Annotated in this window: 88 protein-coding genes, 1 tRNA gene and 10 pseudogenes (1 of these 99 running past the window's edge); 46 read left to right on the plus strand and 53 right to left on the minus strand. The window is 70.3% G+C overall.

The window, feature by feature from the left end; genetic code table 11:
• Positions 1-359 carry the 5' portion of a MarR family winged helix-turn-helix transcriptional regulator gene (locus ACIGXM_RS20795; protein WP_396562945.1) on the minus strand. 106 nt of this gene lie to the left of the window's left edge, so 359 of the gene's 465 nt are visible here — the first part of the coding sequence; it begins with the start codon at positions 357-359; the stop codon falls past the left edge of the window.
• Positions 360-520: 161 nt separating this feature from the next.
• Between ACIGXM_RS20795 and ACIGXM_RS20800 the strand changes: the two genes are divergently transcribed.
• A complete protein-coding gene (locus ACIGXM_RS20800) occupies positions 521-1489 on the plus strand; it encodes an alpha/beta hydrolase (protein ID WP_396562947.1) in 969 nt (322 codons plus the stop codon).
• A 45-nt stretch (positions 1490-1534) separates the two neighbouring features.
• The gene (locus ACIGXM_RS20805; RefSeq protein ID WP_396562948.1) at positions 1535-2050 is read left to right on the plus strand and encodes a Dps family protein; all 516 of its coding nucleotides are present in this window, start codon (positions 1535-1537) and stop codon (positions 2048-2050) included.
• A 173-nt stretch (positions 2051-2223) separates the two neighbouring features.
• On the opposite strand, the gene ACIGXM_RS20810 is transcribed toward ACIGXM_RS20805, so the two are convergent.
• Both ACIGXM_RS20810 and ACIGXM_RS20815 read right to left on the minus strand, forming a co-directional pair.
• Positions 2224-2418: a hypothetical protein gene (locus tag ACIGXM_RS20810; RefSeq protein ID WP_396562950.1), complete on the minus strand. Its 195-nt coding sequence runs from the start codon at positions 2416-2418 to the stop codon at positions 2224-2226.
• A 104-nt stretch (positions 2419-2522) separates the two neighbouring features.
• A tRNA-Met gene (locus ACIGXM_RS20815) sits at positions 2523-2596 on the minus strand.
• A 594-nt stretch (positions 2597-3190) separates the two neighbouring features.
• Here ACIGXM_RS20815 and ACIGXM_RS20820 point away from each other — a divergent pair.
• Positions 3191-4447, plus strand: coding sequence for a PP2C family protein-serine/threonine phosphatase (locus ACIGXM_RS20820; protein ID WP_396562952.1), 1257 nt, complete (start codon positions 3191-3193; stop codon positions 4445-4447).
• 243 nt (positions 4448-4690) lie between these two features.
• Here ACIGXM_RS20820 and ACIGXM_RS20825 read toward each other — a convergent pair whose 3' ends face one another.
• From ACIGXM_RS20825 to ACIGXM_RS20835, 3 genes are all read right to left on the minus strand, one after another.
• The gene (locus ACIGXM_RS20825) at positions 4691-4915 is read right to left on the minus strand and encodes a hypothetical protein (RefSeq protein ID WP_396562953.1); all 225 of its coding nucleotides are present in this window, start codon (positions 4913-4915) and stop codon (positions 4691-4693) included.
• Between the two features lie 15 nt (positions 4916-4930).
• Entirely contained in the window at positions 4931-5299 is a 369-nt protein-coding gene (locus ACIGXM_RS20830) for a hypothetical protein (RefSeq protein WP_396562955.1), read from the minus strand.
• Positions 5300-5439: 140 nt separating this feature from the next.
• Positions 5440-6042, minus strand: a complete 603-nt coding sequence (locus tag ACIGXM_RS20835) for a TetR/AcrR family transcriptional regulator (protein ID WP_396562957.1) — start codon at positions 6040-6042, stop codon at positions 5440-5442.
• Positions 6043-6368: 326 nt separating this feature from the next.
• Here ACIGXM_RS20835 and ACIGXM_RS20840 point away from each other — a divergent pair, with 326 nt between their 5' ends.
• Genes ACIGXM_RS20840 through ACIGXM_RS20850 form a run of 3 tightly spaced genes read left to right on the plus strand, consistent with a single transcriptional unit; the run spans position 6369 to position 8876 of the window.
• Positions 6369-7994, plus strand: a complete 1626-nt coding sequence (locus ACIGXM_RS20840; RefSeq protein ID WP_396562959.1) for a CocE/NonD family hydrolase — start codon at positions 6369-6371, stop codon at positions 7992-7994.
• 13 nt (positions 7995-8007) lie between these two features.
• Complete coding sequence (locus ACIGXM_RS20845; RefSeq protein ID WP_396562961.1) at positions 8008-8469, plus strand: cupin domain-containing protein; 462 nt, start codon at positions 8008-8010, stop codon at positions 8467-8469.
• A 17-nt stretch (positions 8470-8486) separates the two neighbouring features.
• On the plus strand, positions 8487-8876 hold the full coding sequence (locus ACIGXM_RS20850) for an alpha/beta hydrolase fold domain-containing protein (RefSeq protein ID WP_396562963.1): 390 nt from the start codon (positions 8487-8489) through the stop codon (positions 8874-8876).
• Here ACIGXM_RS20850 and ACIGXM_RS20855 read toward each other — a convergent pair.
• Positions 8803-9534, minus strand: coding sequence for an SDR family oxidoreductase (locus ACIGXM_RS20855; protein WP_396562965.1), 732 nt, complete (start codon positions 9532-9534; stop codon positions 8803-8805). The genes ACIGXM_RS20850 and ACIGXM_RS20855 overlap by 74 nt on opposite strands.
• A gap of 95 nt (positions 9535-9629) precedes the next feature.
• On the opposite strand from ACIGXM_RS20855, the gene ACIGXM_RS20860 reads away from it, so the two are divergent.
• The 3 genes from ACIGXM_RS20860 (at position 9630) to ACIGXM_RS20870 (ending at position 12212) form a co-directional block, all read left to right on the plus strand.
• Positions 9630-10502, plus strand: coding sequence for a LysR family transcriptional regulator (locus ACIGXM_RS20860; protein WP_396562967.1), 873 nt, complete (start codon positions 9630-9632; stop codon positions 10500-10502).
• A gap of 218 nt (positions 10503-10720) precedes the next feature.
• Positions 10721-11083, plus strand: coding sequence for a lanthionine synthetase LanC family protein (locus tag ACIGXM_RS20865; RefSeq protein WP_396562969.1), 363 nt, complete (start codon positions 10721-10723; stop codon positions 11081-11083).
• Positions 11084-11480: 397 nt separating this feature from the next.
• A complete protein-coding gene (locus ACIGXM_RS20870; protein WP_396562971.1) occupies positions 11481-12212 on the plus strand; it encodes a helix-turn-helix domain-containing protein in 732 nt (243 codons plus the stop codon).
• Here ACIGXM_RS20870 and ACIGXM_RS20875 read toward each other — a convergent pair.
• Positions 12193-13124, minus strand: a pseudogene (locus ACIGXM_RS20875) (IS5 family transposase). The gene ACIGXM_RS20870 and the pseudogene ACIGXM_RS20875 overlap by 20 nt on opposite strands.
• Positions 13125-13450: 326 nt before the next feature.
• Between ACIGXM_RS20875 and ACIGXM_RS20880 the strand changes: the two are divergent.
• Both ACIGXM_RS20880 and ACIGXM_RS20885 read left to right on the plus strand, forming a co-directional pair.
• Complete coding sequence (locus tag ACIGXM_RS20880; RefSeq protein WP_396562973.1) at positions 13451-13945, plus strand: trehalase-like domain-containing protein; 495 nt, start codon at positions 13451-13453, stop codon at positions 13943-13945.
• Positions 13946-14070: 125 nt separating this feature from the next.
• Entirely contained in the window at positions 14071-15273 is a 1203-nt protein-coding gene (locus ACIGXM_RS20885; protein ID WP_396562975.1) for a glycoside hydrolase family 15 protein, read from the plus strand.
• 727 nt (positions 15274-16000) lie between these two features.
• Here ACIGXM_RS20885 and ACIGXM_RS20890 read toward each other — a convergent pair.
• Entirely contained in the window at positions 16001-16660 is a 660-nt protein-coding gene (locus tag ACIGXM_RS20890; RefSeq protein ID WP_396562977.1) for a nuclear transport factor 2 family protein, read from the minus strand.
• A gap of 527 nt (positions 16661-17187) precedes the next feature.
• Here ACIGXM_RS20890 and ACIGXM_RS20895 point away from each other — a divergent pair.
• Positions 17188-17820, plus strand: a complete 633-nt coding sequence (locus tag ACIGXM_RS20895) for a TetR/AcrR family transcriptional regulator (RefSeq protein ID WP_396562979.1) — start codon at positions 17188-17190, stop codon at positions 17818-17820.
• Between the two features lie 236 nt (positions 17821-18056).
• Here the strand turns inward: ACIGXM_RS20895 and ACIGXM_RS20900 are convergent.
• Positions 18057-18410: pseudogene (locus tag ACIGXM_RS20900) on the minus strand (ISKra4 family transposase); the annotation flags it as partial.
• A gap of 151 nt (positions 18411-18561) precedes the next feature.
• Between ACIGXM_RS20900 and ACIGXM_RS20905 the strand changes: the two are divergent.
• The 8 genes and pseudogenes from ACIGXM_RS20905 (at position 18562) to ACIGXM_RS20940 (ending at position 25112) form a co-directional block, all read left to right on the plus strand.
• Positions 18562-18966 (plus strand): integrase core domain-containing protein, encoded by a 405-nt coding sequence (locus ACIGXM_RS20905; RefSeq protein ID WP_396563110.1) that lies wholly within the window; start codon positions 18562-18564, stop codon positions 18964-18966.
• Between the two features lie 772 nt (positions 18967-19738).
• Positions 19739-20770 carry a phosphogluconate dehydrogenase (NAD(+)-dependent, decarboxylating) gene (gnd, locus tag ACIGXM_RS20910; protein WP_396562981.1) on the plus strand — a complete coding sequence of 344 codons (1032 nt, stop codon included), beginning with the start codon at positions 19739-19741 and terminating at the stop codon, positions 20768-20770.
• Between the two features lie 53 nt (positions 20771-20823).
• A pseudogene (locus ACIGXM_RS20915) lies at positions 20824-21003 on the plus strand (HAD hydrolase family protein); the annotation flags it as partial.
• Between the two features lie 70 nt (positions 21004-21073).
• Positions 21074-22498: a glucose-6-phosphate dehydrogenase gene (gene zwf, locus ACIGXM_RS20920; RefSeq protein WP_396562983.1), complete on the plus strand. Its 1425-nt coding sequence runs from the start codon at positions 21074-21076 to the stop codon at positions 22496-22498.
• Positions 22499-22534: 36 nt separating this feature from the next.
• Positions 22535-22912, plus strand: coding sequence for an integrase (locus ACIGXM_RS20925; RefSeq protein ID WP_396562985.1), 378 nt, complete (start codon positions 22535-22537; stop codon positions 22910-22912).
• 410 nt (positions 22913-23322) lie between these two features.
• On the plus strand, positions 23323-23865 hold the full coding sequence (locus ACIGXM_RS20930) for a hypothetical protein (RefSeq protein WP_396562987.1): 543 nt from the start codon (positions 23323-23325) through the stop codon (positions 23863-23865).
• 2 nt (positions 23866-23867) lie between these two features.
• Positions 23868-24248 (plus strand): tail fiber domain-containing protein, encoded by a 381-nt coding sequence (locus ACIGXM_RS20935; protein ID WP_396562989.1) that lies wholly within the window; start codon positions 23868-23870, stop codon positions 24246-24248.
• A 204-nt stretch (positions 24249-24452) separates the two neighbouring features.
• Entirely contained in the window at positions 24453-25112 is a 660-nt protein-coding gene (locus tag ACIGXM_RS20940) for a 2OG-Fe(II) oxygenase (RefSeq protein ID WP_396562991.1), read from the plus strand.
• Between the two features lie 746 nt (positions 25113-25858).
• On the opposite strand, the gene ACIGXM_RS20945 is transcribed toward ACIGXM_RS20940, so the two are convergent.
• Positions 25859-26038, minus strand: a complete 180-nt coding sequence (locus tag ACIGXM_RS20945; RefSeq protein WP_396562993.1) for a hypothetical protein — start codon at positions 26036-26038, stop codon at positions 25859-25861.
• Positions 26039-26610: 572 nt separating this feature from the next.
• Here ACIGXM_RS20945 and ACIGXM_RS20950 point away from each other — a divergent pair.
• The 4 genes from ACIGXM_RS20950 to ACIGXM_RS20965 all read left to right on the plus strand — a co-directional run bounded on the left by ACIGXM_RS20950 (position 26611) and on the right by ACIGXM_RS20965 (position 31022).
• The gene (locus tag ACIGXM_RS20950) at positions 26611-27984 is read left to right on the plus strand and encodes an NUDIX domain-containing protein (protein ID WP_396562995.1); all 1374 of its coding nucleotides are present in this window, start codon (positions 26611-26613) and stop codon (positions 27982-27984) included.
• Entirely contained in the window at positions 27981-28478 is a 498-nt protein-coding gene (locus ACIGXM_RS20955) for an NUDIX domain-containing protein (protein ID WP_396562997.1), read from the plus strand. Before ACIGXM_RS20950 ends, ACIGXM_RS20955 begins: the two co-directional genes overlap by 4 nt.
• A gap of 100 nt (positions 28479-28578) precedes the next feature.
• Positions 28579-30606, plus strand: a complete 2028-nt coding sequence (locus ACIGXM_RS20960; RefSeq protein ID WP_396562999.1) for an ATP-binding cassette domain-containing protein — start codon at positions 28579-28581, stop codon at positions 30604-30606.
• A 125-nt stretch (positions 30607-30731) separates the two neighbouring features.
• Positions 30732-31022, plus strand: coding sequence for a class I SAM-dependent methyltransferase (locus ACIGXM_RS20965; protein WP_396563001.1), 291 nt, complete (start codon positions 30732-30734; stop codon positions 31020-31022).
• Here the strand turns inward: ACIGXM_RS20965 and ACIGXM_RS20970 are convergent.
• Positions 31013-32023, minus strand: coding sequence for an alpha/beta hydrolase family esterase (locus ACIGXM_RS20970; RefSeq protein ID WP_396563003.1), 1011 nt, complete (start codon positions 32021-32023; stop codon positions 31013-31015). The genes ACIGXM_RS20965 and ACIGXM_RS20970 overlap by 10 nt on opposite strands.
• A gap of 80 nt (positions 32024-32103) precedes the next feature.
• A complete protein-coding gene (locus ACIGXM_RS20975) occupies positions 32104-32826 on the minus strand; it encodes a FadR/GntR family transcriptional regulator (protein ID WP_396563005.1) in 723 nt (240 codons plus the stop codon).
• A 163-nt stretch (positions 32827-32989) separates the two neighbouring features.
• Between ACIGXM_RS20975 and ACIGXM_RS20980 the strand changes: the two genes are divergently transcribed.
• Positions 32990-33502 carry a hypothetical protein gene (locus ACIGXM_RS20980; protein ID WP_396563007.1) on the plus strand — a complete coding sequence of 171 codons (513 nt, stop codon included), beginning with the start codon at positions 32990-32992 and terminating at the stop codon, positions 33500-33502.
• A gap of 39 nt (positions 33503-33541) precedes the next feature.
• On the opposite strand, the gene ACIGXM_RS20985 is transcribed toward ACIGXM_RS20980, so the two are convergent.
• From ACIGXM_RS20985 to ACIGXM_RS21025, 9 genes are all read right to left on the minus strand, one after another.
• Positions 33542-34798, minus strand: a complete 1257-nt coding sequence (locus ACIGXM_RS20985) for an ATP-grasp domain-containing protein (RefSeq protein ID WP_396563009.1) — start codon at positions 34796-34798, stop codon at positions 33542-33544.
• A 27-nt stretch (positions 34799-34825) separates the two neighbouring features.
• Entirely contained in the window at positions 34826-36091 is a 1266-nt protein-coding gene (locus tag ACIGXM_RS20990; RefSeq protein WP_396563011.1) for an MFS transporter, read from the minus strand.
• Positions 36092-36164: 73 nt separating this feature from the next.
• Positions 36165-37337, minus strand: a complete 1173-nt coding sequence (locus tag ACIGXM_RS20995; protein ID WP_396563013.1) for an aminotransferase class V-fold PLP-dependent enzyme — start codon at positions 37335-37337, stop codon at positions 36165-36167.
• Positions 37338-37377: 40 nt separating this feature from the next.
• Positions 37378-38829: a DUF6025 family protein gene (locus ACIGXM_RS21000; RefSeq protein ID WP_396563015.1), complete on the minus strand. Its 1452-nt coding sequence runs from the start codon at positions 38827-38829 to the stop codon at positions 37378-37380.
• Positions 38826-39827, minus strand: coding sequence for a GNAT family N-acetyltransferase (locus tag ACIGXM_RS21005; RefSeq protein WP_396563016.1), 1002 nt, complete (start codon positions 39825-39827; stop codon positions 38826-38828). Before ACIGXM_RS21005 ends, ACIGXM_RS21000 begins: the two co-directional genes overlap by 4 nt.
• Positions 39824-41149, minus strand: coding sequence for an acetyl-CoA carboxylase biotin carboxylase subunit family protein (locus ACIGXM_RS21010; RefSeq protein ID WP_396563018.1), 1326 nt, complete (start codon positions 41147-41149; stop codon positions 39824-39826). Before ACIGXM_RS21010 ends, ACIGXM_RS21005 begins: the two co-directional genes overlap by 4 nt.
• Positions 41146-43677, minus strand: a complete 2532-nt coding sequence (gene acnA / locus ACIGXM_RS21015; protein ID WP_396563020.1) for an aconitate hydratase AcnA — start codon at positions 43675-43677, stop codon at positions 41146-41148. The genes ACIGXM_RS21010 and acnA overlap by 4 nt, the downstream gene beginning before the upstream one ends.
• On the minus strand, positions 43674-45065 hold the full coding sequence (locus tag ACIGXM_RS21020) for a citrate/2-methylcitrate synthase (protein WP_396563022.1): 1392 nt from the start codon (positions 45063-45065) through the stop codon (positions 43674-43676). The genes acnA and ACIGXM_RS21020 overlap by 4 nt, the downstream gene beginning before the upstream one ends.
• Positions 45052-46671: an amino acid adenylation domain-containing protein gene (locus ACIGXM_RS21025; RefSeq protein WP_396563024.1), complete on the minus strand. Its 1620-nt coding sequence runs from the start codon at positions 46669-46671 to the stop codon at positions 45052-45054. Before ACIGXM_RS21025 ends, ACIGXM_RS21020 begins: the two co-directional genes overlap by 14 nt.
• Positions 46672-47657: 986 nt before the next feature.
• Between ACIGXM_RS21025 and ACIGXM_RS21030 the strand changes: the two genes are divergently transcribed.
• On the plus strand, positions 47658-47918 hold the full coding sequence (locus ACIGXM_RS21030) for a helix-turn-helix domain-containing protein (RefSeq protein WP_396563112.1): 261 nt from the start codon (positions 47658-47660) through the stop codon (positions 47916-47918).
• On the opposite strand, the gene ACIGXM_RS21035 is transcribed toward ACIGXM_RS21030, so the two are convergent.
• The 5 genes from ACIGXM_RS21035 to ACIGXM_RS21055 form a co-directional block, all read right to left on the minus strand.
• Positions 47855-50689 (minus strand): AAA family ATPase, encoded by a 2835-nt coding sequence (locus tag ACIGXM_RS21035; protein WP_396563025.1) that lies wholly within the window; start codon positions 50687-50689, stop codon positions 47855-47857. The genes ACIGXM_RS21030 and ACIGXM_RS21035 overlap by 64 nt on opposite strands.
• A 101-nt stretch (positions 50690-50790) precedes the next feature.
• Positions 50791-52260: a GH1 family beta-glucosidase gene (locus ACIGXM_RS21040; protein ID WP_396563114.1), complete on the minus strand. Its 1470-nt coding sequence runs from the start codon at positions 52258-52260 to the stop codon at positions 50791-50793.
• A gap of 177 nt (positions 52261-52437) precedes the next feature.
• Positions 52438-53355, minus strand: a complete 918-nt coding sequence (locus ACIGXM_RS21045; RefSeq protein ID WP_396563027.1) for a carbohydrate ABC transporter permease — start codon at positions 53353-53355, stop codon at positions 52438-52440.
• A 14-nt stretch (positions 53356-53369) separates the two neighbouring features.
• Positions 53370-54371: a carbohydrate ABC transporter permease gene (locus tag ACIGXM_RS21050; protein WP_396563116.1), complete on the minus strand. Its 1002-nt coding sequence runs from the start codon at positions 54369-54371 to the stop codon at positions 53370-53372.
• An 81-nt stretch (positions 54372-54452) separates the two neighbouring features.
• On the minus strand, positions 54453-55787 hold the full coding sequence (locus ACIGXM_RS21055; RefSeq protein ID WP_396563029.1) for an extracellular solute-binding protein: 1335 nt from the start codon (positions 55785-55787) through the stop codon (positions 54453-54455).
• Positions 55788-56071: 284 nt separating this feature from the next.
• Between ACIGXM_RS21055 and ACIGXM_RS21060 the strand changes: the two genes are divergently transcribed.
• Positions 56072-57139, plus strand: a complete 1068-nt coding sequence (locus ACIGXM_RS21060) for a LacI family DNA-binding transcriptional regulator (protein ID WP_396563031.1) — start codon at positions 56072-56074, stop codon at positions 57137-57139.
• Between the two features lie 468 nt (positions 57140-57607).
• Positions 57608-58939: a Rieske 2Fe-2S domain-containing protein gene (locus tag ACIGXM_RS21065; protein WP_396563033.1), complete on the plus strand. Its 1332-nt coding sequence runs from the start codon at positions 57608-57610 to the stop codon at positions 58937-58939.
• A 350-nt stretch (positions 58940-59289) separates the two neighbouring features.
• Here the strand turns inward: ACIGXM_RS21065 and ACIGXM_RS21070 are convergent.
• The 13 genes and pseudogenes from ACIGXM_RS21070 to ACIGXM_RS21130 form a co-directional block, all read right to left on the minus strand.
• A pseudogene (locus ACIGXM_RS21070) lies at positions 59290-60642 on the minus strand (BTAD domain-containing putative transcriptional regulator); the annotation flags it as partial.
• A 121-nt stretch (positions 60643-60763) separates the two neighbouring features.
• Positions 60764-62011, minus strand: coding sequence for a cation:proton antiporter (locus ACIGXM_RS21075; RefSeq protein WP_396563035.1), 1248 nt, complete (start codon positions 62009-62011; stop codon positions 60764-60766).
• A gap of 129 nt (positions 62012-62140) precedes the next feature.
• Positions 62141-62917 (minus strand): ArpA protein, encoded by a 777-nt coding sequence (locus ACIGXM_RS21080; RefSeq protein WP_396563037.1) that lies wholly within the window; start codon positions 62915-62917, stop codon positions 62141-62143.
• Positions 62918-62960: 43 nt separating this feature from the next.
• Complete coding sequence (locus ACIGXM_RS21085; RefSeq protein ID WP_396563039.1) at positions 62961-64187, minus strand: MFS transporter; 1227 nt, start codon at positions 64185-64187, stop codon at positions 62961-62963.
• Positions 64174-65421 (minus strand): ATP-grasp domain-containing protein, encoded by a 1248-nt coding sequence (locus ACIGXM_RS21090; RefSeq protein WP_396563041.1) that lies wholly within the window; start codon positions 65419-65421, stop codon positions 64174-64176. Before ACIGXM_RS21090 ends, ACIGXM_RS21085 begins: the two co-directional genes overlap by 14 nt.
• A gap of 49 nt (positions 65422-65470) precedes the next feature.
• Complete coding sequence (locus ACIGXM_RS21095) at positions 65471-66490, minus strand: isopenicillin N synthase family dioxygenase (RefSeq protein WP_396563043.1); 1020 nt, start codon at positions 66488-66490, stop codon at positions 65471-65473.
• Between the two features lie 62 nt (positions 66491-66552).
• On the minus strand, positions 66553-67146 hold the full coding sequence (folE, locus tag ACIGXM_RS21100; protein ID WP_396563045.1) for a GTP cyclohydrolase I: 594 nt from the start codon (positions 67144-67146) through the stop codon (positions 66553-66555).
• Entirely contained in the window at positions 67147-67869 is a 723-nt protein-coding gene (locus tag ACIGXM_RS21105; protein WP_396563118.1) for a 7-carboxy-7-deazaguanine synthase QueE, read from the minus strand. It lies immediately after the preceding gene.
• A gap of 62 nt (positions 67870-67931) precedes the next feature.
• Entirely contained in the window at positions 67932-68294 is a 363-nt protein-coding gene (locus ACIGXM_RS21110; protein ID WP_396563046.1) for a 6-pyruvoyl trahydropterin synthase family protein, read from the minus strand.
• Positions 68291-68971, minus strand: a complete 681-nt coding sequence (locus ACIGXM_RS21115; protein ID WP_396563048.1) for a 7-cyano-7-deazaguanine synthase — start codon at positions 68969-68971, stop codon at positions 68291-68293. Before ACIGXM_RS21115 ends, ACIGXM_RS21110 begins: the two co-directional genes overlap by 4 nt.
• A 25-nt stretch (positions 68972-68996) precedes the next feature.
• Positions 68997-70256, minus strand: coding sequence for an ATP-grasp domain-containing protein (locus ACIGXM_RS21120; RefSeq protein WP_396563050.1), 1260 nt, complete (start codon positions 70254-70256; stop codon positions 68997-68999).
• Between the two features lie 92 nt (positions 70257-70348).
• Positions 70349-71584, minus strand: coding sequence for an ATP-grasp domain-containing protein (locus ACIGXM_RS21125; RefSeq protein WP_396563052.1), 1236 nt, complete (start codon positions 71582-71584; stop codon positions 70349-70351).
• A 191-nt stretch (positions 71585-71775) separates the two neighbouring features.
• Positions 71776-72360, minus strand: a complete 585-nt coding sequence (locus tag ACIGXM_RS21130; protein ID WP_396563054.1) for a hypothetical protein — start codon at positions 72358-72360, stop codon at positions 71776-71778.
• Between ACIGXM_RS21130 and ACIGXM_RS21135 the strand changes: the two genes are divergently transcribed.
• The gene (locus ACIGXM_RS21135) at positions 72359-72883 is read left to right on the plus strand and encodes a hypothetical protein (protein WP_396563056.1); all 525 of its coding nucleotides are present in this window, start codon (positions 72359-72361) and stop codon (positions 72881-72883) included. The two genes, ACIGXM_RS21130 and ACIGXM_RS21135, sit on opposite strands and share 2 nt — an antisense overlap.
• Positions 72884-73108: 225 nt before the next feature.
• On the opposite strand, the pseudogene ACIGXM_RS21140 reads toward ACIGXM_RS21135, so the two are convergent.
• Together ACIGXM_RS21140 and ACIGXM_RS21145 are read right to left on the minus strand one after the other, a co-directional pair.
• Positions 73109-73270: pseudogene (locus ACIGXM_RS21140) on the minus strand (pirin family protein); the annotation flags it as partial.
• Between the two features lie 489 nt (positions 73271-73759).
• Positions 73760-74638 (minus strand): DJ-1/PfpI family protein, encoded by an 879-nt coding sequence (locus ACIGXM_RS21145; protein WP_396563058.1) that lies wholly within the window; start codon positions 74636-74638, stop codon positions 73760-73762.
• A 280-nt stretch (positions 74639-74918) separates the two neighbouring features.
• Here ACIGXM_RS21145 and ACIGXM_RS21150 point away from each other — a divergent pair, with 280 nt between their 5' ends.
• Both ACIGXM_RS21150 and ACIGXM_RS21155 read left to right on the plus strand, forming a co-directional pair.
• The gene (locus tag ACIGXM_RS21150) at positions 74919-75605 is read left to right on the plus strand and encodes a GlxA family transcriptional regulator (protein WP_396563060.1); all 687 of its coding nucleotides are present in this window, start codon (positions 74919-74921) and stop codon (positions 75603-75605) included.
• Positions 75606-75852: 247 nt separating this feature from the next.
• The gene (locus ACIGXM_RS21155) at positions 75853-76959 is read left to right on the plus strand and encodes a glycosyltransferase (protein ID WP_396563062.1); all 1107 of its coding nucleotides are present in this window, start codon (positions 75853-75855) and stop codon (positions 76957-76959) included.
• On the opposite strand, the gene ACIGXM_RS21160 is transcribed toward ACIGXM_RS21155, so the two are convergent.
• Positions 76953-77324, minus strand: a complete 372-nt coding sequence (locus ACIGXM_RS21160) for a hypothetical protein (RefSeq protein WP_396563064.1) — start codon at positions 77322-77324, stop codon at positions 76953-76955. The genes ACIGXM_RS21155 and ACIGXM_RS21160 overlap by 7 nt on opposite strands.
• 460 nt (positions 77325-77784) lie before the next feature.
• Between ACIGXM_RS21160 and ACIGXM_RS21165 the strand changes: the two genes are divergently transcribed.
• Positions 77785-78627 carry an SDR family NAD(P)-dependent oxidoreductase gene (locus ACIGXM_RS21165; protein ID WP_396563066.1) on the plus strand — a complete coding sequence of 281 codons (843 nt, stop codon included), beginning with the start codon at positions 77785-77787 and terminating at the stop codon, positions 78625-78627.
• Positions 78628-79788: 1161 nt separating this feature from the next.
• Here the strand turns inward: ACIGXM_RS21165 and ACIGXM_RS21170 are convergent.
• Both ACIGXM_RS21170 and ACIGXM_RS21175 read right to left on the minus strand, forming a co-directional pair.
• Positions 79789-80250, minus strand: a complete 462-nt coding sequence (locus ACIGXM_RS21170; RefSeq protein ID WP_396563068.1) for a cupin domain-containing protein — start codon at positions 80248-80250, stop codon at positions 79789-79791.
• Positions 80251-80951: 701 nt separating this feature from the next.
• On the minus strand, positions 80952-82433 hold the full coding sequence (locus ACIGXM_RS21175) for an MFS transporter (protein WP_396563070.1): 1482 nt from the start codon (positions 82431-82433) through the stop codon (positions 80952-80954).
• Positions 82434-82837: 404 nt separating this feature from the next.
• Here ACIGXM_RS21175 and ACIGXM_RS21180 point away from each other — a divergent pair, with 404 nt between their 5' ends.
• The 4 genes from ACIGXM_RS21180 to ACIGXM_RS21195 all read left to right on the plus strand — a co-directional run bounded on the left by ACIGXM_RS21180 (position 82838) and on the right by ACIGXM_RS21195 (position 85517).
• A complete protein-coding gene (locus ACIGXM_RS21180; RefSeq protein WP_396563072.1) occupies positions 82838-83494 on the plus strand; it encodes a TetR family transcriptional regulator in 657 nt (218 codons plus the stop codon).
• Between the two features lie 625 nt (positions 83495-84119).
• Positions 84120-84701 (plus strand): TetR/AcrR family transcriptional regulator, encoded by a 582-nt coding sequence (locus ACIGXM_RS21185; RefSeq protein ID WP_396563074.1) that lies wholly within the window; start codon positions 84120-84122, stop codon positions 84699-84701.
• 35 nt (positions 84702-84736) lie between these two features.
• Entirely contained in the window at positions 84737-85090 is a 354-nt protein-coding gene (locus ACIGXM_RS21190; protein ID WP_396563076.1) for a tyrosine-type recombinase/integrase, read from the plus strand.
• A 205-nt stretch (positions 85091-85295) separates the two neighbouring features.
• Entirely contained in the window at positions 85296-85517 is a 222-nt protein-coding gene (locus ACIGXM_RS21195; RefSeq protein ID WP_396563078.1) for a hypothetical protein, read from the plus strand.
• A 1119-nt stretch (positions 85518-86636) separates the two neighbouring features.
• On the opposite strand, the pseudogene ACIGXM_RS21200 reads toward ACIGXM_RS21195, so the two are convergent.
• Positions 86637-87101 (minus strand): annotated as a pseudogene (locus tag ACIGXM_RS21200) (transposase); the annotation flags it as partial.
• Positions 87102-87358: 257 nt separating this feature from the next.
• Between ACIGXM_RS21200 and ACIGXM_RS21205 the strand changes: the two are divergent.
• The 4 genes from ACIGXM_RS21205 to ACIGXM_RS21220 all read left to right on the plus strand — a co-directional run bounded on the left by ACIGXM_RS21205 (position 87359) and on the right by ACIGXM_RS21220 (position 91590).
• The gene (locus tag ACIGXM_RS21205) at positions 87359-89155 is read left to right on the plus strand and encodes an ABC transporter ATP-binding protein (RefSeq protein ID WP_396563080.1); all 1797 of its coding nucleotides are present in this window, start codon (positions 87359-87361) and stop codon (positions 89153-89155) included.
• Positions 89156-89268: 113 nt separating this feature from the next.
• Entirely contained in the window at positions 89269-89472 is a 204-nt protein-coding gene (locus ACIGXM_RS21210; protein WP_396563082.1) for a hypothetical protein, read from the plus strand.
• A gap of 28 nt (positions 89473-89500) precedes the next feature.
• Entirely contained in the window at positions 89501-90853 is a 1353-nt protein-coding gene (locus ACIGXM_RS21215) for a hypothetical protein (RefSeq protein ID WP_396563084.1), read from the plus strand.
• A 359-nt stretch (positions 90854-91212) separates the two neighbouring features.
• Positions 91213-91590 carry a transposase domain-containing protein gene (locus ACIGXM_RS21220; RefSeq protein ID WP_396563086.1) on the plus strand — a complete coding sequence of 126 codons (378 nt, stop codon included), beginning with the start codon at positions 91213-91215 and terminating at the stop codon, positions 91588-91590.
• On the opposite strand, the gene ACIGXM_RS21225 is transcribed toward ACIGXM_RS21220, so the two are convergent.
• Positions 91582-91884 carry a hypothetical protein gene (locus tag ACIGXM_RS21225; protein WP_396563124.1) on the minus strand — a complete coding sequence of 101 codons (303 nt, stop codon included), beginning with the start codon at positions 91882-91884 and terminating at the stop codon, positions 91582-91584. The genes ACIGXM_RS21220 and ACIGXM_RS21225 overlap by 9 nt on opposite strands.
• Between ACIGXM_RS21225 and ACIGXM_RS21230 the strand changes: the two are divergent.
• A pseudogene (locus ACIGXM_RS21230) lies at positions 91807-92693 on the plus strand (integrase core domain-containing protein). The gene ACIGXM_RS21225 and the pseudogene ACIGXM_RS21230 sit on opposite strands and share 78 nt — an antisense overlap.
• A gap of 150 nt (positions 92694-92843) precedes the next feature.
• Here the strand turns inward: ACIGXM_RS21230 and ACIGXM_RS21235 are convergent.
• The 6 genes and pseudogenes from ACIGXM_RS21235 to ACIGXM_RS21260 form a co-directional block, all read right to left on the minus strand.
• Positions 92844-93008: pseudogene (locus ACIGXM_RS21235) on the minus strand (pirin family protein); the annotation flags it as partial.
• A gap of 377 nt (positions 93009-93385) precedes the next feature.
• Positions 93386-93517, minus strand: a pseudogene (locus ACIGXM_RS21240) (IS701 family transposase); the annotation flags it as partial.
• A gap of 255 nt (positions 93518-93772) precedes the next feature.
• Positions 93773-94432, minus strand: coding sequence for a transposase (locus ACIGXM_RS21245; protein WP_396563088.1), 660 nt, complete (start codon positions 94430-94432; stop codon positions 93773-93775).
• Positions 94359-94940, minus strand: a complete 582-nt coding sequence (locus ACIGXM_RS21250) for a helix-turn-helix domain-containing protein (RefSeq protein ID WP_396563090.1) — start codon at positions 94938-94940, stop codon at positions 94359-94361. The genes ACIGXM_RS21245 and ACIGXM_RS21250 overlap by 74 nt, the downstream gene beginning before the upstream one ends.
• 142 nt (positions 94941-95082) lie before the next feature.
• Complete coding sequence (locus ACIGXM_RS21255) at positions 95083-97329, minus strand: FtsX-like permease family protein (RefSeq protein WP_396563092.1); 2247 nt, start codon at positions 97327-97329, stop codon at positions 95083-95085.
• A 59-nt stretch (positions 97330-97388) separates the two neighbouring features.
• Positions 97389-98114: an ABC transporter ATP-binding protein gene (locus ACIGXM_RS21260; RefSeq protein ID WP_396563094.1), complete on the minus strand. Its 726-nt coding sequence runs from the start codon at positions 98112-98114 to the stop codon at positions 97389-97391.
• A 118-nt stretch (positions 98115-98232) separates the two neighbouring features.
• Between ACIGXM_RS21260 and ACIGXM_RS21265 the strand changes: the two genes are divergently transcribed.
• The 5 genes and pseudogenes from ACIGXM_RS21265 to ACIGXM_RS21285 all read left to right on the plus strand — a co-directional run.
• The gene (locus tag ACIGXM_RS21265; RefSeq protein ID WP_396563096.1) at positions 98233-99075 is read left to right on the plus strand and encodes a sensor histidine kinase; all 843 of its coding nucleotides are present in this window, start codon (positions 98233-98235) and stop codon (positions 99073-99075) included.
• Complete coding sequence (locus ACIGXM_RS21270) at positions 99072-99818, plus strand: response regulator (RefSeq protein ID WP_396563098.1); 747 nt, start codon at positions 99072-99074, stop codon at positions 99816-99818. The genes ACIGXM_RS21265 and ACIGXM_RS21270 overlap by 4 nt, the downstream gene beginning before the upstream one ends.
• 492 nt (positions 99819-100310) lie before the next feature.
• Complete coding sequence (locus ACIGXM_RS21275; RefSeq protein WP_396563120.1) at positions 100311-100442, plus strand: winged helix-turn-helix domain-containing protein; 132 nt, start codon at positions 100311-100313, stop codon at positions 100440-100442.
• 191 nt (positions 100443-100633) lie between these two features.
• On the plus strand, positions 100634-102901 hold the full coding sequence (locus ACIGXM_RS21280) for a protein kinase (RefSeq protein WP_396563100.1): 2268 nt from the start codon (positions 100634-100636) through the stop codon (positions 102899-102901).
• A gap of 73 nt (positions 102902-102974) precedes the next feature.
• Positions 102975-103960, plus strand: a pseudogene (locus tag ACIGXM_RS21285) (IS5 family transposase); the annotation flags it as partial.

Consider the following 103960-nt stretch of genomic DNA (forward strand, 5'->3'; position numbering starts at 1 on the left):
TGTGCCCGCCCCTTGAGAGCGGTTCCGTCGGTCGTCAGGGTCACGCGAACGGTGCGCTCGTCCTCGGGCAGGCGTCGTCGCTCCAGCAGCCCGGATCTCTCCAGCCGCTTGATCAGCGGGGTGAGGGTGCCGTAGTCCAGCCGCAGCGCGGAACCGATGTCTTTGATCGATGCCTCGCCGTGCTCCCAGAGCACGAGCATGACCAAGTACTGCGGATAGGTCAGCCCCAGTTCCTCGAGCAGCGGGCGGTATCGCGTGACCACCGCACGGGAGGCCGCGTACAGCGCGAAGCACAGTTGGTCGTCGAGTGCCAGCGAGTGCCCGCTTCCGGGCCGATCGTGTGTGCCGTTCTCACTCATCGCCGTGCGATCCCTTCGTCGCCACCGCTCCGCCGGCCGGCACGCTCCATGATACCTCGGGCACGATCACCCATTCCTCTACTAACTTGTGCACGAGGTAATCGTGCGCTAGCTTTCTTGCTGTGAGGAGCCCGCCGGGCCCCGCAGCGAAGGAGTCGATCATGACCAGCTACATCCCCGAGCCCCCGGTCCTCGAGACCGCTGCCGCCGAGTTCGCCGCCGCCACCGCCAACCCGCCGTACCTGTTCGACCTCGGACCCACCGAGGGGCGCAAGGCGGTCGACGAGGTGCAGTCCGGGGAGATCGCCAAGCCCGAGGTCGACGAGGAGTGGGTGACCGTCCCCGGCGGTCCGACCGGCCAGGTCCGCGCACGCATCGTCACGCCCGCGGGTGCCCCCGGGGCTCTGCCGGTCGTCCTCTACATCCACGGTGCGGGCTGGGTGTTCGGCAACTCCCACACGCACGACCGGCTCGTGCGTGAACTCGCCGTCGGGACCGGCGCCGCGGTCGTCTTCCCCGAGTACGACCTGTCCCCCGAGGCGCGGTACCCGGTTGCCATCGAGCAGAACTACGCCGTCGCCCGCTGGATCGTCGCCGACGGCGCGAGCAGGGGACTGGACGCCGGCCGGCTCGCCGTGGCGGGCGACTCCGTCGGCGGCAACATGGCCGCCGCGCTCACCCTGATGGCCAAGGAGCGCGGCGATGTGAAGCTCGCGGCGCAGGTGCTGTTCTACCCGGTCACCGACGCGGCGTTCGACACCGACTCCTACCACCAGTTCGCGCAGGGCCACTTCCTGCGCCGCGACGCGATGCAGTGGTTCTGGGACCAGTACACGACCGACCCCGCCCAGCGTGCCGAGATCACCGCCAGCCCTCTGCGCGCCACCACTGAGCAGCTCACCGGCCTTCCCCAGGCCCTCGTGATCACCGGCGAGGCCGACGTACTGCGCGACGAAGGCGAGGCCTACGCCAACAAGCTGCGCACCGCGGGTGTGCCCGTCACCGCCACTCGCTACCAGGGCATCATCCACGACTTCGTCATGCTCAACGCCCTGCGCGGGACCCAGGCGGCCCAGGCGGCCATCAGCCAGGCGATCGCCTACCTCCGCACCGCTCTCGCCGCCGGCTGACACGCCCCTTCATCGCGGTCACAACCAGCCCAAGGGAAAGCAGAGATGACCACGCAAGACCACGGCGCACCGACCCGCTTCACCGCCTCCCCGGAACTCGCCGACAACCTTCAGCGCGTCCTCGTCGACCTGATCGCCCTCCACCTGCAGGCCAAGCAGGCGCACTGGAACGTCGTCGGCCCCGGGTTCCGCAACCTCCATCTCCAGCTCGACGGAGTCGTGGACGTCGCCCGCGAGGGCAGCGACACGATTGCCGAACGCATGCGAGCGCTCGGCGCCACCCCCGACGGCCGCGAGGCCGCGGTCGCCGCGACCACCACTCTCCCTGCGTTCCCGGATGGCGAGCAGGAAACGTCGCACACCGTCGAGCTCGTCACAGCCCGCATCACGGCGGCCGCATTCACCATCCGCGCCGTCCATGACCGGGTCGACGACGAGGACCCCACCAGTGCCGACCTCCTGCACGCGCTGCTGACCGACCTCGAGAAGCAGGCCTGGATGGTCGCCGCTGAGAAGCCCTACGCCAGCAGGGCTTCGATGCTTGGCCCGGTCAGAGGCTGATTGGCGGGTGCAATGGGCTAACGGGTCATCAGGGGCACTCCCCCGGAGACTGCCCCTGATGACCAATCATCCCGGCTCCGAGGCCCCAAGGAGTCGTCGATGCGCCCCGCCCGTGGGGCTCTCCCCCGCCGGGCCACGGTCGGGGCCGTCGAGGGTGCAGCAGAGCAGCGTTATCACGATCCCGCCCCGGTCAGCCCGGCCTGCTGGACCGCCTGGCCGACCGCCTGGATGCCGTGCAGGGTGTCGGTGACGTAGAGGGTGGCGGTGCTGCCCTGGTCGGTGGCGGTCAGGTCCCAGGGGCCGTCGAGGTCCCCGCCCTGGATGCACGAGCCGGACGGCCGAAGCACGGCGCGTCTGGCTGCGGCCAAGGGCGCGATGAACTGGCGGGCCCGACGGCGCTGGCCGGCGAGAAGACGAATCACATGACCCGGAACGCAGTGATGGCCCGGCTTGCGCCGGGCCATCACGTTCGTAGCGGGGACAGGATTTGAACCTGCGACCTCTGGGTTATGAGCCCAGCGAGCTACCGAGCTGCTCCACCCCGCGTCGGTCCCTCTACTCTACGGCACCTGGCGCAGTGCTCCGTACCGCTTTTCTCGGCGGCGTCCGTCGGGCGGCCCGGGACAAGGCGCTGGCCGGGAATCCGATGGTCAGCGCCCTCGACGGTCGTTGGGGGCCCGTCGGTGCCCGAGACGCGCTGCAGCACCAGGCCGAACCTCACGGCGATGCCAGGCCGCCTCGAGGGCAGCCTCTGAGCGAACCGGAAGGGGTTCGGCCTATCTGGTCTGGCTTCCGGTGATCGCGTGACCACCGCAGGGGCGGCTCGTTGACCGGGTGCCTGCTTGTCACGGCAGGACGGCGGTGTGCGGGAACATACGCCCCCCGCGTCTCGCGCACCGCCCGGTTTCCCACTCGCCAGCAGCCCGGAGCGGCCGCCCACGGGTGCGCTCGGACACCCGGGCGCCACAGACCGTAGCCACGCGCGAACACGGATGGTGCGGTTCCGTCCGTGCTTGGCCGGATGCGGGTGCGGTGAGCGGGCCGACGGTATAGGCAGGAGGAACAGGACGGTACTCGGCTCACGGAGGCGGGCGTGGAAGGTGTCATGACCGTAGGCGGGGAGGAAGTCGGCGGCGTGCCGTGAGCAGTCGGCCGATCGACCACGCGGCGCTGTTCGCCGCCACTCCGAGCCCGTACCTGGTACTGGACCCGGACCTGGTGATCGTCGATGTCAACCGCGCCTACCTGGCTGCCACCGGCCGCACCCGTGAGGACCTGCTCGGCCAGTTTCTGTTCGACGCCTTCCCGGACAACCCGGCCGACCCTGACGCGGACGGGGTACGCAACCTGTCCGCGTCCCTGCAGCGGGTGCTGGACACCCGCGCAGCGGACACGATGGCGCTGCAGAAGTACGACATTCCGCTCGCGCACCGTCCAGGGCAGTTCGAGGAACGCTGGTGGTCGCCGATCAACACCCCCGTGCTCGACGACGACGGCCAGGTGGCGTGGATCATCCACCGGGTGGAGGACGTCACCGCGTTCGTCCACGCCCGCCGCACCCGCGACCAGCACCCTCTGGCTCCCGAACAGTCGATGACGGCGCGGGAGGAGGAGATGGAGGCCGAGCTGTACGCGCGTGCCAAGGAACTCGCGCGTCTGAACGAGGAGCTGCGGCAGGCGCACGCCCGTGAACGGCAGGTCGCCGTGACCCTGCAGGAGGCGATGCTCCGCTCGCCCGACCTGGCCCGCCACCCGGACGTGGCGGTGCGCTATCTGCCCGCCGTGGGCTCACTGAACGTGTGCGGCGACTGGTACGACGCCGTCGACCTGCCCGACGGGCGGTTCACCGTCGCGGTCGGGGATGTGGTCGGCCACGGCCTGGAGGCCGCCACCGTCATGGGCATGCTTCGCAGCGCGCTGTCCGCCGCCAGCCGCGCGGTCGCCGGCCCCGCCCAGGCGCTTGAGGTTCTCGGCCTGTACGCCCGTTCGGTGGAGGGGGCGCTGGCTGCCACCGCCGTCGCCGCCCTGATCGATCCCAGGAGCCGCCTGATCGTGTACTCCAGCGCCGGTCATCCGCCGCCGGTGCTGCTGCACGCCGACGGCTCAAGCGATCTGCTGGACGCGGCGACCGACCCGCCGCTGGGGGCCCGCCCCGAGCACGTCCCCCGCCCCCAGGCCGGCACCGCCTACCGCACCGGTGACACCCTGATCCTCTACACCGACGGGCTCATCGAACGCCGCGACACCGACATCGACACCGGTCTGCAACAGCTACGGGCCGCGCTGGCGGACCTGGCCCGACTGGGCCCGGCCCACCTGGCGGACACGACCCTCGCCCGACTCGGCGTGGCCCACGGAGGCCGCGACGACATCGCCCTGATCGTCGTGCGGCTGTGAAGACCGCCGGTGGCCGTCCACGCTGTGCCTGCTGATCACGGTCGTGCCAGGAGACCGGTGTGTACAGGTCGCGTGAGTGGATCTTCGAGCGGATCCGGCGAGACCGGCGGGTGGACCCGACGGTCTCGGGGGCGGGCGCTGGCGAAGCGGTACCGGGTGTCGCGGAACACTGTTCGGCGGGCGCTCGCTTCAGGGTCACCGAAGCCGAGCGCGGCAACCGGTGAACGGGCCGGGCCTGGGCGGTCAGTCCCGGCTGGAGAGCGGGGTCCGCAGTTCCACACGGAGTCGGATCGAGGTGTCGATGGGCAGCCCCCTGCCGGCGCGGCGAAGGTCGTTCGAGTAGTTCGCGATGAGGTCGAGATCCCGCAGCTGGCGCTGGAGCTCGGCGGCGAGCGACTCGTCGGTGTCCGGGATGTCGCCCTCCTCCTGCTCGGCGAGGTACTCATCGTGCTGGTCAGTGGCATCCACCGCCCTGCGGCTGACTCAGACCGCGAAATCGGTGCAGCCGAACAAGTACGCGTGCGCGGCATGCAGCGTCGCTGCCGCAGCAGGTTCGCCCGCGTCCTCCGGCCCGTCCTGGCCGTCGTTGTGGCAGAAGTCACTGAGCATGAACTCGGCCACACCGCGCTTCACGGCCGCAAAGGCGGTCGAGTCGCCGAGGACGCCCTCCCACACGGAGTTCAGCAGGGGCCGCAGGCTCATGGTGAACGGTGCCTGGTCGTCCTCGGGCAGAGCCTCATGCCAGCTCAAGAGCCGCTCCGCGATGCCCGCGGCGAACACGCCGCGCTCGCCTGACGATATTTCAGTCAGGCGCTCCTCCACCGACGCAGACAGCTCCTGCCACGTGTTCATCCGAGCACCCCTGGGTCGCGGGACCAGCACGTCCGCGCTGGTGACGGCGATCATCGCACCCGTCGGTGACAGCACCTCACAAGACCTGGATCGGAACGGGAAACCGGCGCCGCGGTCAAGCTCTTTGCCAGCGTGACGATTCAACTCCCGAGGCGCTGCGCCGTCGGTGCCATGCCGGCGAGGTGGATGTCCACGAGGCGTCGCGCGGTCCGGTTCCAGTCGGTGACGTGCGGGAGTGGCTGAGCCAGTAGCGCGCCGAAGACCACGAGGTCGGCCGTGCGAACGTCGGGCCGGATCGTGCCGTCCCGCCGGCCGCGAAACAGCAGCGAACCGAGCGTGCGGTGCACTTCGGCCTGGAGGGCGAGAGTGTCCTGGTCGATGAGCAGCGGACCACCGTGCAGGGGCAGCACGAGCTCGGGCCCGTGCTCGATGGTCCGGTCGAGGAAGTCGCGCACGGCTTCGATTCCGGCCTGGTCGGTCTCGGCGGCCTGGCTCGCCGCGTTCAGGACGAGTTGGAAGGAGCGGTGCGTCAGGGCTCCGAGCAGGGCTTCGCGTGAGGGGAAGTGACGGTAGACGGTGCCCACGCCGACCCCGGCGTCCGCAGCCACGATGGCCATCGGCACCGCGGCGCCCTCCCGCCTGACCGCGGCGGCGGCCGCCGCCAGTACCCGGTCCCTGTTGTCCGCCGCGTCACGCCGCAACTCCCGCCGTGGGACGCCTTCGTTCGACTGTGGCTTCGTCACGACGTCGATGATGGCACCACCGCGGCCCTCGTTCCGCACGCCCGTGACATCGTTGACACACCGTCAAGTGGACGATAGCGTCCGGTTGGTGAGTGCGGCCGGGACGGATGCTTCCCTCGTGCCGAAGAGGGCGATGTCATGAGCAGCAACGGAGTTGGGCTCGCCGGAGTCCACAGCAGCACTGTCAACAGCATCGCTCTCGGCTCGCCGAGCCGGTGCCCTCTCCCCTCATTTGACGGTGCGGCGTTCGTCACCGCCGAGGGCGTCGACGTCGATGGCGGCAGTTCCCCGCGCTGACCCCACGCCACCGGAAGGAACCGGACGACATGGTCGATGTAGACGTAGCACCGTTCGAAGTCGAGGTGCGCGGCCGCACCGGAAACCTGCTGCGAGCCGATGTGTACCTTCCCTCGTCCGGCGAGGGACCCTACCCGATCGTCCTGGGTGCTTCCCCCTATCAGAAGGCGCTGCGGCACCTCCCGCCCAGCCCCGTCTTCCCGTTCATCGAGTACGGCCCGATCCAGCTGTACCTCGACCACGGCTACGCCTACGTCGCGATGGACCTTCCCGGCACGGGCCGCTCCGAGGGGACCTGGGACCCGGTCTCGCGCACCGAGGGCGAGGCCATCCACGACGTGATCGAGCACGTCGCCGTCCAGCCGTGGTCCACCGGCGCGGTCGGGATGATCGGCATGTCGCACTACTGCTGGAGCCAGTGGAACGCCGCGCGGACCCGTCCACCGCATCTGCGGACGATCGTGGCCTACGACGGCGCGACGGACATGTACCGCGACTGGATGTACCACGGCGGGATCCCGACCCAGGGGTTCCTCAACACCTGGCTGTTCGGATCAGTGCTCTACCAGCACGAGTTGCAGGGCATCGACTTCCACGTCGGCGACAAGCACGAGTACATCTACGACGTACTCTCCCATCCGCTCGACGACGAGTGGCAGCGCCGCAGGTCGCCGTTCTGGGAACTGCCGTCCGTCGACATCCCGGTGTTCTCCATCGGCGTGTGGGGCAAAGCCGCGTTGCACCTGCGGGGCAACTTCTGCGGCTTCGAGCGCGTCCAGGGGCCCAAGAAGCTCCTGGTCACCCACCCGTCCAGCTTCGCCGAAGCCCAGCTGTACTACTTCGACGAACAGTTCCACCGCGACGAACTGCTCCCCTGGTACGACCACCACCTCAAGGGCATCGAGAACGGGGTGATGAAGCAGCCCGCAGCGCGCTTCTACGTCAACGGGGAGGGCGCGTACCGGTCGGCCGAATCCTGGCCGCCGCCGGACGTGCGGCCCACGGCCTTCCACCTCACCGGCGAGCACAGCGGCGCCGTCACCTCGCTCAACGACGGCTCGCTCACCGAGACCGCACCGGACCGCGAGCAGGACTCCACGTCCTGGTCCTACCCGGATCCGCGGTGGATGGCGGGGGTCACCGTCTTCGACAAGCACGGCGTGCCCGACCACGTCGCCCGCGTCAACACCTTCACCTCCCCGCCGATGGACCGGGACCGCGAGTTCACCGGCCACGGCGTGCTGACCCTGTACGCCTCCAGCGACCAGACCGACCTCGACCTCTTCGTCAAGGTCTCGCTGGTGTCCGCGGACCCCGAGGCCGGGCTGCCGATCAAGGTCACCCAAGGCTGGCTGCGCGCCTCGCACCGCGCCGAGGACCCGGAACTGACCTCCGACATGCGCCCGTTCCACCAGCACGCGAAGGTCGAGCCACTGGTGCCCGGCGATGTCTACGAACTGCGCGTGGAACTCCTGCCGATGTCCTTCCTGGCGCGCCGGGGCGACCGGATCCGGCTGGAACTCACCAACCGGGACTCACTGATCACCGACGCGCCGATGACCCACTTCTACGGAACCAAGGTCGGCACCGACACCTACCACCACGACCGTTCCCACCCCTCGACGCTGCGCCTGCACGAACGACCCCGCACCTGAACGGAGTTCCCCGATGAGCATGGCCTATCTCGCGCAACCCGAACAGCAGCAGCAACTCGAGTGGCTCGACGGCGGCACGCTGGCGATGCTGCTCGACGGCAAGGCCACCGACGGCCAGCTGATGATGGGGCGCTTCGACGTCTCCGAGGGCGAGGCGCCGCCCTACCATCTGCACACCCGCGAGGACGAGGTCTTCCTGCTGATCAAGGGCACCGCCCTGGTGTGGTGCGACGACCAGGAGTACGAACTCGCCGAAGGCGGCATCGTGTACCTTCCCAAGCAGGTCCCGCACGGCTACCGCATCACCTCCAAGAAGGCCGACCTGCTGATGATCAACACACCGGCCGGCATCGAGGGAATGTTCCGCGAGACCGGACGCGACAAGTCCACGCCACGCCCGCCCGGCTTCCAAGTGACGCCCGACCCCGCCATCGCCGACAAGTACGGCAACATCATCCTGGGCCCGCCGCGCTGACGGTCCGCTCCCCCACCATGTCCGGCGCCAGCACGACCGGCAGAGCCGCCCTCGACCCGGCCCTCACCGCTGAGGCCCTGCGCACGAGGGCCCGTGACCACCTCAGGGAACGCGACAGGGCCACGCCGCCGGCCGGCCCGGTCTCCGCCGACCTCACCGGCCTGCCGCCGCTGTTCGTGCAGGTCTGCTCACACGAGATCCTGCTCGGCGACGCCGTCCGCCTCCCCTCCCGCGCCGCCGATCACGATGTCCCCGTGGAGCTTCAGGTCTGGCCTGTGGAGGAACAGCCGCTGCCGAGCCGCCCCACCCGGCGGGTGCTGACCACCGTGCACATCACCAGGGCACTACGCCGGCATCCTCGAAGAACTGGCCGGTCGGGCCGTCGTCGGGCAGGGTCGCGAGTTTGATGGCGATCGCCGCGCCCTGTTCGGGGGTGCGCACCCCGCGGAAGCCGTTGAGGTCGGTCGCGACGTAGCCGGGGCAGGCGGCGTTGATCAGGATGTTGGTGCCGCGAAGCTCCCGGACGTACTGGAGCGTGACGGCGTTCAGGAAGGTCTTCGACGGCGCGTACGCCACGGCCACCGGACCAGCGGTCTGCTCGGCGGCGGCTCCCGACTGCCGGGTGAGGGAGCCGACGCTGCTGGACATGTTGACGATCCGCGGCGAGGCGGAGCGGCGCAGCAGCGGAAGCATCGCGTTGGTGACGCGAATGATGCCGATCACGTTGGTCTCCACGACCGTTCGGATGGTGGCGGGATCGACCCGGGTGGGCTCCTGCGGCATGCCGCCGGTGATGCCGGCGTTGTTGACGAGCACGTCGAGGCGCCCGGCCTGGCCCTCGATCAGCTGTGCGGCGGCGGCCGCGCTCGCGTCGTCGGTCACGTCCAGCGGTACGCCGAACGCGTCGACGCCGGCCTCGCACAGCTTCTCGACCGCGGCCTGGCGGCGCTGGTCGTCGCGGGCGCCGACACCGACGCGCCAGCCGAGGGCGCCCAGGCCCGCCGCGATCTCGTAGCCGATGCCCTTGTTCGCGCCGGTGACCAGCGCAATAGTTCGTTCGCTCATGGAGACGATGCTGCCTCTGACTCCGGTAGCAGGTCCAAGACCGATCGGGTGGGCAACGATACCGTCCGGGTATTGATCCGGAGTACCGTGCCGGTATGGAGACCCGGGAACTGCGATATTTCGTCGCCGTCGCTGAAGAGCTGCACTTCGGGCGGGCCGCGCAGCGGCTCGGGATTGCACAGCCGCCGCTCTCCCGGGCGATCCGGCAACTCGAACGCCGGCTCGGGGCAACGCTGTTGGACCGGACCAGCCGCACCGTCACGCTGACCGAAGCCGGCTCGGTGTTGCTGGCCGAGGGCCGCGCTGCCCTCGACGCGGTCGAGGCCGCCGAGCGCCGCACCCGCCGCGCCGCCCTGTCCGCGACCGGCGGTCCCGGCCTGGTCCTGGTCACGAAGGCGAACGCGTCCAGCGAACTGCTGGCGGAACTGCTCTCCGCGTACGCCGCCGAACCCGGCGCGGTCCCCGTCGACGTCATCCTGTGCGGCCCGGCCGAGCAGGAACACCTCCTGCGTGAGGGCCGGGCCGACGTGGCGCTGCTGCACCGGCCGTTCGACTCGACGGCCGGGTTCCACACCGAAGAACTCAGCACGGAGGGCCAGGTCGTGGTCCTGCCGACCGGGCACCCGCTCGCCGTCCGGGCCCATGTGCACATGGCCGACATCACCGGGCTGCCGGGCCTGCCCCTGCCACGCTGGCCCGACCCCGACGGCAGCTACCCGCCCGGCCCCGGCCCGCAGGTCCGCGACCACGCGCAGCTGTTGCAGCTCGTCGCGCTCGGCCGTGCCTGCGCGGTCTCACCGGAGTCGTGCCGGGCCCAACTCCACGGCAACCTCGCCGCCGTGCCCGTACTGGACGCGCCGACAGTCACCACCGTGATCGCCTGGCCACCGCACAGCCGGTCCAGGGCCGTCGCCGACCTTGTCCGGACCGCGACACGTCTCCGGCGCGTTGACCACGAGCGTTGCTGAGGTTGTTCGGACGACGGGCTCCAGGAGCATCCCAGGCGACGGCGTCGAGGACCTCCTACGGCCACACCAGAAGATGGTGAGGCACCGTCCTTGACGGCGGACTCGCGGTCGCGGCCAGCGGCACCGAGCTGCCCAGGGCTACCGGACGGGCGGATGCGCAGCGCCGCCCTGGGGCGGTGTCGCCGCCGTGTCCAGCCCGGCCCGCTGCGCCCGTCCTGGTGCTACGGCACCCCGGGCAGGCCCACGCTCAGCAGCTCGCGGGCCAGGCCAGCGGCGACACCTCCCGCCAACAGCTCGCCGAAACAGCGCTGCTCGGCTGCCTGGGCGACCCGGACCAGCTCGCCCGGCTCACCGACGGCGGCCTGTGCCACGGCTGGGCCGGACTCCTGCACACAGCCCGGCGCATCGCCGACGACGCGAGCAGCCCCGGACCCGCCGAGCGACTGGCCGCACTACTGCCACACCTGACCGACCCCTACCAGGTCCTCGACCGCGGTCTCCTCGACGGCACAGCCGGTCTCGCGCTGGCCCTACCGCGGACTCATGCAACAGGCAGACGCTGCTGCTTCACCCACGCTTGAACTTCCGACACCTTGAACTGCAACTTCGCGTTCCGCCCGCTCCCGAACCTGTATGGCACAAGCCCCACCCTAGGCGCCTCGCGGTACACCCAAGCTACGGACATGTTCAGACACGACGCCGTCTGCCTGACGCTCATGAACTGCTCGAGCACGGGCTCCTCCTGTGTGGCGGCCAGATCTAGACGGAGCCCAAATCTCACCGGATCTCAACGGCTTGGTCGGACCGTCACCGTGTGATGAAGGGCATGGCGAAGCTCGTCGTCGCCTGCGTGGCTCACTTGACCCCCAGCAGCGTCACCACCGACTACTGAACAGAGCCGGTCACCGTACAGACCCAAATCGGGACAGTTCACCCTGACGCGCCGACGTCAGTAACGTGACAGCGCCACCTTCACCCTTGATCTCGGACATCTGCTCACACGAGCCGACTGCCGGGGCGATCCTTATCTGCATCAGCATTCTGGGAGGGGACTGGTGCGTGATGGGGAGTGCCGCATCTACAGGCGGCGGTGAGGGCCGGGACGGGGCGTGGCTGCGGCGGTTGAGGATCAGCGCGGGGCTGACTCACGCGCAGCTTGCCGCGCGGGCCCGGGTGGGTGAGCGTACTGTGCGTGACCTGGAGCGGGGGGCGCGGCCTCGGGCCGTTACGCTGCACCGTCTCGCCGCTGCGCTCGAGGTGGACGCCGTGCAGCTCGACGCGCTCGTCCACGCCGCTGAGTGGGAAGATCGTCCGGGAGGCGGCCAGAACGGTGACAGGAAGACGGGTGCTGGCGCCACAAACGACAATGCCGGCGCGGAACTTCGTGTGGATGTGCTCGGGCCCCTTCAGGCGCGGCGCGGACGAAATTTTGTCGTCATTCCGTCGGGGCTGCAGCACACGCTGTTGGGCCTGCTCGCCTCTCAGCCGGATCGGGTGGTCGGCGTCGAGGAGATCATTGACGTGCTGTGGGGTAGCGAGCCTCCGCGCACCTGTCGCGAACTCGTGCGCTCGCATGTCAGCAGCCTGGGCCGGCTGCTCGCGATGCCTGGTGCGCCCGCGCCGGCCGCGCCGCTGCGGCGGGAGCGGCACGGGTACCGGCTGCGGCTCGGGCTAGGTCATGTCTCTCCGATCATGAGCGGAGCCAGATGATGACGGCCGCGAAGGTCACGGTGCCCAGGAACACGTGTCCTCGCTTGTCATAGCGGGTCGCCACGGCTCGGAAGCCCTTGAGCTTGTTGATTGCCCGCTCGACGACGTTGCGCTTCTTGTATCGCTCCTTGTCGAAGCCGGGAGGCCGGCCGCCGTACGAGCCGCGCTTGACGCGGTTGGCCGCCTGGTCGGCCTTCTCGGGAATGACGTGTCGGATGCCTCGTTTACGCAGGTAGGCCCGCGTGCGGCGGTTGCTGTAGGCCTTATCGGCGCTGACGCTGTCCGGGCGGGTACGGGGCCTGCCGGCGCCGATGCGCGGAACGCGGATCTTCTCCATGACCGGCTCGAACTGGGTGCAGTCCGCCCGCTGTCCGGGCGTGACCACCAGGGACAGCGGGCGGCACCGACCGTCGGCGCTCAGGTGGACCTTGGTGGTGAACCCGCCTCGCGAGCGGCCCAAGCCCTCATGTGCAGCACCACCTCCTCCAAGTGGCCGAGCAGGCTCGTCCACACCGGATCGATCTGATGTTCCGTCGCCGGCGCCCCTTTTGAGATGACCGGCGGCGGAGCCTTGCGGGCGCCGGCGGCGTGCTGATGGGCGCGCATCACCGTGGAGTCGACCGAGACGTCCCAGTCGATGGATCCCTCGGCGTCCGCGACGGCCTGGACCTGCCGCAGGAGTCGCTCCCAGGTGCCGTCCGCCGACCATTGCAGATGCCTCTTGTGCACGGTCTTCCACGGCCCGAACCTCTCGGGCAGGTCGCGCCACTGCACCCCGGTCCGCACCCGGTGCAGAACCCCGTTGATCACCTGCCGATGATCTCGCCACCTGCCACAACGCCCGTTGCTCATCGACAGAAGCGGCTCCAAGCGAGCCCACTCCTCGTCCGTCAGATCACCACGACCAGCCATACCAATCTAACGAGTCAGATGATCGGAGAGACATGGCCTAGTTCCCCCTCATACGGGGCTGACCACGCGGTGACGACGTACGCTCACGGCGACCAGACGCCGAGCACGGGCCGCGACACCAGGTCCTGCCACCCGGTCGGGGCAACCGCCGGCGGCCGGCACGTGCGATCCACCGATCGTGCTGATTGGCTGGGGATGCATTCGCTGCGCAGGGAGGCTGGGATCGATGACACTCGTCGGGCACCTGGAGAGAGCCGCGGCGCAGGCGACTGCTCACGTCGTCCCAGCCGGGCCACGTCCGGCCCAGGGTGAACGGGCTGCGACGCATGAGTGCGCGACCGATCGGTGACCACGCCCTGCTGTCCGACTGCCGCTCGGCCGCGCTGGTCACCTCCGACGGTTCGGTGGACTGGCTGTGCCTGCCCCGGTTCGACAGCCCGGCGATCTTCGCCCGACTCCTCGACGAGAATGCCGGCCACTGGTCCATCCGCCCCACCGGCCAGGCCGACATCAGCCGCCGCTACGTCGAAGACACCCTCGTTCTGGAGACGACCTTCCGCACGACCACGGGTACGGCGGTCCTGCACGACGCCCTCGCCCTGGGGCGGCGCGAACGCGGGCACGCGCTCGGCACCACGTCCCCCGGAACACTCCTGCGGCAGATCACCTGCACCGAAGGGCACGTGGACATCGAGATCGCCTACGCGCCGCGCCCGGAGTTCGGACTCGTACACCCGGTCCTGTCAGCCGTGCGAGGCGGGCTCGCGGCGTACGGGGGCGCCCACGTCCTGCTGCCGTCGAGCCCCGTCGACCTGGGGTGAGCGGCTCCACAGCGCACGGCCACATCCCGGTCTCGGCGGGACACCGCCTCGGATTCGCCCTGCATGTCGGGCCGGCGTGGGAAAGGGAGCCGGTGGGCTGGCGGGCGGGGCGGATCCGGCGCCGCATGTCCGACACCATCGAAGGCTGGCGCTCCTGGTCGAAGCTCCACCGCGGCTACGTCGGCCCCTGGCAGGACCAGGTGGGCCACAGCGGACGCGTGCTGCGAGCCCTGACCTTCGCTCCCACCGGGGCCATCGTCGCCGCGCCCACCACCTCCCTGCCCGAGAAAGCGGGCGGGACGCGCAACTGGGACTACCGCTACACCTGGGTCCGCGACGCGAGCTTCACCCTTCAGGCGCTTGCCACGGCCGCCTGCGAGAAGGAGAAGGACCGCTTCTTCGGCTTCCTCACCCGGGCCGCGGCCACCCAACTCGACCGCGGCGTCGACCTGCAGATCATGTACGGCATCGGCGGCGAACGCGACCTGAGCGAGCGGCTGCTGCCCCACCTGACCGGCTGGCGCAACAGCAGCCCCGTCCGGATCGGCAACGACGCCTGGCGCCAACGCCAACTCGACGTCTACGGCGAACTCCTCGACGCCGCCCACCAGACCCTCCCGCCCGGCGATCCCCTCGACCCGGCCACCCGCACCTTCCTGCTCCAGGCGGCCGAAACAGCTGCCCAACGGTGGCCCCAACCGGACCAGGGCATCTGGGAAAGACGCGGACCCAGCAGACACTTCCTCCACTCGAAACTGATGTGCTGGGTCGCCCTGGACCGCGCCATCGCCATGGCCCCCGCCCTCCAGGCCGACGAACACCTGCCCCACTGGCAGCACGAGCGCGACCAGGTCCGCCAAGCCATCGAACAACGCGGCTGGAATGCCGACCTGGGCGCCTTCACCCAGGCACTCGACGGTGACGACCTCGACGCCTCCGCGCTGATGCTGCCCATCGTCGGCTTCCTGCCACCGCACGACCCCCGCGTCCAGTCCACCGTGCTGGCCATCGCCACTCACCTCACCGACCACAACGGCCTGGTCCGCCGCTACCTCACCGACGAGCTGCCGGAAGAAGAAGGCACCTTCCTGCTGTGCACCTTCTGGCTCGCCCAAGCCCTCGCCCTCACCGGCCACACCACCCGTGCACGACACGCCTTCCAAGCCGCCCTCGCACACGCCAACGACCTCGGCCTGCTCGCCGAGGAAGCCGACACCACCACGGCAGAGGCCCTCGGCAACTTCCCCCAAGCCTTCAGCCACATCGGACTCATCAACGCCGCTCGCGCCATCCGCGATGCCGAGCGGCACACAACGCACGCCCGGTAGGCGAACACAGGGGGCGGCATGAACCCCCACCGAAGACCCGCTGCTGCGCGAGCGGCGCGGCCCTGTCGCCCACGCGGTCGGCTGCCCCAGGTCCAGCACGCCATCCTCGCCCCGGCGAGAACACCGCACCGCGCCGCCAGCTGCCCCTCGTCGAGGTCCGCACCGGAACCCACCGGGCCACCGCCCACAGCCACCACGATCAACCAACTGTCCCGCGGCCCGAGGAGAAGCACACATGCGGGTAGGCATCATCGCCGGCTCTGGCAGTCACCGCTGGCCGTTCCGCGAGGACGCGACACCCAGGAGCATCGACACCCAACCACTGACGCCGGAGGCCGAACCGTGAACGACTTGTCTCCCCTGACTCGCCTGGAGCGGGACGTTGTCGACGACTCGGTCTCCTTGGCGTCGCTCCTGCGCCAGGTCATGGCCATCGGCGGTCGCGCCTCCTCTGCGGAGGAGGCGCCGCTACCGTTCTCCGTGGCGGAGATACAGGCGACGCTCGACAATCGCGGAACCGCGCGCCGCGATGCCCGAAGGCGAGGACGAACCCACCGCTGAGCAAGTTAGCCAGGTACAGCGACGAGACCGACTCGGCAGAACCCTCCACGAGTACCAACACGCTGCTTGACCTGGGCGGATGATTAATCGCCACCACAGTGTCGGCAGCCGGCCTGGCGGGTGATGCACGGCTGGTAGTGCCGAGCATCACCCGTCGGGGTTTGGCTCAGCCCTTGGCGACCGCCCCGGCCCAGTCGAGGCTCACGCCCATCTGGGCGTACATGTCCGTGTACCCGACGTAGCAGTCGAACTTCTTGATCTTGCCGTCCTGCAGGTACCAGAAGTCGGCGGTCGGCGCGTCGATCTTCGCGCCGTTCGGCTTGAGGGTGCCCGCCGGCGTCTGCGCCGGCCCCTCGAACGTGCCCTGGATCGACAGTTCGAGGCTGACCACGTCGCCGTTCACGGTGATGCTCTTCAGGTCGCGGTGGACGTCGGGGAAGATGGCGGCCATGCGGGTCAGGACGTCACCGAGCGCCTTGCCCTGGTAGGTCTGGCCGGCGACCTCGTCGTTGAAGACGCCGTCGGTGGTGAAGCTGTTGATGAACGCGTCGACGTCCAGGCTCTTGCCCTCCGCGTCGTGGTACGCGCCCAGCACGACCGCGAGGTTCGCTATCTCGCGCCGGGTCAGGTGGCGGTTCGTGAGTGGCAGCGCCGACAGCTCGCGGGGGCTCAGGGCCGCCTGGGCCTCCGATCCGTTGACGGTTTGGACCTGCGCGCTGCCGGCGACGGGGCTTGCGGCCTGCGTCGGCGCAGCGGCGATGGCGAGGCTGCCCAGGCTCGCCATCGCGGTCGTGGCGATGATCGTCTTCCATCCGAGCGACTTCATGTCTGTCCCCTCCAGGTTGGTTCTCGGGATCTGAGAACCGCCGAAACGGTGTCGCCCCGCGTGGGGCGCTCTACAAATCAAACGATCGATTGAACGGTATGGGCAGCCATAAGAGATGTCAAGCGAATGATTGATTTATGTTCCTTGCGGGCGCCGCGCTCCAGGGCGGGCTGGGCGGGCCGACTGCTGAGCGATCGGGAGGCGGCCGGCCGGCATCAGTACGGTGTCCGCCCTGCCCGTGGTGGCCCACCGAGTGGCGCGGTCGGAGGCCGGACGACGATGGCTCGGTGGATCTCTGCGGAGTTCTCAGGAGCCCCCGCGAAGCGCCACCGGGCGCCACCGCTTCCAGTGGCCCGGGGGGTGACGTGCGCGCAGATCCGGGCCGAGGACTGACGTAGACGGTGCCCACAAGCGCGAGACGGAACTGCTTGACGACAGCCTCGGCGCACGTCGCGATGGGCGGTGGGCCGCCTGCCATGCGGTCCGCCGCTTGACAGAAAATTCAAGCAGCTGTTTGAATTCCTCCCATGGTGACAGAACGGACAGATCAACGCCGCGAGGCCGGCCAGCGGACGCGGGACCGCCTGCTGTCCGCCGCGGTGGAGCTGCTCTCCCAACGTGGCCAGGAGGGCGTGACCCTCCGTGAGATCACCGACCACGCCGGAGCCAACGTCTCCGCGGTGAGCTACCACTTCGGATCCCTGAAGGCCCTGTGCGATTCGGCGATAGAACATGCGCTGGAGCGGTACCTGGACGCGCAGATCGATGCGGTCACCTCGCTTGACGCCACGTCGAGCATCGAGGAGCTGGCCGCGGCGTTCGCCGGGCCGATGATGCACGCACTGGCGGCCGGCGGACGGGATCTCGCGGTCATGCGGACGGTCGCGCGAGTCGGGATCGACCCCCCTGAGGGCTGGGACCGGCTGACTGCGAAGTTCCAGCAGTCCCGGCGAGACGTCGCCCGGCAGCTCTCGGCGAACCTTCCAGGAGTCGGCGAACAGGAACTGGACTTCCGCATCCGGTGCGCGGCCGGTCTGCTCAACTGGCTCGCACTGGCGCCCGTCGGCGCTGAACTGGCCGCCGAGCCCCCTGAGCGGATCGAGCAGTGGCTGGTCACCGTGTTGGCCGGGGCATTCCGCGGCTCCCCGAACGTCGGCTGACCTGGACTGATACCGCCATCCCCGAACGCTTGGCAGAGTCGGCCTTGACCGAAGGGTCTTCTCGTCGCACCGTGCCGGTCGGCGGGAAACCCAGCGGCGTCCGCCTGAGCCCGGACGGCAGGTCCCGCTACCTCCGGCCGCCGACGCAGGAAGGCCCTCCGGCCGGTACTGGGAATCGGCATCGGGCTCCTCGTTGCGGGCTGACCGGACCAATCCGCCGGGCCGCCCTGGGAGAGCCGTCGTAGGGCGGGCCGTACATGGCGGTCGTGCCCTTGGGCGGTCATCTCTATGGCGGTGCGGGCGGCGTGGCCTGCGAGGATCGCGGTCAGGTGGTCGGCGGCCCAGGCTTCGGCCTCGGGGTGCCGGGTTCGTGGAAGGCGTGGGTGGCGGCCCGGACGTACTCGGAGGACGTGCACGAAGTCCAGCAGGATGTGCGCCGTGACGCCGCGTCGGGCCGTCTCGTCGGTGATCAGGTCGAGCTGGTGGCAGGCGCCGTCGACGAGGACGACCCAGGGCCACAGGTGCTTCGGGTCACGGGCCTCGGCCCGGTCGAAGACGTCGGCGATGACCTGTCGGATGGGCGCTGCAACAGGCCCGAACCTTACCGCCGAGTTCGACACGCGCACGGACTCCCCGCGCCTCCTGCCGCGTGACCGCGACGGCAAGTGCGGCCAATCCTTCGACGCCGTCTTCGAGGCCGAGGAGATGAACATCCTCAAGAGCGCGCCGCGGGCCCCTCGGATGAACGCCCACTGCGAGCGGGGCACCGGCAGCATCCGACGCGAGGCCCTCGACCACGTACTCATCGTGAACGAGACCCACACCCGGCACGTCCTGGCCGCCTACCAACAGCACTACAACGAACACCGACCACGCCGTGCCCGCAACCAACTACCGCCCACAGCCGACCAGCTGCCCATCACCGTGCACGAGATCGAAGGCCGCAGCCCCCTGCGCACCCGCATCCTCAGAGTTGCAGCCCGGTGGGTCCGCGCGGTCGGCTGCGAATGGGTGATCTTGTCCGCCTCGTCGAACGGGAGGACAGGGTGGGACTACAGCACACGGCGCACCCAAACCGGGCGGTCACCGACCAGAGCGGCGCTCAAGAACCTCGCGCTACGCCTGGCTCGGGACAACGCCGGGTGAGGCCACAAGCGGATCCGGGACGAACTCGCCCGCCCAGGGCACCCGATCGCCGCATCCACGGTGGGGGCGATCCTCCACGCGGCAGGCATCGACCCAGCTCCACACCGCACCGGCCCGACCCGGCACGAGTTCCTCGTCGGCGGTCACAGGGCACAGCGTGATCCCATCTGACATGGAAAGGCTCCTGGTCTTCTCGACCGTCCGACTCGAGCAGCACGGGCGGTGCGGGCAAAGGCTCCTGAACCTCCCACACATCGAGCCGCGCCCCGGCGGCGGGCCGCCCCGAACCCGATCCCGGCAGCGATGAGCAGGTCGAACCACCGGCCCTGGCCCGCCCACGCCCAGCACCACCCTCGCCTTGCGAGAGCTCTGCGGAGGGTTGATCCTCGAAGTGAGGCACGCCCACCGACCACACGGACCGAGCGCGGACGGCCGCGGGGCCCGGCCACCGCGGCCCGTGCAGGGAGCGGGTTCCAGATGAGGCTCGTCGTCGATCGCAACCGGTGCGAAAGGGGTGTGGCGGCGCCGGCGTTCAGCGGCCTCTGACCCCGGCAATCCCCGTCAGTGGAGAGGGGGGACTGACACGAGGCATCGACTCCTTCGACCGGTGGGGCGTCGCGCTGGGCAGGATGCCGGCGGTGGCGATCATCCCCGAGCTGGAAAGCACGGCCTGGAAAGCACGGCTGAGCCCGAGTTCAGCCACAACTCATCGCCCAACGAGCTGATCCGACGCTACCGGGCGCTGAAGGGTGAAGGGCTGAGGAGGCAGGACATGGCGACTGACACACCGATGCAGCTCGGCATGGTCGGGCTGGGCCGGATGGGGGCCAACCTGGTGCGGCGGCTCATGTGCGACGGGCACCACTGCGTCGCCTACGACGTGAACGACGACGTGGTCGAGGAACTCGCAGGGGAAGGGGCGACCGGCGCCACCTCACTGGCGGACCTGGTGGCAAAGCTGGACAAGCCGCGCGCCGTCTGGCTCATGCTGCCGGCGGCCGTCGTGGATGCCACGCTCGATCGGCTCGTCCCGCTGCTGGAGCCCGGCGACGCGGTGATCGACGGGGGGAACTCCTACTACCGCGACGACATCACCCGGGCCAAACGGCTCGCGTCGGGCGGGATCCACTACCTGGACTGCGGGACCAGCGGCGGGGTGTGGGGGCTCGACCGCGGCTACTGCCTGATGATCGGCGGCGAGACCGAGGCCGTGGCCCGGCTCGACCCCGTCTTCAGGACGATTGCCCCCGGGGCCGGCAGCGCCGAACCCACCCCGAGCCGGACCCGGACCGACGGCACCGCTCCCGACGGGTACCTGCACTGCGGCCCGAACGGCGCCGGGCACTTCGTCAAGATGGTCCACAACGGGATCGAGTACGGGATGATGGCCGCCATCGCCGAGGGACTGAACATCATCAGGCACGCCAACGCCGGCAAGGAGACCCAGGTCGCCGACGCCGAGACCACCCCGCTGCGGGATCCGGAGGCCTACCAGTACGACATCGACCTCGGCGAGGTCGCCGAGGTCTGGCGGCGCGGATCGGTGGTCGGGTCGTGGCTCGTCGACCTGACCGCTGACGCGTTCGCGCGCTCACCGGGGCTGGAGGAGTTCTCCGGGCGGGTCTCGGACTCCGGAGAGGGCCGATGGACGGTGCTCGCCGCGGTGGATGAGGGAGTTCCGGCCACGATCATCGCGACGGCGCTGCTGGAGCGCTTCGAGTCGCGGCGCCGGGGCGAGTTCACCGACAAGATCCTCTCGGCGATGCGCAGCGAATTCGGCGGCCACGCCGAGAAGAAGGCGTAGGCGCGACATGCTCCATGAGCTCGAATCCCCGGTGACTCCCCAACAAGGGCTGCGTGGCCCGCTACCTCTCCAGGGCCTACCGGATCCCTGCCGAGGAGATCGCCACGATCGGCGACATGCCCAACGACGTGCTCATGTTCGCCCACTCAGGAATCAGCATCGCCATGGGCAACGCGAGCCACGAGGTCCAGCGGGCCGCCCGTCGTGTCACCACGACCAACGAGGACGAGGGCTTCGCCAACGCGGTGGAGCGGTTCGTCCTGCCTCGACCCGACGCTGCCAGGGCCGACGACAAGGAGTGCCATGACTGCACCAGCGAACACGGCCGCGGATGTCCTGGTGATCTTCGGCATCACCGGAGATCTGGCCAGGAAGATGACCTTCCGGTCCCTGTACCGCCTGGAGCGCCGCCAGTTGCTCCAGTGCCCGATCATCGGTGTGGCCCGCCGCGAGTGGTCCGCCGCGGCGCTACGGGATCACGCACGCCGCGCCGTCGAGGACGCCGGCGAGATGATCGATGAGGACGTGTTCCAGCGGTTCGCGGAGCGCCTGTCGATGGTCTCCGGCGATCTCGGGGACCCGGGGACCTATGACCGCCTCGCCCGGGCGATCGAGGCCCGGCACACTCCGGTCTTCTATCTGGAGATCCCGCCGTCGCTGTTCGGCCGCGTGGTCGAGGGCCTGGCCGGTGCCAACCTCACCGGTCGGGCCCGGGTCGTCGTGGAGAAGCCGTTCGGCCACGACCTGGCGTCGGCCCGGGCGCTGGACGCCCAGCTGCGCAAGCTCCTGGAGGAGCGGCAGATCCTGCGCATCGACCATTTCCTCGGCAAGGAACCGGCCATGGACATCCTGTTCCTCCGGTTCGCCAACTCCATCCTGGAGCCGCTGTGGAACCGTGACCGGGTCCAGTGCGTGCAGATCACCATGGCCGAGGACTTCGACGTGGCGGATCGGGGCAGCTTCTACGACCCGGTCGGGGCACTGCGCGACGTCGTGCAGAACCACCTGCTCCAGCTCGTCGGGCTGTTCGCCTCCGAGCCGTCGAGCACCGCCGACGCCGACGGGCTGCGCGACAAGCGGGTGGAGGTGTTCCGGGCCATGCCGCCGGCGGACCCGAGGCACTACGTCCGCGGCCAGTACGACGGGTACCTGGCCGTGCCGGGGGTGAGCCCGGACTCGCAGACCGAAACCTACGCCGCGCTGCGGCTGGAGATCGACAACTGGCGCTGGTCGGGCGTCCCGATCTTCATCCGGGCCGGTAAGGCCCTCCCGGAGAGAGCCACCGAGATACGGGTCATCTTCAAGCTGCCCCCCAGGGTGGCGTTCGCGCCGACGTGCGCGCCGGACCCGAACGAGCTCATCCTGCGGATCGATCCCGACCCGGGTGTCGACCTGGTCGTGCAGGCAAAGCAGCCCGGCGCCCAGGCGACCCGGACGGTGGACCTGTCGCTGATCTTCTCCGAGGAGCTCGGGGAGGCACCGGAGCCCTACGAGCGGCTGCTCAGCGACGCCATGGCCGGGGAATCCAGCCTCTTCACCCGGGAGGACAGCGTCGAGGAGACCTGGCGCATCGTTCAGCCGCTGCTGGACGCCCCGCCGCCGGTGGAGCCGTACAAGCCGGGATCCTGGGGGCCGGCCGGCGCGGACAAGCTGCTCGCCGGCCACCCGCGTTGGCGCGACCCCTGGCTCCGTCCCCTGTCGGGCTCGGAAAGTCATCGCCGCAGGTGAGCGGGATAGGGTGACCTCGGCTGGCACCATGTCCGCGTGATCGTTTCGATGCCGTACAAGATGGTGCGCAGGCTGCTGTCCATCCCCAAGGTGCTGCTTCACGGCGACACCGCCAAGGACGCGGAACCGCTCGTGCTCAGGCATGAGAACACGGTGCCGCGTCGCCACCTCTCCGGCCCGGTCCGCCATGAACCGGAGGATCGGCTCTGGCTGGCGGCGCTGTCCAGCCTGATACCCCGTCACCGTTGGCGGGCAGTCTTCCCAGTCACGCCCGGCACGTTGCCGCCCTGGCATCGCCGACTCATCGCGGCGAAGTGGGACTACAGCACACAGCGCACCCAAACCGGGCGACCACCGACCAGAGCGACGCTCAAGAACCTCGCGCTACGCCTGGCTCGGGACAACGCCGGGTGAGGCCACAATTGGGATCGGATGGCTCCGGCGTGGGGCTGCAGGGAGCCGTCGAAGGCGGCGGATCCGATGGTGAAGGCGTCGGCTCCGGCTGATGCGAGTGCCTGTATCCGGTTGGTGCCGGTGATGGAGCCGGCGACGACCAGGCGGTGGGTGAGCCGGTTGCCGCGTGTTCTTCGCCGTTCGCTCATCGGTTTGTATGCGTCGATCGCGTTCGTCACGGTCCCCCTCGCGGTTCATCAGATGGTGTGGACTCGTGGTTGTCAGTTGGTTGGGCCGGATGGGGGATGGATACGGTCGGTCGCGTCGTCCGAAGGGGGCGGCACCCGTCGCGTGCCGCGCGCGCCCAGGCCGTCCCGGCCGTCATGCGCTGATACGGAGCGCGCTCGGGCAGTTCCCATGTGGGAGTGGACATGAGTTCTGTAGGTCGTAAGACCGTCGCGGTGATGGCCGCGGCTCTGGCATCGCTGGGCGCGGGGAGCACTGTCACCGCGTCCGCGACCACCCCGTCGCCCGCGTCGTGCAGCAGCGGGACGCAATGCCCCAGCCTGAAGCCGACCAGGCTCACGGCCAGCCAGGCCACCTTGAACGTCACCCAGATGCAGTTGGAGAACATCAACGCGATGGCGTCCGACGCGGTGACCGGGGAGCCCATCCGCGGCGCGAAGATCGTGTTCGCCACCATGGGCGGCCGGACACTGGGGATGGCCTACACGGACGACACCGGCATCGCCGCGATCGCCGCTCCGGAGGACCTGGGCCCCGGAACCCTCCAGGAGCTGCTGGGCGGCTACGAGGCCGCGATGGTCGGCGACGGCATCCACGCCCCGGCCGGGGCCCACGGAGCGATCACCGTCGGCACCGACCAGGGCCCCGGCGTCCCGGGCAACCCGTGCGCCGTCTGCAGCGACCGCGGGCTCAAGCAGGACGTGGTCCCGGTCGACTGGAGCCGGTAAGGATGCGGATCTTCCGCCGGCGGTCCCGGACGGCTGACCACAGTGCCCCGGCCCGCCGTCCGGCCGGCCCGCGGGAGCGCGGCGCGGTGGCCCCGGTCGGTGCGGTCAACGGCTACGCGATCCTGGAGACCGTGGCCGCGCTTCCCATCAGTACCTGGCGCTACCTCTGGGAGCCCGAAGACGTGCGCCACCTCGGGCCGATGGCCCAGGACTGGCAGGCCGCCTTCGGCTTCAACCAGGACGACACCACCATCCCCGTCGTCGACGGCCTCGGCGTCGCCCTGGTCTGCGTCCAGGCACTGCACCGCCGTGTGGAAGAACTCACGGCCGAAGTGAACCGCCTGCGAGAAGCCGCGAGCGTGAACACGCATGACGCCGCGTGACGACGCCGGACGGCCCACCGTGATGCTCCAGCGGTCGCAGAGCCGGACAGGCAGTGGCCACGGGCGCGTCCTAGGCCCGAGCGCGGCCCACTCCCCAAGAGGGCTTCAGGGGAACCCGAGCCGGCCCCTGCGGAACACCCATCGCGATCAAGAAGGCAGGACACCTTGGCACGACACGACACCCTGACGGGACCATCCGAGGCGATGGATCAGCGGTCGCCGGTGTGTACGGACGCGATCTGGCGGCTTCCGGTGACGGTCTGCCGCATCACCCAGTTCCTGGGTGAGCAGACGGCCGGCGCCCTACTGGAGCGCGCCACCGCCTCCACCGGCGACACGTTGAAGCCCTCCATGATTCGAGACCGGGAGCTGGTCCCCGACATTCGCCGGTCCCGCTCATACCAGGACTTCGCCGCGCCCGAGTTGCTGGCAGCCATCGACGAGGTACTGGAGGCGGTCGAGCACACGCTGGGAGTCTCCTGCCAGTACACCGAACCCAGCTACAGCCTCAACGTGCACAACGACGGCGACTTCTACCGGCCGCACCAGGACACCAGCACCGAGTACGCCCCCCGGCGCCTGCTCACCTTCGTGTACTACCTGCATCGCACACCCCGGCCCTTCGACGGGGGCGAGCTGCGGATGTTCGACGCCGCCCTGCCCCTGCACACCGACACAGCCGGAAAGTGGCAGGAGCGCACCTGGCGGGACTGGGAGCCCGAGCACGACAGCATCGTGTTCTTCCGACCCACCGCCTGGCATGAGGTACGGCCGGTCAGCTGTCCGAGCAAGCAGCACGCGGACAGCCGCTTCGCCATCAACGGCTGGCTGTGCAGCCCCGACCCCGCGAACCCCCGGGAATGACGCGAGCCCGTGACACAGACCCTGCCTGACATCGCCGGCTGACAAGTCGGCATCCCCGTCAGTCGGGCGAGTTCCGGCCAGGATCCTCGCGGAGCAGCTTCGAGCCGGTGCGGGGTGCCGCGGCAGGGAGCTGTCGCGCTCGGTCGCTGACGGGATGGACGACTCTGCGGTCGGGCGCGCCAACAGACTGCGCTGCGGCAACGAAGTGATCCGCGTAGGCCCGGGATGTGGCTGAACCCCAAGGGTGTTGGGCCTCCCCGCAACGACGGTCGCCCTGCGGTCAGGTGAGTTCCTGGTGCCAGTCGGCGAACTGCTCGCGGATCGCGGCGGCCGCGGCGGGGTCGAGCCCGCAGGCGGCGAACTGCTCGTCGCTGTAGCGGGCCACGCGTCACAGCGCGTCGGCGAACGTCCGCTCGTCGAACCCGGCGTCGTCATGGGCGACGGACTCCTCAAGGCTGACCACGGGTGTGGCCGGCCTTGAGGAGTCCGTCGACGTCGATGGCGTCGCGGACCTCCGCGCGGCTGAACTGCGAGAGCGAGTTGAAGCCTGGCGAGGTGGCTGTGATTGGCCCGGTCGAGGGGTCTGCCGTTCCGCCAGGCATGGAGTCGGATGAACCGGCGGTACCGCCACACGCGATGGGAGCTGATCTCCGGAGGGAAGCGGAAAACCCGGTACGACGGCGTCCGCACGAGCAGCCCCTCCCACCATCTGACCAAGCCGGTGATCACGCCACTCGAACGAGCCCTCACTGTGCCTCCGCCAGGTCGCCATCCTCGCCCGCGCCACCACAGCCGACCTGCCCGGCACCCTCGCTCTGCTGGAAGAGACCGAGCCGGGCGAGCCCTGGGAGGACGCCGTCACCGCCGTACTCACCGCACTGTGCCACCCCGGCGACCGGCGTGCCGCCGAGGCCGCGATCGACCACTGCCTCGCCTTCGAACCGGACGAGGGGCTCGCCGTGTTCACCGGGGCCGGCCCTGACCGCGATCGACAGTGCCGGCCCGGACACGCCCGCCGCCCGAAACCTGATCAAGCAGCTGTCCAGCCGAACGGGTGAAAGCGGCGACGGCTACGCACTGCGCGACCTCCTCGCCCACGAAGGCGTTCACAACCGGCCTCGAACCCGACAGGACGGCCGAGCTCGAACAGGCTCTCGCCGCCTGCGCGCTGGGCTCCGCCACCCTGTCCGAGCCTGTCCGCGGCCGACTGGAGGACGCCCTCGCTGCCGCCCAGGAAGTGCTCGAAAGCTCCCCGTTCGACCCAGGCTCGCCCGGAGGCGACCCACTTGAACGCCGCACTCGAACAGCTCCATCATCGGACCTCACCAACCCCTAGAACATTCACGAACTCAGCCCAGCAGTACCCGACTTGGACGCCTGAGCACCCTGGTTCAGCACACCTGCCCGCCCGCGTGCCGGTTGTGCTCTCAGGTGCTGCGGTGAAGACCAGAACCGCCCCGCGGGCCGTGCCCGCCCGCGAGACCGAGGAGCTCTCCTGGTGATCGACTTCGACGTGTTGACCGGCCTCGCCTTTCGCGAGGGCGCCGAACGGATCGGCGTCGGCGTGGTGGTCCGTGACACCGCCGGTCGGATCCTGATGATCCGCCGGGCCGCGCACGACGTCCTGCCTGGCCTGTGGGAGTACCCGGGCGGCGGCCACGAGGACGGCGAGCCCGTGGCGGTGGGAGCCGCGCGGGAGTTGGCGGAGGAGACCGGCCTCACCGGTCTGACGCTGGAGTACGCGCGGCACCTGGACTTCACCAACCAGCGTGGCCTGCGGGTGCGGCAGTTCGTCTTCACTACCGTCGTTCCAGGGGGCACCCCGATCGTTCTCTCCGGGGACCACGACGATCACCAGTGGGCTCCAGCGAACCGGCTGCCCACCACCAGCGATGGTCAACGCGAGGTGACCGAGTGGCTGACCGGCCGCCTGGCGATCCCGGGCTGGCGGCCGGTCGGCGGCTACCTGACCACCATCGCCCGGCCCAGCTCCTACGGCTGTCTCCTCGTCACCGACCCGCAAGGCCGTGTCCTCGGGATGCGCTCGACCATCGACCCGAACGTATGGAACATGCCCGGCGGTAACGTCGAGCACGGCGAGAGCCCCTTCGACGCCGCGCTGCGCGAGGCCAGGGAGGAACTGGGCCTGGACCTGGCCGCGGAGAACCCGCAGGTGCTCCGGCGGCGCCTGGTCGCCGTGATCCACACGCAGGCCGACGCCGACTACCCGGTCCCGGTCGCCGGCTACGTGTTCGACGGCGGCACGCTGACCGCGGAGCAGCAGGCCCGGATCCGGCTCGATCCGGCCGAGCACACCGAGTTCCGGTTCGAGACGGCCCACGACTGGCGCTCCCGGATGACCCCTGCCCACTACCAGCGGCTCCGGCAGGTGCTGCGCGCCCACCGCTGCGGTGTCCCGCTCTACCTGGAGCGCCCCGCCCCGGATAGCGACGACTTCGAGGGCGTCCTGGTCTTCGTCACCGACCGTGCGGGTCGACTGCTGATGCACCTGCGCGAAGACAGGCCGAGCATGGCCTGGCCCGGCTACTGGACCCCGACCGGCGGCTGGCGGGAGGCCGACGAGAGCGCCCGGGAGAGCGCGGTGCGCGAGGTCCGCGAGGAGGCCGGCATCGAGATCACCGGGCTGCGGACCCTCCCCGACCCGCACCACGACCTCGGCCTCCCGCTCACCCGCGTCCTGCACGCCGTCTGGGACGGCCCCGAGAGCGACCTTCGGCTCGGCGACGAGGGCCAGGCCGTGCGCATGGTCCCCCTGGACGAGGTCCTCGAGCTCAAGGTCCCGCCCTACATGCGGCACTACCTGCCGCTGCTCGCCGCGGCGCCCGATCAGCCCACCAGGAGCACCTCATGACCCGGCTCGACGACGGCCGCCCGGCCTCCCTGGCACACCGCACGTCCGGAACGGACCCACTGACGCTGGTCGTCGGCGTCCACCTCGTCCTGGTGGACGAGGGCGCGGTACTGCTCGGCCGCCGACGCAACACCACCTACGCCGCCGGCCTGTGGCACCTCCCGGCCGGGCACATGGAGCCGGGCGAGCCCATCACCCGCTCCATGACGCGCGAGGCCGCCGAGGAACTCGCCATCACCATCGCCGAGGACGACCTCGAACTCGTCCACACACTTCACCATCTCGACGCCGACGACGGCCGCAGCCGCCTCCAGCTCTTCTTCCGCCCCGCCCGCTACCAGGGCCGGGTGCACAACGCGGAGCCGCACAAGTGCGAGGCACTGCACTGGTGGCCGCTCGGCCAACTGCCCGCGGACATCCTGCCCTATACCGCACACGCCCTCGGCGAGATCACCCGCGGCAACTCGCTGTCCACCGTCGGCTGGCCCGCATGACCACACCCGCCCTGCCAAACGACGCCGACCGGCTGCTGCGAGAAACGGCCGGTCCGTACGAGTGACCCGACCCACGTCCGCCCACCAGTAGGGAGACCGCGTGAAACGACGTCCGCCCAAGCCCGTCCCCGAGGACTCCATCTCCGCGAGCGAGCAGTTCCTGTTCGGCGGCCCGCTGCGCTACGACTACAACTTCAGCGACCACGAGCAGACGATGAAGCGGATCAGCTTCCTTTCCGTGGCCCGGCAGGTCCCGCGCATGCTGCGCATCGCCGTTCGCCTCGCCTGGCAGGCCGATCGCGCCGCGCTGGTGGCCGTCGCCGTCGCCGAACTCGGCCGAGGCGTGGCCACCGCCTTCGGCCTCCTCGCGACGAACCGGGCTCTGGCGTCACTGCTCGCCGCCGGACGTACCGACCAGATGCTGCGCCGGGCGTTTCCCGCCGCGGCCGTGGTCGGCGGCGCCGCCGCGTTCGCGGCCGTGATGATCGTGCTCTCGGGCTGGGCGACCGGCCGGCTGGAGCCGAAGACCGAGCGAGCCGCGACCGTCGCCTACCTGCGGCGCGCCGCGCGGGTGGAGCTGTCCGCGGTGGAGGATCCGGAGTTCAGCCGGTTGCTGGAGTCGGCCCGCTTCGGCACCGCCTCGGTACGACGGCTCATCAGTCAGAGCGTCCAGGTCCTGACCTCGCTGCTGAGCCTGGTCGCGGCCGGCGGCGTGCTGCTCGGTCTGGATCCGCTGCTGCTGCCAGGACTCGCGCTGGTCGCGGCGCCGAAGGGCTGGGGAGCGGTGCGCTCCGCCCGCCGCAAGTACAGCTCCGTGATGGCCTGGATCCAACACCACCGGGCCGCGTCACTGCTCGCCCAGCTGATCACCCAGCCGCACTCCGCACCCGAGGTCCGCGTCCACGCCATCGGACCGTTCATCCTGACCCACTACACGGCGATGGCCGAGGCATCCGAGCGGGAGCAGAACCGGCTGGCCCGCGCCGGCGCCGGGACCTCGATGCTGTCCGCCGCCCTGTCCGGCACCGCCTACACCGCGACCTTCGCCCTCCTCGGATTGCTCGTCTACAACGGGCACATGGCTCTCGCCGTCGCCGGGACCGCCATCGTCGGAGTGCGCACCGGAGCCGCCAACATCACCTCCCTGGTGAGCAGCTTCAACAGCCTTTACGAAGAAGCCCTCTACGTGCGGGACCTGGACCGTCTCCAGGAGGAGGCCGAGCGACGGGCCATCCCCGTCGGCGGCACCAACCTGCCCGAACGCCCAGAGATCCTCAGGGTGGAGAACGTCTCCTTCACCTACCCCGGGCGCACCTCACCCGCGCTGAGCAAGGTGACGCTGGAGATCCCGCGCGGCAAGGTCGTGGCCCTGGTCGGCGACAACGGCTCCGGGAAGTCGACCCTCACCAAACTCCTGTGCGGCCTGCACCTGCCCGACGAAGGGCGAATCCTGTGGGACGGCGTCGATGCCGCCACCGCCGACCGGGATCAGCTCTTCGCCTCCGTCGCCATGCTCGAACAAGGCTTCCAGCAGTGGCCCTTCACGCTGCGCGCCAACGTCCTGATCGGCCGGCCCGAGTACGGGGATGACCCCGACCAGCTCAAGAAGGCCGCCGACTACGCCGACCTGCACACCCTGGTCGAACAGCAGGACCGAGGATGGGACACCCTGGCCGCGCGCGGCTTCCAAGGCGGCGTGCAGCTGTCCGGCGGCCAGTGGCAGCGCATCGGCACAGGCCGCACCTTCCACCGGGCGACCACCAGCAGCGCCGCCGGCCGGCCGCCCTACCTCGTCATCGCCGATGAACCGACCTCCGCCCTCGACGCCCAGTCGGAGATCGACGCATTCGCGCGCATCCGTGAACTGGCAGCCCAGGGACTCACGGTCGTACTCATCACCCACCGCCTCGCCGCGACTGCCAACGCCGACCTGATCTATGTCCTCCACGACGGCCGGCTCACCGAACAGGGCACCCACGCCGAACTGATGGCCCAACCGAACAGCCGCTACCGAACGTCCTACCTCCTGCAGGCCCGCCAATACTCGACAGCACAACCAGCCACAGGGACCGCGATCCCGCGAGCGGCGACGAGCGACCGCGAGCCCAACCCGAGCACGTCCACGTGACCAGGAGCACTGGCTCCAACCGGCTCCGGATTCATGGGAGTCTAGCTCCAACCCTCGTTCCCAGCAGCCTGTGGGACAGCTTCTGGCCGGGAGCCGGTGGGGACGGCGCGCCCGAGTCAGACCGCGTGCACTGGACCCAGTACCCGCACCATGGCCCCGGGGCGGAGTACCTGGGGGCGCCCAAGACCGCGCTGGAGCTGGGCGGCGCCACCTGCGGCGCCTCGGTGGCACTCACCAGGACCGGGGTGCAGGTGACCGCGGTGGACTTCTCCGCAGTGCAGATGGAACGGGCACCGCAGTGGTGGGCCGGCGAGCCGAATCTCACGCTCGTGGAGGCCGACCTCACCGACTACCTGGCGCACACCGAGGAGCGGTTCGACGCGGTGTTCTCGAACTGTGCCCGCACTCACGGATGAACGGGGGCCAGGGGGTGGGCGGCGAAGAACGCCGTGATCACCTGCGCGGCGTCGATCGAGTGGGTCGTGCCACCGGGACCGCTGGGTGCGGTGGCACCGGGCCAGGTGTGACCACCGTCGGCGATGCGGTAATTGGTGACCTCGGTTCCATCGGAACAGTTCGACCAGGTGGTCCGGGTGACGTCTGGCGCGATGGCCTGGTCGGTGCCCTGCTCGGCGCATCGATCACGCTGCTGCCACAGCCGCAGCCACGCCTGCGTCGAGTACAGCCCTCGGGAGGGGTCCCCGTCGTAGGGGACGACCGGGTCGTCAGCCCCGTGCATGTTGAGGATCGGGATGGGGCGCCCGTCGGCGGTGCAGTGGTTCTGCTCCTGGTAGAACGCTCCGGAAATGGTCGCCACCGCCGCGACACCGGTGATGCCGCACGCGGCCGACGCCGCGAAGCCGGCGCCGTCGGACTTGCCGGTCAGGTCTACACGGCCGGCATCGACGCACGACGATCCGGCGAGCCACTGGACCAGGTCGGTGGCGAACGCGTAGTCGTGGGCGGAATCGCCGGCGTAGGGGGTGGCCTCCCAAGTCGGCTTGCCGCCTTCCCCGTTCAGGCCCTGGGCGTACAGCACGATCGCGTCGACCCCGTCGAGTTGCGCATACGACTCCAGCAGGGAGTCGGACTCACCGCGGCCGGGAAAGGCGATGATCGCGGGGTACCTCCGGCCGGCGTCGAAGCCGGCCGGCAGGTGCTCGATGAACGCTCGCTGCTTCCCGGCGACGTCCATGGTCATGGCGGCGGCGGAGTTCGGGGCGCCCACGCACGCCGCCCCACCGCTCACCGCGGCTGCCAACGCCGGCCGGGCGGACTGGGCGGAACGCGCGGCGGCGTCCGTCGGACCGGCACCGGAGCACGCCGCCAGCGTGGCGACGACCAGCCCGGCGACCACGCCGGTCGCCCGCCGGCGCAGCAGGTGCCGGCTTCCGTGGTTCCGCATGTGCTGGCGCATGAACGTCCGCCCCTTCAGGTCGTTTGCCGTGCCGGATGCGTGCCACGCCGCACGGCGTGGCACGCGTGATCGATCGGGCATCAAAGGCCTCGCCCACCCGCCGCGAGGAGCGCGGCGGTACTCGCCCGCAGCTCGTGCAGATGCTGCCGGGTCAGTTCCTCGGCCGCGCCGGGCTCCTGCTCGCGCACGGCGGCGAGGATCTCCCGGTGCTGGTCGAGGTCGCGGGCCCGGTCCTGGACGAGACGGCGCACGGCCCGCTGTTCCGCGCTCCGCGCCGACAGGAGCGAGTCGACCACCTCGAACAGCACCGGATTGCCGCAGGCACCGGCCAGCTCGCGGTGGAAGTTGCCCCGCCCGCCCCGGGGGACCTGGGCGCGCGGCGCGGGCTCAACGGTGAACTCCAGCCTGGCAAGCTGCTCGTCGGTGCGGTGCCGGGCGGCGAGCGCGGCGATGCCCGGCTCGACGGCCAGTCGCGCCTGGATCAGCTGGAGGATCCGCACGCCGCTCACGGGCACCGGGTTCGGATTGGGTATCAGGGTCCGTAGCACGCCGGGGCCCACGTAGATACCGGAGCCGTGTCGCAGCCGGACCGCGTCGGTCGCCTGCAACCTGCGCAGCGCCTCGCGCATCGTCGGCGCGGTCACGCCGAACCGCCCCGCCAGCTCGCGCACCGTGGGCAGGGCGTCCCCGGGCCCGAGCCGCCGCTCGGCGATCAGGCCGAGCAACCCGGCCGCAAGACGCTCCGAGAGGCTGTCCGGGCGCTCTTCCGCCTCCTCGCCGTCCGTGCAGTCAACAGAGAACACCACACCCCCCATTCATGAGTGACCAAGTGACTATATCAATCTGGTGCGTAGTCAGCGACTGCCGCGCTGCCTCGGTCGACGGACGGGGCGCAGCTGGTCCCGTCGCCGGGAGCGAGCCCTCGAGGACGTTCGCGCCATTGATGCGCAGATCCAGGCGGTTACGGTGTCCTCGACCACCCCTCGCGGCCGTCTGCCGGACCGGGCCGCCGACTCACACGGTGACGCCCAGGGCGTTGCTGCCCGCCGTAGTACCGGTACGGAGCCGTACTCGCGGAGCGGGCGGGAGGGCTTCGTAGCCGCGGGCCAGAGGCCGTGGCGGTGGTCCATCGGGACCACCTTCGCCGGGGCCCGCACGCTGCTCGGCGTCGGACAGGCCCGTAACCGCTCCGAGAACGCGGTCCGCCGCACCGTCCCGTTCGGCCTGTACTGCTACTCGATCACCGTCGTCCGGTACGCGTTGCACGGCCATCACCCCGGCGACGCCGCCGACCACCGCGCACGGGCCCCCTGGTACACCACCAAGACCGGCCCGTCCTTCGCCGACATGCCCGCCGAGCTTCGCCGCGTGATCACCGCCGCCCGACTTCTCCCCGTCGCCCCAACCCAGCCGACAGGCGCCGAAGTCCAGGACGTCCGCCAAGCCTTGGCCCGAGCAGGTCTCCAACACTCAGCCTGATCACACCAGCCCCACGAGAACAGCGAAAGTCGAGGAGCCCTACGCAACGGTGTTGCCGTCAACCAACGTGGCAGCGGTCTCCGTCAGCAACATCACCCGCTCCGCGGCCGCGCGTGCCACCGCAAGCGCCCTCGCCGGTTCCGCGTGCACGGCACGACAGTAGAGCACCCGCGACTCCGAGTCGGCAAGCTCGGCGCTCACCGGCTCACCGATGCCCTTGGTGAGCTGTACATCGACCACCCCGTCTTGCTCCCTGGCCAGTTCAAGCCCGTTGACACCGGTCAGCACGCCATCGTCGTCGGCTCCGACGAACCAGATGGCCGCGCTGGCCTTCGGCGTGCGGGCGAGAGTGTGTCGTAGTTCCGCCAGGACCCGACGGCCGCCGGCCTGACGCGCGGTGAAGTCGAAGAGGTCCACCCCGGTGGCGTCCGCGACAAGTTCGGGGATCGAGTCGCCGCCGAGCCGCAGGTGTGTCTCGACGGTCCGGGGTCCCGCCGCGGTGAGGATCACTTCGGTGTGCGTGGGCCCGTTGCGCACCCCCAGGGCGTCGAGCACGGCGGCCACATGCCGGGCGACGGCACGCTCGCTCTCGTCGGGCAGCCCGGCCGGCACCTGGTGGCCGGTTTCGACGAGGTGCCGGTCGTCCTTGAACTTCCGCGTGATGGCCACGATCTCGTGGTCGCCGTCCTCCGAGAACGCCTCGACGCTGAACTCCTGCCCGTCCAGGTACTGTTCGGCGGTGATCGGCGACCGGCCGTCGCCTGCCGACCAGCGCCAGGCCGACTGCACGTCGGCGGCGGTACGCACGATGGACACCCCACGGCTTCCCGTGCCACCCGTGGGTTTGAGTACGAGTGTGCCCCACCGTTGCAGCAGGGCGGTCACCTCGTCCGGGCCGAACACCTCGGCGCAGCAGACCTGTTCGACGGCGGCCTCGGCCAGGGCGCGACGCATGGCGAGCTTGTCCGTCACGTTCCGCACGGTCCGCGCCGAGTGGAACGGCAGCCCCAGCAGGTCCGCGATCGCCGCGGCCTTGTCCTGGTCGAGCTCGCTGAACGCCGCCACCCGGTCGACCGGATCACAGGAGTGCACGAACCCGGCATGGGCGAGCCATTCCCCGGGCGCGTCGGCGGGCAGCGCGATGATCCGCTCGTTGTCGGCGGGCCGCGCCACCTTGGCCAGCCGGGTGATCCGAACCAGCGTGGTGGTCCGGACATCGGTGCGCGCTCGCATCCGGGCGGCGAGGTCTCGTCCCGCGCCGATGACCAGCACATGTTCACGTGCCGTCCTGGCCATGGTGTCTCCGTTCCAAGAGGTGGTCGTTCAGGTCGTGATGAGCGCGACGGGGGCGCCCGGTCGCGTCGGCTGTCCCGGTGTCGAAGCCGCTGCGCAGGCGAGGCCCGCGAGGAGGAACACCACGGCGAGCACCAGCCAGCCGCCCGCGCCGGCCAGGGTCATCAGGCCCAGGCCGAGTGTCGGGCCGACGATGTCCTTCCCCGACGACCCCAACCAGAAGAAGGCGAGGAACCGCCCTTGCTGCTCCTCGGGGGCTGCCGCGAACGAGACGGTCCAACTCGCCGCTGTCTGCAGCAGTTCTCCCGCTGTGTGAAGCACCATGCCCAGCACGAGGGCCGCAACGGCCAGCGCGACGTGGTCGAGGAAGGTCGCCGCGGCGAAGCAGAGACATCCACCGGCCAGGACCAGCCCGCACCGCCGGAACGCCCCGACGGCGGCGGGCACGGTGTCGGCCCGCTTGGTGACCCGCAGCTGGAACAGGATGGCCAGGACGGTGTTGAGCATGAGCAGCATGCTCACGATCCAGGTCGGCGTCGCGGTGTGGTTGCTCACCCACAGAGGGAGGAGCAGCGTCAGCACGGTGTCGTGCAGCATGAGGACGCCGTTGGCGACGGTGAGCACGACGAACGCCGGGTGGCGCCACGGCGCTCTGGTCGGTGGCTCCTTCGGGTCGGCCCGCCGCAGGTGCGGGTCGGCCGCCGGCAGCACCCGAAGGCGGGCCAGCAGCACGACCGTGCACAGGAACGACAGCGCGTTGAGGCCCACCAGCCAGCGGAACGCGGTGGCGGTGCCGGTGGCCAGCGCCAGTCCGCTGAGTCCGATGCCCATCGTGTACCCGAGGTTGCGGATGCCGCGCACGACGGCCGCGACCTTCGTGCGCTCGCCTCCGGAGAAGAGCTGTCCCACCATGGCCTGGTTGACCGGGGGTGCCGTGCGGTCGGCGGTCAGCAGTACGCAGGCGACGCACATGAACTGGGCGAACCCGTGCACGAACAGGTAGCTGAAGTACCCGGCTCCACGCAGCGCGTTGAGAACCAGGAAGACCCTCCGGGCACCGAACCGGTCGGCCAGGCGTCCGACCGGGACGGTGGCGGCGAACCCCAGGGCACCGCCGACGGACAGGCCGAGCCCGACTTCGGCGGGGGTCAGACCGACGACACGGGTGAAGAACAGGGCCGAACTCGCCAGGAAGAGGCCCGTTCCGGTGGAGCCGACGAAGGTGCTGACGGCCAGCACGCGGGCGTTGGGCGAGGTACCGCGGAGCCGGTCGATCACGGCTCGTGGGCTGAACATGAGGTCTCCATCGTGCGATCCCATGGGTGGACAGGTACCGCCGGTGCCACCCGGGACGGGCTCTGGTGCTGCGTCAGGCCGCCAGGGCGGTGAGCTCGGCGCGAATCCGCTCGGCAACCACCGCCACCTGGTCCTCGGCGAGGCTGACCGGGTTGACGGTGAGTTCGTCCCGCGAGTCGTCTGCGGGCACGAAGATTCGCGGCACCCCGGCCAGCAGCGCGGCGGCCACCTCACTCGGACGGCGTCCGAACACCTCCCGGATCCGGCCGAGCACCAGTGTGGGGACGTGGTGGCGGTACTCGTCGTGCAGCACCGCCAGGTCGGCTCCGGGCAGATGCGACAGCGTGTCGTGTACTGGTGCGAGCAGCTCGCGCCAGTACGCCAGTTCGGCGTCCTCGTCCGCGCCGAGGTACCGCTTCAGCGCCACGTAGAGGCCCAGCATGTCCTCCCTGGTGACCTTGTGCGCCCGACCGATCGCCTGGTTGGGGCCGTTGTTGGCGCGCGCCGCCTCGATCAGATCGCGCCGACCGTAGAGCAGGCCGGTGTTCTGCGGGCCACGGATGACTTTCCCGCCACTGATGGCGACCAGATCCGCCCCCTGGTCGAGGTACCGGCGCAGGTTCGCGCGGGGCGGGAGCATGGCGGCAGCGTCGACGATCACCGGGATCCCGAGCTCGTGCGCCTCTCTGCACACCGTGGCGAAGTCCGGGCCAACCTGCCGGATGCCCGGACCCTCCAACCAACCGATGGCCGCGGTGCGTTCGTTCACCGCGGAGAGGATCTCCCAGAGGTGGCACTCGTTCATGGTCCCGACCTCGACCACCCGGGCGCCGGTCTGGCGGTACATGTGCGTGTAGCGGCCGACGTGCGTGCGCATGAGCACCATCTCGTCGCGCATGCCCACCGGGTTGGGCAGTGCCGCGACCCGCGCGGGGTCGGTGCCGGTCATGCAGGCGGCCAGGGACAGCACGCACCCGCTGGCGGCACCGCTGGTCACCATCGCGGCCTCGGCGCCCGTCGCCCCGGCGATGAACCGGCCGACGGCGGCGTTCAGTTCGGCGACCGGGACGAACACGTCCGACGCGGCCCACATCACGTCCCGGACCTCTGGGTCCGTCCGGGAGCCGCCCATGGTGGTCTTCGTTCCGCCGCAGTGGATCAGCGGTTCGACACCGAGCTCCGCGAGCAGCGAGTGCACGGCACCGGTGCCTGCGGCGCGGTCAGTCGACCGTGGTTCGAGCAGCACTGGGCTTCCTCCTCTGTGAGTACGGACGTAGCGGTACGGATCACGCCTTGTTCAGGTCCTGCATGGCGCCGACGATCAGCGATGCCTGCCGACAGGTGAGGTCGAGGAACTCCTCGCCGACCACCACCTCCGGGTCGGTCGGCGGCGGTGTCTGGCCCGAGATGGTGCGCTTCCCGTTGAACTGGCTGCGGTAGAAGTGCGAGAGCTCCTCGCCGTGCCGGGCGTACCAGTCCTCGACGACCCGCTGAACCGCCTCAGCGGCCCGGTCGGCGTTGGTGACCTCCTTGGTCGCGTCCCGCACCTGGCCGCACAGCTGCGCCACGAGTTCGACGTCGGTGCCCTGCGACCGCCGGGGCAGCAAGGTGAAGACGACCGAGGGTGCCACGATGAACAGCGTCGCCGCGGTGCCCGCGTGCGCGGCCGCGTGGTCGAAGAACGGCCGCAGCCTGCGCGGGTACTCGCCGCCCTCGAAGTATCCCCGCTTGCGCGGCGGGAACCCGGCCATGCCGATGGCTCCCCAGTGCAGGTGCGCGTCGATCCCGTCGACGGCGACCGTCGGGTCTGCGACATGGGTCCGCAGCTGCGCCATCAGCATGGTCAGGAACAGGTTGGACAGCATCGGCACCACGGTCGGTGTCGGGCCGTCCAGATGCCGCTGCCGGGCCTGCTCGTCGTTGATCACGACGAACGGCAGCAGCAGCCGCTCCACCAGCTCCTGCCGGGTGAGGAGTTCGGCTCCGACGCGGTACCCGGGCCCGTCGAACAGCACCTCGCCGTCCCGCGGCGCTCCGTCGGTGCCGACCAGTCCGGCGAACAGCGAGCCGAGCAGCACCTTGCCCCGGGAGTTGCCCTCGGTGGCCAGCAGGGCCGTGTCGAGGAGCGTCCGCAGCCTGTCGGCGCCGGCCACCATCCGGCTGGACACGTAGTCCGGCGCCAGCCCCAGCCGCGCGTTGCGCTCGCGGTGGTACTGGCTGAGCAGCTTGCGGTCGCCGTCCGCGTCGACCATGACGAAGGGGCTGAACCAGGACTTGGTACGGTCCGCCGACCGCAGCCCGTCGGCCGTGTGCACCAGCAGCGGCAGCTGGTGCGCGACGCCCCTGTCCACGACGGAGCCCGGCAGGTAGATGGTGTCGCCGGCGTCCAGGGCCGTGGTCTCGGTACTGGTGGTGTCGAACAGCAGCGGGCTGCCGACCCCGAGGACGCCGCAGATCGTCCGGTTGTAGTCCAGCAGGCCGGACCGGCCGGCGTCGATGTCGCTCCAGTCACCGAGGTGACCGGTGCGCGGCGGGGTGAGCCCGCTGTCGCGCACGATGGCGATCAGATCGCGCATGGCGATGTCGCACTTGCCGAGGTGGATCCAGTCGAGCTGCCGCCCACCCGACTCCAACCGGGCCAGGGCCTGGCGGAGTTCGCGACCTCCGCTGCCGGTTCCGATCGCGTCGGCCAACGCGTGACCGATGCCGGCCGCAGCGGTCGTGGTGCTCTCAGTCATGCGTCCTGCAAACCCTTCACTAGGTCGAGACGAACGGCGACCCTGGAGCCGAATCCGGCCTTGAAGTCGCTGATCGCGTGGAACTTCTCCGTCAACTCGGGATGTTCGGCCGGGTAGACGCGCTCTCCGACCTCGAACCACCGGCATCCCAGTGTCCTGGCGTGCCGGATCCCCTCCCAGACCACGAGGTGGCTGAGTCCGGCTCCGTAGTACTCCCGGTCGTGCGCGGCGATGCCGTAGTAGCAGTACCGGTCGGACACCGCGAAGTACGCCGCCGCCACGGTCGCCCCGGACTCCTCACCGAAGACGAAGAACCCGTTGCCGCCGGTGACGCTGTCCAGGACCCGCTGCCAGCCCTCGGACGTCCGCACCTCGCGGTCGCGCAGCTGCCGGTGCAGTTCGTGCAGCTTGTCCCGGTGCCAGGGGCCGGCGTCGGTGCCGCTCACCGTGTGCAGGGTCAACTGCGGCCTTGGGCGGTCCACGATGCGCCGGTGGTTGCGGCGGAGGTCCTTGCGGAGCACCTCGTCGGACAACTGGAGATCGATCTCCTGCGTGTAGTACGCCCGGCTGCGGCCGCCCGCCCGCAGGACGAGTTCGGACAGCCAGCTCAGCCGGCCGTGCACCAGGAAGTCGCGCACCTGGTAGCCCCGCGCGCCGGTGCGCTCCTCCAGCTGGTCGAGGTGGTTCATGATCAGCGCCGCGGCCGACTTGCGCCTGGCGCCGTCGGACGCCGCGGCGGTGGCGACGTAGAGCGGTCGGCCGTACGACGACAAGTGCGTCTCGCCGTCCCGCCGTTCGACCGTGAGCGGCAGACCCATCACCGGGCCGTCGCGGTCCACCGCTACCACGTGGGCCGGCTCGAACCGGCTGTCGGCGGCGTACGCCTGCGCGGCACGCAGCTCGGGGACGTGGTAGCGCGGGTACTGGTGGAAGTCGGAGTTCCAGAGCTCACGCCAGTGCTCGGAGCCATCCAGTTCGGCGATCTGAACGAGTTTCATGAGTGCGCTCCGCCCTCGGCACGGACAACGAACAAATCGGGGATCCTGCGGTCGAGGTCGTCGAGTTCGGCAGGGGTCGGCGCGTCGAACAGCACCGAAGCCACGCGGTCGGACGAGGAGCGCACCACGGCCAGGCGATGGCCGCGGGGCTTCTCGACGAAGACCAGCCGGTAGTCGGCCGGCGCTTCGGACGGCGGAGCGTCCAGGCGGATGCCCCGCCGCTCCTCCTGGTACCGGCGGACCGGCACCCGCTCCGGCCGCTGGACGGTGGTGAACGTCCCGTCGGCGTGGTCCAGGTACCGCTGGCGGGCGAACCGCCCCAGCACCGGGGCCTCGGTCGGCTCACCGGTCAGCGCGGCGACCAGACTGCGCTCCAGCGGGTGGCTCCCGGCCAGGGTGTACAGGCTCATGATGCCGCCGCCGCCGGGCCGCGCCGCGATCTCCATCAGGACGATGCGCCCGTCGGGAGCGATCCGGTACTCGGCATGGGCCATGCCCGTGTCGAACCGCAGCGCCTCGATGACCCGCGCGTGCAGGGCGAGCAGCCGCTCCTGCGGGACGTCGTCGTGCAAGGGGCCGACGGTGTGGGCCCGTTCGACGAACTGCCCGTCCTGCGACACCTCCTTGCGGGTGATGCCGGCGAACACGATCCCTCCGTCCACGACGAGGGTCTCCACCGAGACCTCCCGCCCGGCGACGAACTCCTCGACCAGCACCGCCTCGCCCGAGGCGACCCGGGTCAGCGCCCGGTCCGGCGACTCGGAGAGCTCGACCCCGACCGATCCGGAGCCGGTCAGTGCCTTGACCACGACCGGACCGGGCGGCAACCGCCGCAGTCGTTCCCTGGCGGCGAGGGGGGCGTCGTTCGGGCACAGAGCCACCCACGCGGGTGCGGCGAACGGGATCAGTCGGCGCTGCGCGAGCTTGTTGCGGCAGACGGTGGCCGCGCGAAGTCCCGGGCCCGGCAGGCCCAGCACCTCGGCGATCAGCCCGCCGGTGGTCACGTACTGCTCCCGCAGGAGCAGGACGCCCCGGACCCGGAACTCCTCCTGCCAGGCCACCACGGCCGCCAGCGCCCCCGCGTCGTCCTGCGGGTCCACCCCCGCGATCCGGGCGCCGAACAGCGGATGACCCGGCTGCGCGGCGGCCCGCACGAGCCCCGGCACCCGGCCGACCTCGTCGATGACGAGCAACGCCAGCCCGGCGTCCAACGGCTCCTGGAGGAACCGCTCCTGCTTGAAGGTGCCCCCACCGAGCACGACCAACGCGTCACCGCGGGTCGGTCCGGTCCTGGCTCCCGTCGCTCCGGTGTGCGGGATCACCGCTTCACCCCGCTCTCCAACCGGTCCAGGAGGTACCTGAGGGTCCCCCCGGACAACAGCACGTCCCATTCCCCGGCCGACTGCACGTCGGCCCGCGCGGTGAAGGCGATGCCGCCCGCCGTGACCGCGGCCTGACCGGTCTCCCGCACCCGGTCCAGATCCAGCGCGAACTCCTCGTGCCCGGTGAGGCCGAGCGAGGTCCACGACTCCCCCGGCGGGAACAACAGCGGCAGGATTCCCATCGCGCAGAGGTTCGCCCGGTGGATGCGTTCGAAGCTCCGCGCGAGGACCACCCGGACGCCCAGCAGCCGCGGGCCCTTCGCCGCCCAGTCGCGCGACGAGCCCATCCCGTAGTTGGCCCCGGCCAGGACGATCAGCGGGGTGGCGCTGCGCGCGTACCGCTCGGCGGCCTCGAAGACCGCGAGGCGCTCACCGGACGGGAGGTGGAGCGTTTCGCCCCCGCTGTCCCCGGGCGGCAGCAGCCCGTTGCGCAGCCGCGGGCTGCTGAAGGTGCCGCGGGCCATCACCTCGTGGTTGCCGCGCCGTGAGCCGTACGAGTTGAAGACCGTGACCCCGCGCCGGCCGAGGTACTCCCCGGCCGGCGACGCCCGCCTGATCGCGCCCACCGGGGAGATGTGGTCGGTGCTGACGTCGTCGCCCAGGGCGAGCAGCGCGTGGGCGCCGTGGAGCGAGGCGAGCGTCGGCGCCCCGTCCAGGTAGGCGGGTGGACGGAGGTAGGTCGACTCCTCGTCCCACGCGTAGACCGGTCCGCTCTGCGCCGGGATGTCCTGCCAACCCACGGGCGGTTCGACGGCGGTGGTGAACACCTCGGGGGTGAGGAACTCGGCCTCGAGCGCGGCCAGTTCGGCGCTGTCCGGCCAGAGGTCGCGCAGATGGACGGGCTTGCCGTCGCTGCCGACACCCAGCGGGTCGCGCTCCGGGTCGAGCCGGACGTGACCGGCCAGCGCGAGCGCGACGACCAGCGCGGGAGAGGCCAGGTATCCCGCCCTGACCTGGGAGTGCACCCGGGATTCGAAGTTCCGGTTGCCGCTCAGGACCGCGCAGACGGCCAGGTCGTGGTCCTCGACGGCGGCGACGACGTCGGCCGGCAGCGGCCCGCTGCCGCCGTTGCAGGTCATGCAGCCGTGCCCCGTGATGTGGAAGCCCAGCTGCTCCAGGGCCGGGAGCAGACCGGCCGCCTCCAGGTAGCGGGCCACCGCCCGCGACCCCGGCGACAGGCTCGTCCTGACGTGCCCGGGGACCGTCAGCCCCCGTTCGACGGCCTTGCGGGCCACCAGCCCCGCGGCCAGCATCGCCGTCGGGTTGGAGGTGCTGGTGCAGGACGTGATCGCCGCGATGACGATGTCCCCGTCGCGCAGCCCGGTGTCCGCCACCCGCGGCTCCGGCCGGAGTTCGGCGAAGGAGCCCGGCAGACCGCTCAACGGTATCCGCTGGTGCGGGAAGCTCGGCCCGGCCAGGCTCGGCTCGACCTCGCCCAGGTCGAAGGGGACGATCCTGGCGAAGACCGGCTCGGGGCCCTGCCGGAACAACCGCTGCTGCCTGCAGTACTCCTCGACCAGGCGCAGGGCCTCGTCCGACCGCCCGGTGGCTCCCAGGTACCGCACGGTCTCCTCGTCCACCGGGAAGAACGCGCACATCGCGCCGTACTCCGGGGCCATGTTCGCGATGGTGCAGCGGTCGGGCGCGGACAGCTCGCCGACGCCGGGGCCGGTGAACTCCAGGATCACCCCGAGCACGTTCTCCTCGCGCAGCCGCCGGGTCAGGGTGAGGGCGAGATCGGTCGGCAGGACGCCGGGCCGCAGCGCGCCGGTCAGCCGGACCCCGACGACGGACGGCACCCGCATCGGCTGGGCCATCCCCAGCAGGACGGCCTCGGCCTCCAACCCGCCGACGCCCCAGCCCAGCACGCCGAGTCCGTTGACCATGGTCGTGTGGCTGTCGGTGCCCAACACGGTGTCCGGGAAGGCCACACCGCCCGGTCCCAGCGACACCACCGTGGCCAGGCGCTCCAGGTTGATCTGGTGGACGATTCCCTGGCCGGGCGGAATCACCCGCAGTCCGTTGAACGCCCGCTCGGCCCACTTGAGGAAGCCGTAACGCTCCCGGTTTCGGTCCAGCTCCCGGGCCTCGTTCAGGGCCGCCGCGTCGGGCCGGCCCGCGAAGTCCACCTGGACGGAATGATCGACCACAACATCGATCGGTACGACGGGATCGACCGAGCCGGGATCCGCCACCCGGCTCCGCATCGCGGCGAGGTCGACGAGCAGCGGGATCCCGGTGTAGTCCTGGACCAGCAGCCTCGCCGGGCGGAACTCGATCTCCACGTCGGGGGTTTCACCGCGCGCCAGGCGCTGGCCCAGCACCGCCGCGGTGTCCTCCTGACCGGCTCGCAGCAACCCCTCCAGGAGGACCCGGCCGCTGTACGGCACGGCGTGGAGGTCGAGGCCCCGGTCCTCGGCGAAGGTCGGCAGAGAGTGCACATCGGCCAGGTCGGTACGGGCGATCACGCAGCGGCTCCCGGGTAGCGCAGACCGCGTGGGCCCACGTACGAAAGGAGCGGCCGGATCAGCACGTTGTGGAGGTGCTGCTCCAACGCCTGGGCCACCCAACCGGCCATCCGGCCGGCCACGAACATCGGCACGGCGAGGTCGTCCGGCAGTCCCATCAGCCGGTACGCGAGCCCGGCGTAGAGGTCGACGTTGGGCGCGACCCCGTGCCGCGCATACGACTCCATGGCGACCCGCACCGCCTCGATGATCTCCAGGCCACGGAAGTCGCCGCGTTCCCGGCTGAGTTCCTCAACGGTGGCGCGCAGGTGGCGCACGCGCGGGTCCTCGGCCCGGTACACCCGGTGGCCGAACCCCATGACCGGCTGGTTGCGACGGTGCAGCCCGCTGACGTAGGCGTCGGCACGGTCCGGGCTGCCCACCTGGTCGATGAGGTCGACCACGCGTTCGGCCGCGCCGCCGTGCACCGGGCCTGCGAAGGTCGCGATGGCCGCGGTGATCGCGGCGTTCATGCCCGACCTGCAGCCCACCGCGATCCGCGCGGAGAACGCGGAGGCGTTCGCGCTGTGGTCGGCGTGCACGATGAGGCCCTTGTTGACGAACCGCACCGCAGCCGGGCTGGGCCGGCTGCCGAGCAGCATGGTGAGGAAGGCCTCCGCGTGCGAGGCGTCCTCGGTCGGCACGCCCGGTTCACGACCGCTGCGGTAGGCGTGGTGCGCGGCGATCAGCATGGGCACCTGGGCCACCAGCGCGACGCCGGCCTCACGCGCCTGGTCGTAGGTCTCGTCGCCCTGTCCCCGGTCCTGACCGGTGAACGCGCCGAGCGCGGAGACGCAGGTGCGCAGCGCGTCCATGGGATGCGCGTGGGCGAGCGAGCGGGCCAGGTCCAAGACCGGTGCGGGTAGCCGACGGTGGGCGCGGAGCTCCTTCGCGAAGGCTTCGAGTTCGGCGGCGCCGGGCAGCTCACCGGTCAACAGCAGGTAGGCGACCTCCTCGAAGGCGGCCTGCTCGGCAAGGTCGTGGATGCTGTACCCACGATATTCGAGGACGCCATCGGTCGCCCCGATGTAGGTGATCGAGCTGCGGTCGACGTGGATACCGTCCAGGCCCCGGTGAACGGCAGGTGCGATCGTCGGCGCCGTCGGCATGACGGCCGGATCGACCGGCGCGGCACCGGTCCTGGCGAACTCCCGGATCGCGCGGACGCTGCGGAGCTCGAGCAGCAGCTCGTCGTCGACCGTCAGGCCGAACTCCGTTTCGAGCGCGACCATCAGACTCACGTGCCCCAAGGAGTCCCACTGCCCGATCGACTGGTACTCGAGGCCGTCGACGACATCGTCGAGCCCGATTCCCAGGGTCCTGGCGATGAGTTGGTCAACGTTCTTCATGATTCTCCCCCCTGTGGTCAACGAACGGATCACCTGGCACGGGCTGGCTCTCCAGCCACTGCCGCAGGGCGTTCCGGTCGACCTTTCCGTTGCTGTTCAGTGGCATTTCGTCGATGAGGTGCACCGACTTGGGCACCATGTATGCCGGAAGCTGCTTTCCCATCGCCTTCGCGAGCGTCGCGGGGTCGTCCGCCCCCGAGACGACGGCGACGATGGAGTCCCCATCCGGTCCGACCATGGAGATGGCCTCGACACATCCCGCGCCCCGCAACGCCGCCTCGATCTCGCCGAGCTCGATGCGATAGCCGCCGAGCTTCACCTGTTGGTCGTTGCGGCCCGCGTAGACGTAGTGGTCGCCCCGGAGCCGCACCAGGTCACCGGTGCGGTAGTACGTCTCGCCCTCATGCTCGAATTGGCGTTCGATGGTCAGCTGGGGAGCACCCCAGTAGCCCGAGAATCGCTGCGGGCCCGCGAGGCAGAGTTCACCTGTGCGGCCCGCCGGTACAGGCCGCAGGTCCTCATCGACCACGAGAGGGGACATGCCCCGGTAGGGACGGCCGATCGGCACCAGATCGCGCTCGCACTCCGCCGGACTCGTGGCCTGATCCCAGCGATAGGCCGTACAGGCGATGGTGAGCTCGGTCGGACCGTACAGGTTCTCCACGATCGAGTTCGGCGCGGCCGCCTGCCAGGTCTCGGCGATCGAGCGCGGCAGGGCCTCGCCGCAGAACAGGCTCCAGCGGAGCGTCGGCATCCGGCCTGGAGACAGGGTGCCACGCTTGGACAGCACCGAGGCCACCGAGGGGACCGAGAACCAGACGGTGACTTCGTTCTGCTCCAGGAACCGGTACGGCGCGAGCAGCTCGATCGGTTGCATCGAGCAGACCCTCGCGCCGGACTCCCAGGCCATGAACAAGTCGAAGACGGACAGATCGAAGGTCTGGTCGAAGGTCTGCGTGAGCCGATCCTCCGAAGTCAAGTGGTAGCGCGCCGAGTTGACGTCGAGGAAAGCTCGTGCGTTTCCGTGCGTGATCGGCACGCCCTTGGGCGTTCCGGTGCTCCCCGAGGTGAACAGCAGGTAAGCCAGGTCATCAGCATCGATCGGTGGGAGGTCGGCGTAGGCCATCGGCTCTGCGCAGGCCAGGTCAGTCGCTCCGAAGAGCGAGCCCGGCACGCTGCCGACCAAACTGCCGACGTCGGCGCCAGGCAGAAGGACGGTGAGCGGACGCCGCCGCCCGCGCAACAACTCGGGCAGGTCCGGCAACGAATCCTCGTCCACAATCAGTGCGTCGAGGTCTGCTTGCTCCATCATGGCGCGAGTGCGTTGCAGGGGGAAACGGCGGTTCAGCGGGACGAAGGCGGCCCCCGCGAACAGCGCTGCCAGCACACCCAGGTAGGACGACTCGCTGCGGTAGGCGAAGACACCCACCCGCCGGGGGCGTCCTCCGATGCCCTCGGTCAGCCGGGTGGCCCAGCGCCTGGCTGTATCGGCTCCCTCTGCATAGGTGTATGCACGCCTGCCGATGGTCAAAGCAATGTGGTCGGGACGGACATCTGCGTGATGCAGGAATCCTGCCCGCAGGCTCCGTTCAGAGGAGATGCGCATGATGCTTTTCTACTCGGAGGGTGAATGGGCAATCCGCGAGGACTGCCGTGTGGTGCTCGGTCCGGCGGCGACCTAGCGGCCCCAGGCGAGGTCCGGCGGCGTCACGCTGTGGCTCGCGTCCGCCACGATCGTGGTCGGCATCGTGGCGGTGGCGGGAGAGCCACTGGAGCCGAGAAGCAGGGCGAAGGCCCCGAAGGAGAGGCAAGCCACTGCGGCGGCTCGAAGGATACGAGTGCGAAGACGGAGCATGGCTGTGATTCCTATGGTCAGAGGTGGAGAGGTGAAGTGATTTGCCCCGGTCCAGGCGCCCCGCATGGACGCCCTTCCCGGCTTCGGCAGGAGCTGCCCCGGCCGGTGATCAACAGCCTCTCCCGTCGCTCGAGTTGCGCCCGACTGCGGACGTCGAGGGTTCGCGGGTAGTTCTGCAGCAGTACGACCCGCAAGGTCGCCCGTAGGTCAGGGCGAGCCGGCGGCGCTTGGTCCTGGAGGAAGACATGCGCCAGGTGTCGATCCGGGTTTGGTGTTGATCGGATCCACCCCTTGCTGACCTCCACTCTCCCTGTCCCCGGGCCCGCGTGCCATCGTGGGCGACCACGATTTCGGTCGTACGTGGTACCCGCCGATCGGCGGGGGTGGAGGCGGCTCGACGGAGAGCCTGCGGCGTTCGCGGCCCGGTGACCCACCAGGTTCGGCGCGACGCTCCGTGCCCCGCGGCACCGACTTGACCGGATACTCCCGGCCCCGGAAGTCGCCCGTCCGCGCTCGTCCCCAGGCCCACGCCGATGCCGGTCGGCCCTTCTGTCCGCCCCCGCGCTTGGTTCCTCAAGTTGCGCGCGCATCAGGGGTGTTGTGGATGGGTCGTCCAGGGGGTGGGTGTGCCGGCGCTGTTGTGGGCGCGGGAGGCTTCCGGGCCGGATGAGGAGAGGGTGCTCGCGAGGCTGCTGGAGGCGCGGAAGGCTCCGGTGGATCTGGTGCCGCGGGCGAGGATGGTGGCTCTGAGCTGGGCGGGCCACCGGGTGCCGGAGATCGCGGACGAGCTGGGGTGCGCCGCGAAGACGGTGCGGTTGTGGCTGCACCGGTTCAACGAAACGGATCTGACGCGTCATCATGTCACTGACCGACGGCAACGGCTTGGTGATCTGCAAGCCTCAAGTCGACAGCGTTGCTCTGATGCCAGCCGCCCCTACGACACCTCCTCGAGCGCGGATGCCAGATCCACACGGCGGCGTATGCCGAGCTTGCGGTAGGAGTGCGTCAGATGGGTCTCCACCGTGCGCACGGCGATGTGGAGCAGCGCGGAGATCTCCCCGTTGCCGTGCCCGGCCGCAGCCATCTGTGCGACGCGCAGTTCGCTAGGGGTGAGCGCGCTGACCCCGCTGTGCTCCGTCCGCTGCGGCCTGGCGCCGCACTCCTGCAGGGTCTGGGTCACCGTCCCGCGTGGCCTCGTGGCTCCCAGCCGCTCGGCCGCCTGCGCCGCCTCCCGCAGCACCGCGCGGGCTCGCTGGCACTGGCCGGCACCGCGCAGTGCCTGCCCCAGCGAGACAAGTGCGGGAACCAACTCGGGCAGCGGCTGTGCAGAGCCGCGCAGCACTTCCACCGCCTGCTCGGCGAGTTCCAGACCGCGCAGGCCGCCGAGGGACACCGCCAGGGCCCGCATGGCCCTGCCCGTGGTCCGGGGAGTTCCCCACACCTGGGCGAGTCGGAGCTCCTCGGCCGCGAGCGGCACGGCCAGTTGTGGGGAACCCAGAGCCACGTGGCAGTCGGCGGCGGCGGACCGCCACGGCGTCACCACCGGGCTCTCCACCTCGCGCGCGGACTGTCGCTGTCCGCACTCCAGAAGGCTGCGCAGGGCTCCGCGCGGGTCACCCGAGGCCGCGAGTAGCAGTCCATGCGCGTAGAGGAACTCGTTCCACTCCCAGGACCCGTGCGGTCCGCCGGCGGCGAGCACGTCGGCGAGGCACCGGGCCTCGGTCAACCGCCCGGTCTCGGTCAGCGCGATGAGAGCCTGGGTCTGCAGGTGGACGGTGCCCAGCCGCGGCCGGGGGTCGTCCGTGTGGGGCACCCGGAGCAGTGCGGCGTCTGTGAGCAGGGCGCTGTACCGACCGCGCAGCACTTGACCCCGCGCCTGGAGGCCCGCCAGGCGTTGGTGGCCGGGGTGCAGTAGCTGCGGCTGCCCAACGGCGAGCCCCCGGGTCACCAGCCGGTCGGCCTCCTGCCACTGGTCCGCGCGCTGGGCCAAGCCCGCGGCGGACGCCAGGAGATAGGGTTCGAGCAGCGGATCCAGCGGGACGGCTGTCCATGACCGGACCCGTTCCATGACCTGGTCGGCCGACAACAGCCCGGCCGCGGCGGCGTGTTCGGTGAGCAGGGCGTGCGCCGTCGGGGCCATGCCGTCCGGCGCTCGCTCCTCGAGGCGCTTGAGCTCCGCCACCACCCGTAGCCAGCTGTCGCCGTCGTGCGAGGCGATCACGGCCGTGGCCGCGTGCAGAGCGTGCGCCAGGTCCGTCGAGTCCGAGCAGCTACCGGAGAGCTCCCGCAGCACGTCCAGGGCGGCGTGCACCTCGCCGCGGGCGGTCAGTGCCGCGCCGAGGGCCGTGGCGGCCCGCACCTTCCCACCGGGGCTTCGCTCCATGCGCAGCGCCTGAGCCAGGTGCCGGACGCCGCAGGCCCGTTCGGCCTGTGCTTCCAGGCCGCCGAGTTCGCTGAGCACCGCGCTGCGGCGGTCGGCGGGCAGTGGTTCCTGAAGTGCCCGCCGCAGGCGGTCCATGGCCTCCTCCGGTCGCGCGGTTCGGATCGCACGGCCGGCCGAGGCGATCAGCGCATCGGCGGCCCAGGTCGCGCCCACGGTGGGGATCGTCAGCAGATGGCGCGCCACCGCGTCCTGGGGATCGCCGCGGTGGTGCAGGAGTTCCGCGGTGCGGCGGCGCAGCGCCGCGCCCTGGTGCTGGCCACAGGACGCTCGGACCGCGTCGCGCAGCAGGGGATGGGAGAAGACCCACCGGCCGTCCGACCCGTCGTGCCCGAGCATGCCGTGGCGGGCCAGCTCGGCGGCCCAGCCCGGGAGCCGAGCGGGGTCCGCGCCCGTCACCTCCGCCAGGAGTGCCAAGGCGTCCTCCTCGTCCTGCAGTTCGGCGAGGGCCCGGGCCACGGCGGCGGTCCGCGGACCGGCGCTCTGCAGCCACCGGGCCACCGCGCCGGCGTAGCTGCCCGGGTACAGCTCCGCGCACGTCGATGGCAGCTGGGTGAGGCCGGCACCGGCGGCGGTCTCCCGCAGGTCGGCGAGCAGCGCGCTCAGCAACAGCGGATTGCCGCCGGTCGCCCGCAGGCAGTCCTGGGTCAAGGAGTGCGGTGCGCCGTCCCCGAGGGCCGCGCGAACCATCGCGGCGCAGGCCGGCACGCTGAGCGGCCGCAGCGTGCACACCTGGGCCGCGGGCTGCCCCAGGACATCAGCGAAGCCGGGAGCCGGTGGGGACAGGTCGTACTGCCACCGCTCGGTGACCACCAGCAGGACGGGAAGCCGGTCCAGCCGGCGCGCTATCTGGGCGAGCCAGCGGCGCGAGGGCGGGTCCGCGAGGTGGACGTCGTCAACGGCCAGCAGGACCGGACCGGTCGCGGCCTTCGAGCGCAGCAGCCGCCACAGGCGTGACGGCAGGTCGATGCCGTGCAGTGAGCCGTCCCACCGCTCGATGCCAGTCACGGGTGCGAGCGGGGCCGGCCGCCCCTGGAGTTCGGTCTCGAAGAGCTGGAGCACCACGCCGAACGGGACGTCCGACTCCTGGTCGGAACACCGGGCGTTGAGCACGGCCGTCCCGTGCGACCGCTCCTCGCGGACCACCGCGTCCAGCAGCGCGGTGCGGCCGGAGCCGGTCCAGCCCCGGAGCACCGCTGTGCCTCCGGCTCCCCCGCTGGCCCGGACGAGCAGCTCCCGCAGGCGGGCCAGCGAGTCCTCGCGCTCGCGCAGACCGTCGGGTCGCCCGGGGCGGGCGAGGGCGAGGTTGTGGAGGGCGGCTCTGGTCATCTCGGTTCTCCTGGGCGGTCGAGCGCGGCAGGTGCCGCACCGCGGGGTGGTGGACGTGGCCCTCGGCGGTCCGGTCGGGCATCGTGAACGGCGACGGACCGTCAACTCGGCTCGTCGACGGCGGGGAGAGTGTTGGTGCGGGCGACCCGGGCGTACCAGTGGGCGCTGGCCTTGGGGATCCGGCGCTGCGTGGGGTAGTCGACGTACACCGCGCCGAAGCGCTTGGAGTATCCGTGTGCCCACTCGAAGTTGTCCAGCAGCGACCAGAGGAAGTAGCCGCGGACGTCGGCGCCGTCGGTGATCGCCCGGTGCACGGCCGTCAGGTGGGCGTGCAGGTAGGCGATCCGCTCCGGGTCGGCCACCTCGCCCTCGGGATCGAGGGTGTCCTCGAAGGCGGCGCCGTTCTCGGTGATCAGCAGCGGCAGGTCGGGGTTGGCCCGGGAGACGTCGGTGATCAGGTCGTAGAGGCCGCTCGGGTCGATCGCCCAACCCATGGCGGTGGTGTCGCCGGGCGGCAGCGGGAAGCGGACGTGTTCGGAGCCGGGCCAGGGCGAGTGGTCGCCGGTGCCGTGGGCGTCGCCGGGAGAGGGCCGCCCGCCGTCGGTGGTCAGGGCGGTGACCAGCGTCGGGGTGTAGTAGTTGATGCCCAGCAGGTCGATCGGGGCGCCGATGGCCGGCACGTCCCCCGGACGCACCAGCTCGTCCCAGTCCAGCAGATGGGCGGTGTCGGCCCGCAGGTCGGCGGGGTAGCCGCCGGCCAGGATCGGGCCGGTGAAGATCCGGTTGCCGACGGCGTCGATCCGCCGCGCCGCATCCAGGTCGGCGGGGTCCGCGGACCGCGCCCGGACCTGGTGGAGGTTGAGCGTGATGGCCAGCCGGGCGTCGGCCGGCAGTGCGGAGCGCAGGGCGGACACCGCCCGACCGTGGCCGAGGTTGAGGTGGTGGGCGGCTCGCAGCGCGTCGGCCGGGTCGGTGCGGCCGGGCGCGTGGACCCCGGAGCCGTAGCCGAGGAAGGCACTGCACCAAGGCTCGTTGAGCGTGGTCCACAGGCGCACCCGGTCCCCGAGGGCGTCGGCGGCCAGCGCGGCGTACTCGCCGAACCGTTCGGCGGTGTCGCGCCGCGGCCAGCCGCCCTGGTCCTCCAACTCCTGGGGCAGGTCCCAGTGGTAGAGGGTCACGACGGGCTCGATGCCAGCGGTCAGCAGCTCGTCCACCAACCGGCGGTAGAAGTCCAGGCCGCGCTCCAGGGCCGGGCCACGGCCGGTTGGCTGGATCCGTGACCAGGAGAGCGAGAACCGGTAGGCCTGGAGCCCGAGGCGGGACATCAGTGCGACGTCGTCGCGGTACCGGTGGTAGTGGTCGGCGGCCGTGTCGCCGGTGTCACCGGCCCGCACCTTGCCCGGGGTGTGGCTGAAGGTGTCCCAGACGGAGGGGGTGCGGCCGTCCTCGGCCGCCGCTCCTTCGATCTGGTACGCGGCGGTCGCGGCCCCCCACAGGAAGCCCTGGGGGAACGCGGGCCGGCCGTCCCCACCGTCGGTGGCGGGGACGGTGCGGGCGGTGGCGGAGAACACGGTGGTCAAGACGGGACACTCCCACGGTGAGGCGGTCGTTGGTCGGGGACGGCGCGGGGCCGGGGGCGCCACCCGTCGTACGTGGTGCTGCTCGGCGGGCGGTGAACGGGTGGGGACGGGGGCAGGTGGTGCTGGGGAGGGACCGGGGGCGCGAGGGCGCCGGATCCGGTGGGCGGGTCAGCCCTTGAGGGCGCCCTGGGTGATGCCGCCGACGATGTGCCGGCCGAACAGGACGAAGACCGCCAGCAGGGGCAGCGTGCTGATCAGGGCTCCGGCCGTGATCACGGACCAGTCGGTGGACCAGCCGGTGCCGAGTCCGGCGAGGGCGACCTGGACGGTTGGGTTGGTGGTGCCGTTCAGGGCGATGATCGGCCACAGGAAGTCGTTCCAGGACTGCACGAACGTGAGCATGCCGAGGACCGCCATGGCGGGCCGGGCGATCGGCACCACGACGTGCCACACGGTGCGCAGCGAGTTGGCGCCGTCCATCCGGGCGGCTTCGAGGAGTTCGGTGGGCAGCGCCTGGAGCAGGAACTGGCGCATGAAGAAGACCCCGAACGCGGTGACGAGGGTGGGCAGGACGAGCGCGCCGAGGTGGTTGCCCAGGCCCAGGCGCCTGGTCAGGATGAACAGCGGCACCACGCTCAGCTGGGCGGGCACCGCGAGGGTGGCGACCACCAGGGCCAGCAGGACGGCCTTCCCGCGGAAGCGGAGCTTGGCGAAGGCGAAGCCGGCGAGCAGGGAGAAGACCACGGTGCTGAGCGTGACCGACCCGGCGACCAGGGTGGAATTGAGCAGCGCGACGCCCATGCCGCGGCCCCCGGCGTTGTGCCAGACGTAGTCGAGGTTCTTGAAGAGGTTGCCGCCCGGAACCAGCGGCGGCGGCTCGGACACCACCCGGTGGGTGTCGGTGGAGGCGGCGACCAGGGCCCAGTACAGCGGGAACAGCGAGGCGAGCGCCACCAGCACCAGGACGGCGTGGGCGAACGGGCCGGCCTGCTGAGTGCGGCCGGGCCCGGTCCGGGCGGTGCGGACGGTCGGCCGGGCGGCGGCGTTCCCGGTGCGGGCCGGTGCGGAGGGGTGTGCGGTGGTCATGGTTCTCCTCCCCGTCACCGCGAGGCGCGCAGGCGGCGGGCGATCAGGGCGTTGACGAGTCCGACCAGCAGGAGCAGCGCGAACATCGTCCAGGCGACGGCGCAGGCGCGGCCGAGCATGCTGTCGCGGAAGCCCTGGTCGTACATCAGCACCCCGAGCGTCTCGTACTGGTTGTCGACGCCGCCCTGGTGGCCGCTGTGACCACCGAACAGGAAGGGCTCGCCGAAGAGTTGGGTGGCGCCGATGGTGGAGACGACGGCGGTGAACAGGATGGTCGGCCGCAGCGACGGCACGGTGACGTGCCAGAACTGCCGCCACCGCGACGCGCCGTCGATGGTCGCCGCCTCGTACAGTTCACCGGGCACCGCCTGCATGGCGGCGAGGTAGATCAGCGCGTTGTAGCCGGTCCACCGCCAGGTGACGATCACGGCGATGGCGAACTGCGAACTCCAGCGCCCGGCTTCCCAGTCCACGGGCCCCACGCCGACCAGGCCGAGCAGCCAGTTGGCCAGGCCGGCCTCCGGGCTGAAGATCAGCGCGAAGACCAGGGTGGCGGCGGCGACGGAGGTCGCGTACGGGGCCAGCAGCGCGGTGCGGAAGAACGAGCGTGCGCGCAGCTGGTGGTTGAGCAGGTGGGCCAGGCCGAGGGCGGCCGCCAGCTGCGGCACGGTGGAGAGCAGACCGAGTGTGACGGTGTTCCCCAGGGCGTTCCAGAAGAAGTGGCCGAGCGGCCCGGTGAACAGGTCGGTGTAGTTCCGCAGCCCCACCCACCGGGAGCGGTCGACGTCGTAGAGGCTCACCTGGTGGAGCGAGAGCCAGCCGGTGTAGAGGAGCGGGAACAGGCCGAAGACGGCGAAGACGAGGAAGAACGGGGCGACGAAGGCGTACGGGGAGCCCTTGGTGTCCCAGCGGTGCAGGCGGGCCCGCCAAGTGGGGTGCGGTGCGCGAGCGGGCACCGGGCCGGATCGAGCCGGCGGCGGGGAGCCGGCGCAGCCGCTTCCGGGCCGGTCGGTCATGGTGGACACGCGTGGCCTTCCTTCCGTGGAGCTGTTGGCGGGGCTGCCGGTGGGGCCGGCGACCCGCTGCCGGCCGGTCGGCTACTGGATGCTGCTGTCGATCTGCCGGATGGTGGCGGTCCAGGCGTCGGCCGCGCTCTTGTGGTTCTGTTCGACCAGGAGAACGCCGTTGCTGAAGTCGTCCTGCAGAACGCCCGCGTAGGGGCCGGTCTCGGCGGGGCGGATGGCCTTCGCCGCGGCGGAGAAGATCTGGCCGGTGGCAGCGTCGGGACCGATGTAGGGGTTCTTGAAGTCCGCGGCGCCGGGCAGCGCGTAGGCCCCCAGGTTGGAGGGGATGTTGCCCACCTTCTCGAAGACCTTGGCCTCCTGCGCGGGCGCGGTGAGCCAGGCCACCAGGGCTTCGGCGGCGGCGACGTGCCGGCCCGAGGACGGCACGGCGAGGAAGGATCCGCCCCAGTTCCCGGCGGCCGGGGCCTGGGCGATGTTCCACTTGCCGGCGTTGGAGGGGCCGGCGTACTTCTCGATGTTGGCCTGCTGCCAGGACGGACAGATGGTGGTGGCGAAGGTGGACTGCGAGAACGCGGTCTGCCAGGGGGTGTCGAACTCCTTGAGACCCTCGGAGGTGCCCGCCGCGTCCGCCCGCATCGCCAGGCTCCAGGCGGACTTGACGCCGGGTGAGTCCTGGTAGTCGAGCTTGCCGCCCTTGTAGTACTGCTGGGTGTCGCTGGAGACCACGGCGTTGAACAGGCCGGTGGCGGAGTCCATGAAGTAGGTGCCCTTGGGGGCCTTGGCCTGGTATTCCTCGCCCATCTGGACGTACTTCGACCAGTCACCGGCCCACAGGGCACTCACCGCGTCGGGTGTCGAGGGCAGCCCGGCCTGCTGGAACAGGTCCTGGCGGTAGCAGACGGCCATCGGGCCGACGTCCGTACCGAGGCCGATGGTCCGGCCGCTCGCGGTGGTTGCCTGCTGCCACTTCCACGGCAGGTAGTCGCTGGCGCGCACCCCCGGGACCTTGCCGAGGTCCGCGAAGCTGTCGCTCAGCGCGTCCGAGGTGGCCAGGGAGATCCGGCCCACCTCCAGGGCCTGCACGTCGTCCAGCCCGCCGCCGGACAGGTGGGTCTGCAACGCGGTCCAGTAGTCCGCCTCGGTGGTGGTGGTGTCCTCCTTGATGGTGATGTTCGGGTGCGCCGCCGTGTAGGAGTCGAACAGACCGGCCTCTTTGTACCCGAAGGTGCCGAAGTCGCCGACGGTGAGCGTGATCTTCGCGTTCGGGTCGGCGTCGGCATCGCCCGGGCCGCCGCTGCCGCCGGAGGAGCAGCCGGCGACCAGCAGGGCGCCGACGGTCAGCGCCGTCGTTGTCAGGAGGGACGCTCTGCGGGAGCGGGAGGCGTGACCGAGGGAGGGCGTGTGCAAGGCAGCTCCTTGATCCGGTGTGCGGGTGGACTGGTGGGTGCGGCGCTTCGGCCCGAGGCCGGGAGATCCTGGCGGTCCACGGGGTCGGGCGCGTTGTCGCCCGAGGGGCGACCATGAGAGTATGGGAGCGCTCCCAAAAACCAGACGAAAGATTCCCGCTTCGAAGGGGAACGTGTCAAGCGGAATCAAACACGTTGCCACGGTGAACCCTTCCGGAGACGGAGACGAAGACGAAGCCCGACCTCGGGACTCCAGGACCCCCACGTGATCGAACGAGGAGAGCGATGAAACCGACCGCGGAGCGTTCCGACGGATCACACCGCGAGGCGGCCGCCGGCAGGGGCTCGGCCCGGCCGACGCTGGAGGAGGTGGCGGCGCTCGCCGGAGTCGGCCGGGGGACGGTCTCCCGGGTGATCAACGGTTCGCCGAAGGTGAGCGAGAAGGCCCGGGCGGCCGTGCAGCGCGCGGTGGCCGAGCTGGGCTACGTGCCCAACCGGGCAGCCCGCGCGCTGGTGACCTCGCGGACCGACTCGATCGCCCTGGTCGTCCCCGAGGCGGAGACCAGACTGTTCTCCGAACCGTATTTCGCCGACATCATCACCGGCGTGTCCGCGGAGCTGTCCGACACCGACTTCCAGCTGCTCCTGGTCCTGGTCCGCGACCAGCGCGAACGGGACCGCCTCACAACCTATCTGTCGGCTCGACGGGTGGACGGCGTACTCGTCGTCGCCGTCCGCCAGGACGACCCACTGCTGGCGCTGCTGGACAGCCTGGAGATCCCGGCCGTCCTGGCCGGGAGGCGCGGCGATACGGAGCCGCTCAGCTACGTAGTCGCGGACAACGCCGGTGGCGCCCGGACCGCCGTGCGCCACCTGCTGGCCCGCGGCCGCACCACGATCGCCACCGTCACCGGCCCGCTGGACATGGAGGTGGCCCAGGCCCGGCTCGGCGGCTACCGCGCCGCCTTGGAGGAGGCCGGCCTCAGCTACCAGGAGGAGCTGGTGGGCGTGGCCGACTTCACCACGGACGGCGGGTGTGCCGCGATGCGAGCCCTGCTGGAGCGACGGCCGGACCTCGACGCGGTCTTCTGCGCCTCCGACGTGATGGCCGCCGGCGCCCTCCAGGTGCTGCGTGCCGCCGGGCGCCGGGTCCCGGACCAGGTCGCCCTGGTCGGCTTCGACGACTCCATCGTGGCCCGCCACACCGATCCGCCGATGACCAGCGTGCGGCAGCCCATCGAGGAGATGGGACGCACAATGGCGCAGCTGCTCATCGAGGAGATCAGGGAGCCCGGGCGGCCCCGCCGACAGGTCATCCTGGCGACCGAACTCGTCGTCCGCACATCCGCCTGACCAGCGTGGGCGCCCCTGATCAGACCGGCGCGAGGAGACGCGTGCCGCCTGGCACTCCGGCCGGAAGAGGACGCCGATCAGCCAGGGCGGGCAGCCGCCGAGGGGCCCGGTGACGACGGCGAGCGCCTTGGGCCAGGTCACCCGTGCGCTCCAGGCGACGGTGAACGCGCCGATCACGGCCGCGATCACCGCGTGGCCGGCGTGGAGACCGGGCAAGGCGAGGATCAGCACGGTCAGCGGGAACCGGCGGCGGGCCACCAGAACCTCGTGGACCGGATGCTCACGAGTGGCCGCCGCGACGCCGACTCCAACCGCATCCCGGCCGGCAGTGGGCAGCTGACGTGGTCGACCGCTCCGTCCCCGTCAGGGGCCGCGCGGCGTAGACCCGACGTAAACCCGGCGTAGATCACGGGTAGAGGGCCGCCCTGAACACTGGACCGGACGCGCCGTGATCATGGAGGTACCAAAATGCTCTCAGAGGAAAAGAACCAGCTCCTGACGCAGGTGGGTGCGGGGACCCCCATGGGTGAACTGCTGCGCCGATACTGGCATCCGATCGCCCCGGCCATGGAGCTGCGCGAGAAGCGGGTCAAGCCGGTCAGGCTGCTCGGGGAGGACCTGGTCCTGTTCCGCAAGCCCGGCGGGGACCACGGTCTGATCTCCCGGCACTGCCCCCATCGGCGCACCGACCTCAGCCGCGGCTGGGTGGACGGCGAACTGATGCGGTGCGCCTACCACGGGTGGGCCTTCGACTCCGACGGCCGCTGCGTCGAGCAGCCGTTCGAAGAGGCGGGTCCGGCAGGGGGCTTCCACGACAAGGTCGGCGTCACCTCGTACCCCACCGCCACGTTGGGCGGCCTGGTCTGGGCCTACCTGGGTCCGGGACCCGCGCCGCTGGTGCCGGACTTCGAGACGTTCAGCTGGGAGCACGGCTTCGTCGAGCTCATCATCACCGAACTGCCATGCAACTGGTTCCAGTGCCATGAGAACGGAATGGACCCGGTCCATTTCGAGTGGCTGCACTCGAACGGGAACGCGGTCAGGCTCGACCCCGAGGACCCCGAGTACGCCCCTCGGCACACGGCGATCGACTTCCTGGAATTCGAGCACGGCTTCGTCAACGGCCGCGAGGTCGAGACCGAGAATGCGCCGGAGGGGGCGTTCGCCCGTACCACCAGCACCGCCGAGGGTGGGATCCTCTGCCTGTGGCCCTACACGCTCGCCTCGGGCAACACGGTCGAGTTCCGGGTGCCGATGGACGACCACCGCACCCTCAACATCACCTGGCAGTACTCCGTGCTCCCCGACGATGTCACGGTCGGCGTGCCGGAGTCCGAGGCGATCCCGTACTGGTCCGGACCGCTGACCGACCCCACGACCCATGAGCTGATCATGTCGCACACCGGCAACCAGGACTTCGCGATCTGGACCGGACAGGGAACGGTCACCGACCGGACCAGTGAGCACCTGGGGCGCAGCGACAAGGGGATCACCCTGCTCCGACGCCGCTACCTCGAAGCCATCGAGCAGGTCGCGAAGGGCGAGGACCCGCCCGGCACCGTGCGCGACCCGGAGGCGAACGTAGCGATCCAGCTGCCGCTGCCACGCAAGTTCATCTACACCGACGGCATTCCGCGCGGCGTCTTCGAGGAGAAGCTCGCCGCCCGGAAGGCGAGCGGACTGTTCGGCATCGGAGGTTTCCTGGCCGTCCAGGCCGGACGCCCTGAGCACCTCCAGGCGGCGTACGAGGCGATGGCCGGCATCACTGGCGTGACGACAGAGGCGTCGCCGGACGCGTAGGCACCAGCCCTGTCACGGGCGAAGGCCGCCAGCAGTTCCTGGAGGACGTAGTTGCCGGGCGTCGGAGAGCCGAGCATGGCGGCCTCGACCAGAGCCTCCAACAGCTCCTCGGCCTTCTCCTCGGGAAGGCCGAGGACGGTCGCCGCGGCGGGCAGCGTCCACTCGCGCCGGTCCGGGACCGCCAGCGTCATCAGGGTCCTGGCCTGCGTAGGGTCGAGTTCTTCGAAGGACCGCTCGAAGGAGCCGGCGATCCCGGGATCGGTGCTGCGCAGTTCGCGGAGCAGGCGCGTCCCGTCCGAAAGCCGTGTCGCCAAGGATGCGACGGTCCAGGCCGGGCGTCGGGCCAGCCTGGTCGCCGCGCTGTGCAGGGCGAGCGGCAGATGGCCGCAGGCGGCCGCGAGCGCGGCCACCGCGGCGGGTTCCGCACCGGCCCGGGCCGGTCCGATGATCGCGGTGATGAGCTCGGCGGAGCCGGCGGCGGACAGGCGGGTGAGCTGCGTCCAGGCGGTGACGCCGAGCGCGGGGCGACTTCGTGCGCAGATCAGCACCGCGCTGCCGGGCGTACCGGGAAGCAGCGGGGCGATGCGGGCGGCGCCGTCGGCGCCATCGGCGTCGTCGAGCACCACCAGCACCCGGCGCCCGGCCAGCACGGTCCGGTAGAGCGCGGCGCGTTCGGCCGCCCCGTGCGGTATGCGCTCGTCGGGCACGCCGAGCGCGCTCAGAAAACCGGCGAGAACGGCGCCCGCACCCGCCGGCGCGCGGGACACGCCGCTCAGCGAGGCCCACAGCTGGCCGTCGGGATAGCTCGCGGCGACCGCGTGCGCGGCGGCGACCGCCACCGTGCTCTTCCCGACGCCACTCATCCCGGTGACCAGTACCAGCGGCCTGCTGTGACCGGTGAGGGCCGCGGACAGCGCGGCGAGCTCGGTCGACCGTCCGGTCAGATCGGCGGTCGGGGCGGGCAGTTGCCGGGGGACATGCCGCGCACCGGTGGCCGCACCCGGCCGCACGCCGGCGAGTCGGGCCGTGGACCGCACGGGGGCCGGGTCCCGTCCGGTCAGGATGGCGTCGTGGACCCGGGTGAGGTGGGCCCCCGGGGCGATGCCCAGCTCCACGGCCAGTTGGTGGCGGATCTGTTGGTAGGCCTGCAAGGCGTCGGCTGGTCGGCCGCAGCGGAACAGCGCGATCATCCGCGCCGCGTGCAGGCGCTCGGCGAACGGCGCCGCCTGGCAGGCGGCCGAGAGCTCGCCCACCAGCATGCTGTGCCGTCCCAGCGCCAACTCGTGCTCGAACCAGGATGACTGGGCGCTCTCCCGGTGCTGGGCCAGGGATTCGCGCTGCCGATGACACAGCGGACCGGGCAGTCCGGCGAGCGCGCTGCCGCCCCGCCACAGGTCCAACGCGGTCTTGAGCCGTTCGGCGTCGCGATGCTCGTCGCCCGTGGGCCGGGCCGAGACCAGCTCGACGAAGGTGAGCGCATCGACCGACGAGGCGGGGACGTCCAGCAGATAGCCGCTGCCCGAGCGCACGATCAGCGAGGGCGTCAGGCTCTTGCGCAGCCGCAGGACATAGTTGGCGATCATCGACGTGGCGCTGGCCGGAGGGCGCTCGCCGAACAGGCCGTCGATCAGTTCGGCCACCCCGACCGGCAGGCCGGCCCGCAGCGCGAGCGCCGCGAGCAGGGCGGTCTGCTGCGGCGGCATCCGCTCCAGCTCCACCGGCCCGCCCTGGCCGCCCTGCTCGTCCGGCCGGTCCGGGTCGCGTAGCACTGAGGGCACGCCGAGAAGCTTGAACCAGAACACTTTGCCACCTCGGGATCCTCGGTCAGGCCTGCTGCCGGAGCACCGCGGGCCGGGCGGCGGTCGGGGCAGGGCGGGCCGCGGGGCGGCCCAGCAACAGGTTGAGGACCGGTCCTGTGGAGATCGTGGTCAGCACGGCCATGGCGACCAGCAGGCTGTAGAAGGCGCCGTTCAGCAGGCCCGCCTGGCGCCCGGCCGTGAGCACGATCAGCTCGGTGAGGCCGCGGGTGTTCATCAGGACGCCGAGGACAGCGGATTCACGGGGCTGCAGGCCGGACAGCCGGGCCGCCCCCGCGGCTCCGAGGACCTTGCCGCCCACCGCCGCCGCGAGCAGCACCGCCAGCTGCAGCACCTGGACGGGGCGCAGCGTGGAGAGGTCGGCCTGCCAGCCCGCGACCACGAAGTACACCGGCATCAGCAGGCTGAGGCCGATGCCCCGGACGTTGTCGGTGATCGGCTTCAGCGCCGCTTCCCCGTGCGAGCGCCGCACGCAGGCGACCGTGACACCGAAGGCGAAGGCGCCGGAAATGAAGTGCAGGCCCATCCACTCGGTCGCGGCGCAGGAGGCCAGCAGACCGGCCAGCACGGCGACCGGGTCCAGCCGACCGGAACGGGCGCTCGCCAGGCGGCGCAGCAGCGGCACGCCCGCGGCCAGGGCCAGGAGGTACGGGGGCAGCCAGAGCAGGTGTCCCAGAGCCTGCGCGCCGGCGCCGAGCAGCAGCACCACGGCCAGCAGCAGCCAGGCCACCAGGTCGCAGAGCGCGGCGCTCGCCAGCGCCAGTCGGCCCAGCGGCTGCCGGGCCGTTCCGCGGTCGTCCAGGATCCTGGCCAGCACCGGGAAGGCGGTCACCGAGAGAGCCAGACCCATGAAGAGGTCGGCGCTCAGCGGAGTGACGGCCGCCGTCCCGGTGACCCACCAGAGGCCGAGCGCGCTGCCCAGGGCGAACGGCAGGACGATCGAGCCGAGCCCGATGCCAGCCGAGATCCGGCGCAGCGAGCGATCGGCACTCCAGTCGAACTCCATCCCGGTCACGAACATGAACAGGGCGATCCCGAGGTTGGCGAAGGCACTGAGGAAGCCGCGCACCTCCACCGGGAAGAGGGCTCGGGTGATCGCCCCGTGCAGCAGGGTGGGCCCGAGCAGGATGCCCATGACCACCTCGCCGATGACCGGGGGCTGGCCCAGCTTCCGGGCCACGGTACCCGCCGCGCGGGCCAGCGACGCGGCCAGGGCCAGGTCGAGCAGGAGAACGACTGTCAGATGGCTGGGCATGCCTGCTGGGCCCTTTCACGGCTCGTCGACATGCCGCGTCCGTGGCGCACCGAGGGTTGTGCGCCGCGGACGCGGCTGCTTGGTGTGGGCCGCGCGGTTGACCGCGGCCCCCTGGGGCTGGAGCGGGCGTCAGGCCTGCTCGACCGCGGAGGCGGCCTGGACCTCGGGGTTGTCCCACCAGCGGTCGTCGCCGACCAGGGTCTTCTCCAGGTCGCGCTTGGCGGCCCAGGTCATGTTCAGGATGGTGCGCACGGAGTCCTCGCTCAGCGGCACGGTGCGGTGCAGGGTGGTGTCGGTGCGCAGCAGGTAGAGGTCTCCGGACTCCAGCCCGTGGGTGTCGATCCGACGCTCGCACAGGGTCTCGTTGATGCGCGGGTTGCTCTTGTCCCAGTGGGTGTGCGGGACGGCCTGGAGCATGCCGCCGTGCGCGAGCGGAGGCATCCGCAGCGCCCAGATGAGCGCGAAGCTGTAGTCGCCCCAGTGCCAGCCGTGGGTGTCGGACTTGTGCTCCTGATGGGTGATCAGGTAGCGCTCGTCGTCGGAGACCTGCGGGATGATCTGCTCGCGGGTGATGCCGGCCAGGAAGCCGAGCAGCACCTCGGAGCGGGCGAGCGTGCTGATGAGCTCGCTCTTCTCGATCTCCTCGCTCTTCACCACGCTCATCTTGCGCGGCGTGTTGCCGGTGGTGGCGAGCAGGAGGTCGCGGCGCTCCTTGTGCTCGGCTATCAGCCGGTCGGTCTCGCCGCGGACCTCGTCCATCAGTTCCTGCGGTACCAGCCGGGCGGTGGAGTCGAACTTCACGAAGCCGTGGCGGTGGAAGGAGTCGGCGAGCCGCTCGACCCGCTCGGGCGTGTAGGTCTCGGCCAGGAACTTGGCCAGGGTCTCGTCCATCTGCTGCAGGGTCATGCGAGTGGTCTCCTCAGAGGTGGTGAATGGGACCGGACCACGGTCAGGCCACGCGGGTCCGGACGTTCCAGGTGAAGCCCGCGGTCAGGACCGCGAGCAGGGAAATGGCGCAGAGTACGGTCGGACTGCCGGAGCTCGCCGCGAACCAGGCGGCGGCCGCGGCACCGGCTGCCGAGCCGCCCTGGGTGAGGCTGCTGAGCCAGGCCTGGGTCTCGGCGGCGGCGCCCTCGGGGGCGAGGTCCCCGCCGGTGGTGAACAGCGCCCCGAAGGTGGAGCCGTAGCTGATGCCTGCGATCGGACAGGCCAACAGCAAGGCGAACGGGGGTAGTTGGGAGGCTGCGGCCAGGACGGCCACACCCGCCGCGAACGTCCCGAGCAGGACCGTGAGCTTGGGGCCCCGAGCCAGCAGGCCCGGCACGGCCCCCAGCGCGAGGCTGCCGACGATGCTGCCGACCGAGAGCGCACCGATGTCGATGCCGGTGTACATCGCCGTGTGCCGCTCCGCGTTGAGCACCGAGATGACCACGTCGACCGCGGTGATCATCGCGCTGAACCCGGCGTGCACCAGCAGCAGCCGGCGCAGTGCGGCGGAGCGCAGCGGGCCCGCCCAGTGCCCGCCGCCGGTGCGCCGAGGGGGCGGCGAGACCGTCGGCAGGCTGAGCACCAGCACGATGGCGACGACCGTCAGCACCCCGCACAGAGCGAACGCGACGATGCTCGACACGCTCAGGCAGAGCCAGGCGGCCAGTGCCGGGCCGGAGATCTGCGCGATGTCGCTCATCGCCGAGTCCAGCGCCATCGCGGTGACCAGCTGGCGCTGGCCGCCGACCTCCCGCCACAGCGTGCGCATCATGATCCCGACCGGCGGTACGGTGATCCCGCCGAGCGAAGCCAGGACCAGCAGCAGCGGCACCGGCCCGTGCGACCGGGCCACCGCCACCAGCGCGGCGAGCGCCACCAGGTAGCCCGCCAGGGTGCCGAGCACGATCGGCCGGTAGGCACGACGGTCGATCAGACGGCCGCGGACCGGGGCGGACAGGCCCTGGCCGATCGCCATGGCGGCGACCGCGAGTCCTGCCACCGCATAGGAGTAGTGCGGGCCCGTGTACAGCAGCAGGGACAGCGAGATCATGGTCGGCGGAAGCTTGGACGCCACACTGGCGACCAGCATCCGTCGCACACCGGGGACCGCCAGCAGCTCGCGGTAGCTGGACAGCAGGCCTCGGGGTGGCTTCCGGCGGGCCGGGCTCGCTACGTCAGCTGGTGCCATCGAGGGCGATCTCCAATGAGACCAGCTCCCGGATCTCGCGCAGCGCGCGCACCACGGAGTCCTGGTCGGGCCCGGAGACCCAGGCGCCGACCGGGATGGTCTTGGTGTTCTGGGTGAGCGGGATACGGTCGCCCGGCTGAAAGTCGACCAGGACCTTGCTGACGCTCGGGTGGCGCTTCATCGCGTCCAGCCCGTGGATGGCGACCAGGGTGCCGGGGCCCTCGTCGTTGCGGATCGCGATCGCCCCGAACATCGCCCGGAAGCCGAGGTCCCCGTCCATGATGGCCGGGCGCCGGCCGAGGTAGCAGGTGAGCGCGTCGTGGAACGGGCGGATCGCGGTGTGGTCGGTCCACTGGTCGGCGGCAGGGCCGCCGGCCAGCCGGGCACCGATCTCGATCAGGTGGACGCCTTCGGGGGTGACCTTGACCTCGGTGTGGCTGGGACCGCGGTGCACGCCGAAGGCCGTCAGGACCTCGAACACGTACTCCTCGACCCGGGCCCAGTCACGGTCGTCCCTGGTCGCCTGGACGTTGTCCCACAGCGGGAAGTCGTAGTCCCGGTCGTCCGGCTGCCGGTACTCCCACATGTCCATCACCCGGTGATCGCCGTCGCTGCTGAAGCAGTTGACGGCGAACTCGCGGCCGCGGATGTACTGCTCGACCAGCCACTCGGTGACCGGCCAGCCGAACAGGTCGGTCGCGGCGATCCTGAGGTCCTTCGCCGCCTCGGCGTCGCGGACCAGCGTGACGCCGAACGAGCCCGAGCTCATGGTGGGCTTCACGATGACCGGGTAGCCGATCTCCTCGGCCACCGCAGCCACCTCGGAGAGTTCCTTCACCAGCCGGAAGGCCGGAATCCGCAGGCCCACCGCGGCCGCGTGCTCCCGCATCGCCGACTTGTTGCGCCGTGCCCAGGCCAGGGTCACGTCGTTGCCCGCCAGGCCGAGCTCGTGGGCGAGCAGGTCGGTCAGGTAGACGGCCGGCTCGTAGGCCGGTACGACGGCCTTGATGTCGAAGTCGATCGCCTCGAGCGCCCTCAACACCTCGGGCACCTCGGATGCGTACAGCGAGGCGTCATCACCGCTGGTGTGCTCGGGCCACCGGGAGTGCAGTTCGCCGGGCTCCACTGTGTAGAGGGAGACCACGTGCAGTCCGAGGTCACGGGCCGCGTTCTTGTACCCTTCGCCGGTCTTGACCGGGTCGATGAGGAGTACGGCTGGCTTGCGGGTGCTCAAGGAGGATTCCTTCGGTGCGGGGTGTGGGTGGTGGGACGGCTGGGCGGCGCTACCGGGCGGGCATCAGCTCGGGGTGGTGCCGCGCGATGACCTCGGGGAAGGCCCGGAGCATCCCCTTCATGACGTTTGCCCCGTAGCCGGCGAAGAGCGGGTTCGCGGGGTCGTGGACGACGCCTTCTGCCGCGCTGACGAAGGGGCTGGGCAGCGGCTGCATCGCCGCGTCCAGGCGCGGGTTGTAGAAGAACGGCGCGGAGTAGCGGTCCACCCCGGGAGCGGGCCGCACCACCCGGTGCGTGGTGGCGCGCAGATAGCCGCGGGTGGCGACCTCCAACAGCTCGCCGAGGTTCACCACGAACGCTCCGGGCACCACGGGGACGTCGAGGAAGACGCCGTCCTCCACCGCGACCTGGAGCCCGCCCTTGTCGTCCTGGAGGAGCAGGGTGAGCAGACCGTAGTCCTTGTGGATGCCCACGCCCTGGCCACTGCCGTCGTCGTCGCCCTCGTCCGCGGCCTGTGGCGGACCCGGGTAGTGCAGCAGCTTGAAGTGCACGTGCGGGTCCGGTGCCACGACCTCGTCCAGGAAGTGCGCCGGAGTGTCCAGCGCTTCGAGGATCAGGCCGAGCAGCCGGTGGGCCACCCCGGTGAGGTCGGCCGTCCACCGTTGCACCGCGGGAGCCAGCTCGGGCAGCCCGGCCGGCCACTGGTTGGGGCCGGCCAGCCAGCGGTAGGAGGGATCGTCAGCGCCGGGCGGCGCGAACGGCTGCTCGGGACCGATGTCGAGCTGCCGCCGCTGGTCCGGAACGCCCTGGGTGAGTTCCCGACCCACCTCCGAATAGCCGCGGAAGTGGGGCGAGTTGAGAATGCTCAGGGCCGCGCGCTGCGGCTCGGGCAGGGCGAAGAACCGCCGCGCCAGATCGAGCAGTTCGTCGGCTCCGGTCACACCGTGGCCGACCAGCTGGAAGAAGCCGATGTCGTGCACGGCGGCACGCAGTCGGTCGAGGAAGGCGGCTCGGGCCTGCGGACCGCGCTCGGCGTCCCGCAGGTCGAGGACGGGAAACAGCTCGGACAAGGGAGTTCATCCGTTCCGGGGTTGAGAGGTCGGGCATGGGACCGTGCTGCGGTTCGGACCGTTCAGGCGGCGCGCAGGTGGGCGAACAGCTCCGACCGCAGGGTGCCCTCCTCCGCGAACGCGCCGTGCAGCGCGCTGGAGGTCATTCGGGCACTGGTCCTGATCCCACGCATGGTCATGCACAGGTGCTCTCCCTGGCCGACCACGGCCACGTCCTCGGCGCCGGTGATCCGCATGATGTCCGAGCTGATGTCGGCCACCAGCCGCTCCTGCACCTGGAGCTGGTGCGCGTGCTGGTGGGCGATCCGGGCGAACTTCGAGAGCCCCAGCAGCTGCTTCGCGGACCGGTAGGCGATGGTCAGCGAGCAGTTGAACGGGAGCAGGTGGTGCTCGCAGAGCGACCAGACCTCGATCCCCGAGACCACGACCAGCTGTCCGGCCGAGCTGGTCTCGAAGAGGGTGGCGACGGTGCCCGGGTCGTAGTTGGTGAACTCGCGCCACCACCGCGCGTAGCGGGCGGGCGTGTCCTTCAGACCGTCGCGCTCCGGGTCCTCGCCGATCTCCTCCAGGAGCCGGCGGGCCAGAGCCTCCAGTGGGTCCTTGCCGGCCTCGTCCACCATGGCCCGCAGCTCCGGCCCATCCAGGTTGACGCTCATTCAGACTCCTCGTTTGTGTCCCCAGATCAGCGTGTGCAGTCTGGTCGTGATGTTCCACCCACGGTCGATGACCTCGTCGGCCAACTGCCGCTGGTGCCGTTCGATGTCCACGCTCCTCTGGCCCTCGGGCATCACCCAGACCGAGGTGATGCCCGAGGCTTCGACCACGGCGGAGACCTCGTCGAGATCGGCACTGTCCCGGCAGACGAACTTGAACGTGCTGGTCTCAAGGGCGGCCAGGCTCTTCAGAGCGGCGGGTACGATCCGCTTCCCGGCCGGGTCGCCGGCGTGCGAGAGCTTGGGCGAGACGTTGAAGCGCACCCCCGCTTCGACCAGCTTCCGGTCCGGGACGCGGGTCCCGTTGGTCTCGATCTCGATCTCGATGCCGCGACCGGTCAGTGCCTCCACCAGCGGCACCAGGCGCTTCTGCTGGTTCAGCGGCTCGCCGCCGGAGATGACCACCAGGTCGACTCCGTAGCCGAGCAGCCGGTCCCGGACGGTGGAGAGGGGAAGGCGGTGGAGTTCCACCTTGGGGTCGTACGTGACGCCGGCATCGCTCTCCCCGTTCCAGTCCCAGGTGTACGGGGTGTCGCACCAGCGGCACGACAGATTGCAGCCACCAAGCCGCAGAAAGGCGCAGCGGCGGCCGAGTGATCGTCCTTCACCTTGGAAGGACTCAGGTGGGGCCGAAGATCTCGTTGACGACGAGTTCCGGTTCCACAGGGCACCACCTCCTCGTTCGTGCGGTGGGCCCCGTCATGGGGCCACCAGTGGGTGACCGTCGTTCAGGGCCGGTACTCGGCCCAGGTCTTCGGAGTTTCGGAAACGCGCACGGCGGTCAGTTCCGGGTAGACCGTGATCCAGCTCTCGTAGATCCAGACCGCCAGGTTCTCCGCGGTCGGGCTCTCCTTGGTCGCGTCGTTGAGGTGGCGGTGGTCCAGCCACTCGTCGAGCCACCCCTTGAAGCCGGAGAGATCGCCGTAGTCGCGGACGAAGCCCGGACCGGTCAGCTGGTCGCGCCCAGCGCTCAACTCGATCTCCACGACGTAGTTGTGGCCGTGCAGCCGGCCGCACTGGTGGCCCTCGGGCAGGCCGTCCAGCTGGTGGCTGGCCGAGAAGGCGAACTGCTTCGAAATTCGCAGGGTCATTGCTTGCGCTCCTGGTAGATGGTGGGGTCGGGCACGCCGGCCGCGGTGAACGCCTCCTGACGCTCCCAGCAGGCCGCGCAGCGGGCGCAGTGATCGTCCTCGCCGCGCAGGCAGGTCCAGGTCTCGGTCCACGGCACGCCGAGCCGCTCGCCCAGCGTGACGACTCCGCTCTTGGCCAGGCCGGACAGCGGGGCCAGCAGGTCGAGACCGGGGTGCGCGTAGCCGGCGGTGGCGAGCCGCTCCATCGCGATGAAGGACCCGAGGAACTCCGGCGTGCTGTCCGGGACCGAGGCGGTGTCGTCAGCCATGATCCCGATGGCGACCGCCTCGGCCTTCTCGGCCACCGCGACCGCGAACGCCACCGACAGCAGCAGGGCGTTGCGGTTGGGCACGATGTTCGGACTCTCGCCGTAGCCGTTCCAGGTCTGCTCCGGAACGTCCACGGTCGGGTCGGTCAGCGAGGAGCCGCGTAGTAGCGCGCCCACCGCGCTCAGGTCGGCGACCTGGTGCACGGCGCCGAGGCGCTCGGCGGCGATGGCCGCGTACTTGTGCTCCTTGCGGTGCCGCTGGCCGTAGTCCACCGAGAGCAGGTGCACATCGTGGCCCTGCTCCTTGAACTGGTAGGCCATGGTCACGGAGTCCATACCGCCCGAGACAATGGCGATGATCTTTGGCACTGGTACTTCTCCCTTCGGGACGTGCTCAGGTGAGCGGAGTGCCGTGCACGGTGACCGCGGCTGCGGCCCGGCCGAGGACTGCCTCGCACTCCTGCTCGTTGCTTCCGACAGCCACGACCAGCGCGTACCGGCAGCGGACGTGGTCCTTCGGTGGCAGCCGGAGCTCCCTGCCCGGGCCCACCAGCAGCTGCACGTCGTCCACCTCGGCGGGCAACGCGCTCCGGTCGACGTCGATCGAGTCGACCGTCAGGTCGTGCTCGGGGTAGAGGAAGCGGACGGCTGCGGCCCGCTCCCAGCTGGCGGTGGTCTCCGGCACCGCGCCGGCCGCCAGGTCGGCCGCGACCAACCCGATCTCGACACCAGTGGCCAGCCCGCCCAGGTAGGGGATGCGGTCGCCGCCGACCCGGGCGTTGATCTCGACGATCCGGGGACCGGTCGAGGTGAGCCGAAGCTCGGTGTGGGTCACCGTGTCGGTGAGGCCCAGCGCCGTGTGCGAGTCCTGCAGCACCTTCAGCAGCTCGGGGTCGCTCAGCAGCGGGTCGGCGGCCTCGACCAGGTGGCCGACCTCCTCGAACCCCGGCGCGTATCCCAGCCGCTTGCGGGCCACGAAGAGCGCGGTGACCACTCCGTCGCGGCAGACGGCCTCCACGCTGATCTCCGGCCCGTCCAGGTACTCCTCGACCAGGATCGACCGCTCGTAGGTGGGCACCTCGTCGAACCAGATGCTGCCGGCGTCCTGGTAGGCGGCCTCCAGTGAGTCGGCGTCCGGCGCCAGCATCACGCCGTTGCTCGCCGACAGCGCGCGGGGCTTGACCACCACGGGGTAGCCGATCCGCTCAGCGGCCTGCCGCGCCTCGGCGAAGTCGGCGACCGCGATCGACTCGGCCTGCGGCACACCGGCCGCCTTCATCAGCTCGCGCCCGGCGAACTTGTCACGGCAGGCCCGCACCGCCTCCACCGGGCTTGTCCGCAGCCCGAGAGCGGTTGCCAGAGCCGCGGCCGACTCGACGCGGGTCTCCTCGTAGGTGAGCGCGCCGGCGAAGCTCTCCGCACTGCCCTTCGCAACCTGGATCATCGCCTCGACGTCCAGGGTGTTCACCGAGCTGTGGGCCACGATGTACGGCGCCTGCCAGGTCGGCGGTTCCGGGGCCAGCAGGTGCAGGCGGTACCGGGTGGCCATGGCGCGCAGCATGTACTCACGCCAGACCTGCCCGCCGCTGCCGACAAGGAGGAGTAGCGGCTTCTGGGCGTCCGAGGGTGCGGCGTCCAGGTGGTCCTTGGTCATGGTTTCACCATTCAGGTGTGCGCGGATGTCATGGATGAAGCGGGAAAAAAGGGGGGCGCCTTGCCGACTGGCGGGTACAACAGGCGCGGGGTTCAGAACGCTGGGGCAGACGGTGGCTCGACCTCGACCGTGAACCGGCCGACGCCTTGCCGAGCCCGCTGCAGCGCGGTGTCCGGGTCGTCGCCGATCGCGATCACATCGCCCTGGCGGGCCCACGAGTTGTGCAGCGGCGGGACGAGGTCGCCGACTGCGGCGGTGAGGACGGCGGTCACCACACCCTCGGCGGCGGAGGCCTCGGCCAGCCCGCCGACCGCCGTCACCTTGCCCTCCGGCACGGTGAGGAACCAGATCGCGGCCGCGCCGGCCACCGGCTCCGGGGTCAGATCCACCGGCTCGCCCGCCAGCCAGCTGAAGGTGAGCTGCTGGATGTCGAAGCCGGAGGCCAGCCGTACGAGTTCGACGATCGCGTCGCCGCCGGGCCTGGTGTGCGTCTCGATGATCCGCGGACCGCGGGCGGTCAGCATCACCTCGGTGTGCGCAGGGCCCTCCTGCACGCCCAGTGCCGTCAGCAGGGTGATCACCTCGGCGACGATTCGGTCCTGCTGCTCGGCGGGTGTCCGAGCCGGCACCAGGTGGCCGATCTCGACGAAGTTCGCGGTTTTGAACTTCTCGGTCACGGCGAGCAGATGGTGCCGGCCGGCCATGCTGAAGGTCTCGACGCTGAACTCCGCGCCGTCCAGGAACTCCTCCGCCAGCCACGGCGGCGTCGTGTCCTCAGCGGGCACGGAGAAGTCCAGCTCGCGGGCCAGGGCATCCAACTGCTCCGTGTCATGGATGACATGGATGGACTGACTGGCCGTCCCCCGCGTCGGCTTCAGGATCACCGGAAGCGGGATGGTCCGCGGGAGCATGCGCAGGTCGTACGCGGAGCGTACGGAGGCCGCCGCGACCTGGCCGACCTCGCTGTCGCGCAGGAGTTCACGCATGAACGCCTTGTCGGTCACGGCGGTGACGGCTTCCAACGGATTGGCCAGCAGGCCGAGTTCATGGTTGATCCGGGCCGCCGCCTGAAGGAAGTCGTCGTTCATCGTCATGGCCAGATCGAACGGCTGAACGCTGTGCAGCGCGATCGCGGCCTTCACGATGTGGTCCGCCGACATGTCGGGTACGAGGAGTGCGGAGGCGACCAGCTCACGGCGCCGCTCGGACAGCCCACTCTTCGGCCCCAGATAGCTGATCGTCATCCCGGCCCGGTGCGCCGCTTCCATCGCCTCCGTGCGCCTGCCCCCGACGAACAGCACGCTGCGGACAGCCAATGCCCTGGTCACTCTGGTTCCTCAACCCTTCGATCGAATATGGACGCCGGGCCTGACCTGCCTCCCCCGGGGAGCAGAGCCGAACCGGCCCTCGATCCCCAAGGCGTTCGCAAGGTGGAAGAGGTCGTACTCACCGACGTCACACAGCTGGATCCGGCCCCCGTCGAACACCTCGAGGCTCCGACCGCCGGACGGAAGCGTGGTCAGCACGTCCCGCGCCACGTCGAAGGCGTCGGGCGCCCTCGCGGACGAGTGCGCGGAGCGTGCCGCGGCGTTCCGCGATGCCGGGCGAGGTGTGCAGGGCGACGGCCCGCCAGACCTGGTCGGCGTCGGCCGTGGACGTCCCCCTGTTGCATGAGGAATTCGGCGGCCCGGTCGGCGCCTTCGACCTCGAAACGCTGACGGTGCGGGCCGTCGGACGCGACGCCGAGGTCGTGCATCACGCAGGCGGCGAAGAGCAGGTCGTCGTCGTAGTCCTGGCCGGCGGCCAAGTCGAGGCGGCCGGCTACCGGTCTGGCGAACAGGTAGCCGCGGGCGCTGTGGTTGAACACGGAGGGCGTGAGCACCGGCCGAATGAGGTTCACGACGGCGTCGGCAAGTGGTGTGCCGGGCAGGGTGATCAGGTCGGTGGCCGCCTCGCGGGGAGGAGGTCCGGTCATGACTTCATCGTCGCCGCGTCCCCACCCACCCGACGAGTGGCAAAAGCGAATAACTTCGTTAGGATTTTGCCATGTTGCGTCCTGAAAGCTGGTCCAGAAGTTCCGGGTCCGGTTGGTCGAGCACGGCATGGAGCGCCTGCTCTTCGACCGGTTGGTCGAGCACTGCCGGGGGGAGGGGCTGATCGCGGCCGGGGGCAAGCAGCGCACCGACTCCACCCATGTCATCAGCGCGGTGCGGGACTTGAACCGGCTGGAGCTGGCCGGTGAGAGCGTGCGCGCGGCACTGGAGGCACTGGCCGTCGCGGCGCCGACCTGGCTCGGGCAGGCGATGCCGGTGGTGGAGCTGGAGCTGCGCCACGCGGCACGGATCGACTCATGGCGGCTGCCCACCTCGAAGACGAAGCGGGACCGGCTGGCCGAGGTCTACGGCCAGGACGCGCTCGCGCTGCCGCACGCGGTCCACGCGCCCGCGACGCCGGTGTGGCTGCGGGAGATCGAGGCGGTTCAGCTGCTGCGGCGGATCTTCACGCGGACCTACTACGTGCACACCGACGCGCGGGGGCGGGAGGTGGCCAGGAAGCGGGAGGCCCAAGTGGACGGCGTCCCGCCCCCGCAACGCCTCCACCAGGACGACCGGTCTACATTGCTCTAGACCCTTTGACTGACAGATCATCAGGGAAGTCGGCAGTTGGTCAGTAGTGGTCTGACCAAAGCCTGTCACAGAAGGCCATACTCGCGACTCCCGCGTTACTGGCAGGTCGACGCCCAGAGGGCCGCCAGGCCCTCGCGGTGGAGAATCCTGAGGAGCCCCCACCCGCACCAAGCAGCACTCCACGGAGCGCACCACGGGCCGCGACTCCAGGCATATGAGCCCAGCTCAGCCAGCCCTCCCCCGTGGCTTCATCGGCGCTGAGGGCAGCGTAGGCGCCGACAGCCGCGAGCCGTCGTAGCCGTGCACCTCGCCGAACCTGGACCCTTCCATCCAGTCCGTACGCGCCTGCACGATCTCCTCCGTCGAGCGTCCGATGAAGTTCCACCACTTACCACGGGTTTGACGTTTTCGCCCAGGCCAGGGGCCTGATCGACCATCCAGGGTCAGCAAATTACGCCGTTTGGTGACCCCTATGTGATGGATTGATCACAGGAAGCCTCTGAAGGGCGACGCCTCCGGGCGCGTGGCGCAGGGGGAACGCCCAGCAGAAACCTTGCGGTCGGCCGGCGCCACCTCCCGGGAAGGCGCACTGGGGGCATTGCCTCGCCGATGTGCAGCTGAGCGCGCATCGATCTGGCGATGTGCCCTCGATGTGCCCTCCCGGGATCTTGGTGGCTACTGACTTCGGCGCTTCGGGGTGATGGGTCGGCGCGCTCTACCGATGGACCGTCGCGGCGACGGGCGCGGCGGTTCCCCAGACTTACCGCCGTCGCCTTCAAGCCACAGCCCTGCGCATCACGTGACCAACCCACCCGAACCAGCCGACCGCACAACCCGGCCGCTACGGGACCCACCGCGAGAACGAAGCGACCCTGGTCACGGTGTTGTGGGGGTCCAGACGGTTCCGCGGGCTTCGTACTCGAGCATGCTCTCGATGGCGACTGCGGTCTCCGCGCCGAGTTCACGCCTGACCAGCCAGAGTCCCAGATCCAGCCCCGAGGAGACCCCGCCCGCGGTGACGAGGTCGCCGTCGTCGACGACCCTCGCGGTCTTGACCAGGCCGCCCTGCGCCCGCAGGTCGGCCTGTGCCAGGTGGTGGGTGGTACAGGGGCGGCCCCTGGTCAGCCCAGCCGCCGAGAGGATCATCGCGCCAGTGCACACCGAAGCGATCGTCAGCCCGTTACGGACAGCGGCAGCCAGCGCTCGGGGCAGCACGCCGCGGTCGATCTCCGACCAGACACCAGGACCGTCACGGTGTACGAAGCCGCCGCCGGGTACCAGGATCACGTCCCTGCCCGCAGGCGACCACGCGTGGTCCACCTGGATCCGACTGCCGTACTGCGTGCGCACCAAGCCCGGGCCGTCCAAGGTGACATAACGCACGTCCACCGCACCCGGGCTGACCGAACCGGCCTGGGAGAACGTCTCGAACGGCGCGGTGAAGTCCAGGTCCTCCGCACCATCGAACAGCACGATGTCCACCCGCAGCGGACGGCCGGACCGCATCTCACCCGTGGCCGCCGCGACCTGCGGCGTCAAGCCCACGGCCGCCGCCCCCACCGTGAGCACCGCTGCCCCCGTTCCCGTGTGGCGAAGGAAGTTTCTGCGCTCCATCTCTGCACCCTTCACTGTTACGTTCCATGCCTCGTCGCACCAGGCCTGAACATGTCGGTCATGTCTGGCACGTTCACTCTGGCAAGCCGCCACAGGTCGCGACAGTGGTGTCCGTGACGAGAAGCGATAGATTCGCGCCATGCGAACCGTTGCCGTTCTCGCGCCCCGTGGTGCGGTGGGATTCGACCTGGCCGCCGCCTGCCAGGCCTTCAACTCGCGGACGGTTCCTGTCCCTACGAGGTGCGGGTATGCGGCCCCGCCCGGATCACAGCCACCGCGGTGGACTCACGGTGTTTCGACATCATCCCCTCATATCCACTGCGGGCCGCCCTGAGCGCGGACACGATCATCGTGCCCGGCGTGAGCACAGACACGGTGATCGACGACGACGTCACGGCACTGCTACGTGCTATGCGAGGCCGTGGCAAGGAAGATCACCGTCGCCTCGCTGCATACAGGCGCTTTCCTCCTCGCCAAGGCCGGCCTGCTGGAGGGAACCATCTCCACAACCCACTGGAGGGAAGCCGAGCGACTCACGAGTCAGTACCCAGGCATCGACATCGACCCGCACATCCTCTTCACCGACCACGGCCAGGTCCTGACCTCCGCCGGCGCCACAGCCGGACTCGACCTGTGCCTCCACCTCGTCAGCCGAGACCACGGCGCGACAGCAGCCGCCGCAGCCGCGCGACTCCTGGTACTGCCACAACGCCGCTCCGGACAGGCCGCACAGATCCTCACCTACCCAACGACAGAGGACCGCTACGAGGAAGACCCGTTCCAACGAACACTGGAATGGCTCCACCGCAACCTCCACCGCCGCCTCACCCTGCCGGACATCGCCAAGCACGCCAGAATGAGCGTGCGCCAGCTACACCGCCGATTCAAAGAAGGAACCGGGACCACCCCACTGCAGTGGCTGCTGTGGGCCAGGATCGAACGAGCCCGCCAACTCCTGGAGACCACTGACCCGCCCATCGAGCAGGTCGCCACCATCAGCGGCTTCGGCTCCGCCATCTCACTGAGATCACAGTTCCGACAACGGCTAGACACCAACCCAACCGCCTATCGACGCACCTACCGACACCACCCCCACCCCCAAGGCTGATGCAGAGTCGTGGTAATCACGCAGTGGGGACGGACGGTGAGTTAGGCGAGTGACAACCCCGGGTGATGCGCATCAACCCGCCGATGTTCAGGCCCTCGGATTGCAGGGGCAAGGACAAGCGACTGCCGCCCGGGGGAAAGCAATTCGACGCGTTGTGATCAGATCACCACGTCTTACACCGATGAACAACCCTGGAGCATCCGTGGCTTTACGAATAGCGATCACCGCTGAGCCGATACCTTCGCATGTGTCCGCGCTGGATTTCGTCACCTGCCCGGCCCTTGAGCAGGGCCACCATGTCGCGCTCCACGCCCCCCTCATGTTCCGCCACGAAGCCCGGCGGCGCGGAGTGGAGTTCCACAGCGCCGGAACGAACTGGACCTGCGATCCCGTCGTTCAGCAGACGGCGAGCGAGATCTGGAAGGAGTCCGGAAACGCACCCTTCAACCGGTACGTCTTCGGTCACCTCTGGCCCGAACAGGCCGAGGCGAAGGCCCATGACCTGCTCACCGCGTGGACACGGGCGCGGCCCGATCTGGTGATCGCCGAGTGCAGCGATCTCGGCGCGCACCTCGCGGCCAAGGTCTTGGGGCTGCCCCTGCTCGCAGCGGACAACGGCCTCGGCCCTATGCTCCTGGATCTCTGGGACACCGACATCGCACCCGCGCTGTTTCCCCTCTACAAACAGCACGAGCAGGACACACCCACGCTCCCCCCGATGCTCACCCCCGCGCCGGTCCAGTGGTTCTACGGACCGCCCCCACCCCAGGCGCGCGCGGTCCGACGCACCGTCGCGCAATTCCGGGCCACCCTCCCCGAGTGGCTGGACCGCTCCCCCTCCTCCCGCCCGCTCATCTACGTGAGCCTGGGCACCTTGACCACCGCGATGTCCGGTCTGCGCACCGTCGTTGGGAGCGCATACCGGGAGATCATGGCCGCACTCTCCGGAACCGGCTGCGACGCGATCGTGTCCGCGGGCGACCTCGCGGAGCACCTTCGGAGCGCGGACCCTCGCATCAAGGTCGTCGAGCACGTCCCGCAGCCCGCGCTCCTGCGCCGTGCCGACCTGTTCGTGACGCACGGAGGCCGGGCATCCCTGCTCGACGCGGTGCAGGGCGCAACGCCCGTCCTGGGCATGGGCGTTCTCGCCGACCAGCCCGACAACGCCGCCGCGTTCGCCCGGCACGGCCTCGGCCGCGCACTGCACCTCACGGCGACGCGCGGCGAGATCGCCGACGCCATGACGGCCATCCTCGGCACCTCGCGCTACGACGCTGCCATGAGCGCCGCCGAGGCCGAGCTGTCACAACTGCCACCGCTCGACCTCAAGGAACTGCGGGACAGCCTCTACTGATCTTTATGCGTGAGACGGGAGACATCGGTGTCGACAGCGTTCTGCAGCTGCGGGACTTCACCGCCCAGGTCGCGGTAGGTGGTCTCGGGGTCGGCGTCCGACAGCTGCCGGACGTCGGCGTCCTGCGGACCGTCCAGGGCGACGGACGTGAGCGCCGCGTTCTGGACGCGCCCCGCAGTGGCGACCGGGTGGGTGTCGGCAACCCGGTGGGCCAGGCGGCCGGCGTCCACTTCCGCGGCGAGCTTGCTGGGGAGCTTCCCGTCCGGGGTGTGCTGGACGGCGGTGACCGTGATGCCGCGTTCCTCCCGAGATCCGTCACCGCGACGCCTCCCAGCAGGAGGACTACGACCCACCCGCACGGACATCGCCGCCCTCCTGCGCCTGGCTCGCGCCCTAACCCAGCTGTCGGAAGCCGCCTGGTACACCTACACCCACCCCGCCAGCGCCGCCGACTCCCCGGAACCCAACAGTCGTCTCGAAGACCCTGCGCCACTCCACCCTCGCCACCACCATCAACCTCTACGGCCACCTGTTCAAGGACTCCGCCGACGAAGCCGTGAAAGCGCTCTCCACCGCCCTTGGCGAGACAGACGTACAGCAGCATGTGACGCGCACAGGGCCTGAGAGCGCTGGGCCCATGCCACGTGCGGCGTAGCCTGCCGGGTTGCCGTCGACCGCCAATCCACCTCTGCCCACCCGCGCGCGATCCTCTTCGCTGGACGGCGTGACTTGTTCAGGGATCCCTGATGGCCAATGATAATGATCAACCTTTGCCGTTACCCGGTCCTGTTGCATGTGCCTCGGACCCGACACCGGAGTTGCGTTATGAAGAGTCTGCACCGCAAGGTCGCCGTCGTCACTGGGGCAACAAGCGGCATCGGAGCCCGAATTGCGGAGGTGTTCGCCGGCGAGGGCGCCCACGTCGTCCTCGCCGGCCGCCGCGAACGGGAAGGACACCAGCGGGCCGCGGCACTGGGCGAGTCGGCGACCTTCGTGCGCTGCGACGTGTCGGTGGAGGCAGACGTCGAGGCACTGGTCGGCCACACCGTCGAACGCTACGGGCGGCTCGACATCATGGTCAACAACGCAGGCGGACCTGGGAACATGGCGTCGGTCACCGACTTCGACTCGGACGTGTTCGCCCGGACACTGGCGGTACACGTCGCGGGCGTCATGCTGGGCATCAAGCACGCCGGACGGCAGATGGTCGCCCAGCGCTCGGGAAGCATCATCAATGTGGCGAGCCTGGCGGGAAAGATAGCCGGCTGGTCCGGCCTGGACTATTCGACCGCCAAGGCCGCGGTGCTCCACCTCACTCGGTGCGCGGCGGTGGACCTGGGTGAACACGAGGTCCGCGTGAACAGCGTGTCCCCAGGCTTCGTGCCAACGGGCATCTTCGCCAAAGGCGCCGGAGCCGACGCATCAGCTGCTGACGCGACGGCGACTTCGGTGGCCGCGGCCTTCAAGCCGCTGCTGGAGTGCAGCCAGCCGTTCCCCGGCACCGTCGGCACCGACGACGTGGCCGCGGCGGCACTGTGGCTCGCCGGCGACGCCAGCCGCCTGGTCACCGGACAGGATCTCGCAGTCGACGGTGGTATGACGGCCGGACGCCCCGCCGCGGCTTCCCGAGCCGAACGGACCCGCATGCGCGACCTTCTCTCCCCCTGACCTTGAGGGAGCGCACCCGACCAGCCCCGATCGTCCGGCACACGCCGCCACCGTTGGCACCACGATCTGCTTCGGCCGGCTTGTCCGTACTCTCGCGGCTAGGGTGATCGGAGCACGCCGACGACCCACCGAGCTCGTTGCGTGGTGGCGGTTGACGGTGCGCCAGAAGAGCAGACGTGGGGTTCCTGCCGGTCGAGGCAGTCCCGGAAGGCCGTCGGCGGCCGCGGGGTGTCGGTTCGTGGATGTCGAGGGTGGCCTCGCGGGTGCCCGGGGGCCGGTCCTCCGGGTGGGGGTGATCGGCCCGGCGGCCACGGCCAGTACGGGGACCGGGACGGTGCCGGTGCGCGGGTGGCGGCGGCCCGCTCGCCGGGCGTGGCCGCCTGGCGAGCGGTGGAAATCAGGGAGCACGGACCGCAGGGCCGGGCGCAGTCACCCGGCTTTTCTCCAGGGCCCGGTGCGGCCCTGGCGCCCTGTCGGGCATCACTGGCGGCGGCCATGCCGGCTGCGACGGCATCGTCCGTCACCTGGACGAGATGCGGCAGGGCCCTTCGTCGTTGATGGATAGCACGACCCCTGGCATGGGCTGTGCGAGGTCCATACCGGGGGCGGCGAGCAACTATGAGCGCAGATTGAAGTCGTCTGCCTCGTACCTGTCGACGGCGAGGAAGGCCGGCGCCCCGTGCCATGGATTCGGTGCCGACACTGGGGCGGACGCCGGGGCGGACACCGGGTCGGGCGTGTGGAGGTACGCTACGCCGTTCTGCCAGGCGAATCGGGCCGTGTATGCCGCGCCAGAACTGTTCACAACGGGGAGCTCGGACGGGACGTACTTCCCACCGCTCACGACGACCACGGCCTGACCATCGCGGTACTCAATCGACAGGGTCGCGATGTCCTCGGGCTTGACCTCGGATGCCGGGATCAGCGCGGGTTCTTTGGACACCGTTGCCTCGGGGGGATGGGAGTCAGCCCGAGGTTTGCCATCTGCTCGGGTGACATCTGCACCTTGGCGGGGCCCTTCGAGTTGGGCGTCATCTCGGGCATGGCTCTCTCTCCTCACTGGTCGGCTCGCTGCCGACGTGCCCGGATCTTCCCATGACGAAGCGTCATCGCATCATCACCCTTGTCAGATCGGAGGCGTGTCCTGTCAATGCCGACTAGCTAGCGGGGCGGGCCCACGATGATGCTGCCGTACTTCTCGGAGATTGCGGGGTCGGCTTGCACCTCGAAGCCGGGTGGGCGCGGCGTGTTCTTGTCGCGTCCGATTTCCCGGAACATCCCCTCGATTCCGGCCGGCGTGTTGATCATCAGCAGGTCAGCCTTCTTCGATGTGATGCGGTATCCGTGTGGGATCAACTTGGGCAGGAAGACCACGCCGCCCTCGGCCAGTTCGTACTCCTGGTCGTCGCACCAGACCAGGGCGGTGCCCTTGAGCAGGAGGAAGATCTCGTCCTCGTGGGTGTGCTTGTGATAGGGCGGCGCTTCGCCCTCGGCGACGTCGAAACGCCCGATCATGAGTTGCCCGTTGGTGGCCTTGCCATCGAGCAGCAGCGCGAGGGTCGCGCCGCCGAGCCATTCGAGCTGCTGTTGCTGTTCGGGCTGGCCGAGATAGAGCATGCTCATGGAAGGCTCCGTTCAGGTGTGGGGATGCTCGTGTCGGCCTAGCGTCGAAGGTGGCTGCGGTCGCGGCGCGGCCGTCGGTGCCTCTCGTCATCTAACGGGTGGGAGAGGAGGACGTCGTGTATGTACTCATGCCCTGGTACATCCGGTCCCGGTGTATGTCCGTCGCCCGGCCATAGGCCACGAGCGACGTCAGGTGCGGCGATGGGTTCGCGCCGCGTTTCACTCACTCCAACGGTAGTGCGAGATGCTGATCACGCCAACGCGGGGTGACGGGGTTCGGTGGGAGGGTGGGGGGACATCGACTCGCGCTGCTGTGGTCTTCTCGTGGTCTTCCGGGACGATCGAGCGTTGCCGAAGAAGCCGTGGAGAGAGGAAGTGGGCGCCGTGCGGAGCCGGGCGCGGGCTCTTCTCCACAGGTCGGGCCCCTTGCCTATGGGGCGGGCCGTGCCGGTGCTGGGGGACTCCAAAGGGGACCTGCCGCAGCGGGGCTCACGCGCGGTCGGCGCCGTCGATCAGACCCTTCTCCAGGGCCTGGCGGAATCGTCGGCAGTCGCGCGCGATGGTGGCAGCCAGGACAAGCGAGCGGCCCGTGATCGGGGATATCGGCCCTGTGCGGCCGAGTGAACTGGTCCGAGGCGTGAGGCGTCCCGTCCGTGCGGCTTCTGGCGCAGGACGGTGTCCACGTCGCCGGTTTCAGTCCGTCAGATGTTGGCTTGCGCTACCAGCTCGCGGTCGGCGGGCTGGGAGGACTGACGGGGTGCACGCATGAGCGTGGCGACGGCGACGGCGGCCAGGGCTGCTGCCGCGGCTGCGCCGAGCAGTGCGGTGTGCATGCCGTCGGTGAAGGCGCCGCGCGCCTGTTCGGCGACGGGCCCGCCGATGGCGTGGGCGGCAGCGAGCGAGGACCGGGCGGCCTGGGCAACGGGTTGCGGGACATGAGCAAGGTGGAGGTGGCTGCGGTAGGAAGCGCTGAGCATGCTGCCGAGGACGGCGATGCCCAGGGCGCCGCCGAGTTCGCGGGAGAGGTCGTTCACAGCCGACCCCACGCTTTGCAGGGAGCGTGGCAGAGCGTCCGTGATCGCCGTGGTCGCCGGCGTCATGGCCAGCCCCATTCCGGCACCGAGCAGGAACAGTCCGGCAGCGATCAGCCGGTAGGAGCTTGCCGCGTCGACCTGGGCCAGCACGCCCATCGCGGCGGCGACAGCCGCCAGGCCCAGGGTCCAGGGGGCGCGGTAGCCGAAGCGTGTCACCAGCCGCGGCGTCAGCCGGGAGGTCGGCATCATGGCCAGGGCCATGGGGATCATCGACGTGGCGGCCACGAGCGCGCTGTCGGCCCGCACCAGTTGCAGATACTGCATCGTCACGAAGATGAAGCCGAAGAACACGAAGAACTGCAGCGTGATCGACAGCGAGCCCGCGGCGAAGTGACGGTTGCGGAACAGGCGTGGGTCCAGCAGCGGGTGCTGCCGGCGCAGCTCGAAGAGCACGAATCCGGCCAGCACCACGAGGCCGAGACCGAGGCCGCCCAACGTGGCCGGGTCGCTCCAGCCGCGCGTCGGCGCCTCGATCACCGAGTAGACCACAGCGACCAGCCCGGCTACGGACAGTAGTGCCCCCGCCGCATCCAGCCGCGGTTGACCCGCATCGGCCGACTCCGGCACGCACCGCAGCGTTCCTACGAGCGTCACGGCGGCCAGAACCACATTCAGCCAGAACACCGAGCGCCACGACCACTGTTCCAGCAGCGCCCCAGTGGCGAGGACGCCGAGCAGTGCGCTTGCGCCGGCCACCGCGGCCCAGACGCTCACAGCACGTGCGCGCTGGGCGGATGGGAACGTGCTGGTGATGGTGGACAGGGTGGCCGGCATGACCAGTGCGGCGCCCACGCCGAGCACACCGCGCAGGCCGATCAGCACCGAGGGGCTGGTGGTGAAGACGGCCGCCGCGGAACCGCCGCCGAAGACGGCAAGTCCGGCCAGCAGTGCCTTGCGCCGGCCGAACCGGTCGCCGAGAGCACTGGCCGGCAGCAGCAGCGAGGCGAAGACGAGGCTGTAGGCGTCGATGATCCAGGACAGGTCGGTCTGACTGGCGTGGGTGTCGCGGGCGAGGCCGGGGAGAGCGACGTTGAGTGAGGCCATGGCCGCGACCACGGTGCCCAGGGCGAGACAGGTGACGACCAGCACCAGATTGTGGCGTATCGCCGGCGGCGACCCGGCGGCAGTGGGCGAGGGCATGGTGTGTCCTTCTTTCAACGGCCCGAACCCGGCAGCTCGGGCAACCGCTGACAGACTCGCCGGGCACAACGCCGGTGACCACTCTGATGAAATAAGGAAGCGCCGACGTCACCGCCCTTGGCACACCGTTGCCCGGCCCCCGGCCAGCCAAGACACGATAAACGAGCAGGACAGTGACCGCATGCCCGGATGGCCCCGCCAGGGATGGGGCTCGGAAGAGCCGGCCATGGCGCCTGGCGATGAATTACTCTCGGTAGTGCCCAGCAGAGAACGGGGCACCGCCCGACATCGCCGGTGCGGTGAGGAAGCGCCGAGCACCGGACGCCCGACCTCAGCCACTCGGCATCGCCACCATGAGCAGCCAGCAACTCTTTTCAACAGAAAGGAACGAAGTGTCGCAACGCGGACGGAGGCCCGGAAAGCCGGACACCCGCCAGGTGATCCTGACCGTCGCTCGCCGGCGGTTCCTGGAACACGGCTACCACGCGGTGACGATGCGCTCGATAGCCGCCGAGGCCGATGTCGACCTGGCTCTGCTCGGCTACTACTTCGGCTCCAAGAAGGGCCTCTTCGGCGCTGCCCTCGCCTTGTCCGCCAATCCCGCGGAGCTGGCAGCACAACTGCTGAGCGAAGGCGATCTGGACACATTCCCCGAGCGCGCCCTCAGGCAACTGATCGCAGCATGGGAGGCGCCCGAATCCAGCGGTCCGCTCCTGGCCATGTTCAAGAACGCGGCCCAGGACGACGCTGTCGCCGCCCTGGTCAAAGAGGCCCTCGAAGGCGAGATCGTGGGCCGACTCGCAGAAGTCCTGGGCGGGCGCCATGCACGCAAGCGCGCTGGAACCTTCGCGGCCGTGCTGGCAGGACTGATCTCCACACGCTACCTCTTCAGGCTGGAGCCGATCAGCTCCATGGACCCCGAGGAACTGATCCGCCTTTTCAGTCCGCAGCTTCGGCTGGCCATGGGAATGCCGGTACGCAGACCACTCCCGCCACCTCACCACCTTTAGCTTTACTGCGCCGGGGTCCCCGCCGTCCGCGAGCAGGCAGCCTCCGTACTCGGCCTGAACGGAGCCCTCATCCTGCTCGGCATCACTCCCCAGCCGCTCACCATCACCGAGGGCCTGACCTTCAACTACCTGTCCAAGCAGGTGCGCGGACACTACGGCTGCCTCCCCGAGTCCGTCTCCCAGCTCGTGCAGCTGGCCTCCAACGGCCGCCTCGACCTGGCCCCCTCGATCACCGACCACATCCCGCTGGCCGACGCACGCAGCCGACGCGGTCCACCGGCTGGCGAACAAGATCGGGGACCCGATCCGTCTCATCCTCATCCCCTGACGAGGGCCCAACGGGACGGCACAGCCACCTCGAGCAAGGGGCGAGTGGGGGCCGGCGCTTGACAGAGCACCGGCGCCCACGGCTCTCCGCCAGCCGGGCCTGCCCCGACTCCGAGTCCGGCGAGGTCGGCAAGAAGCAACCGGGTGACGCCCTTTCGGAACGAGACATGCCGACACAGACCATAGGACCCGCGCGTGATCCGGAACCGGAGAGTGGAGTTAATCGGAACGTGTTCCGTTTATCTCGGGCCTAGACTACCCCCAGGACCGACTCAAATAGAACGTGATCCGCTTAGACATGGCCACCGAACCCTCCCCGGCAGCCCACCAGCAGCTGCGCGCCGACGCCGCGCGCAACCGCGAGACCGTGCTCGCGGCGGCCACCCGCGCCTTCGCCACCTCCGACACCGAGCCATCGATGCGCGCTATCGCTCGACAGGCGGGCGTCGGCGTCGCCACCCTCTTCCGCCACTTCCCGACCCGGGAAGCGCTCGTCGACGCCGTCTATCAAGACCAGGTCGTCCGACTGACGGCCGGGGCACGCGAGTTGCTCGCCAGCCACCCGCCCGCGCAGGCGCTGCGCCTGTGGATGGACCTGTTCGCGGAATGGCAGGCCACCAAGCACGGCATGACCGACACCCTGCTCGCCATGATCGATTCCGGCGAAATCTCCCTCGCTCACACTCGACAGGAGCTCCTGTCGGCCATCACCACGATCCTCGACGCCGGCGCCACCGCTGGGGACATCCGCGCCGATGCTCGCGCCGACGACGTCTCCGCAAGCATCCTCGGTATGCTCGCCGTCGCCGCCAAGTCCGGAGAACCCGCCCAGGCCCGACGCCTGCTCGACCTGCTCATGGACGGCCTCAGACCGCGCTGAGGTGGCGCCAGGCGCCCCACCACCCACCGCCTCAAGTGAGCCATTTGCCGATCGGTCTTATATTCGGCGGCACCGACGGCGCCCCACTGCGACCCCAGTGGGTCCTGGACCAGCTCCGCAAGCGCACGAAGGAAGCCGGCCTGCCGAAGATCAGCCTTCACGACCTACGCCATACCGCGGCCACCATCATGATCAGCCAGAACATCCCCCTCGCGATCGTCTCCAAGACGGTGCGGCACCCGAACCTGGCCACCACCGTCAACCTCTACGGCCACCTCCTCAAATCCGCCGCCCAAGACGCAGTCCTCGCGCTGGCCACCGCCCTCGACCTCGCCGACGCCAACCACATCCCCGGCCGCCCCACCAGCGCCCTACGCTTCGCCGCATAGGAGGCGGAACGGTCAATGGGGCGTCTACCCGCAGGTGCTCGCGGGCGCCGGCCGAGTTCTGCGGCTCCGGGGGTGTCTGGGCTGGCTGCCCGCCCGGTGCGCTGGACCGTTGGGCCGCACATGCGTTGGTCCACGAAGGTGAGCCGACCCAGCGGGAATGGGCAGCCTCGACCGGCCCCGGAGAGCCCAGTGTTACGTTCCGGCCATGACTGCTGTCGATGCGATGGAGCTACTCGAACGGATCCGCAAGGCCCGGGACTGGGCCGAAAGCGAACACAAGCGGTTCGACACCATGGCCAACGACGGCAGCGTCGAGGGGGGACTGCCCCCACTGTTTCTTGCAGCGGCACACCTGGTGGTCCGGTGCGCGCTGGACGAGATCCTGGAACCCGGATCGAACTCGGCGGCCGAGCCCGACGGCGGCTGAGTCGCCACCGAAGAGGCACACCGTGGACGACACGTACGCGCGCTGGGCCATGCGAGCGGCTGCCACCTTCGGGGTCGTTGCCGCCGCGGCGGGGGCGTGGGCCGCGATCGCCGGCGCCGTCGCAGCAACAGCCGGTGCGAGAGCCGCCCGGGCCGGGATGAGGCACGCCCTGGGTCCGCGCCGCTGACAGCCCCTGCCTTCGAGGTGCGGGCCCATCAGCCGCTACCTGCACCGGCCGCACGTAACCGTGATCAGGGCCGACAAAGCCGTCGATGAGCTCGGAGCCAACACCGCCCCAACATGTCAATCGCGGGCCCCCTGCCGGTGGCCCAGCTGGTCGCCGACACAGTTGCCCAGTCGTTCAGGCTGGCCTCCGTCCCGGGGCCTGGAACAGCCAGAGACTACGTCCCCCCGTCGACTGAGACGACCCGCACATGATGGCAGATCGACACGTCAGCGCCAGTCCCAGGCGCAGCCAAGCAGCTGGCCCGCGCGGGGCTGGGCACAGGCTCGGTGAAGGTCGAGCTGGGAGGGGATCCTGGCGCGGTGGTGAAGGTCGCGGCGTTGATCCGCAGCCGTTTCAGAGCCGGCCGACCGGTCGGGCCGACGGGCGCCTTCGAGGTCTGGCCGGAGGATCCACCGAACGGCGCCTGATCGCCCGCCGGGCTACCGCAATCGGAGTACGGCGACGCCAGCTTGCCCGTAGACGACCCGGTAGGTCGAGCCGGGGCGGCCGAACGACAAGGCGCCCCGCACATGGTTCCGTGCAGGGCGCCCGCTTCTGAGGTTTGCAGGTGGGGGTGACGGCTAGTCATGTCGGTTCGATGGATGGGAGATGAGGTATCCCGATGGGGGTGGCCTGACTGCGCGGGAGCGTGCTCAGCGTGAGCGGGTGCGGTTGGAGGCCGGTGAGATGTTCGAGAGGGGTATGGCCCCGCCGGTGGTGGCCAGGCGGCTGAGAGTGTCGCGGAAGTCCGCCTACGCATGACACGCGGCCTGGCGGGAGGGCGGGCCTAGGCGCAATGCCGGTGACTTTAGGTCGTTCCTGGCTGGGTGATGGTGACCGTCGTCGGTTGTGGTGGTGGCCAGTTCCGGTGATGGGGGCGTTTGAGGGACCGGGTGAACACGGTCCAGCGGCCGGCTCTGCCATTCGGCCATGCCGTCCACGACCTTGTCGGTGATGGTGGAGATGGTCTGCTTCGACACCTCGGCACCGTAGACCCCGGCCAGACGCACGGCGATCTCGCCGTGCGTGAGCCCCTTGGCCGACAGCGACAGGACCATCTCGTCCACCCCGGTCAGCCGCCGCTGCCGCTTGCGCACGATCTGCGGCTCGAACGTCCTGGCGACGTCGCGGGGCACCTTCACCTCGACCGGCCCGACGTCCGTCAGTACGGTCTTGTTCCGGGTGCCGTTGCGGCTGCTTCCGCTGTTCTTCCCGGCCGGGTCGTGCTTGTCATAGCCGAGGTGTTCGGTGATCTCGCCTTCGAGGGCGGACTCCAGCACGCGCTTGGTCAGCTGTTGCAACAGCCCGCCCTCGCCGGTGAGCTGAAGCCCCTCGGACCGGGCCCGGCTCACCAGCATCGCGATCAACTGGTTATCTGACACCGCATCCGTCACCGGACCAGCCGCGCCGTTGATCGACTCCAACTCGGTTTCCTAGTTCGACACTTGACGTATCTCCCTTGATCGGTAGATCCGCCGTTAGTTTTTCTACAGTCCCGTATCCGCCGTTGCCTCGATCGAGTGACCAGGGGTTGAAGGGGCGGGAGCGCGTCAAGAATGCCCGCGCGGTCATGGTGGCGTCGCTGGGGAAGGGGCCGGTGGTGGCGGAACGGCGTATGGGAGTTCTGGTGTCCTCGGCGGCCTTCGCCGTCCGGCTCGCCTGGCTGGCCGATCGGCGGGCCCTGGTCCAGGTCGTGTTGGTGCAGGTCCTGCTGGCGATCGGGGTGGCAGGCGGGCTGGTCGCGGTGCAGGGGCTGTTCGGGTCAGTGCTGGCGAACGGGCCCGCGGCGGCCGGGCGGTCGCCCGTGCTGGCACCGGCGGTGATGCTGCTCCTGGTCGCGGGTGCCACCGCCGGTGCCGTGCGGGTGCTGGGGGCGGCACGGATGGCGGTGCTGACCGCGAAGGTGGACCGCCTGGTGGCGGGGATGGTGCTGGAGGCTGCAGTGGCGGCCGAACTCCCGCGGTTCGAGCACCCGGATTTCCACGACCGCCTGCAGCGGGCGGTCTTCGCCTCGCGCCGGCAACCCGCCATGGCCGTCGTCCTCCTCGTCACGGCCTTCCAGGCCGTCCTGACCGTGGTGGCCGTGGGAGGCGCGTTCGCCCTCATGGCGTGGTGGCTGCTCCCGCTTGTGCTGCTCAGTGCCCTTCCAGCGATCAGGGCTGCAGGCAAGGAGCGCAGCGCACACCACAAGTTGCACCACGGGCTCTCGGAGAACCGGCGGCTGAGGGAGTATCTGGAACAGCTGCTCACGGGCCGGAACGAGGCCCGGGAGATCCGGGCCCTGGACCTCGGCGGAGTGCTGACCGGGCGCTGGCAGGAGCAGTACGAGCGCGAGATCGAGCAGACCGAGGGCCTGCTGAGGGCGCACGCCCGGCGTCGTATGGCGGCCCAGGCCGCGGGTGGGACGTTGACCTGCCTGGCCGTCGGCGGTCTGTGGTGGATGGCCGGCAGTCACCTGCTGCCGCTCTCCGTGGCGGGCGCGGCCGTGGCCGGGGTGTGGCTGCTCTCGGTGCGGCTCAACGCGTTCGCGGGCATGCTCACCGGCATCGGCGAGAACCTGCTTCGCCTCACCGACCTGAGGAGCTTCACCACTCCAGCAGCTCCCAGCGGTTCACCGGCGAGCAGTCAGGAAGTCTCGAGAAACGATGGTTTCGGTGCGCTGCGAGCCGAGCGGCTCAGCTACACCTACCCCGGTGCGGAGACCCCGGCGGTGCGCGAGGTGAGCCTGGAGCTGCGACCGGGCCAGGTCGTGGCCCTGGTGGGCGTGAACGGTTCGGGCAAGACAACGCTCGCCAATCTGCTGGCCGGGCTCTACCCGCCGGACAGCGGGTGCCTGTTGCACGACGGGGTCCCGGTCACTGACCTCGCGGCGCACCGGGCGAGGACCGCCGTGGTCTTCCAGGACTTCACCCGTTACAAGCTCCCGGCGCTGGACAACATCGCCTTCGGCCGCCCGCACGTCGCCGCGGACCCCGAGCGGGCGCGCGAGGCGGCCCGGCAGGCCGGAGCACTGGATTTCCTCGCGGGGCTTCCGGACAGCCTGCGGACCCCGCTGGGCAAGGAGTTCACCGGAGGAGCGGATCTGTCCGGTGGACAGTGGCAACGCCTGGCGCTGGCCCGCGCGTTCTACCGGGACGCACCCCTGGTCATTCTCGACGAACCCACCGCAGCCCTCGATGCCCAGGCCGAGGACCAATTGTTCACCCGCCTGCGCCGACTTTTCGTCGGCCGTACGGTGGTATTGATTTCGCATCGACTTCGCAGTGTCCGCCATGCCGACCGCATTTTCGTCCTGCGGGGCGGCCGCGTCGTCGAGGAGGGCAGCCACCAGGCCCTGCTGCGAGCGGAGGGCCACTACGCGACCCTCTTCCGGACCCAGGCCGGCGCCTACCAGGACAGCAGCGCCCCGTGATCACTCCCCCAATCGCCGATACTCCCGTGCAGCAGGGGAGTTGACTTTTCATTATTTGAGTTCATCCGTGTGAGTGATAGACACCGCGTCGAATGATCCCGCATTCTGTTCGCATGCTCACCTACCTGCAAGAGACGCGCCCCCTCGCCCCCGACATGGAGACCGTCGCGGAGATCGAGGAGATCTTCACCGACTCCTTCATCGCGCCGACCGCCTGCCGAATCCAAGGAGAAGGCTGCACCGGGTCCGTCGGCTGCTGCCCCGGACTCGTGTGCGTGTCCGAGAACGGCTTCAGTGGCTTCTGTCAGCAGCCGTAGCGAAGTCACAGTGATGTTGCTACCGGGAGTGATCGTAGCTGAGCTGGGCAGCGCCGGAGTCCTGCTGGACACTGGCAGGCCCGCTGCGGCCTACCTCAACTCGACCGCCCTCGGTTGGCTCCGGGGCCGGCCGCCCGCCGCCGAACACCAGGCACAGCATGCGCAGTGCTTCGCCCGGTGGCGGGCTGCTGGCTTCATCACGCCCGGCGACCAGGCCTCCGCGCCCACGGGGCACGGCGATGTGGCGGTAGAGGGCGCCGCGTGCGCAGGGTTGGCGCCGCATCCGGTGCTCGTCCTGGCGATGGCCGCCGACTGTGGCTTCTGCACCCAACTGTCCGCCGACCTCGCAGCGAACACGCGCCGCCTGACCCGCCTCGACGCCTCCGTGCTCCTGGTCGACGCCGACGGGACCAGCCTGCTCGGCCGGCCCCTGTCCGTACTGTGCCGCCAGCAGTTGGCCGGTCTCGGCCAATGCGCGGCGAAACTGGGCACTCCCAGCGGCGTGTTGCTCACCCCTGGTCAACCGACCCAAGTGCTCGTCGGATTCACCGAGGTGAGCGGCGCTCTCGTCGCACTCAGCGGTGCGGATCCGCGAACCACGATCGTCGAGGCGCCCACCAGCTGTTCGGTGAACGTCGCGGCCCAGCCCGTCGACGCGGTCCTCACCGCCCGGGTCAATGGGACCCGCCTGGGCATCGCGGTCCGCGGCCACGATGCCCGCGAAATCGCCGAGGCCTCCGGCGCCGTCCTGGACGACGGCTACACACCCGTCACCCTCACCATCGAACGCCCCGGCACCTTCCACCTCCTCTTCCGCGGCGGCGAACTCCTCACCCGAGCCCGCACCCCGCACGCCCTGCGGCAGACCCTCGACGGCGTCCTGGCCGGCTACGCGCGCTATGCCTCCCCGGAGCGGGGCAACATCCCGCTGCTGTGCGGAGTCGCTGTACACGGCGAGGAGCATGCGGTCCTCTTTCCCCGGACCTGGATGTCCGACCTCGTGAAGCACGCCCGGCGGCTGGAACAGACTGGCTGGCAGCTACGACCCGAGCCCTACACTCTGCTGCGTCCGGCTCCCGGCACCGGCGTGCTCCACCTTCCCGCCGCCTCGCGGCCGAGGCAACCCGGGCCGGCGGTCACCGCGATCCTCACCCAGGCACCACAGACGGGCACCCCGCCAACCCGGGCCTGGCTACTGGCCTCCATCGTCAACTGGCTCGCCCGCCCCGCCGCGATCGACACCGTCCACAGCCTGGTGGCTTCCCTGGAACCCCTGCCCATTCACATCGGCACCTGGCAGGAAGCCCTCGCCCACCTCACCCGCCCCACTGCTCCCGAGGACGACTCGGCAAGTACCTCTTCGGGCAGCCTGACCACGTAGTCGGGTCCCGCCGGCGGCCGGAATGCGCGGATAAAAGGGGCGCGCTGCCCGCGAGCTGGTGGACGAACTGATCGTGAACAGCGGCCAGGAGGCGTAGAAGGTCCGGCAGGCCGCCATCCAGGAACTGCGTGAGGGGCTCACCCTGCGTGAGGTCGGCGAGCTGCTCAGCGGGATCTCCCCCGCCAAGGTGGACCAGATTCTCAAAGGCAAGTAGCTGGCCTCGGCTGGCTTGGCATCAACCGGTTCCTCTTCCACGGCTATCGCGTGGAAGGTCGTCGTGGCCGGAGGCTTGCCCATAGGCCCTGATGGCAATGCCAGTGACTTGGCTCGCCTGTCCCGTTGGTTGTGGTGTGGCGAGGGTGGGGCAGGTCAAGAAGTCACCTGCGGGTGAGCGGTTGTCGGATCGGATCGCGATCGGGGTGTTGACCCGGGCGTTTCCGCCGGCTCTGGTCAATGAGGTGATCGCCGAGACCGGGCGGGCCGAGCAGCGTAGTCGGCTGTTGCCGGCGCGGGTGGTCGTGTACTTCGTGCTGGCGATGTGCCTGTTCTTCGGGCAGGGCTACGAGGAGGTCGCGCGGCTGCTGGGTGAGGGGCTCGGGGAGGGGCGGCGGTCGTGGCGGGTGCCGACGACCGCCGCGATCGGCCGGGCCCTGCCCCTGCCGAAAACCTCATCCAGGGCTTGTGACCTGCGCGTTCCCATGAATAGCCACGGGTTTCGGATGAACGTGTCAGGCTGATGGATCGTGCTGCTGAGACTGGCGTACCTGGGCATGGCCAACGCGTTCGCGATGCTGCGTTTGCTGCCGATGAGCGACCACGACAGGGACATGGAGATCCTGACCCTGCGCCATCAGATCGCGGTACTTGAACGGCAGCTGGGCGGGCAGCGAGTCCGATTTGAAGCGAGCGACCGGACGTTGCTGGCGGCTCTGCTCGGCGGCCTGCCACGCGACGTGCTGCACCGAATACGGCTGCTGGTGCAGCCGGACACCGTGCTGCGGTGGCACCGCGACCTGGTCGCCCGCCGCCACGCCACTCGGTCCCGGCCCAAGCGCGGAGGCCGACCGCGGACCGTACGCTCCATCCGCGCCCTGGTCCTGCGCCTGGCCGCCGAGAACCCGGCATGGGGCTACCGTCGTCTGCACGGCGAACTGCTCATCCTCGGCGTGAAGGTGGCCCCGTCCACAGTCTGGGAGATCCTCAAGGACTCCGGCATCGACCCGGCGCCCGAGCGCACGTCCACGACTGGGCGGGCTTCCTGCGCTCCCAGACCGACGCGCTCCTCGCGTGCGACTTCTTCGAGACCATCACCCTGTCCGGAGCCCGCATGTACGTGTTCGCGGTCACCGAGCACGCCAACCGGCGGACCCGGATCCTGGGCGCAACCGCGCACCCGACCGCCTCCTGGGTGACGCAGACAGCGAAGAACCTCGTCATGGACCTCGAGGACGCCCCCTGCCGGGCCCGCTACCTGATCCGGGATCGGGACGGGAAGTTCCCCGAGCCGTTCGACCAGGTACTCAAGGACGCGGGCATCAAGGTCGTCCTCAGCGGCATCCGGATGCCCAGAATGAACTCCATCATGGAACGCCGGGTGCAAACCTGCCGCCGCGAGCTGCTGGACCGCACCCTGATCTGGGACCAGCGCCACCTACTCCACGCCCTGCGCGAGTTCGAGCACTTCTACAACGGGCACAGACCACACCAGGGCATCGCGAACGCCCACCCGCTCCACCCACTCCCCCAACCGATCACCGATCCAGGACAGATCACCCGCCTCGACATACGCAGGCGCGACCGCCTCGGCGGCCTACTCCACGAATACCAACACGCCGCTTGACCAGGCCGGACGAGGTTTCCGGCAAGGGCAGGGTCGACGCCCAGAAGGTCGATAGGTCCCCGCGGTGGAGGCCCGAAGAGCCCCCACCCGCACCAAGCAGCGCCCCACGAAGCGCACCTCGGGCCGCAGCTCCAGGCATATAAGCCCAGGTCAGCCTGCCCTTCCCCGTGGCTTCATCGGCACCGAGGGCAGCATAGGCGCCGACAGCCGCGAGCCGTCGTAGCCGTGCACCTCGCCGAACCTGGACCCTTCCATCCAGTCCGTACGCGCCTGCACGATCTCCTCCGTCGAGCGTCCGATGAAGTTCCACCACATATCACTGATTCGGTGTTCTCACCCAGGTCAGAGGCCCCGTGGATCATCTCCCGTCAGCAAACTGTCAGCATTGGTACGCGGGGAGTCGAGCAGCATGGTCACCAAGGCACATGGTCACCAAGGCATTGGCCCACGGCATGGGCACCTTCTTCAAGGAGTGCGAGCACCCTCAGGCGAGGTGGTCCAAGTGCCCGCACGAGTACAAGATCCGCTACCGCGACGTTACCGGTAGGCAGATCGAGGAGTCCGGCTTCGCCGCTCAGGACAAGGCCCCAGGACGGGCACCGTCTCCTGGACCTGCACAAGATCACCGTCACGCCGTTGCCTGGAGCGCCCGCCCGCACCTTGGAGCAGCTGAAGGCCGGTGGGATGCGGCGCTGGAGGCCGTCAGGGGTGGCGTGGCCGGCGTATTCGGCCAGCTGCCAGCCATTCTTCCGGCCGACCGGGCCGAGTAGGCCGCGGACGTAGTCGCGCATTCGACGGCGCGGCTCCACACGGCCAAAGTGCACACCGACAAGGAGGAGAAGCTGCTCGAGTTCACGGTCCCACGGCTCGGGCTCTGACGTGTTGATCACGACTGGAGGCTGCCCCGCCGCTGCCACTACCAACGACGGCTACACACGATCGACGGGCAGTCCCATGAAGACCACCCCTGACCTATCGCCCGCCGCTACACTCCCCACTTCCCGGCCATTGACCAGCGGGAATGGAAAAGTCCTGCTGGAGTACTTAGTGGTCTGCGTCGTAAGTCCTTCGGGGGTTGATCACGCTGCCGGGGCGGCGGAGGATTCTTCTGGGTGATCGGCGGTGTGCCGGTCGAGTCTGGCCAGCAGATCGTCCAGGTCGGAGGTGGTGAACTTCCACTGGAACGGCTGTGCCGTGGCGTTGTAGCGGTCTTCGAAGGCTCGGAGCCGGTCCGCGACCTCGTTGAGGTCGGTGAAGTCGTTGGGTATCACGACCTTGCGCTGCACGACGGAGAAGTAGATCTCCACCTGGTTCAGCCAGGAGGCGTGGACCGGGGTGTGGAGGAGGACCGCGTTCGGGTAGGCGGTGGTCAGCCGGTCGGCGGCCTTCTTGCCGCGGTGGGAGGAGCCGTTGTCCACGACCCAGAACACGCGTTTCGCGCTAGCGTAGGGCTCCTGGGTCATGACCTGGTCGACCAGGGCCATGAACGGGGCGATGCCGGTTCTCGGCTCGCAGCGGCCGAAGGTCTTCGCGTGGTGGACGTCGTAGGCGGCCAGGTAGGCCAGGGCGCCACCGCGGCCGTAGGTGTGGTTCACCCGCATCGCCCTGGCCTGCCCGGGGGCCAGGGTGGGGTGGCAGCGGCAGCGGGCCTGGATGGAGGTCTTCTCATCCGCGCTGATCACGCACTCGTCCGCGCCGAGCGCTTCGCCGTTCCAGATGTGGGCATAGAGGTCGAGCACGCGCTCGGCCCTGGACCGGAAGGCAGGGGTCGGTGATGAAGATCCAGGACTGGTACTGCCAGGGCTTGAGCGCGTCCTGCCTGAGCCAGCGCCGCACGGTGGAGGCGGAGATCGCGCCGGCGATGGCGCGGCCGACGACCTCGCGGGCCAGCTCCGGAGCCGACCAGCGTGAGAGCGGTGTGCCGCTCTCGGCGGGCAGTTGGCAGGCCAGGGCCTTGACCTGGGCGGTCTGCAGCGGTGTGAAGGAGGCGGGACGCCCGGAGCGCTTGCGGTCGGACAGGGCGGGCAGCCGGTGCTCGGCAAATCGGCCGCGCCAGGTGCGGACGGTGTCCAGGTGCAGCCCCATCTCGCGGGCGATGCGGGCGTTGGGGCGGCCCCGGGCCGCGTGCAGGACGACGTGGGCGCGCTGACGGAGCCGGTGCTCGGTCTTGTGGCCGTAGGCCATCGTCTTGAGCCGCTTGCGCTCGGAGGCGGTCAGGGTTATCGGGCGGGCAGGGGCAACGGGCAAGGCGGGCACGCCGATCATGAGAAGTGGATCACGACAGGTTTTCCGCCAGGGTGGACCGGCCGTGCAGCGGTTTCACAAACTGGCGGGGCGGGTGGCGACCCCCGTCCGCCACCCGCCCCTGGCAACCGCCCACCCCGAGGCGTCACTCGTTGTGGAGCACCTCGGCGATCGGCAGCCGGGCCGCCGTACGGGAGGGGAGCAGTGCGCCGAGGACGGCGATGACGACGCCCGCCAGCGCGACGGCGATCAGTAGCGGGGCGCGCCACACGTTGATCATCGAGTCCGTGAACATCAGAATGGTGATGTTCTCGACGATCAGCCGGTGCGCGGCCATCCCGAGCGGGACGCCGATGATCCCGCTGACCAGACCCAGCCCGGCGACCGAGGTCACCGTCATCGCGACCACCTGGCGCGGCGTCATGCCGATCGACTTGAGCATGCCGAGGTCCCGGCGGCGCTCGCGGATGTTCAGCAGCACGGTGTTGAAGACTCCGAGGGCGGCGACCACGCACAGCAGCACGGTGAAGATCGTCGCGAAGCTGATCACCGAGGCGATCGGGCCGTTCACGTCGTTCGTCACCACGTTCGAGTAGAGGCCGGGGTCGGCGTCCTTGATTGCCTTGACGTAGGCGTCGGCGTCCGCGCCGGGGGCGAGCCGCACGACGTACTCGACCACGTGCAGTTTCACTCCGGTTCCGGCCAGCGTCGCCGCGTTGGACGCCACCGCCCGGGCGTTGCCCTCGACGGGCTCGCCGACGATGGTCACGGGCAGGAGCCGGCCACTGACGTCCAGGGTGATCCGGTCGCCGAGCTTGAGTCCGTGCTGGTCCAGGAACGCCGGTCCGGCAACCACCTCGCCCAGCCTGGTCGCCGGGCGCCCCTTGACCACGTGCAGTGGCCGCTCGAGGGCGTCGCCGCCGTAGAAGTCGGCGAACACCGGCTGGGTGTAGCCGACCAGGCCGACCTGTTCGAACGCGCGCGAGGTCACCTGGTCGGAACCGGGCGTGGCGCGCAGCACGGCCTCGATCTGGGCGTCGGTCAGCTTCGGCACGGTCTGGTGGGCGTCGGCGGCGCCGACCTGCACGTGGACGAAGGTGCGGCCGTTGTCCCCATTCAGTGGCTGCATGGAGGCGAGCAGCGTGCCGGTCAGGCCGGTGGCGAAGGTTACCGTGACCACGCCCAGCACGATGGACGCCATGGTGAGCGCCGTCCGGGCGGGACGGGCGAAGGGCTGGCCGAGGCCGAGGCTGACCGAGCGCGGCAGCCGCGTGCCACTGAGCCAGCGCTGGACCTGTAGGCCGCGCCCGGTGCGCGGCGCGCTGCCTGCGGTGATTGCCTCTGCCGCGGAGATCCGATGGGCGCGCGAGGCCGGCAGGAACGCGGCGAGGACGACCAGCAGGGGCACGGCGACCAGGCAGGCGACCGGCAGCCAGGCCGGGGGCGCGAGCGCGGCGGTGCCGGTGTCGATCCCGTTGAAGGTCATGTCGACGATCGGGCGGGCCAGCGCCCAGCCGGCGACCGTGCCGAGGGCGGCACCAGCGATCGCGGGCACTGAGACCATGGCGATGTAGACCGCGACCACCTGGCGCGGGGTGAAGCCGAGCGCCTTGAGCACGCCGATGTGGCGGTAGCCGGACACCACCGCACCGCTGACCACGTTTCCGACGATCAATACCGCGACCACCAGGCCGAGCGCGCCGAAGACCGACATGAACGGCAGGTAGGCATCGGCCGAGGCGGAGAACGCCTGCTTGAGAGTGAGATAGGACTGCGCGCTGGTCAACGCGTCCCCGGGCAGGCCCTCGGTGGCCTTCGCCAAGCCTGCCTTCAGCGCGTCGTCGGTTGAGGCGTCGGTGAAACGGTAGAGCATCTGCTCGGCGGTGGGATGGAGGGCGGCCATCTGCTCGGGGGTGACCCAGCCGCCCGCCGAGTTGCTCATGCTGTCGGCGATGCCGACCACGGTGAGTGGCGGAGCGCCGGTGGGCGCGATGGTCTGGCCCAGCAGGTTGTCGAAGGTTCCCCGGCCCATGTAGACGACGACCTCGCCCGGCCTGGTGGCCCAGCGGCCTGCTGTCAGCTTCACACGGTCCACCGGGCCCGCCGGGTCGGCCCGGCCCACCAGGGTGATCGCCCCGGGCGCGTTGCCCAACCAGTCGGTCGGGATGTTCAGAGTGACCTGGGCGAACGGCCCGGCGGCCGCCTCGACGCCCGGCCGGTGGGCGTCGGCGGCCAGTTGCTCCGCCGGGGCCTTGGCGGCGTCGAAGGTCGCGACCACGTGGGCGCCGCGCTGCGCGTCGAAGGCCGCGTCGAACGGCGCCCGGGCGGCGCTCATCACGGCGAGCGCGAGCAGGATGGTGGTGGTCGAGCAGAAGACGACAAGGCCAATCACGATCGTCTGGACCTTGCGCCGTCTGACGGCCGCGCGTGAGGCCCGCCACACCGCCCCGGTCATGCCGTGTGCTCCAAGGACCGCTCGCGGGCCACCCGGCCGTCCGCGACCTCGACCAGCCGGCTGGCGCAGCGGGTGGCCAGGTGCGGGTCATGGGTGACGATCAGCAGAGTCTGCCCGATCTGGTTGAGGTCGATCAGCAGGTCCATCACCTGCTCGCCGGAGCGGCTGTCCAGGGCGCCGGTCGGCTCGTCCGCGAGCAGCAGCGCCGGACGGTTCATCAGCGCCCGGGCGACGGCCACGCGCTGGCGCTCGCCGCCGCTCAGCGCGGCCGGGTAGGTGTCCTTGCGGTGGGCGACGCCGAGTTCGTCGAGCAGCTCCAGCGCCCGGCGGCGCGCCTGGCGGGCGGAGGTGCCGGTTAGCTGGGCGGCCAGCGCCACGTTGTCCAGGGCGGGCAGGTCGTCGATGAGGTTGAAGAACTGGAAGATCATGCCGATGTGCCGGCGGCGGAACAGCGTCAGCCCGGTCTCGTTCAGCTGCCCGAGGTCCTGGCCGTGTACGCGGACCGTGCCGGAGGTGGGCCGGTCCAGGCCGGCGACCATGTTCAGCAGGGTGGACTTGCCGCAGCCCGAGGGGCCCATCACGGCGACCGCCTCGCCCGCCCCGATCCGTAGATCGATTCCGTCCAGGGCCTTGGCGTCCCCGAACTTCTTGTGGACACCGGACAGCTCGACAACGACCTGCGCGCCGTCCTGCCGGGTGCTTCCGTCGTGATCATTGCTCATGGCACCCGACGGTAGGAGCAGCGGCCCCGGCGGGGCATCCCACCCCGGGTGTAACCGTCCGGGGCCGTAGTACCGGGGAGGTACGCGAGCGGTACTCCCGGATGATGTGGATCACGGCGTGAGCTGGGAAGCTGGCGGAGTGTGGGGTTTGGAGACGGGGTGGATCGCCGCCCTGGTAGCGGCAGGGGCGGCCGGCTGGCTGGGGGTCGCTCTCGGCAGGGCGCGGCGGGCCCATCGGGCGGCCATCGGCGCGCGCGGCTGGCTGCTGGAGCGGGAACGGGAGAGCGCGGCGCGCACAGCCATCAACGCCGAGCGAGCGAGGATCGCGGCCGAGTTACACGACATCGTGAGCCACAACGTGAGCCTGATGGTGGTGCAGGCCGGAGCGGCCCGCGAGGTGCTCGCCACCATGCCAGAGGAGGCGGCCGCCGCGATGGCCGCCGTCGAGTCCGCCGGCCGAGACGCGATGACCGAACTACGACATCTGCTCGGCCTGCTGGCCCCGGCGGCGGACGGCCGTGACGAGCCGGAGGAGGCCGACTTCGCGCCGCAGCCGAGCCTGAGCCGGCTCAGCCCACTGATCGACCGGTTCGCCTTCGCCGGCCTGCCGGTGGAGGTACGGATCTCCGGCGAGCCACAGCAGCTGCCCGCTGGCATCGACGTGACGGCGTACCGAATCATCCAGGAGGCGCTGACCAACGCGCTCAAGCACGGGGACGGGATGAAGGCGGAGCTGACGGTGCGCTACACGGACCGCTACCTGCGGGTGGAGGTGCTGAACAGCGGGCCGAGCGTGCTGTCCGGCGATCCGGCGGGCACCCCGCAGCGCACCGACGGGGCCGGGCGCGGGCTGGTCGGGCTGCGCGAGCGGGTCGCGGTGTACGGCGGTGACCTCGACGCCCGGCGCCGGCTCGGCGGTGGCTTTCGGGTCCGCGCACGCATCCCGCTGGACCGGCCGTGACGGGCGCGCCGCCGGACGGCCGGCGCGGGCCCCGGGTGGTGATCGCCGACGACCAGGAGCTGGTGCGCACCGGCTTCCGGATGATCCTCACCGCGCGCGGGATCGATGTAGTAGCCGAGGCCGCCGACGGCGCCGAGGCGGTCGCGGCAGCGGTCACGCACCAGCCCGACGTCGCGCTGCTGGACATCCGGATGCCGGGCATGGACGGCCTGGAGGCGGCCCGGCGTATCCTCGCCCAGGTCCCGCGCTGCCGGGTGATCATGCTGACCACCTTCGACCTGGACCACTACGTGTACGCGGCCCTCGCCGCTGGCGCCAGCGGCTTTCTGCTCAAGGACGTCACGTCGGCCCACCTCGCCGCCGCCGTACGGCTGGTGGACACCGGCGACGCGCTGCTCGCGCCGTCGATCACGCGCCGCCTGGTCGAGCGTTTCGCGGCCGGCACCCCACGGCCGTCCTCCGCCGACAGCCCGGCGCCACACCGCGACCTTGCCCCACTGACGCCGCGCGAGGCGGAGGTGCTCACCCTGCTGGGGCGCGGGCTGTCCAACGCCGAGCTGGCGGACGAGCTGACGCTCAGCGAGTCGACGGTGAAGACTCACGTGACCCGGATCTTCGCCAAATTGAACCTCCGGGACCGGGCCCAGGCCGTCGTCCTCGCGTACGAGACCGGGCTAGTCACGCCGGGCGGCCCGGGACGGGGGCCCGAGAAGCCACGGAACCGGAGTCCCCGACTCCCTTGATTCGCAGCCCTCAACGTCGCATCGCCCCGCTCGCGCGCGCTGCTGCGGCGCGAGGGCGGCGACACGCCCGGCACTAGCTGACAGCGCACACACCCACGACCGGCTCCGAAGTCAACCCCCGAAGGACTTACGACGCGGACCACTTAGGGCATCGCAGAGTCTCACAAGGTCAACGTGCCCGGGCGGGGAAGGAGTTACCAAAGGGTAAAGATCACGTGTAGCTCAGGGCCGATGGCGCACGGGCCAGGAGGAGCGGCCAGAGGCGACGGCGGCGGTGCCTGGTGGAAGGTGTCGTCATGCCGCTGCCTCGGACCGTCGCCCCGCTCCACCGCGAGAGCACGGACTCCTACATCGAGCGCCTAACACTCGTGAACAGGCTCTTCCCGGACGAGCCGCCCGACCGGCTCACCAGCCTGCGGCCGTTCCGCACCGACTGGCCCGAAGCCCCTGATCAGGAGTGTCCGTCAAAGCGAATCAAGCCCAATTGGCCGGCTGTTCCGTGTGGCGTACACCGTCGAGGGGACGTGGGTGTTGCTGCGGCGCCACGGCTGGTCCTGCCAGGAGCCGGTTCGCCTCTTCTGTCATCGGATCCCGGCCGCTCCACATCGGCCCGAGGCTTCGTGAATCGCCCAGGTCGAACCTCGATGCCCGGCAAGTGGTGCCCTTCGGCCGCCGTGCACACGCATATCGACTGCCGCGGAGGTTGGCAGCGGGCGCGGAACGGCTGATATGTTCACGCAGCGTGCGCCGGGCCAGCTCTGGCCTGTCAAGGATCGACTCCCCGACCCGATCTGACGAAGAGTTGAGGAACTGCCATGTGGGGCCAGGGCACCGTACTGAACGGCCGTTACCGGCTGATCGAGCTGATCGGTGTCGGTTCGACGGGCCACGTGTGGCGTGCCGTGGACGACGTGCTCGGCCGCTCGGTCGCGGTGAAGATCCTCCTGCCCGAGCTGTTGGAGGACCCGGCGTTCGCCGAGCGCTTCCGCACCGAGGTCGGGATCCTGGCCTGGGTGAGCCACCCCGGAGTCGTCTCGGTGTACGACTACGGCGAGACGACCGACCCACGCGCCGCGTTCCTGGTGACGGAGCTGCTCGACGGCCGCCCGCTCAGCGAGGTGCTGGCCGAGGCCGGGCGGCTCGACCCCGTCCGCGCCCTCACCATCGCGGCGCAGACCCTCGACGCGTTGCAGGCCGCGCACGACGGGGGCATCGTGCACCGGGACGTCAGGCCCGCGAACCTGCTGCTGCGCGGTGAGACGGTGGTGGTCACCGACTTCGGCGTGGCGCGCACCGCGGGCACCCGGCGGCCCACGGCCGGTGGCACCGAACCGGGGACAGCCGTCCACGGTGCACCCGGGCAGTCGCGCCAGGGCGCGCTGACGGCCGCCGCCGACGTGTACGCGGTCGGGGTGATCGCGTACGAGTGCCTGACGGGTGCGTCCCCGTTCGACGACGGGAGCTCACCAGCCGTCATACGGCAACACGTCCGGGAGCCGGTGCCACCGCTGCCGGAGGAGATCCCAGCGGCGGTACGAAAGTTGGTCCAGCGGGCCCTGGCGAAGGACCCGGCCGACCGGTTCCGCAGTGCCGCCGCGATGGCGAGGGCCATCCGGGTGGTGCTGCCAGGGCTGACGTCCGCCTCGCAGGCCCCGGCGGGTGAGGGAGTCGGGGCGGCGGTCGACTGGGTGTCGTTCGAGGCCAGCGTGGGCCTGATCGCCAAGGCGGGAGCAGAGCTCGGTCAGCAGGCGGCGGAGCCGGACATCGACGCCGAGCCAGAACTGCCCGCCCAGCCCGAGCCCGTAGCCGAGTTCGCCACCGGGCAGGAGCCCCTCGCCGGGACGACGCCCGAGCCTGCGCCCGCGACCGGGACCGTCCTTGAGACCGAACCGAGGCGCGAGACGGAGGATCGGCAGGGCGAGGCCGAGCAGAAGGCCCCCCGGGCCGGTGACCACCCGGCCGGGGCCTCCCCCGGGGTGCTGGGCGAGGCTCCGGACGCAGACCAGCCGGACCGGCCGTCCTTCGCGATCGCGCTCACCCACCTTCGAACGGAGCGCGAGCCGGAGCGGGAAGCGGAAGTGGAGAGCGAGCACGGTGCCGCCGCCACCTCCGAGGCCCATGACCGCCCCGACGCACCCGCCGACGGGGCCCCGGCCGACCCCCTGGACCTCGGGCCGGCCCTGTCCTCCAAGCTGCGGAGTCTGGTCGATCCGGTGCTGACGCCCGCGCTCGCCCGCCGGCGCCGCAGCGCCGGGGTGCTCGGCGCGGTCACGGTCGCCCTGATCCTGGGCACGGCCATCGCCCGGCCGACCTTCAGCCAGCATCCTCACGCCGGCAGTGCGAGCGGCGGCCAGCCCACACTCTCGGGCAGCCAGGCCCCGGCGACGCCGCCCGCCGTCCTGGCCGACGCTTCGGTGAGCCCATCCGCAGGCTCACCCACGGCCACGGCCAGCGCGTCTGCGTCGCCCAGCGCGACGGACGGCACAACGACGACCGGCCGCCCCTCCACCGCGCCATCCGGCGCCGGCTCGAACGAACACTCCTCCGGGCCGACCGGCCAGCCTGCCACTACTCCGCCACGGCCCACGCAGGCGCCGACCATACCCGCGCAGCAGCCGGCCACGCCCGCGCAGCCTCCCTCGACGGCCAGTACTCCGCCGCCCCCGCCCCGCCAGCCGGGCGAGATCACCAACTACGGCGACAACACCGCGATCGACGTGGCCTCGGGAGCGACCAGCAACGGCACCCAGCTCATCGAGTGGCACATCTACCCCACGCTCACCGGCCAGCACTGGACGATGCAGCCCACCACGGTCAACGGCACCAGCGGCTACTACCTCCTGAACGGCCTGAACTCCAACGCGGTCATGAGCCTCGGGTTGAGCAGCAAGGTCGACCTCTGGCAGGCGGGCAGCTGGCTGTGGCAGCTCTGGCTTCCGGAGGACTCCTCCGTCGGGGGCTTCTCCTACCTCCACAACGCTCTGACGGGCCAGTGCCTCACCGACAACGGCCTGCAGACCCAGGTGACGCTGGCGCCGTGCAGTGCGAACAACCCCGCGCAGATGTGGTCCCTGCCCTCCTAGGGTCTGTGTGATGTCGTGATCAATATTGCGGTTTCGTGCTCACCTGAAAGCGGAATCCGGTAGGACGTTGTGTGTGACGCGTAGGCAACTCACCGACGAGCAGTGGGCGTTCATCGAGCCGTACTTGCCGATCGGCGAGTACGGCCCATACCCCGAAAGGCTGCGGGACCAGTTCGAGGGCGTGATCTGGCGGTTCCGCTCCGGCGCCCAGTGGCGGGAGATGCCCGCCGAGTTCGGCCCCTGGCCGACGGTCTACGGTCGCTTCCGGGTCTGGAGGGACGCCGGCGTCTTCGAAGCCCTGCTGGAGAGGCTGATCGCGGAGGCCGCGAAGCGGGGTGAGGTGGACTTGTCCCTGGTCAGCGTGGACTCCACCACTGTGCGGGCCCACCACGACGCCGCCGGAATGCACCTCGACTCCGACACCATGAACGCCCTGGAGAAGGCCGCCGACGAGGCGGAGAAGGCCCGGCAAAAGGGGGAGGCCCGCAGGGACAAGACGGGCAGGCCGCCGCAGACGACCCGGAAAGGGAACAACGGCGAATCCGGCGTCGGCGCAAGCTCCGGCTGAAAGCCGCCCTGCTCGGACGCGCCGGGGGCGGACAGACCAGCAAGATCCATTGCGCCGGCGACCGGAAATGCCGCCCGCTGGCGTTCGTCCTGACCGAGGGACAGGCCGCCGATAGCCCGCAGTTCATCCCCGTACTGAAGAAGGTCCGGGTCCCAGGGCCGGTCGGCCGTCCCCGCACCAGGCCCGACGCGGTCGCCGGAGACAAGGCCTACTCGTCCCGAGGCAATCGCTTCTACCTTCGCGAACGGCGCATCAAGGCGGTCATCCCGGAGAAGAAGGACCAAGCCGCCAACCGGAAGAAGAAGGGCGGCAAGGGCGGCAGGCCCGTCAGCCACGACGTCGACCTCTACAAGGAACGGAACACCGTCGAGCGCCTGATCAACAAGCTGAAGGCCTGGCGAGGCATCGCCACCCGGTTCGACAAGACCCCCGAGAGCTACCTCGCCGGCCTCCACCTCCGCGCCTCGATGATCTGGATCGATGATCTCCTA

It is taken from the genome of Kitasatospora sp. NPDC052896, assembly GCF_044547075.1.
Taxonomy (GTDB): domain Bacteria; phylum Actinomycetota; class Actinomycetes; order Streptomycetales; family Streptomycetaceae; genus Kitasatospora.

What these genes read in the sequence shown, in the direction of transcription:
- ACIGXM_RS20800 (WP_396562947.1), top strand. Translation starts at nt 521, where the DNA reads ATGACCAGCTACATCCCCGAGCCCCCGGTCCTCGAGACCGCTGCCGCC.
- ACIGXM_RS20805 (WP_396562948.1), top strand. Translation starts at nt 1,535, where the DNA reads ATGACCACGCAAGACCACGGCGCACCGACCCGCTTCACCGCCTCCCCG.
- ACIGXM_RS20830 (WP_396562955.1), bottom strand. Translation starts at nt 5,299, where the DNA reads ATGAACACGTGGCAGGAGCTGTCTGCGTCGGTGGAGGAGCGCCTGACT.
- ACIGXM_RS20840 (WP_396562959.1), top strand. Translation starts at nt 6,369, where the DNA reads ATGGTCGATGTAGACGTAGCACCGTTCGAAGTCGAGGTGCGCGGCCGC.
- ACIGXM_RS20845 (WP_396562961.1), top strand. Translation starts at nt 8,008, where the DNA reads ATGAGCATGGCCTATCTCGCGCAACCCGAACAGCAGCAGCAACTCGAG.
- ACIGXM_RS20850 (WP_396562963.1), top strand. Translation starts at nt 8,487, where the DNA reads ATGTCCGGCGCCAGCACGACCGGCAGAGCCGCCCTCGACCCGGCCCTC.
- ACIGXM_RS20855 (WP_396562965.1), bottom strand. Translation starts at nt 9,534, where the DNA reads ATGAGCGAACGAACTATTGCGCTGGTCACCGGCGCGAACAAGGGCATC.
- ACIGXM_RS20860 (WP_396562967.1), top strand. Translation starts at nt 9,630, where the DNA reads ATGGAGACCCGGGAACTGCGATATTTCGTCGCCGTCGCTGAAGAGCTG.
- ACIGXM_RS20880 (WP_396562973.1), top strand. Translation starts at nt 13,451, where the DNA reads ATGAGTGCGCGACCGATCGGTGACCACGCCCTGCTGTCCGACTGCCGC.
- ACIGXM_RS20885 (WP_396562975.1), top strand. Translation starts at nt 14,071, where the DNA reads ATGTCCGACACCATCGAAGGCTGGCGCTCCTGGTCGAAGCTCCACCGC.
- ACIGXM_RS20890 (WP_396562977.1), bottom strand. Translation starts at nt 16,660, where the DNA reads ATGAAGTCGCTCGGATGGAAGACGATCATCGCCACGACCGCGATGGCG.
- ACIGXM_RS20895 (WP_396562979.1), top strand. Translation starts at nt 17,188, where the DNA reads ATGGTGACAGAACGGACAGATCAACGCCGCGAGGCCGGCCAGCGGACG.
- ACIGXM_RS20905 (WP_396563110.1), top strand. Translation starts at nt 18,562, where the DNA reads ATGAACGCCCACTGCGAGCGGGGCACCGGCAGCATCCGACGCGAGGCC.
- gnd (WP_396562981.1), top strand. Translation starts at nt 19,739, where the DNA reads ATGGCGACTGACACACCGATGCAGCTCGGCATGGTCGGGCTGGGCCGG.
- zwf (WP_396562983.1), top strand. Translation starts at nt 21,074, where the DNA reads ATGACTGCACCAGCGAACACGGCCGCGGATGTCCTGGTGATCTTCGGC.
- ACIGXM_RS20930 (WP_396562987.1), top strand. Translation starts at nt 23,323, where the DNA reads ATGAGTTCTGTAGGTCGTAAGACCGTCGCGGTGATGGCCGCGGCTCTG.
- ACIGXM_RS20935 (WP_396562989.1), top strand. Translation starts at nt 23,868, where the DNA reads ATGCGGATCTTCCGCCGGCGGTCCCGGACGGCTGACCACAGTGCCCCG.
- ACIGXM_RS20940 (WP_396562991.1), top strand. Translation starts at nt 24,453, where the DNA reads ATGGATCAGCGGTCGCCGGTGTGTACGGACGCGATCTGGCGGCTTCCG.
- ACIGXM_RS20955 (WP_396562997.1), top strand. Translation starts at nt 27,981, where the DNA reads ATGACCCGGCTCGACGACGGCCGCCCGGCCTCCCTGGCACACCGCACG.
- ACIGXM_RS20970 (WP_396563003.1), bottom strand. Translation starts at nt 32,023, where the DNA reads ATGCGCCAGCACATGCGGAACCACGGAAGCCGGCACCTGCTGCGCCGG.
- ACIGXM_RS20985 (WP_396563009.1), bottom strand. Translation starts at nt 34,798, where the DNA reads ATGGCCAGGACGGCACGTGAACATGTGCTGGTCATCGGCGCGGGACGA.
- ACIGXM_RS20990 (WP_396563011.1), bottom strand. Translation starts at nt 36,091, where the DNA reads ATGTTCAGCCCACGAGCCGTGATCGACCGGCTCCGCGGTACCTCGCCC.
- ACIGXM_RS21000 (WP_396563015.1), bottom strand. Translation starts at nt 38,829, where the DNA reads ATGACTGAGAGCACCACGACCGCTGCGGCCGGCATCGGTCACGCGTTG.
- ACIGXM_RS21005 (WP_396563016.1), bottom strand. Translation starts at nt 39,827, where the DNA reads ATGAAACTCGTTCAGATCGCCGAACTGGATGGCTCCGAGCACTGGCGT.
- ACIGXM_RS21020 (WP_396563022.1), bottom strand. Translation starts at nt 45,065, where the DNA reads ATGAAGAACGTTGACCAACTCATCGCCAGGACCCTGGGAATCGGGCTC.
- ACIGXM_RS21025 (WP_396563024.1), bottom strand. Translation starts at nt 46,671, where the DNA reads ATGCGCATCTCCTCTGAACGGAGCCTGCGGGCAGGATTCCTGCATCAC.
- ACIGXM_RS21030 (WP_396563112.1), top strand. Translation starts at nt 47,658, where the DNA reads ATGGTGGCTCTGAGCTGGGCGGGCCACCGGGTGCCGGAGATCGCGGAC.
- ACIGXM_RS21035 (WP_396563025.1), bottom strand. Translation starts at nt 50,689, where the DNA reads ATGACCAGAGCCGCCCTCCACAACCTCGCCCTCGCCCGCCCCGGGCGA.
- ACIGXM_RS21045 (WP_396563027.1), bottom strand. Translation starts at nt 53,355, where the DNA reads ATGACCACCGCACACCCCTCCGCACCGGCCCGCACCGGGAACGCCGCC.
- ACIGXM_RS21050 (WP_396563116.1), bottom strand. Translation starts at nt 54,371, where the DNA reads ATGACCGACCGGCCCGGAAGCGGCTGCGCCGGCTCCCCGCCGCCGGCT.
- ACIGXM_RS21060 (WP_396563031.1), top strand. Translation starts at nt 56,072, where the DNA reads ATGAAACCGACCGCGGAGCGTTCCGACGGATCACACCGCGAGGCGGCC.
- ACIGXM_RS21065 (WP_396563033.1), top strand. Translation starts at nt 57,608, where the DNA reads ATGCTCTCAGAGGAAAAGAACCAGCTCCTGACGCAGGTGGGTGCGGGG.
- ACIGXM_RS21075 (WP_396563035.1), bottom strand. Translation starts at nt 62,011, where the DNA reads ATGCCCAGCCATCTGACAGTCGTTCTCCTGCTCGACCTGGCCCTGGCC.
- ACIGXM_RS21080 (WP_396563037.1), bottom strand. Translation starts at nt 62,917, where the DNA reads ATGACCCTGCAGCAGATGGACGAGACCCTGGCCAAGTTCCTGGCCGAG.
- ACIGXM_RS21085 (WP_396563039.1), bottom strand. Translation starts at nt 64,187, where the DNA reads ATGGCACCAGCTGACGTAGCGAGCCCGGCCCGCCGGAAGCCACCCCGA.
- folE (WP_396563045.1), bottom strand. Translation starts at nt 67,146, where the DNA reads ATGAGCGTCAACCTGGATGGGCCGGAGCTGCGGGCCATGGTGGACGAG.
- ACIGXM_RS21110 (WP_396563046.1), bottom strand. Translation starts at nt 68,294, where the DNA reads ATGACCCTGCGAATTTCGAAGCAGTTCGCCTTCTCGGCCAGCCACCAG.
- ACIGXM_RS21120 (WP_396563050.1), bottom strand. Translation starts at nt 70,256, where the DNA reads ATGACCAAGGACCACCTGGACGCCGCACCCTCGGACGCCCAGAAGCCG.
- ACIGXM_RS21135 (WP_396563056.1), top strand. Translation starts at nt 72,359, where the DNA reads ATGGAGCGCCTGCTCTTCGACCGGTTGGTCGAGCACTGCCGGGGGGAG.
- ACIGXM_RS21130 (WP_396563054.1), bottom strand. Translation starts at nt 72,360, where the DNA reads ATGCCGTGCTCGACCAACCGGACCCGGAACTTCTGGACCAGCTTTCAG.
- ACIGXM_RS21145 (WP_396563058.1), bottom strand. Translation starts at nt 74,638, where the DNA reads ATGGCGCGAATCTATCGCTTCTCGTCACGGACACCACTGTCGCGACCT.
- ACIGXM_RS21160 (WP_396563064.1), bottom strand. Translation starts at nt 77,324, where the DNA reads ATGTCCGTGCGGGTGGGTCGTAGTCCTCCTGCTGGGAGGCGTCGCGGT.
- ACIGXM_RS21165 (WP_396563066.1), top strand. Translation starts at nt 77,785, where the DNA reads ATGAAGAGTCTGCACCGCAAGGTCGCCGTCGTCACTGGGGCAACAAGC.
- ACIGXM_RS21170 (WP_396563068.1), bottom strand. Translation starts at nt 80,250, where the DNA reads ATGAGCATGCTCTATCTCGGCCAGCCCGAACAGCAACAGCAGCTCGAA.
- ACIGXM_RS21180 (WP_396563072.1), top strand. Translation starts at nt 82,838, where the DNA reads ATGAGCAGCCAGCAACTCTTTTCAACAGAAAGGAACGAAGTGTCGCAA.
- ACIGXM_RS21185 (WP_396563074.1), top strand. Translation starts at nt 84,120, where the DNA reads ATGGCCACCGAACCCTCCCCGGCAGCCCACCAGCAGCTGCGCGCCGAC.
- ACIGXM_RS21195 (WP_396563078.1), top strand. Translation starts at nt 85,296, where the DNA reads ATGACTGCTGTCGATGCGATGGAGCTACTCGAACGGATCCGCAAGGCC.
- ACIGXM_RS21205 (WP_396563080.1), top strand. Translation starts at nt 87,359, where the DNA reads ATGGGAGTTCTGGTGTCCTCGGCGGCCTTCGCCGTCCGGCTCGCCTGG.
- ACIGXM_RS21210 (WP_396563082.1), top strand. Translation starts at nt 89,269, where the DNA reads ATGCTCACCTACCTGCAAGAGACGCGCCCCCTCGCCCCCGACATGGAG.
- ACIGXM_RS21260 (WP_396563094.1), bottom strand. Translation starts at nt 98,114, where the DNA reads ATGAGCAATGATCACGACGGAAGCACCCGGCAGGACGGCGCGCAGGTC.
- ACIGXM_RS21280 (WP_396563100.1), top strand. Translation starts at nt 100,634, where the DNA reads ATGTGGGGCCAGGGCACCGTACTGAACGGCCGTTACCGGCTGATCGAG.